We start from the raw sequence: 115,343 nt of genomic DNA on the forward strand, positions 1-115,343 counted from the left end.
TGACGCCTCACCCTACTCGATATATCTATACAACCTGTTTATAACGATAATAATCGGCACCTCTTCCGAACCTAACAACTGCATGCTAATCTAAAATAATTGACTATTTATTCAGGGGCGTTGCATGGGGTTGTATCAAAATGCAGATGTAAGAGACAACTGTGGCTTTGGCTTAATTGCTAATATCAATGGTGAGGCCAGGCATGAGTTAATCGCTACCGCATTGCATGGTCTGGACAGAATGCAGCACCGTGGCGGTATTGGTTCGGATGGTAAAACAGGCGACGGCTGTGGTCTTTTATTGCAGTTACCCGAACAATTTTTTAAGGACTACGCGAAGTCTCAGAATTGGTCGCTCAGTAAAAAGTTTGCTGTTGGTATGGTGTTTTTTAGTAAAGACCATGACAAAAAGGAAGCCGCTCGCCAGCTTATAGAGCAAGAGTTACAAAAAGAAACTTTAACCGTAAACGGGTGGCGTAAGGTTCCGACAGAGCCTTCTATTTTAGGTGAGCAAGCCGCACTGTCTGAGCCTGATATCGAGCAAGTCATTGTGTCAGCACCTCCCGGCTGGCGAAAAAAAGACCTGGAACGTCGGCTATATATGGCGCGCCGTCGCATAGAACAGCATTATGCCGACAATAGTGAACTGTATATCGCTTCTTTATCAAGTTTAGTCATTGTTTATAAAGGTCTGGTGTTAGCAAAAGATCTGGCTAGTTATTATCACGATCTCGCTAACGACAAACTGACGACGACTATTTGTGTGTTTCACCAACGCTTTTCAACGAATACTCAACCCCGTTGGCCATTAGCACAGCCATTTCGCTTTCTCGCCCATAATGGTGAAATTAATACCATACGGGGAAACCGACAGTGGGCAAGAGCCCGAGCCTATAAGTTCCACACGCCGCTACTGCCAGACTTACAAAACGCAACGCCGTTAGTTGGCATGAGCGGCTCAGACTCTGCTTCTCTCGACAATATGCTGGAGTTACTGTTAGCCGGTGGTATGGACTTATTCCGCGCAATGCGCTTGTTAATTCCACCTGCCTGGCAGGGTGATGCAACCATGTCGGAAGATATGCGTGCATTCTACGAGTTTAACGCGCTTCATATGGAGCCCTGGGACGGTCCTGCCGGTGTTGTCTTAAGTAATGGTCGCCATGTGGCTTGCAGTCTGGATAGAAACGGCTTACGTCCTGCACGTTACGTGTTGACCGAATCTGGCACTCTCACTATCGCGTCAGAGGTGGGTATTTGGGACTACGACGAAGCCGAAGTCAAAGAAAAAGGTCGACTGGGACCGGGGCAGATGATGGCCGTCGACACCTATACCGGAAAAATTTGGTATAACGATGACATAGAAACCGAGCTTAAAGATCGTCACCCCTACAAGCAATGGTTGTCACAAAACCGTCGCCATTTAGTGCCGTTTGAGCGCAGTCACGCCGACAAAATAGGCCAGCGGCTGTATGACGACGAGACAATGGCGGTATTTCATAAAGCGTTTCTCTACTCCGAAGAAGAACTGCAGCAGGTGATTAGTGTTCTTGCTAAAGACGGTCAGGAAGCGGTTGGCTCCATGGGCGACGATACCCCGCAAGCCTTTTTGTCAAAGCAACCGCGACTGCTTTATGACTATTTCCGGCAGCAGTTTGCGCAGGTCACTAACCCCGCCATCGACCCTATTCGGGAACGTCACGTTATGTCGTTAAGCACCATCATTGGTCGCGAGCATAACGTATTTAATGAAGCGTCTGGCGATGCCGACCGAGTGGTCTTTGAGTCGCCTATTTTAATGTATACCGACATTAAGCAACTGCGGGAGTTAGATGAAAAACACTATCGTAGTATGAATTTTTCACTGGCCTTTAATCCGGCAGATAAGCCGTTACAACAGGCGCTCACTGAAGTTGTTGAGAACGTGGTTGAGGCGGTAAGGCAGCAAAGCGTGGTCATTGCCATTCTTAGCGACCGCCACTTTGAAAAAGGCGATGTTACTATTCCGGCACCAATGGCGGTTGGCGCGGTTCAACAGGCGTTGGTGCATGAAAACCTGCGCTGCGACTCCAATATTATTATTGAAACTGCGTCAGCGCGTGACTCGCATCACATGGCGGTTCTTCTGGGGCTGGGTGCCACGGCTATATACCCATTTTTGGCGTACGAAACGGTTGAACAGCTCGTTGAAAAGCAAAAAGTTGACTTATCCGTCCGAGAAGCACTACTGAATTACCGCAAAGGGCTGAATAAAGGGCTGTTGAAAATACTCTCGAAAATGGGTATTTCGACAATCTCCGGCTACCGTGGCGCATCGCTGTTTGAAGCCGTTGGGCTTAATGAGGATGTCAGAGAGCTGTCCTTTTGCAATATGCCTGCGCGCATTAACGGAACAGGTTTTGACGACATACAGCAGGATTTACTGCAGCGTTTCCAGAAATCCTGGTTAAAACGCAAACCCTTAGCGCAGGGTGGTTTATTAAAGTACGTTCATGGCAGTGAGTATCATGCTTATAACCCCGATGTTGTGGTGGCCTTACAGGAAGCGGCTAATACCGGAGACGAAGGCGCTTACAAAGTTTACGCCAAGCATGTGAATGAACGACCAGTGACTCATATTCGTGACTTGCTGGACTTGAAGCTGCCGGAAACCCCCGCTATCGACATTAAACAGGTTGAACCCAAAGAGCGTTTGTACCAACGCTTTGACACCGCCGCTATGTCCATTGGTGCGCTCAGTTCAGAAGCCCATGAAGCACTAGCGGTAGCAATGAACCGAATTGGCGGACACTCCAACTCTGGAGAAGGGGGTGAAGACCCTAAACGGTTCAATACTGAAAAGAACTCTCGTATTAAACAAGTCGCGTCAGGGCGTTTCGGTGTGACACCGCATTACCTGGTGAATGCTGACGTTATTCAAATTAAAGTGGCTCAAGGCGCGAAACCCGGAGAAGGAGGGCAACTTCCCGGCGAGAAGGTGACTGCGGAAATTGCCCAGCTGCGCTACGCAGTGCCGGGTACGACATTAATATCACCGCCGCCGCATCATGATATTTATTCGATTGAAGATCTCGCCCAGCTTATTTTTGATCTTAAGCAGGTAAATCCAACGGCGCTGGTATCAGTGAAGTTGGTTTCTACGCCGGGTATTGGAACCATCGCTACGGGGGTGGCAAAAGCCTATGCTGACCTTATTACGGTCTCGGGCTACGACGGTGGCACCGGTGCCAGTCCGTTAACCTCAGTGAAGTATGCCGGCTCACCCTGGGAGCTGGGGCTCGCTGAGGTGCATGAGGCCTTGGTTACCAACAAACTAAGACACAAAATACGGCTGCAGGTAGATGGTGGTCTGAAAACCGGCAAAGATATTGTCAAAGCCGCTATTTTAGGTGCGGAAAGCTTTGGTTTCGGTACTGCGCCGATGGTCGCTCTGGGCTGTAAATACTTAAGAATTTGCCACTTAAATAATTGCGCGACCGGTATTGCAACCCAAGACGAATTACTCAGGAAGAAGCATTTCTCCGGCTTGCCGGAAAAAGTCATTCGATTGTTTGAGTTTATGGCGGAAGAAGTGCGCGACATTCTGTCTTACTTGGGCGTAACAGAGCTTACGGACGTGATTGGACGCACAGATTTGCTGGAGCGCTTACCGGGTGAAACGAAACGTCAGCAAGCGGTAGACTTAACCGAATTGCTTGCGTCGTCGGGCATTCAGTCTGAATACCCATTGCATTGCACAGAAAAGAACGAGCCTTTCGATAAAGGCGACTTGAATCAGCAAATATTATCAGCGGCTCAGTCTGCCGTGGAAAATAAGTCAGGCGGCAAGTGGTCGTTTTCCATTCAAAATAACGACCGCTCTGTTGCAGCGAGTTTATCGGGCCATATTGCTAAATGGCATGGTAATCAGGGTATGGCGACAGCGCCTATCACTTTGAACTTTAACGGTACGGCAGGCCAAAGCTTCGGTGCCTGGAACGCTGGTGGCTTAAAACTAAGACTGACCGGAGATGCCAACGACTACGTCGGTAAAGGCATGGCTGGCGGCGAAATTGTCTTAAAGCAGCCTAGAAATGCAAACTACCTAAGTCATAAAGCAGCCATTATGGGTAATACTTGCTTGTACGGAGCCACCGGAGGCAAGCTTTATGCAGCGGGCGGTGCCGGCGAACGATTTGCCGTACGTAATTCAGGAGCCACCGCTGTGGTTGAGTCTATTGGTGATCACGGCTGTGAGTACATGACAGGTGGTATTGTCGCAGTATTAGGCGATTGCGGCATCAACTTTGGTGCCGGTATGACAGGCGGTTTTGCGTATTTGCGAGACATCGACGGAGACTTACACCGCCGTTTAAACCATGAGCTGGTTGATGCGTTAGAAATAGAAACCTCCATTATTAAAGAGCATTTGCGTGGGCTTATTCATGAACACCATGAGGCCACCGGCAGTGCATACTCCAGAAAGCTACTAGCGTCCTTTGACGAGACGGTAAAAAGCTTCCGTATTGTGAAGCCAAAATCTCAGGACGTGTCCGACTTACTGGGACACCGCGCACGCTCTACTGCTGAACTTCGGGTACAGGTGATGTAATGAATAAAAATGTGTATCAATTTCTAGACGTTCAGCGAATCGATCCGCCGAAAATGGCTGCCGATGAGCGCCGTATTGAATTTACCGAAATTTATGAGCCTATGTCGGGTGTACAGTTGCAAGGGCAGGCTGATCGTTGCCTGGACTGTGGTAATCCGTATTGCGAGTGGAAGTGTCCGGTTCACAACTATATTCCACAATGGTTGGAATTAGCGAATCAGGGGCGGGTAACGGAAGCTGCAGAGCTTATGCATAAAACCAATAGTCTGCCAGAGGTCTGTGGTCGTGTGTGTCCGCAAGATCGTCTCTGCGAGGGGGCTTGCACGCTTAACGATGGCTTCGGTGCTGTCACTATTGGCAGTATTGAAAAGCAAATTGTCGATGAAGCCTTTGCCAATGGCTGGCGACCCGACTTAAGCGGGGTCGCACCGCGAGTGGAGCGAGTCGCTGTTATTGGCGCAGGACCGGCCGGTTTAGCCTGTGCCGATGTACTGGCGCGTAATGGTGTTACCGCAACGGTGTATGACCGTTACCCTGAAATTGGTGGGTTGCTGACTTACGGTATTCCACCATTCAAACTCGACAAGGCAGTCATGAAGTTACGCCGCGAGATATTCACTGAAATGGGCGTGCGATTCGAATTGGGCGTTACTGTTGGTGAGGATATCAAGCTCTCGGAACTGCTTGAGCAATACGACGCGGTGTTTCTGGCGTTAGGCACCTACAAAGCACTGGATGGCGGCTTAAAAGGGTTAGAGCATAACGGAGTGTATCCGGCATTACCGTTTCTTATTGGTAACACACAAACCCTAATGGCGCATAAGCCCATGCCGCAATACCCGCATATCGACCTTAACGGGCAACAAGTGGTGGTGCTGGGTGGTGGTGATACCGCTATGGACTGTGTACGCACTTCAATTCGGCAAGGTGCGACGTCGGTGACTTGCGCTTACCGACGCGACGAAAGCAATATGCCGGGCTCGCGCCGCGAGGTGGAAAACGCCAAAGAAGAAGGTGGTGAGTTCTTATTTAACGTTCAGCCAGTGGAAATAGAAGCAAACGAGTCTGGACAGGTGACTGGTGTCAAAATGGTGAAAACGGCATTAGGACAGCCCGACAGTGATGGCCGACGCCGGCCTGAGCCTGTTGCGGGCTCTGAGTTTACCTTACCGGCAAGCGCAGTGATCATTGCTTTTGGTTACCAGGCGAACCCACCTGAGTGGCTGAAGAAGCATAATGTTGAACTGAGCGACTGGGGCACGGTGTTAACCGACTCGAATCGAGAGTTCGCTATGCAAACCAGTCACCCGAAGATCTTCGCCGGTGGTGACATGGTTCGCGGCGCAGACTTGGTTGTTACCGCTATAGCCGAAGGTCGCTCCGCCGCTGAAGGAATGCTCGATTATTTTGACCAGCTATCAATAAAAGCCTCATAGCCTTCGACAAAGGTGGGGTATTTAAGCTTATAGCCGCTGTTTTTAAGGCGGCTATTGTCACAGAGCTTTGAACCTCTGGGACCTGGGCCAGGCTCTACGTCAGAGGTAATACTGGCTCCGAGTTGCTCCGCTAACCATTGATACATGTCGTATTGTTTAACGGGTTTATCGTCACTGACAAGATAAAGCGGCTGCGGGCTTTTAATCGATGTTAATAACGCATGAATAAAACCGGCGACATCATCTTGATGAATTCGGTTCGTCCAGCTGTCACGTAAACTCATGTTGCCGGCAATCAGTTGTTTTAATAAATAGTCCCGACCTTTGCCGTAAATACCGCTGCAACGCAATACTGTGGTTTGGCTCGGCAGCGAATCGATTAACGACTCAGCCTGTAACAACGCTTTGCCAGACTCTGACGTCGGAGCTGTTTCACTGGTTTCATCTATCCACTCGCCATTTTCCTGAGCATAAACGCCGGTACTGGACACATAAATAATGTAAGGCTGTTGCCCACTTTGTGCCAATACCTGCTGCAAGTGCCTACAAGGCACGACGTAGCCATCGTGGTAGCGTTGTGAGCCTGAGCTCGAAGGCGTCAGAGTAATAACAACAGCGTCCCATTGAGTGTCGAATAACTGCCGTAAGTCCTGCTCGTTATCATAGTCCCCAGCAACAAGTTGCACGCCGTCAATAACAGGCTTGTTGTCGGGGTGGCGGCAAAGTCCGGTGACACGATGACCTTCTGCTGCCAATAAACGTGCGATACGTTGCGCGATGTCTCCGTAGCCGAGTAAAAGCGTTTGCATGATCAACCCCTTAGCGTTAATGTAAATAAAATGTATCAGCGACTTAAATAACGATAAAAAACAGTGCCACAATGACCTTCAATGCCGCCTTGCAGACACTCGTTGACGAGTTAAAAACAGAGTATCATCGCTCGCAGTTTGAGTCTGTATTTAAGCGCAAAACAAAGCACCTCAGCGGTCCTGAAAAGCTGAAAGTGAAAATGGCGATTACCGAATTGGCGAAACCGGCATTAGGCGTTGTCGATTTACGTAAAAAAGTCCCATATGACGTGTTCCCTTATCCCTTTCAGGGCCGCACGCATTATTTTCACAACCGCGCACAGCAACTGTTTGAACAGGGGCTTAAAGCGTATAAAGGCGTTTTTACCGAAGACACTAAACAGCAAATTCTGGCGTTGAGAAATCAATACACTCATGAATTAACGGCAAGTAATACACAAGCGGCTTCCTTAGACAGCTTTATAGCCGGGCATCCTTATTCTCGTCGGGAAGAGCGTATGAACTTTGTCTCGCCGATTTCTTTTACGTTAGCGGATGGACAGTCGTTTACTGCAACGTCGGTGGATATATCGACAAATGGTCTGCAAATAAAAGTGGAATCTTCCGAACAAATAAAGTCGTTACTTTTTGCTCAGCTGGAAGTGTGCTTTTCTGGCATAGCAGAGAATTTTGTGGTTAACAGTAAGCCGTGCGTGCAATACCGCGTGGTTGCTGTGCAGAGCAGTGAACCATACGTTTACTTGCGGCTGAAGCGATTAGAAACTGATGACAACAACGCCTTTCGCACTTTTATTAATGAGCTTATCAGTCAGTATAAACCACGCTATAAAGTCAATATTGATCATAGCTTGCAGAGAGTAAAAGCCCGTGGTTATGAAACACTGTGGGCGAGCGTCTACGGTGGATTAAAAATAGTCTTGCCAGACGATAAGCCAACTTGTTGTGTGCTGGCTACTGAAACTAACCGGACTTTATTAAACAGTTGGCAAAAGCATGCCACCGATACGCTCGCGCAACTCATGGAAATGGCGTGGGTGAAGCAATCGGTTGATGAGCTGAAAGCGGAACGTAAGCAAAGTCGACGTCAGCTTTGTTTTTTCAGATTGAGTCTGCCGCTAAATAAGCGTTGGCACGAGTACATTGTTCCTGTCGCCGAATTGAGCAAAGAAGCAGGCTGGCTAGGGTCGTTATTTGCTTTAAAACAGGCTGGGTACCCTGTACAGATTTATGAAATCACCCTAACGCACGATGCCAAGCGACACGCAGTATTTGCTGAACTTCAAAAGTTGCCGCTGCCGTTTGTGAATGACACAAATGTTGAGAAGCTAGCGCTGTCAAAGTTGAAACCTTACCAGTTAGAAGACCCTTCGTTACGGAAAGTCTCAGTTATTGAAAGCGATGAGAGCACTCTGTCAGTGCAATTTAGCAATGCTTTATCGAACGCCTTATTTGTTCATAAAGACGGCGGTAAGTGGCAGCCTAAAGTAGCGGGTCTTATGCCCTTTAGCGAGGGCTTGCCGGCTCCCTTTAAAGACGCCGGCTTTTGGCTCAGTGACAGTGATAAAGTATTGGGGGGGCGACAGTTACAGCGGCAAATTATTGATGCGTTAAAGCGAACAAAAGATCCCAGCGATTTGCCAACGATTGTTGTATTACGAGTGTCGCACCTTCCAGGCAAAGAAACGGTAATAGGGCGGTCATTAAAGACCTACAAGACTTTTAATGAGGCGGCTGAATATGTGAATTTTCTAAAAGATGACGGTCAAATTTTAGCCTTACACATCCACGGCAGCTGCTGTGAAGCCAACTTGAGCGATGCGGTGCGTAACGAATTGTCCTATATAAGCCGCTATCTACCGCACCGGGCGAAAGAGTTTGAAGCGGAGTTTCTTCAGTGTAAGGCTGTTATTACCGTGTCAGACGTGACTCAAAGCCTGATTCATTTATCTTCACTTGTACAACAGCCAAAGAGCGTTCTAAAGCAAGCCAATTAAGCGCCTTTTCATCACGGTTGTCATACCGCATAATCGAATGACATTACTTCAATAGTTAAGAAGGGTTGTTTTATGACTAAACAATGGTTAGCGCCTGCGCTGTTACTGGGGCTGGGTACGACGTTTTCATTCGGAGTCCATGCTCAGGACGCAGTGAGTTATGAAGATAAAGAAGAGCTGCACGACATTGTGAAAGCCGTAGAAGCCGACAACATAGAAAAAGACATTCGTAAATTAGTGAGCTTCGGTACGCGTCATACGCTGTCAGAAACGGAGTCTGATACTCGTGGTATTGGTGCTGCGCGCCGCTGGATTTATTCGGAGTTTGAGAAAATATCGCAAGCCTGCGGTGGTTGTCTGGAAGTTATGTATGTCAGTGACGTTGTGTCTGGCGAAGACCGCATTCCAGACCCGGTAGAAGTAAAAAGCGTTATTGCTATTCAAAAAGGAACAACCGATCCGAATCGCTACGTCATGATGTCAGGCGATATCGACTCTCGCGTTAGTGACGTTATGGACTACACATCAGACGCTCCCGGTGCAAATGACAATGCTTCAGGTGTTGCAGGCACCTTGGAAGCGGCACGCGTGCTGAGTCAATACGAGTTTGATGGCTCTATCGTTTACGCCGCTTTGGCGGGCGAGGAACAAGGTTTGTTTGGCGGTAAAATTTTGGCGAAGAAAGCCAAAGACGAAAATTGGCATCTAACCGCTGTGTTGAATAACGACATGATTGGCAACATTGAGGGTATTAACGGTGTTATCAACAATTCAACTGCGCGAATTTTTGCTGAAGGCACCCGTATGAACGAGTCAGACCGTGAAGCCACTATGCGTCGTTACTATGGTGGGGAGGTTGACTCTCCGTCTCGCAATTTAGCGCGTTACATAGACTGGGTGGCAGACCGATATGTGCCGAATTTAGATACCATGGTGATTTATCGTTTAGACCGTTTTGGTCGTGGCGGTCACCACAGACCCTTTAACGACCTCGGCTATCCGGGCATTCGTATTATGGAAACGAATGAAAACTACAACCGTCAGCATCAGGACTTGCGTACCGAAAATGGCATTAAGTATGGTGACACTATTGATGGTGTGAACTTTGAATACGCCGCTAAACTAACCGCATTGAACGCCGCATCATTGGCTAGCATGGCGTGGGCTCCACGACCACCGGCGAACGTTGAAATTGAAGGGGCTGTTAAACCAGATACAACGTTAAGCTGGAGTGCGCAAAGCGAAGACGAAGAGAACATTACTGGTTATAAAGTGTATTGGCGTTTAACCGACGCACCACAGTGGCAGTTTAGCCGCTATGTTGGCAACGTGAATGAATACACGCTGGAAAACATTGTGATCGATAACTACATTTTTGGTGTAGCTAGTGTAAGCAAAGACGGCTTTGAAAGCCCGGTTGTTTTCCCAGGACCAGCAGGACAGTTTTCGATTGAGTGAGACGTACTTTAAAGAACTACCTGTGCCACTGAATGACAGCGACGAACCAAGAACTGTTGGTTTTGAGCTGGAGTTCAGTGGCTTAACATTAGAACAGACATCGACAATTTTGTGCTCAGTCGTCGATGGCGAATGTGTTCGTGAATCAAAAGCAGAGCACAAAGTTAAAACGTCCGACTTAGGCACTTTCAATGTCGAAATTGACTGGGCGTACCTTAAGAAAAAAGCGAAAGCAGAGGGCGCCGACGAGTCCAGCCTGTTAAAAGAGCTGGGCAATTTAGCGGAGCGTTGGGTGCCGATTGAAATTGTCTGCCCACCGTTAACGCTAGAGCAGTGCAAGGTACTGACAACGCTCGTTGATAAGCTTCGTAACGCAGGCGCAAAAGGTACCGATGAGTCCTGGATAGCTGCCTATGGGGTTCATATCAATGCTGAAATTCCTAAACTCGATGCGCCAACCGTACTGCGATATTTGCAGGCCTATGGTCTGCTGCAATGGTGGCTAATCGAGAAGCATCAGGTTGATACCACACGCAAAATCAGCCCGTATATTGATAAATACCCTGAAGACTATCTGCACCGCCTGATGACTCAGGACGAGGCTGATATGTCGACACTCATTGATGATTATTTGTCGTTTAACGCAACTCGAAACCGAGCGTTAGATATGCTTCCGCTGTTTAGCATGGTTGACGAAGATAAGGTCATGAATGTTGTTAATGACGGAAAAATAAAAGCACGTCCAACGTTTCATTACCGTCTTCCTAATTGCCAAATTGAGCATCCCGGCTGGCAGCTTAGTGAAGAATGGAACTTATGGTGGGTGATAGAAGCTTTGGCAAGTGACCAAAACGCTTTGGCGTATTGGCGCAATGCATTTCTCGAGGCGGAGAGACCGATAATGGGCGTCGCCGAAACGGACTGGAAAGAAAGGCTAACGCAATGGCTCAGCGACCGCGAGTGGTGGTAACAGGGGCCGCACGCAAATGGTCTCCCTCGTGGTGGTGCACCTGGCTGGCGCTCAGGCTACTTGGTGCTCACCCCATAAGAGTGAGTGTCAGGCACCGCTGTGAAAGCCCCAACGTGGATGCCGTAATTATTGGTGGTGGCGATGACATCAGTCCGTCTCACTACAACCAGCCTCCCGAGCCCGATGGCGAATATGACCCCGATCGCGATGACATTGAAATTCGCTGGATACAGTGGGCGCTTGAGAATAGAAAGCCGCTTTTGGGCATTTGTCGCGGCTCTCAACTTATTAATGTCGTGCTTGGTGGTGAACTGAACCAGAACATAAAAGAGCTGAGAAAGCTAACCTATAACCGTCCGGGCTTGTTGCCGACTAAACAAGTGTTTTTAGAAAAGGGCAGTTTGCTGTCAGAAATATGCAAGAAGAATAAGCTCCGCGTGAACAGTCTGCACTCTCAAATTGTAAAACGGGTGGGTGTAGGCATACGAGCTACCGGCTGGGACTTAGACGGCTTTATTCAGGCGTCTGAGAGTGATGGTCGAGAACGAGCCGTTATTGGCGTTCAGTGGCATCCGGAATATATGTTTTACGTACCCAGCCAACTCAGAATTTTTCGTTGGTTATTAAGCCGTTAAATAATTAAACGCAAAAACCGATTAATTTCATCTTATTTTATCCGTTCTTTCTGATCCTTCCTTTCAGTTATTCTGTATAAACATTCAACTAAATATAAATCCCGGCAGTTTTGAGGTAAGAGAAAGATGACGATAGCAAATAGGTTATACGCAGGCTTTGCGTTCATTCTGTTATTGCTTGCAATAACCACCATTATAGGCACCTACCAAGTAGGCGAAATTGATAAAACCCTGATGCGTGTCAACGAAGTCGGTAGCGAAAAACAACGATTTGCTATCAATTACCGTGGCAGTGTGCACGACAGAGCCATTGCGTTACGCGACTTAGTGTTAGTTGAGCGTGCCAGCGAACGGCCGCCTTTGAGAGAACTTATTGCGAAGCTAAAAAATGACTACGCAGAGTCTCAACAGGGTATGCAGCGAATTATTTCTGACGAGCAGCTCGTTAATAGCGAGGAAAAATCGCTATTAGCGGCAATAGCGCAAATACGTGAACAAGGCTTAGAGTCTGCTGCGGAAGTTGAGCGTTTGCTGCAGTCGGACCAACGTCAGCAAGCGCAGGACTACGTTATTCGTGAGCTGGGGCCTATTTACGCTGAGTGGCTTAACCGTATTAACGACTTTATCGACTATCAGGAAGCGAGCATCTCTAAGGGCACCCAGGGTGTTATGGAGCGAAGCGAAAACTTTGCCACGTTAATGTGGTGGATAACCGCCTTTGCAATTATTGCCGGTGGTTTGGTTGCCTGGAGAATTGTGGTTCGACTCACACATAAAATTGGTGGTGAGCCAGAAGAAGCAGCCGAGGTGCTTCAGAAAATTGCGGATGGCGATTTAACGGTTGAGACACGGTCTAAGTACAAAGGCAGCATGATGGATGATGTAAACACCATGGTGCGCCGTTTACAGGGTTTGTTGAAGGAAGTGAACGAGTCGGCTAATACCCTAGTTGACGCATCTTCTGAATTGTCCGAAACTGCTGGCAATAATCAGAAGCTTGTGGTTGAACAACAAGAGCAAACTACTCAAGGTGCAACAGCCATTCACCAGATGTCGCAAACGGTTCGTGAAGTTGCACAGCATACCGAAGAAGCGGCGCAGCTAGCCGATGATACCGACAAGGAAACCGTCAACGGCAGCCGTGAAGTGGAAGCAACGGTGCGCTCTATTGAAGAGCTGGCTAAGCAGGTTGAAAGTGCTTCAGCGGTTATTGGTGAACTGTCTGACAATACTGCTGAAATTAATAAAGTTCTAGAGGTTATTGAAGGCATTGCTGACCAGACCAACTTGCTGGCGCTGAACGCAGCGATAGAGGCAGCTCGCGCAGGTGAACATGGGCGAGGTTTCTCAGTAGTCGCCGACGAAGTTCGGGCACTGGCAAACAGAACTCAGGACTCAACACGCAGCATTCAAAGCCTTATTGAAACCATGCGTGGCAGCGCCACCAACGCGGTTGACGTGATGGAGCAAGGCCGCCAGAAAGCCACCGAGAGTGTTGAGCAAGCGCGCAGAGCAGGGGAGTCATTGCAGTCTGTAAACACCTCGGTTGCGAAAATGAGCGACATGAACGCACAAATAGCAACAGCTGCTGAAGAGCAAACCGCTGTTGCAGAAGAAATTAACCAGAACTTCACCTCTATCACCGAAGCTGCTGAGCAAGCCGCTGCGGGCTCAGAGCAAATTAGTGAAGCCAGCCGCGAGCTGCAAGAGCTGGCAAAACGGTTAAATAATGGCATGAAGCGCTTTAAAATTGCTTAAAGCCCTTGATTAGAACGGCTAAAACCCCTACCATAGCGGCCGTTCTGGAGAGGTGGCCGAGTGGCTGAAGGCGCACGCCTGGAAAGTGTGTATACGGCAACGTATCGAGGGTTCGAATCCCTCTCTCTCCGCCAGATACAAAGAAACCGCCCTTGTGGCGGTTTTTTTGTGTCTGCAAGACTCGTTTCTATTGCAATAATCCCCCCGGGTGGTAGTTTAAAAATTCGTTTAATAGGTAAGTACCAGGGAAGGTGTGACATTGCATTTTGTTCTGGCGCTTTCCTGCCAAGTAATAAAACCAATAAGGACAGGTTATGTTTAAGCGAGTTTTACCGGTAGTGGCAGGCGCAATTATGTTATCGGCGTGCAGCGGCGGAACGCCGGCGTGCAGTGACTCTGAAACGGTCGATTTAGTGTTAGAAATTAGCAATGACGAGTTAGTTGCTCAGTTTGGAACTGAATTTGCGAACTTAATTGATATGTCATTAGACGCTATTCGCACGCAGGGGCACGATGAAAAGCTGGATACTTACCAGTGCGCGGCCGATTTAATTATGTCTGGCCCGGGTGGTGAGAGCAATGTGCCGGTAGAGTATACCGTTGAATCAACCGACGATGCTGACGAGTTTTATGTCACGGTCTACGGCTTATAAGCCAGATACTAAAAAGGCGCTCTCTGGCGCCTTTTTGCTTTCATAAACAAAACTTACATCATTTTCTGTAAGTAAAGCTGTTCACCCAGCTTGTCCATCAAGCCCAACTGAATTTTCAGCCAGTAGGCGTGGTCTTCTTCGGTGTCTTTTAAAATACCTACCAACATATCGCGCGTAACGTAGTCGTCGACTTCTTCGCAATACTCGATAACTTCACGCAATGTTTTCGCATTGTTGTACTCAAGCTGTAAGTCGTTTTCCAGCATTTCACGAACGTCAGAGCCAATATTGTGCGGCTCACGGCTTTTCATGTCCGGCTCGCCTTCTAAAAACAGAATACGACGAATCAGTAAATCTGCATGACCACGTTCGTCATCAATTTCATGGTTAATGCGCTCATAAAGCTTCATTAAGCCAAAATCTTCGTATTGACGTGAGTGGGAGGTGTATTGGTCAATTGATGTCAGTTCAAACGCGAGCAAACGGTTTAATTGCTCAACAACATTGTTATCTCTGCGCATTACTCAGCCTCATCCATTTTTGTTTGTAAGTACACCTCATTACCAAGGCGGGAGATAAGATCAATTTGAGTTTCCAGCCAGTCCAGGTGCTCTTCCTGAGCGTCCAGAATATCCCGTAACGCTTTACGACTGACATAGTCTTTGTGCTCTTCGCAGACTTTTATGGCGTCGCGTATGGCGCTGACGTCACCAAACTGCACCTTGTGGTCAAGCTCTAACATTTCGCGAGGCTCTTCTCCAACATACAGCTTTCCTAGCTCTTGTAAATTGGGAATACCTTCAAGAAATAAAATGCGTTCGATAATAACGTCGGCATGTTTCATTTCTTCGATAGATGCTTTGTAGACAGCTTTGTTAAGGCTGTTGAAGCCCCAGTTTTGGTACATGCGGGCGTGTAGAAAGTACTGGTTGATAGCGGTCAGCTTTAAGGTCAGCACCTTATTAAGCTGCTGAATAACTTTTGCATCACCTTTCATAGTTCGAGCTACCTCTTAATTCACAACGTATGAATTAAGTGTAGCACACTGATACTGGCAGCGAAGTCTCTTGAGATTTTTTCGGGGAGTTTTCCTGAAGCGCCTCGTTAAGAACGGTTTTTGCACAGTCTTTACAGCAGCCACATTGCGACGCTACGCCATATTGCTGGCGGAGATCACGCATTGACGAAACCTCTCCACGGCTTACGGCCTGGTGGATGGTTTTATCATTGACTCCTTTACAAAGACATACATACATAGACTATCACCTCAACGAGTTAGTGATAGTCTATTTTAAATGCGAACTATTTGCAATAGCTTTTGAGTGGTACTTACCGTACTTACTAAGGGTTAATAAAACCAGTTTTAAGCAGGTACAGTGTATAAGCAATGTATAAAGCGATAAAAATAGCGCCGTGGACACGGTTAATGCGGCCCTGACGAGCTTTACGTATGCTAAAGGCCATTAATAGCAATGTCAGAACGGCCATGGCAATCCAGTCACGGCTGAGTACCAGAGGCTCTAGTGTAATAGGCTTAATAGCACCGGCAATACCCACGACAGCCAAGGTATTAAACATATTTGAGCCAATTACATTACCCAATGCCAGGTCATGTTCATTTTTGCGTGTTGCCGCAATAGCAGAAGCCAGCTCCGGCAATGAGGTGCCAATGGCAACGACGGTCAGGCCAATAACAAGGTCACTGACACCTAATGCTGTTGCAATATTCACTGCGCCCCAAACCAATGCTCTTGAGCTGACAATAAGCAGCAATAAGCCAACAATTAACCAAATAATAGCGGGTTTCATCGGCAGAGGATGCTCGTCGAGCTCTTGAGTGTATTCAGCAGCGAGCGCGTCGTCACCGCTTTTCGAGCCGACCCACACAGACCAGCCCATGTACGCAAAGAAAACCAATAGAAGAATAGCGGCTTCGAGGTGAGTAATTTCATAATCAAGCAAGAAAATAGCGCTGAGAAGTGTAATACCAATAAGTACCGGCATTTCACGACGAATAACCACTGACTTCACGGCAATGGGCGCTAATACAGCGGTTATACCCAGCACTAACGCGATATTGGTGATGTTAGAGCCATAGGCGTTACCCAATGCTAGCGCAGGGGTGCCATCAATAGAGGCAATGGCCGAGACAACCATTTCCGGGGCCGAAGTGCCAAATCCAATGATCACCATGCCGATAACCAATGGCGCCATGCCTAAATGACGAGCAACGGCGGCGGCTCCTTCAACGAACTTGTCAGCACTCCAAACCAGAACCGCCAGGCCAATAATAACTGCAACTATTGATAACACCATAAAAACTCACGCTTTACCCACTGAATAAACAATGGGCGCTAGTTTAACTCAGTGTTTGTTTTAAAGCATCAATACTTGTTGGGTCATCAATGGTTGATGGTACAGACACCTCGTTGCCTTGTACTAACTGTCGAATAATCCGGCGCAGAATTTTTCCCGAGCGTGTTTTGGGTAAACGCGGAACAATGTGTAAGGTTTTCAGACAGGCAATGGCGCCAATTTTGCTGCGAACGAGCTGTATGAGCTCGTCCTGTAATTGCTCTTGAGTAATATCGACAGCGTTTTTCAATATAACAAAACCGATGGGTAACTCACCTTTAAGATCGTCCGGCTGTCCAACAACAGCACATTCGGCCACTGCGGGATGACTGGCCAGTATTTCTTCCATTTCGCCTGTTGAAAGTCGGTGACCGGCGACATTAATAACATCATCCGTACGTCCCATAATGAAGACATAGCCGTCTTTGTCGATGTAGCCACCGTCGCCGCTGCAATAGTACCCCGGGAAGGCTTTCAGGTAACTGTTGTGCAAACGCTCCTCGTCTTCCCAGACGGTTGTCAGGCAACCAGGGGGCAGGGGTAACCTGACACAAATGGCACCTTCCTCGCCGTTGTCGACCGACTTGCCCAGAGGGTCGAGCACCGATATTTCATAACCGGGTACCGGAAATGTTGATGAACCGGGTTTAACTTTAGCCGACTCAATGCCGACCGGGTTGGCACACATTGGCCAACCGCTTTCGGTTTGCCACCAGTGATCGTAAACCGGTTTGTCGGTCAACTCAGTGGTCCACTCATAGGTGGCTGGGTCAAGGCGCTCGCCGGCCATATAAATTCGCTCTAATGAGCTAATATCGTACTTTTCCAAAAACTTGCCGTCGGGGTCTTCTTTTTTTATTGCCCGGAACGCGGTTGGTGCTGAGAATACCGCTTTAGCTTTGTAGTGCTCGATAATACGCCAAAACGCCCCCGCGTCTGGCGTGTTAACGGGCTTGCCTTCATACAGCACGGTGCTGCACCCAAAAATTAATGGACCGTAGACAATGTACGAGTGTCCAACAACCCAGCCGACATCCGAGGCGGTAAAGAAGGTGTCTCCGGGTTTTAAGCCATACACATAGCTCATTGAGAAATTTAAAGCGGTTGCGTAACCGCCGTGGTCGCGTACCACCCCTTTCGGTTTACCGGTGGTTCCTGAGGTGTAGAGAATGTACAGCGGGTGTGTTGAAGGTACGGCAACGGGCTCTGCGGGCGCCGCATTTTCGACAGCATCGTTCCAGTCGATATCGCCCTCATTTTTTAGCTCGGCTGTGCATTCCGGCCTTTGGTGAACAATGACTGAGCTGGGCTTGTGTGTTGCTTCCTCTATGGCTTTATCGACAATGGGCTTGTACTCTAGAACTTTGTTAACCTCGACACCGCAAGAAGCGGTGACAATGGCCTTGGGTTTAGCATCGTCGATTCGAACCGCCAACTCATGCGCAGCAAAGCCGCCAAACACAACAGAGTGAATAGCACCAATGCGGGCACAGGCCAGCATGGCAATGGCAGCTTGTGGAATCATTGGTAAATAAATAACCACCCGGTCACCAACGTTAACCCCCTGAGCCTTTAAGGCGCCGGCAAAAGCCGCCACTTCTTCCTTAAGCTGGCTATAGGTGTAATGGCGTTGTGTGTTGGTAACGGGAGAGTCGTAATACAGTGCTACCTGGTCACCACGACCTGCATTAATTTGTGCGTCTAACGCTAAATGACTGACATTTACTTTGCCGTCGGGAAACCAGTCAGCCATGCCGTTTTTTCGAACATTGGCTGCGGTTTTGGGTGGGGTAAACCAGTCTAGGCGACTGGCCTGCTCAAGCCAGAATCCTTCCGGGTCTTGCTGGGCTTCAGAATAAAGCTTCTTATAAGCTTGCATAGCACTGTCCTTACTTCTTAAATACTGATGCTTTCAAGCTTATTCTGTTACCCGCAATTTCCCATTCGACTTAGGTCTAACTAAGGTGACTTTTACAGATTTTTACCAAAATCGGAGACGCCGTAGTAGTAAGAACTCGACAACGGCAATAACAACTAGGGCAACACAGAAAATGAGGAAAGCATCCTCACTTCCTACCCCTGGCATACCACCAATATTAATGCCGAAAACCCCCGTCAGAAAGCTTAATGGAAGGAAAACTCCGGCAATAACCGACAGCCAGTAAGTGTTTCTATTCATTTTTTCGGCGATGGCTTGCTGTATTTGCTCACGCTGCATCCAAATCTGTTCAAGCATTAAGTCGATTTGCTCGAACAGTCGTTGGGTGGTGTCGCGTTCGTTAATGAGCCATTGGTGCAACTCACTTGGCATAATGCGCTCGGCTTCTGTTGTGAGCTTTTCTAACGCCGCTAATTGCGGGCGTATAAAACGGTTTAAACGCAATAATCTGCGGTGCAGTGATGTCAGCTGAATCTGCAAAGACGCAGTGTCGTCGAAGCCTTGCCCTTCAATTTTTTCGATGGCGTCTTCAGCGTCTGACACCACGTCTTCGACTTTTAGATTAATTTGCTCAATAAGGCTGACAATAAAGTCGTGCAAAGAGTCTGGGCCAGACTGATGTTTAAGCTGCTCGCGCAAATGCGCAATGGCATTGAAGGGGCGTTTTCTAAAGGTATAGAGCGCGCCTTTATAATAGAGTAAACGTAGGCTCAACATGTCTTCCGGTTGTTCACCGCTGGCTAGGTTAACGCCACGTAGCAGCAAAATAAAGCCGTCGGGTAAGCGTTGAAAACGAGGGCGGGTGTCTTCTTCCAGTACGGCGTCAATGAGAGGCTCCGGAATACCGGCCTGAGTCAGCCAATCGCTTAGCCCTTCAGCGTCCCGTTGAAAGTGAAACCAGCAACTCGGCTGATGAGTCGTTGGCGACGCGCAGGCTTTGGCGGGACTTGTTGAAAAGTCCCAGCTATCAATAAGAAAGTCCATTTGAGCCTCGTTTTAGTCGGGTAACTCACACAATGATGCGTCAAAAACCACTAAATGGTCAAAGTCTACGTTTATTCCTACGGTTGCGCCATCGTTGAGAGGCTGGTGTGAAGGACCTACGGCAAGCACACGGCTGGTATCGGATAACTCGAGTGTATAGAGATAGTGGGAACCGCGAAAGCCTTTACCAACGACAATAGCTTTCATAGCACTGTTTTTATTCAGGACAATGTCGTCCGGGCGAACCAGGAAGTTCACTTGCATATTCGGGTGGTTTTTAATGTCGTCGTGCTCGATAACACCAAAGGCGCTGTGCAATTTGTGCTCTTTCACTTCACCTTGCAGCAAAACACCGCGGCCAATAAAGTCAGCAACCAGCTCGTGTGTGGGCTCGTGATATAACTCGTACGGTGTCTCCCACTGCAAGAGTTGACCTGAGTACATAACGCCGGCTTTGTCAGCCATAGCAAAGGCTTCCTGTTGGTCGTGTGTGACCAGCAGCGCCGTTATATTCTCTTCTTTTAATAAGTGACGAACGTCGTGCGCCAGAATTTCACGTAACTCGGCGTCCAGGCTGGAAAATGGTTCGTCCAGAAGCATTAATTGAGGCCGTGGTGCTAATGCTCTGGCCAAAGCGATACGTTGTTGCTGTCCACCTGAAAGTTCATGAGGGTACCGTTTCTGATAGCCGTTTAGGTCGATACGCAGGAGCAGCTCTTTAACGCGTTGCTCTTGCTCTGACTGACTCCAGTCTTCAATACCAAAGCGAATGTTTTGCTCAACAGTTAAGTGGGGAAACAGTGAAAAGTCCTGAAACATCATGCCGATATTCCGCTTTTCTGTCGCTAGTTGCGTCGAATTGCTGGAAATAACCTTATTGTGCAATGAGATTTTACCAGACGATACTGGATTAAAACCGGCAATGGCACGCAGCAACGTGGTTTTCCCACAACCACTAGGACCTAGTAGGCAGCCAATGTCGCCGGGCGCAAGAGATAAACTGAGCTGATCAACAATACGGTTGCCAGAAAGCTCGATACTGACCGATTCGAGATTCAGTAAAGTACTCATTTAATCTCCTGTTTTAATGGATTTATTACGCAGCGCCCGGGACAGCATCATAACCGGAATAAGCCCAACCGCAACTATCATCAGTGCCGGCGGACCAGCATCGGCTAAGCGCTCGTCAGAAGCCATTTCAAATGCGCGAACGGCCAGTGTATTGAAATCAAAAGGTCGTAGCACTAACGTTGCCGGCAGCTCTTTCATAACATCGACCAGGACTAAGATTAACGCAGCCAGTAGTGGGCTTTTTAACAGTGGTAAATGAACCTTCCATAAAATACGGCGACCGCTGGCCCCCAAAGTTCTGGCACTGTCATCCATTTGCGGGGTAATCTGCTCAAGCCCTGAGCTTACCGTTTGTAGTGATACCGACAGAAAACGAACGCTATAGGCGAATAGCAGAGCAATGACGGTTCCTGAGAAAATCAGCCCGGGGTTCATACCAAATAGCCACTTACTGGCTGCGATAAGTTGATGATCGAACCATGCCAGCGGCGACAGCAGACCAACCGCAATAACAATCCCCGGAATAGCGTAGCCCATTCCTGCCAGCGTAATAGCGGCGCGTAAAGGGCGAGTTGGGTGGCGACGGCGACCGTAGGCCAACCACAACGCCAGTAAAACGGTAATGCATGCGGCTAATAGACCTAACCAAAGCGTGTTGGCGGTTAACACCCAAAATGAAGACTCGAGCCAGACATCTGATTTTTCTACCGACCACCAAAGCAGTTGCGAGGCAGGAATGAGAAAGCCTAAAGCAACAGGTAACCAACAGGTAAAGGAAGCCAGTCCTGCCCGCCAGCCTTTTAGTGGACGTCGTTGTGGTGTGCGGTTTGACGAGCGCTGTTGGTAAAAGCGGGCTCTGCGGCGCGAATAGCGCTCAACCATGATTAATACAATGACGAATATCAGTAGCAGGGCAGATAACTGCAATGCACCCTGGGCATCGCCAATGCCATACCAGGTTCTGAAAATGCCAGTAGTGAAAACGGTGACGCCGAAGTATTCCATCGTGCCGTAGTCAGCCAGTGTTTCCATTAATGCCAAAGTAACACCGGTTGCGATGGCAGGGCGTGCCAGAGGCATGGCCACTCGCCAGAAGCTCTTAAACGAGCCGGCACCTAGTGTCCGCGCGCTTTCAAAAGCCGCCGTTGATTGCTGCATAAAGGCGGCACGGGTAATTAAATAAACATAAGGGTATAAAACGACACACAAAACAAATACGGCACCGCCTAAACTACGAATATTCGGGAACCAGTAATCGCCAATAGATACGTTGAATAGATCGCGAATGAGTTGCTGCACAGGTCCAGCGTAGTCAAGCAAGCCAGTGTAGGTGTAGGCGGTTATGTACGCGGGCATGGCCAGCGGCAACAGCAAGCCCCAGCTTAAATATCGCCAACCGGGAAAGTCGTACTGACTGATGCACCAAGCGGTACTCACTCCCAGCACGGTTACGCCCAGACCAACGCAAACCAATAAAATAAGAGAGTGGCTAATGTACTCAGGAATAACCGTTTGCCAAAGGTGGGCAAGGATATCCCATTGCGGGTTTAATAAGGATAGGGCCACCACAATAAGTGGCAGCCCTATTAATACCGCCACGGCAAAAAGTAACAGCGTGCCACGGCTCATGCAGTACACTCCATGTTTAAATTAACGCCAGCCGGCACGGTTCATTAAACGTACGGCTTCACCGTTGTTTTCACCCAGAACGTCCATTGAAATGTCGTCCTGTTTGAACTCACCCCACTGTTGAAGTGTTTCACTCCACTCAACACCGTCTCGTACGGGGTATTCGTAATTGGCTTGAGCATACCACTTCTGAGATTCCTCAGAGACTAAAAACTCGATAAGTTTTTGAGCTTCGTCAATATTTTTGGCGTGCTTGGTAATACCGATACCAGACACATTAACGTGAGTGCCCTGAGCATCTTGAGCCGGCCAGAATATTTTCACTTTTTGCGCAGCTTCACGCTCGTCCGCGTCGTCTGAGTTCAGCATGTGGCCAAAGTAGTAAGTGTTTGCAATAGCTACGTCACAAACGCCGTACGCAACACCTTTAATTTGGTCTCTGTCGCCGCCTACCGGTTTACGAGCAAAGTTTGAAACAAAGTCCTCAGCCCAGGCTTCGGTTTTTTCTGCGCCATGGTGATCAAGCAGTGCGGCAACAAGCGACTGGTTATACAGGTTATTTGATGAACGAATACAGATACGTTCGTTCCACTGCTCGTCGGCCAGACTCAGATAAGACTCAAGTTGTTCTGGGTCAACTCGATCTGGTGAGTAAAAAATAGGGCGAGCGCGTAAGCTTAGGCCAAACCAAAGGTTGTCTTTTGAGCGGAAGTGTTCGGGCACCGCAGATTTGACAACGTCTGAGTTAAGCGCCTGAAATGCATCGGCTTCAACCGCACGATACAGCGCACCAGCATCAACGGTTAAGAATAAGTCAGCGGGGGTGTTTTCGCCTTCTGAGCCTAAACGAGCCAATAACGCATCGGCTTTACCTGTTAAAAGGTTGACTTCAATACCTGTTTTCTCCGTGAATTGCTCTAAAACAGGTTTGATTAGGGCTTCTTTACGTGCTGAGTAAATATTGACTTCAGCAGCGGCGCTAGTGAATGACACCAGTGTCGCAGAAGTCGCAGCGATAACCGTTAATAAGCGATTTAACTTGCGCATATCTTTTTGACCTCTATACGAACGTTCGATGAATTTCGCTCGATTATATCAGAGTAAATGAATAATGATAGCCATTCTCATTTGAAAATGTCATCCAAATTTTCAATTTGTGGGTAGTCAATAACTTAGCTTCTGCTATTCTACAAGCGACTGCCTACATGCGGAGAATTTATGTCGGAATTATCATTGCTAGCGTTAATTGGTGTGCTGTCTATTAGCTGCCAGTGGTTGGCGTGGCGTATAAAGCTGCCAGCTATATTGCCGCTGCTTATCTGCGGTTTGGTGCTTGGGCCAACGTTGGGGTTACTGAACCCCGATGCGTTATTCGATGATTTGTTGTTTCCTTTTGTGTCCTTAGCCGTTGCTGTCATTCTGTTTGAAGGCAGTCTAACGCTAAAGTTTGAGGAAATAAGAGGGCACGGCCGAATGGTGACCAACCTGGTCAGCGTTGGCATGTTAGTGACCTTTTTGGTTATTGCCGTTCTTACCCACTTTATAATGGGGTACGGCTGGGAAATATCCGCGTTGTTTGGGGCGTTGGTTGTGGTGACAGGGCCTACTGTTATTCAACCAATGATACGTTCCATTCGCCCTATTAATAAGCTTGCGAACATTCTCCGCTGGGAAGGCATTATTATTGACCCGTTGGGCGCATTGCTCGCAGTTCTGGTTTATGAATTCATTATTGCCAGTCAGGACGTTGCGTTTTTACATGCACTGCAAGCGTTTGCCACAACGGTAGCTATTGGCTTTGCTTTAGGTTGGGGGGCCGCGCGTTTACTTGGGCTGGCTTTAGGTCGTGGCTGGTTTCCGCATTACTTACAAAACGTGGCAACATTAACCGTTGTGCTTGGTGTGTTTGCGCTATCCAATGCCATTCAGCTCGAATCGGGTCTGCTGACTGTGACGGTTATGGGTATGGTCATGGCGAACACGCGCAACCTGAATATGGAAGAAATACTGGAGTTCAAAGAAACACTGAGTGTACTCCTTATTTCTGCGCTCTTTATTATTCTGGCTGCTCGTCTCGACTTTGCTGAATTCGATGCTCTGGGTATGCCTGCGGTCATTCTTATCGCAATTATCTTGTTCGCCGTGCGTCCGTTAGCGGTTTGGCTGTCTGCTATAGGCACAGAGCTTAGGTTTAAAGATAAAGTCTTACTGTCCTGGATTGCCCCTCGGGGTATTGTTGCAGCGGCTGTTTCAGCGTTATTCGCATTAAAAATGGAAGAGTCCGGTTGGGAAGAGGCTGCGGCCATCGTACCGTTGGTTTTTGTGGTTATTATGACAACGGTGGTTCTGCAGAGTTTAACGGCTAAACCGCTTGCGAGAATGTTAGGGCTTCTGGAGCCGGCGGCAAAAGGCTTTTTGATCTTCGGGGCTAACCAAATGGCGCGGGCCGTGGGTAAAGCCTTGCAGGAAAGTGGCGTGAATGTGCGCCTTGCTGATACCAACTGGGAAAATATTAAGCTGGCGCGTATGGATAACCTGCCGGTATATTTCGGGAACCCAGCCTCTGAGCATGCGTCCAATAATATCGATTTAACAGGCCTTGGCCGCTTGCTGGTGATGTCGCCCTATAAACAGTTAAACCCGCTAGTTTCGATGTATTATCAGGACTGGTTTGGTTCCAGAAAAGTGCATGGTCTAAATGGCGGTGAGCAGGACTATCGGGCAAGTCACCAGCTGACGGAAAGCTACCGTAAGACCCTGAACTTATTCGGTGAAAGTGTGACTTACTCGAAGTTAGCGAGCCTTCACTTTCAGGGGGCTAAAATTAAGTCGACACCTATTACTGACAGCTTCAGCTTTGCGGATTACCAGCAAAAATACGGCACACGAGCGCTACCAATGTTTGCAATTGATGAAGCAGAGAAGTTGCATATATTCACGACTGAGCGTGAGTTAATACCGCAACCAGGCTGGACGGTTATAGCGATGATTTCGACGGAAAGCGATGAGTCAGAAAGTGAGAAACCTAACGCCAACTGAGCCTGATATTTTAGGCTGCCCCCGATGCGACTTAATTAGCCGCATCGGGGCTGTTGAAATAGGTCAGAAAGCTGAGTGCCCAAGGTGTGGCTACAGGCTGCTTGGCAAATCAGAGTACCGGGCAGACAAGTTACTGGCTTATTCTGTTACCGCTGTTGTCTTACTTATTTTTGCGTTAACTCTAGACTTTATTCAATACGATAGCTCTGGACTGACTCAGTCAATGACGCTTCTGGATGCCGCCTGGCAACTATCGTACTTTCATGAAAAGTTATTGGCTGTCATTGTTTTGCTTACCGTTATTTTGTATCCCTTACTGTATTTGTTCAGTCTTATCGCTGTGTTTGTCGCCATAAAAGCAAGAGCGTCAGCCTTGGCGCGTTATTTCTTGCGATTAAGTTCGCACGTTAAACCCTGGCTTATGGTCGATGTGTTTTTGTTGGGGACGCTAATTTCGCTGATAAAAATTTCTGGGCTTGCTAATGTTCAATTAAAGTTGGGCTTTTGGCTGTTTTGCGGGTTTGTTGCGTTTTTATTGGTGACCTATTACTTAGTGAATACGATGAACTTATGGTCGGTCGTTGGGAAGCAAACAAAAACGCTCAACAATGCAAAAGCTGGAATCACCGCACACGAACAAGGTTATAAGGTGTGTGAAGTGTGTCACCGATTAGTGTCTTTTGGCGTGTCAGATTGTCCGTGTTGCGGGGACGATATTGACCGACACTGGTGGCGCTCTCCACAGGCAACGTTGGCATTAATTGTCGCAGCTACGCTTTTACTGATTCCTGCTCATTGGTTACCGATAATGGAAACAGTACGTTTTGGTGCCGCCCAGCCATCGACCATTATTGGGGGCGTTATCGAGCTATGGCAGTCCGGCGATGCACCTATTGCTGCTATTGTATTTATTGCCAGTTTAGTTATTCCTGTTGCTAAGATACTCGCTTTGTTGGGATTGATGGCGTTGGCACGTTGGCAAACGCCGCAAGCAGTCAATCATAGGTTGGTTCTGTATAAAGTTACTGACTGGATTGGCCGTTGGTCGATGATAGATATTTTTGTTGTGGCTATTTTGGTTGCGTTAGTAAGAAGCGGTACCGTAATGTCGGTTTACCCGGGCGCTGCAGCTATCGCCTTTGGCGCTGCTGTAGTATTGACCATGTTAGCGGCAATGAGCTTTGATACTCGTTTATTTTGGCGTGAGGCAGAGAAATGACAGAACCCGATGTCGCGAAAGTCAGCCGTTTAAAAGTACTGTCGCCGGTATGGATAGTGCCTATCGTCGCATTTCTTGTTGCGGGCTGGATGGTTTGGCAGGACACAAGTGGCGCTGGCCCGACAATTACCATATCGGTGTCAGATGCAGAGGGTATAGAGCCGGGAAAAACACGGATAAAAGTGCGTAATGTCGATGTTGGGCAGGTCACAGGAGTACGCTTGTCTGACGACTTTAAAGAAGCGGTGATTGAAGTGTCAATGAATGAGGACACTGATCGCATGCTGAATAGCGACACTGAAGTATGGGTTGTGAAACCCAGAATTGGGCGTCGTGGCGTGAGCGGCCTGGGTACCTTGCTGTCAGGTGCTTATATTCAATTACAGCCGGGTGATGGTGGCGATTTTCAATCGCATTTCACGGCGCTCGAAAATCCGCCGGTGACACCTCAGGAAACGCCCGGCAAGCGACTCACGCTAGTAAGTGACGGTCAAAGTCAGGTGTCTGTCGGAGACTCCGTTCAGTACCAGGGCTTCACGGTTGGCCAAGTTGAGCAAACGGAGTTTTTGGTGGATAAGCGTGAGAGCCGCTATCAAGTTTTTGTGAAAGCCCCTTATGATGAATTACTGACAGAAAATACGCGTTTCTGGTTACAACGTGGCGTATCGGTTCAGTGGAACTCTCAGGGCATTGATCTTGCCCTTGGCTCAATAGACTCTTTGCTCGGTGCTGCTATTACTTTTGGAGTGCCGGAAGGCCAGCCGCGGGGCGATACGCTGCAACAGTCAACAAGCTTTGAGCTATTTAATAGTTTAGAAGAAGCTAAGCAACAAGGCTTTATTCATGGCATTGACTATGTGGTGTTGCTTGACGAGTCCATAGCAGGACTTGAGAAAGGAGCTCCTGTGCAGTTTAAAGGTGTGCGTGTCGGCACGGTTAGAGAGGTTCCGTTGCGCTGGTTCCCGGATGAGGACGACGAGGCACCTCTAAAACGCATTCCTATTCTAATTCGTTTTGAACCCGAGCGATTACGGGGGTTAGTGGCTGACACCAACATTAATAGTTGGGGAAAACGTTTACCGGAGCTTTTTGAGCAGGGGCTGCGAGCTAATATACGGGCGTCAAACTTGCTGACAAATACACTGTTTGTCGATGTCAGTTTCTACTCTGATGCAGAGCCGGTTGAGGGTGACCAGAAGTTCGCCGGCTACCCGGTTATGCCGGCGATGGCTAGTGATTTCACACGCCTGGAGGAAAAGCTAACGCAGCTGATGGATAAGTTTAATAAACTGCCGCTAGAGAATAGTTTGTCGGACTTCTCTCAAGCGATGCAGTCGGTTGATGATACGGCTAACACGTTAAATGGCATATCAAAATCGCTGGCGCAAGTGCTTGAGCAACCAGAGATAAACCAGCTTCCAAAATTACTGAAGCAAAACTTACAACAGCTGCAAGAATTAACCGGTAGCTTAAGTGATGATTCGCCGACGCGCCGGCAGTTAAACCAGACCTTAAATGAAGTTGAAAAGCTCTCAAGAGATTTACAGCCAGTTATTGAGCAGCTTCAGCAGCAACCTAACTCACTGATTTTTAGCCCATCAGTGACACCAGACCCGGAGCCAAAAGCCTATGAAAATTAAAAACGTATTAGCCGGCTCGGTAAGCTTAGCGGCATTGTTTTTAGCGGGCTGTTCTAGCCAAAGTTACAATATTACGCAGTATCGTTTACCGCATTTAAGCCAGTCGGTTGACGCCATTTGTCCCGCATCGCAGCGAAGCATTGTCGTAGGTGAAGCGGCGTCTAAAATGGGAATACAAATTCAGCAGGATGAAACGCGTTGGCATACGGCAAAACAGCACCGCTGGAGCACGCCTTTGTCGAACCAGTTACAACGCAGCATTCAGCGGCTAATGCTGAACGATGACTGCACTGGACTCTTAACTGTCACCATTGAAGATTTTTATGGGAGTTATAATTCGCATGCGGTCATTGCCGGTCATTGGCAATACGAGATGGAGAACAGCGCCAATACAGTCAGTGGTGCATTTACTGAAAAAGTGCCATTAAAAGCCGACGGTTACGCTGCTTTAGTCAATGCGTTAGATGAAGCCTGGTTGCACAGTATGGACACTATTAGCTTGTCTGTTAACTCGATGAGTGGCGATTAAAACCGCCACTCCCAGCTGAGTTGAACGCCAACGTCTTGATCAATCACAGGTGAGTCAAGGTATTGAACCGATAACCTGACTAAACTGTCCCAAACTGGCTGTGTACGACGAATTAAAGCGCGCGATGTGCTGTCGGCTCCGTCGTTATTGCTGCGACTGACTAACACGGTCCAGGCGGAACCATCATTTGAAAACTGACGATAACTAAAGGACGCAGTTTGAGTCCCTTTGGGAAAAGGTGAGCCTGGGTTCCGCTGGTGACTTAAAAAGTACTGCCTTCCTGCGTTGTTCGTCGAATAAAAGTCATGCTCATTGCCGCCGTCTAACTGACTGTATTCAACCGTAACGCTATGACGGACGCTGTCAGAGCCCATCATCCACTGGCCACCAAGGGTGTAAGCCGGCTTATCATCACTTTCTAGTTGCTTGTCGATACCAATTTCAGCATAAGCGGAAAATTGGTGTTTGCCCCAGTTAAAGCCGGTTCTGGCGTCGGCAGTCAGCATTCGGTTACTGATAGTATCTTCTCGCTGTTCTATGGCGCTAATGCCGAACCAAAGCTTACTTAGAAACTGGCTGGAAAAGCGAATGCCGTGAACTTGATAATGTTGGCTGTAGCCGTCGTCCTGGTAACCGCTAAATAAACTGATTTTGAACGGAGCCATGCCTGCTGGAGGATAGTCAGGCGCATAGTCAACGCGAACTTTTGGAATAGGTCGTGCATTATTAGAAAATAGCAGGCTACTGTGCTCGGCCGGCCCCCAACGTAGTGGTAATGCATCGACACTAAAACTCCAGTCATTCAGGTTGTAGGCAAGATAGCTACCGTCTAATGTCTTTTTATGGTCACCTTCGAAAGGATCCTGTCGATAATTTACTTGTACACGCGCTGCCCAGCGCTCACCATGCATGGTTCGGCTTAGGCTTATTTTGCCTTCTTCGTAGATGTCGTCGCCGTAGTCTAAAACCGCATTTTCAGAGTCGGTCGCCGCGATATACCAACGTGTTTTAGGACCACTTTGCGCTTGTGACAAACTGTGTCGAACGTGCTGAAGCGCTAACTTTTGAGTATTTGAGAGTTCACTTGGGTCTAGAGCATCGAGTTGAGGTAAAATGCTTTTCCAGGCTACCGGGTACTGCTGAATAGGTGTTTCTATTAAACCTGACTCGGCAAGAACAATAAGGCTATTACGTAACTCGACATCGCTCGCTTCAATCCAGACAGAAGCGTAAGAGGGTGACGCAGCGGCGACGCACAAGGCTGCCGCTAAATATGTGTGTTTAATGAAGCGCATTCACAGATAATTTCGTTATTAGAATTGCATTATATAGTGCCAGACTTTTTAACACGAAGACAACGGTTTGTTGGTGTGAATACGTTATAATACGCTCGCAAATAAGAGAGGGCTGAAGAATGAAAAACTGGGTATTCGCATTAGTTGCCTTGTTAGCGCTAGTTGGTTGTGAGCAGCAAACAACAAACACCTTAAAAGAGAGTGAAATTATGTCGCTGGACCAGCAGTTGCTGCCAAACAGCGAGTGGCAACTAAGCCGTTCTGTTATTGAATTGAGTTTCTGTCGTGACAGGGTCAACGAGGACCTTCTCGCGTCTGAGAGTGAGTTAAGAGGTTGGCGTGGTTCCGGTGAACCTACTGCGTTTCCGCCTTATCGTGATGAGGGGCTTGAGAAGCTTGCAGAACTGCTTTCTGACCAACAAAGGTTGCTGTGGCAAAAAGAAGGGAATATCAGCGCTCAGCGTTACCATGTGGCTATGCCTGCAAACGTATCAAAAGGCGAACTGGAAGACGCTGTGTTTCCCCTGGTGGCGTTTCTGTCGTCATCGGAACAAGTGTGTCACGTTGCGGTGGATGATTCGTACTGAACAAAGAACAAAGCAGCAAACTTTATTTGCCGATTTTTCGTAGAGTTAGGGTAATGAATAGAAAAAACTCCTGCGAATGAACAGGAGTCTACTAGACTAAATACTATGGCATTGAGTGCAGGAGATAACGTCATGTCAGTAAGCTTAAAAATTGAAAATAAACTTCGCGACGCATTCGCGCCGGTGCACCTTGAAGTGCAGGATGAGAGCCATATGCACTCAGGCGGACCTAATGCCGAGTCGCACTTTAAAGTTGTTTTGGTAACGCCTAAATTTAGTGGTGAGAGACTGATTAACCGGCATCGGGCAGTCAATAAAATTTTAGCCGATGAGCTAATGAATGATATTCATGCGCTGGCGCTACATACCTACACTGAAGGCGAGTGGGAACAGGTTTCCGGAACAGCACCACGTTCACCGAATTGTATGGGCGGCTCGAAAGTCGCGGCGCATTAAAGAAAAATTAAGCATGTCTGATGTGTTCCTGCGCTTTCATTGGTTACAATGGGGGAAATAATCCGGAAAAAGGGAACATATCGACATGGTTATTAAGCCTAAAATCAGAGGGTTTATTTGTACAAACGCACATCCGGTCGGTTGCGCCGAAAACGTTAAACGTCAAATAAGTTACGTCAAGCAGCAACCTCCTATCGAAAATGCACCGAAAAACGTTCTTGTTATTGGATGCTCTACCGGTTACGGCTTAGCTTCACGTATTACCGCCGCCTTTGGTGGACAAGCGCATACACTGGGCGTTTGCTTTGAGAAAGAGCCAACAGAAAAGAAAACAGCCACTGCAGGCTGGTACAATACCGCTGCGTTTCACCAGGAAGCGGAAAGCGAAGGTCTTAAATTCCACTCAATAAATGGCGATGCATTTTCTGATGAAATAAAACAGGAAAGTATCGACTACATCAAAAATAACATGGGCAAAATTGACCTTGTTGTTTATAGCTTAGCGTCACCTAAGCGCAAAGACCCTGAAAGCGGCGAGCTTTATAGCTCTGTGCTTAAGCCAATTGGTAAGCAATACACGACGAAGACCTACAATACCGATAAAGATCAGGTGCACGAAGTGACACTTGACCCTGCGACTGATGACGACATTGCAAACACGGTTAAAGTCATGGGCGGTGAAGATTGGGAGCGTTGGATTAAAGCGCTGCACGATGCCGACCTTCTGGCGAATGACTGTCAGACAACGGCTTATACGTATATCGGTAAGAAACTGACCTGGCCTATTTATGGTCATGCAACCATTGGTCGGGCAAAAGAAGATCTCGACAGAGCCTCATCTGCGCTAGATGACACTTATAAAGATGTTAATCTGAAAGCTTATGTGTCTTCACTAAAAGCCTTGGTAACACAAGCCAGCTCCGCTATTCCTGTGATGCCGCTTTATATTTCGCTGATTTACGGCGTAATGAAAGAGGAAGGAACGCACGAAGGTTGTATTGAGCAAATTTATCGCCTGTTTACTGAAGGGCTTTATGCTGAAACCCCAGAGCTTGACGATGCAGGGCGCCTGCACATGGACGGCTATGAAACCAATGATAAAACACAAGCTAAAGTTGAAGCGCTTTGGGACAAAGTCACCCAAGAGAATTTCCACGATTTAGCGGACTATGAAGGTTACCACAACGACTTTTTGAAACTGTTTGGCTTTGGTTTTGACAACGTCGACTACGATGCTGATGTAAATCCAAAAGTAAACTGGTAAGCGTTGTAGGAAAAATGCTAAAATTCCGACGATAAGTGTGGAAAACGTTTCGAGTTACCGGCAAAAATACCCCTAGCCGGGGAAAGTTATGCCGGTAACTTTTTGATTTTTCAGGTTTCAGTCTTTTATGACTGGTTGTGATGAATCTTCCCTTAACGAGTAGTGCAAACGCATATGATTACGATCAAAAAAGGGCTGGACATCCCTATTAAAGGGGCGCCCCAGCAAAAGTTATCCGACGGTAAGGCCGTAACAACGGTTGCTACCTTAGGTGAAGAATACGTGGGTATGCGCCCAACCATGCACGTGAAAGTCGATGACCGCGTTAAAAAAGGTCAATTGATTTTCGAGGATAAGAAAAACCCTGGTGTCAAATACACAGCTCCCGGAGCTGGTGTTGTTAAAGACATTCTGCGTGGTGAGCGTCGTGTTTTACAAGCGGTAGTTATTGAGCTGGATGGTGAAGAGCAAGTCACCTTCGATAAGTTCGATAGCGATAAACTGACCTCGCTAGGTCGTGAAAAAGTGCAGGAAATATTGGTTGAGTCAGGCCAATGGCCGGCACTTCGCACTCGTCCTTACAGTAAAGCTCCTGCTCTGGATGCAGAAGCAACCGCTATTTTCGTCAATGCGATGGATACAAATCCATTAGCTGGCGACCCAACGGCTTTCATTAGTGAAAACAAGCAAGCCTTTATCGATGGTTTGAAAGTATTATCGAACCTGACTGAAGGTAAACTGTTTGTCGCTAAAGCGGGCGACGCTGAAGTTGATACTGGTGATGCAGAGGTCACTTTGGAGTCTTTCCAGGGGCCGCACCCGGCAGGGTTAGTCGGTACTCACATTCACTTCCTGCAGCCTGCTAGCTTGCAGCGTCCGGTTTGGCACATTGGCTATCAGGACGTTATTGCTTACGGCAAGTTGTTCACGACCGGTGAAATCTTTACTGACCGCATGGTGGCTTTAGGCGGTGAAGGCGTTAAAGAGCCTCGCTTATTGCGTACTCGCATGGGGGCTAACTTGCACCAGTTGACAGACGGCGAGTTAGCGGGTGACAACCAGCGTATTATTTCTGGTTCTGTCTTACACGGACACACAGCCGATGATGCTCATGCGTGGTTAGGTCGTTTCCATAACCAAGTAAGCGTGATTCCAGAAGGCGATCACAAAGAGTTTCTTGGTTGGCTGCGCCCGGGCTCAGACTTGCACTCAGTTACCCGAGCTTATGCGGGGCATTTTAATCCGAAGAAATTATTCAGCATGACAACCTCGACAAATGGTTCGTCACGTTCAATGGTGCCTATTGGTAACTATGAACGCGTCATGCCTTTGGATATTTTGCCAACCTTATTACTGCGCGACTTACTGTCTGGCGATACAGACGAAGGTCAACAACTGGGCTGCTTAGAGTTAGATGAAGAAGATCTGGCACTGTGCACCTATGTTTGCCCCGGTAAATACGAGTATGGACCGGTGTTGCGTGATTGTCTCACTAAGATTGAGAAAGAAGGCTAACCATGAGCTTGAAAGATACTCTTGAACGTATTGAACCGCAGTTTGAGAAAGGCGGTAAATACGAGAAGTGGTATGCGCTTTACGAAGCGGTAGCCACAGTTTTATACACGCCGGGTACTGTGACTAAGTCGAGTACGCACGTGCGTGATCGCATCGACCTGAAGCGCATCATGATTTTGGTGTGGATGATGACATTCCCGGCAATGTTTTGGGGAATGTATAACGTCGGTAACCAGGCAGCTATAGCATTAGCTGACGGTTATGCGTTATCAGACGCATGGCAAGTGGGCTTATTCCAGTTACTCGGTGGTGATCTTGGAGCCGACGCTGGCTGGCTTACTAAAATGTGGTATGGCGCCTGCTGGTATCTACCCATTTATGCGGTAACCTTTATTGTCGGCGGTTTCTGGGAAGTTCTGTTTGCGACCGTTCGCAAGCACGAAGTTAATGAAGGCTTCTTCGTTACTTCGGTTCTGTTCTCACTGATTTTGCCAGCAACAACACCGCTTTGGCAGGTTGCTCTGGGTATCACCTTTGGTGTCGTTATTGGTAAGGAAATCTTTGGTGGTACAGGCCGTAACTTCCTGAACCCAGCATTAACCGGTCGCGCATTCTTATACTTTGCGTATCCAGCAAGTATGTCAGGTGACTCTATCTGGACAGCGGTAGACAGTTTCTCAGGTGCAACCAACTTAGGTGCGGCTGCGCTTGGCAACCTGAACTACGCTGATACTGAACTCTGGTGGAATGCCTTCTTAGGTAACATTCAGGGCTCAGTCGGTGAAGTCTCAACACTGATGATTCTTATCGGTGGTCTGGCATTAATTTACTTCCGCATTGCATCATGGCGTATTGTTTCCGGTGTCTTTGTGGGAATGGTGCTGTTCTCAGGCTTGCTTAACCTTATTGGTAGCGACTCAAATCCAATGTTCGCAATGCCTTGGTACTGGCACTTAGTATTAGGTGGCTTTGCCTTTGCAATGATGTTTATGGCAACTGACCCGGTGTCAGCGTCATTTACGAACAAAGGTAAGTTCGCATACGGTCTGTTAATTGGCTTCATGACGGTGATGATTCGTGTCATTAACCCGGCATTCCCGGAAGGTATTATGCTGGCTATCTTGTTCGCGAACGTTTTTGCACCGCTGTTTGACTACTTTGTAGCACAGGCAAACATTAAACGGAGGTTAGCACGCAATGTCTAATAAGAACGAAAGCTTAGGCAAAACGATAGGTGTCGTGCTGGCGCTGTGTTTGGTGTGCTCTATTTTAGTAGCAGGATCAGCCGTGGCACTAAAACCAATGCAAGAGAAGAATGCGGCGCTGGCAATGCAACGTAACATTCTAAATGCAGCGGGTATTTTGGAGTCAGGGATGGATATTCCTGCGGTGTATGACGAGCGTATTAACGCATTGGTTGTCAGTCTTAAAGACTATCAAGTCATGCAAGATAAAGACCCAAAAGAGTTTGATAACCGCAAGGCTGCTAACGACCCTGAAACCAGCACAAAGCTTGATAAAAGTGAAGATATCGCTGGTTTGGGCACCATGGAAAACATGACCGAAGTTTATTTGGTTATGAACGAAGCAGGTGAGCGCAACGGTGCGGTACTGCATATCCGTGGCCAGGGGTTATGGGGCACTATGTACGGCTTAATCTCTTTAGAAGATGATATGAGCACCGTACGTGGCGTTCACTTCTATGAACACTCAGAGACACCGGGCTTAGGTGGCGAAATCACTAATCCTAGCTGGGTTAAAACCTGGGAAGGCAAAGAGCTTTACGGTGACGATGGAAAAGTGAAGTTTGATTTGGTTAAAGGTGGTGCTTCAGGTGAGCACGAAGTTGATGCGCTTTCTGGCGCTACTTTAACCAGCAATGGCGTAGATGCACTTATCGATTTTTGGATGAGCGACAAAGCTTACGGCCCATTGCTTGATAAACTTCGCAAAGGGGAGCTGACAAATGGCTAGTGCAAAAGAAATGAAGTCCGTATTGTTCGGGCCAATCTTCGCGAATAACCCCATTGCGTTGCAAATACTGGGTATTTGCTCTGCATTGGCGGTGACGTCAAAAATGAGCAACACCTTGGTTATGTGTATCGCACTAACTGCGGTTGTTGCTGCATCTAACTTCTTTATCTCGATTATCCGTAATCACATTCCTTCGAGTGTGCGGATTATCGTACAAATGACCATCATTGCGAGCTTGGTTATTGTGGTTGACCAAGTGTTGAGAGCTTATGCTTATGAAATTTCTCGTGAGCTGTCGGTATTCGTGGGTCTTATTATCACCAACTGTATCGTCATGGGGCGTGCTGAAGCGTATGCGATGAAGAGCACTCCATTCATGTCGTTACTGGATGGTATCGGTAATGGTCTAGGTTACTCGGTTGTGCTGTTGGTGGTTGGTTTCATACGAGAGCTGTTCGGCTCAGGTAGCTTGTTCGATGTACAAATTCTGCCACTAGCATCAGAAGGCGGTTGGTACGAACCAGTCGGTTTGTTGCTAATGCCACCAAGTGCGTTCTTCATTATTGGCGGATTCATTTGGGTACTTCGTACTTTCCGTACAGAACAAGTCGAACCTAAGGAGTAAGGGCCATGGAACAGTATATTAACTTGTTTATTCGAGCGATTTTTATCGAAAACCTGGCACTGTCTTTCTTCTTAGGAATGTGTACGTTTCTTGCGGTTTCTAAGAAAGTTAAAACGGCCTTTGGTCTGGGTGTTGCGGTTATCGTCGTACTGGGTATTTCGGTGCCGGTTAATAACTTGGTTTATCACAACATACTGGCGCCAGGCGCATTAGATTGGGCGGGTTTCCCTGATGCTGATCTAAGCTTCCTGCGTTTCTTAACCTTTATCGGTGTTATTGCGGCACTGGTTCAAATTCTGGAAATGACTTTGGACAAATACGTGCCTGCACTTTATAACGCGTTGGGTATTTTCCTACCGCTAATTACCGTTAACTGTGCCATCTTCGGTGGTGTTTCGTTCATGGTTGAACGTGACTACAACTTTGGTGAGTCAGTGGTTTACGGTATTGGTAGTGGCGTTGGCTGGTGTTTAGCTATCGTAGCTCTTGCAGCTGTACGTGAAAAACTAAAATACGCCGATGTACCTGATGGTTTGCGTGGATTAGGCGCAACTTTCATGTCAGTAGGTTTGATTGGTTTAGGCTTTATGTCGTTCTCCGGCGTATCTCTTTAATCCAGTGTGTTGAATCAGTAAACGTTAAAGGTACGAATCGATGGATATTACTCTGATAGCGCTCGGTGTAGGGATGTTTACCATCATCGTACTGATTTTGGTGGCGATAATTATGTTCGCTAAATCAAAGTTAGTACCGCAGGGCGATGTAGAAATCCTGATTAACGAAGACGAAGAGAAGAAGATTGTGACCCAGCCGGGCACCAAGTTATTGGGCGCATTGGCAAACGCGGGTATCTTCGTATCTTCTGCTTGTGGTGGCGGTGGTTCATGTGGACAGTGCCGTGTCACCATTAAAGAAGGTGGCGGGGATATTCTGCCAACCGAGCTTGATCACATTACTAAACGCGAAGCACGCGAAGGTGTTCGCTTGTCATGTCAGGTTAACGTCAAGCAGGACATGAAAATTGAACTGCCGGAAGAAATCTTTGGTATCAAAAAGTGGGATTGTACTGTTAAGTCGAACGACAACGTAGCAACCTTCATCAAAGAGTTTGTTGTACAGTTGCCGGAAGGTGAAGAAGTACCATTCCGTGCCGGTGGTTACATTCAGATTGAAGCCCCACCGCATCACGTTAAGTACAAAGACTTCGATATTGCACCAGAATATCGCGGTGACTGGGAACGCTTTGGATTCTTAGATGTTGAGTCTAAAGTTGATGAAGAAGTTGTTCGCGCATACTCAATGGCAAACTATCCTGAAGAAAAAGGCATCATTATGCTGAACGTTCGTTGTGCGACACCGCCACCGAACGACTTGAGCTTGCCAGCAGGTAAAATGTCTTCGTATATCTTCAGCCTTAAGCCAGGTGATGAAGTTACTATTTCTGGTCCATTTGGTGAGTTCTTCGCTAAAGAGACAGATGCAGAAATGGTCTTCATTGGTGGTGGTGCAGGTATGGCGCCAATGCGCTCGCACATTTTTGACCAGTTACGTCGCTTAAATACAGATCGTAAAATTACGTTCTGGTATGGCGCTCGTTCACTGCGTGAAATGTTCTATGTTGAAGACTTCGACATGCTGCAAGAAGAGAATGACAACTTCGAATGGCATGTTGCCTTGTCAGACCCGCAACCAGAAGATAACTGGGATGGCGACACAGGGTTTATTCATAACGTGTTATTTGAACGTTACCTGAAGGACCATGAAGCGCCTGAAGATTGTGAGTTCTATATGTGTGGACCTCCAGTCATGAACGCAGCTTGCATCAATATGTTGAAAGACCTTGGGGTCGAAGACGAAAACATCATGTTAGATGACTTTGGTGGTTAATTGGTGATGCTGTCGAAATTATCGATTGTAAAACTATGGCTAGCTCTTTTAGGGCTAGCCTTTTTAGTCTCTTGCTCCGATGCACCTGAGCGTATCGAGTTTAGCGGAGGGACTATGGGAACAACCTACAGTGTTGTTCTATTTAGTAAAGATCCGCGCCATTCGGCGGACAAAATTCAAACGAAAGTCGATACCGTGTTAGAGCGCGTAAACGCGCAAATGTCGACTTACGATCCAAACTCTGAGCTGTCGCAGTTTAACCAGCTTGAGAGCTCCGAGCCGGTGGTTATTAGTCGTGACCTGGAAAGAGTGGTTAGCCGGGCTTTAACTATTGCTCGTGAAACCGATGGTGCTTTAGATATAACCGTTGGTCCTCTAGTGAACCTATGGGGTTTTGGACCAAACGCCAAGCCTGAACAGCAGCCAACAGCAGAAGAGCTGTCAGCGATTTCTAAACGAGTTGGGTATGAAAAGCTGAGTGTCAGTAACCATCAGCTGATAAAAGCGCACCCCGAAATGTATGTGGACTTATCGACTATTGCCAAAGGCTATGGTGTAGATAAAGTTGGAAACTTAATGGACCAGCTGGGTATTAACCAGTACCTTATCGAAATCGGTGGTGAAATTTTAGCGAAAGGCGGGAAGCCAGCCGATGAAAAGTGGAAATTAGCTGTTGAAAAACCGGTTTCTACGGAACGAGCTGTTCAGGAAATTGTCGAATTTAAAGAAGGCGCCTTAGCGACTTCAGGTGACTATCGAAACTATTTTGAAGAGAATGGTCGTCGATATTCACATATTATTGATCCAGCAACGGCAGAACCAATACAGCACAACTTGGTATCTGTGTCAGTCTTTGCGGATGATGCAATGTCAGCAGACGCTTATGCAACGGCTTTATTGGTGATGGGCACCGAGAAAGCAAAGGCGTTTGCAGATGCAAATCAGCTTGCTGTTATGCTGATTTATAAAACTGATGAAGGTTTTGAAGAGTATACCAGTCAGTGGTTTAAACCTTTATTAGTGAGCAATAAATAGGAGTAGTCATGCAAACCTTTTTAATGGTATTTGCCTTATTTGTCTTAGTCGTTTTGGCAATGGCCATTGGTTATATGGTACAGAGAAAGTCAATTTCAGGTAGCTGTGGTGGTATTAGCTCACTGGGCATGGACAAAGCTTGCGATTGCGATGACCCTTGCGATAAGCGCAAAGCACGTATGAAAAAAGAACAGCAGTGGAAAGAAAACCAGATTAATTGAAAAAAAAGCCCATACAGGTTATAACGATATAACTTTTGGTTTTACAAGCGGATGGGGGAGAAATGAAGCCGATAGACATTCAGACTAACGGTAACGAGTTATATCTCGATTGTAATGCAACAACACCGGTTCTCCCTCAAATCGCGAAAGCAGTTTCTCACACTATGGAAACTGTATTTGGAAACCCATCCAGTAGCCATATCACCGGCCTTAAAGCTCGCTATATTTTAGATACTACCAGACAACTTGCGCGCAAAGTGGTTGGTTTAGAGCGCGGGCGACTCATATTTACGAGTGGTGCCACCGAAGGTATTCAAACCGCGGTTGTTTCTGCTATCTCTCATGCGATGAAAACTCGGCCTGGCTCTAAATACCTTTTATATGGGGCGACAGAGCATAAAGCTGTTCCGCAAGCGTTAGAACACTGGAATGAACTGCTTGGTCTGCACGCTGAATTGAAAGCGATTCCGGTCGACCGTGAGGGGCGTTTAGATCTTGATTTTATAGCGCGACATGTCAGTGATGCCGCAATGATATGCACAATGGCGGTAAATAATGAAACGGGCGTTAAACAGGATATTAAAGCCCTGGAAGAGGCAATAAGAGCCAATAATGCGTCTATCCCCTGGATGGTGGATTGCGTTCAGGCGCTCGGTAAATTGCCTCTGACGCTTGATGAAACAACTATAGATTACGCGCCTTTTAGTGGACATAAACTATATGGTCCCAAAGGGATAGGCTTTATGGCGGTTCGTGAGCAGGCGCCATTCACGCCGTTACTTATTGGCGGTGGGCAAGAGTCTGGCCAACGTTCTGGTACGGAAAATTTACCTGGAATTGCGGCGTTGAATGCGTTGTTTGAGTTACTAATTACTGAAAATGAAGTACTGCAGTCTGATAAGAGGTTGCGAGAGTACCGTCGGCAGCTTGCGGAAAGCTTACAAACGGCATTTCCAACACTTGTGTTTAACCACGATTTTGAACTGAGTGTACCGACAACACTGAACTTTTCTGTGCGCGGCGTTGCTTCAAGAGACATTATGGATGTTTTTGACGCGTGCGGAATTCGTGTCAGCGGCGGTTCAGCCTGCAGCTCTAAAGTGGTCGGCAGCTTTGTGCTAAGAGCGATGGGGCTCGATGGTTGGCAAAGTGAATCCGCGATTCGAATGTCGTTTGGTCCTGCTACGTCGCAACAAGATATTGATGAAGCTTGTTACCGTATTCGGCAAGCAGGGGATGCACTAAAACACTCATGTTTACTGATAGCAGATACCAATAATGACAATGATGCGGCTTTAGATGGCGTCGTTCAACTGAAGTACGACACGCATTGTTGCTATTTAGTTATCGATAAACTGGCGAAAGAGCTTGCTGTGATTGACCCACACTCCGCGCTGTCTGCTCGTATAGAGAATATTGTTAATTGCCGTGGCTACAAGGTAAAAGCGGTTTTAAGTACCGATTCAGATTCAGAGATTTCTGAAGCAGCAAAGCTACTAAGAGGGATTGTAAGGCTAGATACAAAAACACACGATGTGTTTGGTTGGCCTGGTTTCAATGAACGCAATTGCGATGCCGTTCCGGTTGAAGCTCAGGCCGATATTGATGGTTGCATTAAGGTAGGTGAAAGGCGTCTGTTTCGGTTAGCTGGTGAGCAACCCGTTTTTGTTCTGAGTGAGCCTGCTCGTTTAAAAAGCGAGGTGAAAACTGATTTCGTTTTTTCAGGAAGTGCACCGCTTAATAGCTATCAGAGTTTAGTCTCTGTCAATGCGCTCGTTTGCCCGAAAGACGATCCCGAACATCACCTTGTTTACTCGTTATGTGAAACGATGGGGGATTGTGACCCTGGTGCCGACGTCAACATACCAATAGGTGAAACGGATGAGTTTTGGTGTCGGGATGACCTGGTGGTGATAGATGTAAGAGAGCGTCAGGAACATGTGGTATCGGATATCCCGTGCTCGGCAGAGGTCATTAATGTCCCTGTCACAGAAGCCATACAGTTCATTCATGACCACCAAGAGTTAAAAGACCGGGACATTATCTGTGTCTGCCGTTCGGGAAACCGCAGCGCTGTAGTTGCTAATGTTTTACAGCGCCATGGATTCAAACGAACGCGTCACCTTATGGGAGGGCTTGCTCTTTTGAGCTCGCCGGCTGCCAAAGCAGTCTAGCGATAAAACCGTCTTTGCCGACGAACCAACAACTAATATCGCCGTGGCACTGCACATTCCAAATGTTTTTATCAGATAATGGATACCACTGGCCGGAACCAACGTTTAATGCTGTGGCGCCTTGCGTGTTAGAGGTTAGCAGCCAGTCTCCTTCGTGTGAGACTTTACTGAGGCTGTATAGCGCACCGCTAAGAGGAGGCTCGGGTAACGCCTTGAACTCTTCGTTGGAATAGTGCCACAAGCGTGGAGCCTCTTGTTCGTCGCTTTCTTCACTCAGTGAGCCGCCGGCAATATAAAAGTTGTCTTCATCGTCAGGCCAAACGCTGGTGATACCTGCCATAGGACCTGCCTGCATAGGTGCATCGATAACCTTAAAGCGAATACCGAAAGAGCCTTTAACTAATACGCGCGCTTTGTCGGCATTACCGGTTGCTATCATCCAGGTGTCATTGTTAAAACGTGCGCAGCTACCACTAGAAGCAAAGCCACCTTCGTTCGATTGCGGCGGCTCAGCAACAGCGGAGCGAACCTGCATCCAATTGCGGCCGTCGGCGCTTCTGACCATGCGCCACTCGTCACCAACACTGTCACCATACACCCAAGCTTCACCGCTAGGTGCTAATGCCATGCAATTGAAAAATGAGTCACCTTCACCACGATAGCGTAAACGCCAGCTATTGCCGCCATTTTCGGTGTAGTAGATTCTTGACTGACCGCCGTCACCGACACTCATTGCATAAGCCCGGCGGTCATCAATAGCCTCAATGTCCCGAAATTGAAGATCGTCCGGGCCGGGCTGGAAGTACTGCCAGCTTTTTCCGGCGTCGGTTGAGCGAGCAACGGTTCCGTTTTCACCGGCGACCCAAATGGTGTTGCGGCTGACCGGGCTTATGCCAATCCAGTGTTGCTCTTTAATTGTATCGAGTATTTCCAGCTCTGGCGGTGCGGCTGCGGAGCCAAAAGTTGAAGCTCCGCTCAATAATGCCGCGGCGCAGCATGCGTTTCGTACTAGCTTCGTCATCGCCATTGTTATAACCCGTTATTAACAGTTGCTAGCGAGTGTAGCACGCTCGATGAACCCAGAGCTACAGCAAAGCGACTTACTGTGCGTCAAAGCAAATGCCATTGTCGTGTTTGCTGTCATCACCCATTAAATAAAGGTACGTTGGCATAATTTCGGTGGGTGTTTTCAGGCTCTTAGGGTCCTCAGCAGGGTAAGCTTTTGACCGCATGCTGGTTCGTGTTGCACCTGGATTAATGACATTCGTACGCAGTTTTGTTCCCTCGTATTCGTCGGCTATAACCTCAGCCATGCCTTCAGTCGCAAACTTGCTGATAGAGTATGCGCCCCAATAAGCTCTACCTTTGCGTCCAACACCTGAAGAGGTAAACACCAGAGATGCATTCGGTGCCTTCTCCATAACCGGTATCAGCGCCTGAGTCATTGCAAACTGACCCGTCACATTGACCTGCATAATGTCATCCCAGCTGTCTTTTTCAATGTGAGTAAACGGCGATAAAATGCCAAGCAAGCCTGCGTTATGCAGTACACCGTCGAGCTGACCAAACTGTTCTTGAATAGTAGCAGCCATGTCTCGGTAATGAGACGGTGTGGCGCCTTTTAAGTCTAATGGGATAATAGCCGGCTGAGGGTATCCTGCTTCGACAATCGAGTCATAAACAGCCTCCAGTTTTTCAACAGTGCGACCGAGCAATATGACAGTAGCGCCGTGTTTAGCGAAGGTTATTGACGCCTCTTTACCAATGCCGTCGCCTGCGCCTGTGACTAAAATAACTTTGTCTTTTAGAAGGTCCGGGGCGGCTTTGTATTCGTGTACGGTTTTAATTTTCATAACTGTTTTTTAATACCATTGGACTGTGGTCGGGTGAGTAGGCTATTGTAACGATATTCGAATAACTTCTCAGCAAACGAACGAAAAATCGTTAAAAAGCCTTTAATCTTATTTAATACAGGTGTATAAATTTCGTTAAGAGAAGGTACAGAATAACAAAACATAAAAAAGGATTGGGGATACCTCATGAAGAAATTACTACTCCCATTGGCAATCGGTTCGGCTCTGAGCCTTGTAGGTTGCGGAAGCGGTGACGAAGCACCTATTACGGAAAACGAAGTGAATGTCGCTGCAACACGTGTTGTGTTCGACCCGTCAAACGGTGAAATACCAGCGCCGACGAATATTTTATTGAGCGGTAGTGTTGATGGCACGTTAAATATTCCGGTCGCTGACCCAAGTGATACAGCTAACCCGCAGGTTGCTATTAACGGTTTAGACGGTTGGGGAACACACTCAACTCTGGCGTTTAATTTTTCTTTACCTGTTGATCAAAACGGCGAGCAGGTATCTGTTGATCCAGCCAGTGTGGAAGCCCAGGGAGCTGTTCGGGTATTCAAAACGGTTCAAGGTGGAACGCCCGTCTCTGAAGGTTGCGCTGCAGCTAATCCAGCCGCTGTTTGTGCGGTAACTGAAGAGTTACAGCACGGTACTGACTTCACGGTTAAAGCGACCGGTGCAGGCAGCCTAGCGGTATTGCCTCTTCGTCCTTTGGAGTCGGCGACCGGTTATTTAGTTGTTTTAACGGATAACATTCAAGACTCTTTAGGTCGTCGTGTTAAAGCGTCACAGACCTACACGCTAATGAAAGCACCAGTTGATGAAGCTCCAGCTTCTGATACGGAGTCGGGCAGAAGCTTGCAAGCGCTGGTTAATAGTTATGAAGGCGCGTTGGCACAGTTCGGTGTAGACCCTGAAGACGTCATTTACAGCTCAAACTTTACGACTCAGTCTGTCGGTGATGTTTTGGGTGCTGTAAAACTACAGATAGCAGGTCAATATACCCCGAGTTTAAGTTTGGCTAACTCAGGTAATACAGTTGCTGACACTATGACGGCAGGCGGGACAACTCCACCACCGTCAGCTGCTCTAGCTGATTTTTACGCTGGGAGTGTAACGGTACCATATTACTCAGCACACCCAGATTCGAGCACAAACCCTGACCCAACGACGGGTCGTTGGGTAGCAGCTTGTGATAGCCCTGCTGCGATATTAAATGCTATACAGGCTGAAGACGAGAACGATCAATTAAGTAATACGGATTTGGCGAGCTTACCGTCAGGGTTTGCAGAAGATCCTTCGCTACTTTTACCGCCTAATAACTGTTTCGACTTTGACACAGTTGGTGGTGATCCTGTTGATCCGGATCGCTTCGTAACGAAATATAATCCAGTAGCAGCTCCTAGTACTTTAGAATCTGTTTCAGTTTGGGCATCGGTACCTAACAGCGGAACTATGCCAACAAATGGATGGCCTGTTGTAATTTTCCAACATGGTATTACAGCTGATAAGAGTTCGTTTTTTGGTATAGCAGGAACCTTAGCATCTGCGGGAATCGCAACCGTTGCTATCGATCATCCGCTTCATGGTGGCCGAGGCTTTGACTTAGATGATGATGGAACTGCTGAGTATGTAGCAAGCGGTGACAATGGTTCAGCAACGGCATACATGAACTTAGCAAGCTTGTTGACGACAAAAAGTAATTTGAAGCAGTCAATTTCGGATTTACTAAGCCTGCGCTTCTCTCTAAATAACGTAACTGGGGCGCAATTTGATCCTACAAATGTGCATTTCATTGGTCATTCGTTAGGTGCGATTGCGGGGACAAGCTTTACTAAAATTGCGAACGAAGAAGTTGAAGACGCGAGTTTACAAGCTGCGTTTAATGTAAAAGCGTCAGTACTTGGTATGCCTGGCGGAAGCATAGCTAATTTCTTGTTAGAATCAGGTAGCTTTGGTCCTGTTATTAAGAGCAACTTGATGTACGGTCGTGATGGCTTTGATGAGTTTACTCAGTTAGTCAATGGTCAAGCTGAACAATTAGGAGTACCTCCTGAGGTTGCGATTTCGAAACCAGACGTGGCCGCTGAATTGGTTGCAGGGTTTAAAGAGGCGGCAGGTGAAGAAGCATGGGCTTCCATTAATATGGAATTGTTCGAAGCGTTTGCTTTTGCCGCACAAGCGGTTGTAGATTCAGCTGACCCTGTGAACTATGCGTCTGATTTGTCAGGAAATACGCCGGTATTTTTAATCGAAGCGGATGGTGACACTGTTATTCCGAATGCAGTAGAAGGGAAGCCTTTAGCTGGTACTCAGCCGTTAGCTGCTTTAATGCAGTTAGCAACAGTGCCAGTTGAGTCTGATGATGGTTCGGCCGTATCAGGATACGCAAGTTTTGTCGGAGGCGGTCATTCCTCATTACTGGACCCAACTCCAGAAGGCCTTGACCCTGCTGTATCTTCTGCAGTAACAACGGAAATGCAGACACAAATCCTGCATTGGTTCGGGACTGGTTTAACTCAAATAGAAGTATCAAACGAAGAAGTGGTAGAATAACCTCAGGTTATTGAAAACTCGTTATTCAAAGGCCGGCAGTTATGCTGGCCTTTTTCGTATTGGAGAAGTATATGGAGTTTCTGGTAGATATTGGTTCGTTTTTATTAAAGGCGGCCATTATTGTTATTGCTGTAGGTTTTATTATTGGCTTGCTGGCACAAGCGGCTCAAAAGCAAAAGAAAAGTAAAGGTGACTTGCAGGTAACAGACCTGTCGAAAGAGCTAAAGGAGCTTAGCGAGCATCTAAAGTTAGAGTTAATGGACAAAAAAGCTCGCAAGAAAGCAATGAAGGCGCTGAAGAAGAAAAAGCCAGCAGACGACAAAAAGCGGCGCCTTTTTGTGCTGGACTTTAAAGGCAGCATGGACGCTAAAGAAGTCGATAACTTGCGTCAGGAAGTGAATGCCATTTTGCAGTTAGCAACCGAGAAAGATGAAGTTCTCGTCCGTTTAGAAAGCGGAGGTGGGGTTGTTAATGGTTACGGGTTGGCTGCTGCGCAGTTGCAACGCATTAAATCTAAAGGGCTTACGCTTAACGTTGCCATTGATAAAGTGGCTGCCAGTGGTGGTTACATGATGGCTTGTGTCGGTCACAAGCTTTTAGCCGCGCCGTTTTCCTTTATTGGCTCTATTGGTGTGGTGGCACAAATACCGAACTTCCACCGTTTCCTGAAAAAGCATGATGTCGATTTTGAGCAATTAACAGCCGGTGAATATAAGCGCACCTTGACGTTATTTGGTGAGAACACCGACGAAGGCCGCCGTAAATTTAAGCAAGACTTAGAGGCTATCCATCGCCAGTTTAAGGCATTCGTTCAGGAGAACCGTCCGGAGCTCGATATTGATAAAGTTGCCACGGGTGAAGTTTGGTCAGGTCAGGAAGCAAAAGAGCTTGGCTTGGTGGATGAGGTGACCACGAGCGACTCGTGGTTACTTGAGCAACATAAAACGTTCAACGTATTGCAACTTAATTATGTGGTGCGTAAACCCATGAGTGAACGTTTCGCAAAAGGCCTTTCAACGGTCATTCAGACGTTAAAGTCGTCGTTGACGCGTTCAGATATCGCACAATAAGAGCCGTTAAACGCCGCTTACAATAACAAAGCTGCGCAGCTAACAACTTTTTGGTAGTCTAACGCAGTTTTTAAGAATGAATAATAAAGGACGCTTATGAGCGAAAAGAAAAAACTCAGCCTGACAAGCCGCATTGTTATCGGCATGGTCGCTGGGATCATTCTCGGCACAATCATTCGTTACGTGGCCGGCGACAATGCTTGGGTGTCACTGTATTTAACCAATGGCTTATTCGATGTTGTCGGCCAAATATTTATCACGTCACTGAAAATGTTGGTCGTGCCATTAGTGTTTGTCTCACTTGTGGTGGGAACTTGCTCGTTGAGCGACCCGAGTAAACTTGGGCGCTTAGGCGGTAAAGCCGTGGGCATGTACATGATAACGACCGCTATCGCCATAAGCTTTGCCATATTCTCGGCGGTGGTAGTGCAGCCGGGCTCTGGTATTGAGCGCTCTTCAGAGGCGTCTTTTGAAGCCAATGAAGCGCCATCTATTAGTGAAGTGATTATTAATCTATTCCCGGATAACCCAATTAATGCCATGGCAGAAGGTAACATGCTGCAAATTATTGTATTTGCGCTGTTATTCGGTATTTCGATGGCATTAGTCGGTAAGCCTGGTGAGCGTCTGAAAGGCTTCTTTGACGACTTAAACGCCGTGATCATGAAGTTGGTTGTCATACTTATGGCGGTTGCGCCTTATGGTGTGTTTGCGCTAATGGCGAAGCTATTCACCGAAATTGGCGTAGAAATGATAGGCAGTCTGGCCAAATACTTCCTGTTAGTACTCTTTGTGCTGATTGCTCATGGCCTTATTGTATACCCACTGTTTATGCGTGTACTGGCTCGTGTCAAACCGGGTATATTCCTTAAGAAAATGCGCGATGCACAACTGTTTGGTTTTAGTACAGCTAGCAGTAATGCGACTATGCCGATTACGCTGGAAACAGTGACCCGCCGTTTAGGTGTCAGCAATAGCGTTGGGTCGTTTACTGTGCCATTAGGTGCCACCATTAACATGGATGGTACTGCGATAATGCAAGGCGTGGCGACAGTATTCATTGCTCAGGTCTACGGTTTAGACTTAGGTATTGCAGAGTACTTAATGGTTATTATGACGGCGACTCTGGCGTCTGTTGGTACCGCTGGTGTACCGGGTGTTGGCTTAATTATGCTGGCTATGGTGCTACAGCAAGTTGGCCTGCCGGTAGAGGGTATTGGCTTAATTATCGGTGTTGATCGCCTACTTGATATGACCCGAACTGCGGTTAACGTCACTGGTGACGCAATGGTCAGTACCGTTGTTGCTCGCTCAGAAGGGGACTTTGATGAAGAAGTCTACTATGACGAGAATGCCGGTAAGAAATTAGAAGAGCTTTAAGTAAAGCCGGCGTGCGCATTAGGCGTACGCCGGAACTCCTGAATGGAAGCGTAACTCAGCGTCTTTCGAACGAATCAACTCAGCCTCCCACTCTCTGAACTGGTTAACTCTGTCACTAATATCGGTTTCACTGAGCTTTTGTGCAAGCTCCAGGTAGTCTTGATAGTGGCGAGCTTCTGAACGCAGTAATGACACGTAAAAACGGGCTATGTCTTCGTCCAGGTAAGGTGCCAAGGCCGCAAAGCGCTCACAAGAGCGAGCCTCAATGAGTGCACCGATAATCAGCTTGTCAATAAGTGCTTCAGGCTCGTAAGTTCTAACCTTTTGCAGCAACTGTTTTGCATAGCGTGATGCCGTGAGCTTCTGCAATGGAATGTTCCGCGCTTCCATAATTTCATAAACTTGCAGAAAGTGATGAAGCTCCTCACGTATTAAACGCGACATGCGATCAATAATGTCGTCAGCAAAAGGTTGTGACTCTGCCGCTTTTAACGCATGAGATAACTGCTTGCTTTTCTGTACATCGTTTAAGTTACCAATACCTCTGTAGACGAGATCTTCATATGGCTGTAGTGCATCCAGAAGCAACTGTCCATGACTGTCTGACACCGCATAGCGTCGCAATAACAAAGCGGCGCTCTGAGCTGCTTTTAGCTCACAATGGAGGTGATCGAGCAAAATGATGGGCAAGTTTTCTGCTTTCGCAGCTTCTTGTATCCACTCATCGGGAGTTGTGCATAGTAAAAACTCATTAATGGGTTCAAGAAGCGGTAAATAGGGCGAAACAACAGCGGTATTCAAAACGGACATTCCCCAGTTAAATTGATTAAAAATTTTAACAAAAGTGAACTAAACTTATATCAAAAGTACTTGACAGTGTTAGTTTAGTGCTGAATATTAGTCGTATGGGTGAATTTTTCAGCAGTACCTGAATCTAATAATTATAACGTATTTACGAATTGGGCGGTATGACCGCGTGTTACGGGGAAGGTGAAGTTATGATACTGAATCATATTTGGGGTTTGTACGCACACCCGGTTCAAGAGTGGAAGACAATAGACAGTAAACGCGAAAGCTTTATGTATTCGTGTTCACATACTCTGTTAGTGGCTATATTGCCATGCCTGGCTGCGTTTTATGCCTCGGCAAAAATTGGTTGGAGCGTGGGAGCTCGAGAGTCTATTTACCTTGCCGAAAACAGTGCGGTAATGCTCGCTGTCGCAATGTATGTAGGCATTATTGCTGCAACTTTTGCATTAGCGTATTTAATTTACTGGATGGCAAAAACCTTTGGAGCGGATCCTAGCTATACCAAGTCGCTGGAGCTTGCCGCTTATGCAGCAACACCGGTTATTATGTCGGGGGTTGCAGCACTGTACCCTGAACTTTGGTTTGTGGCCTTGGTGTTCCTGGGTGGTGTCGCGTATTCAGTTTATCTACTTTATTCAGGTTTGCCGGTTATTATGCATATTCCTGAAGAGCGCGGCTTTATATACGCGAGTTCAGTCGTTACTGCCGGCTTAATTGCCATGGTGGTACTGATGGTAACAACCGCTATTCTCTGGACAAATGGCTTCGGGCCGGAGTTTGTGTCAGGTTAATAGAAGCATTTAAGTTCAATAAAAAGCTCGGATACCATGAAGCATGGTCCGAGCTTTTTTGTATTTAAAGATAGCTTGTTATTTTTTAAGGTAATGGCCAGCCAGACAAGTTACCGGTGCCGCAGTTGGCTTACCGTGTTGCCAGTCACCACCTTCAACACCGCTGCCGGCAATGTCGATATGGATATAACTAAGCGGACGTGAGCTATCAATGCCGTGGTTATCGAGGCCGGAAACACCAACCAGAAATGCCATTGGGAACTGGTGGCCTCGTGGCGTTGTTGCTGACGGGCCATTATTGGATGACAGCAAGTCATCGCACAAGGTACGTCCTTTCACAAAATCGAAGTCTTCACGGCGTGACCAGGAAATTTCAGTTGGATCGCCATAGGTTTCACCGGCGTCAAATAACGCGTCCGGTAATTTTTGACGACGAGCGTGACCATTAGGAACCAGTGCGCTGTACGGGCCTTTCGCTAATGCGGCATGCCCGGTTAATGTCGCCACAGTATAGAGTTCGTGCTCACCGTCAGCCTGTGCGGCCTCTTCACGTAGATGAGACAGCAGGTCAGCCATTATTAAGCGACCTTCAGCGTCAGTATTACCGATACGAACACGTTTGCCGCTGTGGCCGGTAATAATTTCGTCGGCGACAAAAGCGTCAGAGCCAATGCTATTGCGAACAGCACCAATCTCGGCGACGACATTCAAATGCTCAGGCTGCAACTCGGCAACGGTTTTCATAAAACCGGCGACACCCGCAGCACCGCCTTTGTCACGACTCATACCTGCCATGTGACCACCGGTTTTTAAGTCTGCACCACCGGTGTCATAGACAATGCCTTTACCGGCAAACATAACGGTGCGTTCAGGTTGGCTGCCATGATATTCCAAACGAATGACGCAGGGACGATGGCGCTCAACAGCCATCGATGAACGGCCAACAGCTGCCAGTAACGGGTACTCATGTTGTAACTGCTGAGAGTCGTCGATAACGCTGACTTTTACAGGGGTATGCGCGAAAGCCTGACGGCAGTATTCTGCAAAGCGTGGTGGCGCCATGCGCTCAGGCTCGGTACCTGCTAAGTCGCGGGCAACACGCTTGCCTGCTTCAACTGCCATTGCCCAGTCTGCATCGAGTTCACCAACCAAAGTCACGTTTTCTGTTGGCTCAATCGCTTCTTCGCCATGTGCTTCACGCGCTTCTAACGGTTGATACAGTGACTGACCGACACCTAAGTAGGCGGCTAAGAAAGCCTGCTGGTAGCGGGTATCATTGATATCAACATTATTTAAGGCAATAACCGGATGGCGAGCACCGGCGTCTTGAGCAATTTTTGCCGCTTTATGTGCCGCATCGAAGACTTGGCGAACGTCGTCGAAGTCTCGGTTAAGTGGGCCTGTTGGCGCCGTTACTAAGCGTTGGCCAGGAACACCTTCAGCCTGGAGCAATAATACATCGCTACCAACGCGCTGATCGGTTGTTTTCGCTTGTTGAATTTTTTCAGCTAATGCTGAGTCATCAATAGTGTCAAAGTGACCAATGACAATCAGTGCATCAGTGCCGTCTTTTGAATAAGCGTCAGCAAGTGAGCTGACTACGTCTAATTTTGGAAATGCCATAAATACCTCATTTCTAAATGGTTAAGCGCGACGCCAGCGAGTGCCTTCAGGACCGTCTTCTAATTCAATACCCATGGCAGTTAGCTCGTCACGAGCTTCGTCTGCTACGGCCCAGTTTTTTTCTGCACGCGCATTGTTTCGCTTGGCGATAAGCGCTTCAATTTTGGCAACGTCGTCATCGTCGCCTTGAAGAAACTGGTTTGGGTCACGTTGCAGTAATCCCATAACCTCTGCAAATTCTTTTAAAATGTACGCAAGCTGTGCTGTTTTTTCTGAGTCACTGTCGCGATGACGGTTAATGTCACGAGCAATGTCAAATAGCACACTCATGGCTTCCGGCGCATTAAAGTCATCATCCATTGCCTTTTGGAACTGTTCCCAGTACCCGCTGCGTAGATCATCTGAAGCCTCTTTCGGCTCAATATCCCGCAATGCGGTATACAAACGCTCAAGTGCCGAGTGCGCTTGGTTCAGATTCTCTTCGGTATAATTCAATTGTGAACGGTAGTGGCTCGACAGAAGGAAATAACGCACAGTTTCCGCATCATAGGCTTTTAATACTTCGCGGATAGTGAAGAAATTGCCTAAAGATTTCGACATTTTTTCGTCGTTCACCTGCACCATACCGCTATGCATCCAGTACTTCACATAGTCCGAATGGTTGGCGCAGCAGCTTTGCGCAATTTCATTTTCGTGGTGAGGAAAGGCCAAGTCTGACCCGCCACCATGAATATCGAAGGTGGTGCCAAGGTGTTTTTTGTTCATGGCCGAACACTCAATATGCCAACCCGGACGACCCTCACCCCAGGGCGATGACCAAGCAGGTTCGCCGGCTTTCGCTGCTTTCCACAAGACAAAGTCAAGCGGGTCGTCTTTTTCTTCATCGACATCGACTCGTGCACCAGACTGCAGTTGCTCTAAGTCCTGGCGACTGAGTTTTCCGTACTCATTAAAAGTAGACACATCAAACAAAACGTCGCCGCTGTTGGTTTTATAGGCGTTTCCACTGTCGATAAGATCCTGAATCATTTTTAGAATCTCATCCATGTGCTCAGTCACTTTGGGTTCAATGTCCGGACGCAGCAGATTTAACGCATCGAAGTCTTCATGCATCGCATCGATAAAGCGTGATGTTAATGCGTGAAAGTCTTCGCCGTTCTCTGCTGCCCGTTTTAAGATTTTGTCGTCGAGATCAGTAATGTTACGGACATAGCTAACGTTATAACCCAGTTTACGCAAGTAGCGCACAACAATATCAAAAGCAACGTAAGTACGGGCGTGACCAATATGGCAATAATCGTACGTTGTGACCCCGCAGACATACATGCCAACGTGCCCCGGCTGAATAGGCTCGAATGACTCTTTCTTGCGTGTCAGGGTATTAAAAAGGGTGATTGCCATAATGAAATCTCTTAATTCTCTGCCGATACGAATGAAAATAAAGCGCCTATGATACCACCGATGCCTTGGCTCTGGTACACTATCGGCTGGTTTGTTACAGGAAACAGGTAGAAAAAATGCAGGTCATTTTACACACAAATTTTGGCGATATTACCTTAGCAATGCATGAAGATACGGCTCCAAAAACAGTCGATAACTTTTTGCAATACGCGCGTGACGGTTTTTACGACGGCACCATTTTCCATCGAGTGATTAATAACTTCATGGTGCAGGGCGGTGGTTTTGAGCCGGGTATGAAACAAAAAGACACTCGCGACAATATTGAGAACGAAGCACCAACTGCAAAACCTAACGTTGTTGGCTCGGTGGCAATGGCCCGCACGCCAGATCCTCACTCTGCGTCTTCGCAATTCTTCATTAACGTGAATAACAACGACTTTTTGAACTTCCAGAATGAAACACCAAACGGTTATGGCTATTGCGTGTTTGCCGAAGTTACTGACGGTATGGATGTTGTAAATACCATTAAAGATGTGAAAACAGGCTCGGCAGGTTTCCATCAGGACGTGCCGGTTGAAGACGTTGTTATCGAAAAAGTCTCTGTTAACGACTAATAATGACAACTGCGTTCATCGCTGACTTACATTTAAGTCCTGGGCGTCCGGACATTCTGGACGCCTTCGCGAACTTTTGTGAGCAAAGCACTGGTTTAGATGCTCTCTATATTCTGGGGGACTTGTTCGATGCCTGGCTTGGCGATGATGACAGCAGTGATTTTGCCTTTCAAATAAAGTCTCAAATTAAGCGTCTCAGTGACTCGGGTGTAAAAATCTATTTCATGGCAGGCAATAGAGACTTTATGGTTGGCGAGCGATTTGCCACTGAAACCGGTATCACCTTACTGCCAGACGAAACCGTTATTAACCTTTATGGTGAACGGGTTTTACTGATGCACGGTGATACGCTGTGTACCTTAGATAAAGGCTATTTGCGTTACCGGCGAGTCATTCAAAACCCGGTAGTTACCGGAGTTTTACGAAACTTACCGTTGTCATGGCGTATGCGTATTGCCAATAAACTAAGGCAAAGCTCAAACAGCCAGCGGCCTCAATTAACGTCTGAGCAGCTGTATCAGATGGATGCTCAACACCCCGCGGTGCTGCAGGTGATGGAAAAACACCAGGTGAATCAACTTATCCACGGACATACCCACCGACCTGCCATACATTGTTTTAAGTTGAGTGACGGCACACCGGCAAAACGTGTTGTTCTGGGCGACTGGTATACTCAGGCCAGTGTTTATCGAGCTTCTAAATAGCGTTTTCGCTTTTTCTCTTTCAATTTATGTATGTCTACTAGAACAAGTCCGTCTATGGAATTATTAAAGTCCGGGTCAATACCAAAGGTCAAAAACTGAACCCCACCTTTTTCACATAATTCAGAGTACTGCTTGTACATCGTAGGTATGGAAACCCCGATATTCGCCAAGTACGTTTTGAGTTGTGAAAACTCTTCTGAATAGTTGGAGCCAGAGAACGTGGGCGTTGTTGACTCCTGAGTTGACTGATAAGGGAGGTTGGCTGTTGCTAATGGCTTAACTGGAGGAAAGTGTGCCGAGTAGAACTGAACCAAAGCCGCTTGGGCATCTTTAGGTAGCGCATTACTGATACTAACCGAGCCAAACAGGTAACGATAATGAGGGTGATTGCGAAGCAGGGCGCCTATACCAACCCATAAGTATTCTAAGCTGCGCTTGCCCCAGTAGCGAGGCTGAACAAAGGAGCGCCCTAGCTCTAGCCCCTCTTCGAAAATAGATTTTATACTCTCTTCAAAACGATAAAAGCTATTGGTGTATAAGCCGTCACGACCTTTACTTTGAATGATCTTCCGACAGTCACCAAGACGATAAGCCCCGGCAATTTCTAAATCATCTGGATCCCATAAGATTAAATGCATGTACCAAGTGTCGTATTCATCAAGATCGCGTCGACTCCAGGTGCCCTCGCCAACGGTTCGAAAAGCAAATTCTCGTAAACGACCTATTTCTCTCAAAATGGGAGAGCTACCGTTGAATTCATATAAGTAAATCTTTTTCCCGCAGTGGGTTTCGCCTAAAAGCTCACATGATTCAATCGCCGCTTTTAGTGGCTGTCTTGGTTCCGGCCGTGAGATTGCAGTTTGAGTGGGGTAAATAGACGGTTTTTCAGAGCCGAGACGGTAAAGGTGTTTTTTGAATAATTTTACTTGCTGATTCAAGTTTATATTTGGCTGATTAAAAGCGGAGAGAGGAATTCTTTCTCCAATGTCACAATGAACCTGCTTTTTTTGTTGCCGGAACATTTCTTTAACTAACAAGGCTGTTGCCAGTGGTTTATAAACCATAGAGGCTGTATAAAACCAGGCTGAGTTATGAGCATTTAAACGAATCGGTAAAATATCACTTTGTGTTGACTTAGCTATTTTGAGAAAGCCTGTGGCCCAACGAGTGTCTCTGATGCCGTTAGGTCTCATACGCGACACCTCACCAGCGGGAAAAATAATAACACAGCCTTCGTTATGCAAGTGTTCACGAATATTTCTAAGATCACTGGGTTTTGGCTTTTCGCTAAATACGTTGACCGGCAGTAACATAGGCTTGAGAGGTTCAAGTTCTGTTAACCAGTCGTTCGCCACAATTTTTACGTCGCCACGTACCTCACTAACCAGCTTTAACAGTGCCAGACCGTCAAGAGAGCCAATAGGGTGATTGGCGATAATGACGAGGCGACCCATAGAGGGAATGTTGTCGAGATCTTTCGAGGCATAAGAATAGCTAAAATTAAAATAGTCGAGTACGTGCTCAACAAAGTCGATACCGTCGAGAGGCGGTAGACTATTAGCGAACTGCTGTATGTCTTTTTCATGTAATAGGTGGCGTAACAACCAAGTTGCTGGCTTTTCTAGCCAAGGCGTTTTTTTTAGCTGGGGGAGTTTATTATTGACAACCTGTTCGACGGATAACATAGCAAGCTCCAAGTATTACCTGTAAGCCTGACTGTAAATTGGTTGAGTGACAGTTTTGTGAATTCTAAAAAGAAAAGGGAGCTAAATAGCTCCCTCTTACCTATCACTTGAAAAATATTAGTCGTTAAACTGCTTTCCAAAGAAAGAATCTTCCAACCACTGTGGGCGTTGCGCTGCGTTCGCAATTTCTTCGCCAATAGCGAAGTTGATATTAGTAAAGCGCGCACCTGCTTCATAGTTAATATCGAGGTTAAGTCCGTCACTCGGCTTATGGTAATGTTCAGCGAAGAACGTACCCCAAACTTCGCCGCCGTCTTCACCCTCGGTACGAGAGTTAAAGCCAGTCATTAAGAATACGGCAGGTATGCCTTTCTTAACCAATGTGTAGTGATCTGACCGGGTAAAAATAGCTTGCTCTGGCATAGGGTCCGGGCTTTGCGCAGTATCGTATTTTTTAGCCGCTTTGCTAACTGTTTCTCCAAGCGTTGAATGCGATGCACCAAAGGCAACAACGTCAGCAAAGTCATAAAGCAATACCGGCATATCCAGGTTCACGTTAGCGACGATGCTGTTTAACGGAACGGTTGGATTATTTGCGAAATAATCAGCGCCTAATAAGCCTTTTTCTTCAGCAGTTACTGACAAGAACATAATAGAACGTTTGAACTCTTTGTCTGACTCGACGAATAAACGGGCTGTTTCGAGCATGACAGACACGCCACTGGCGTTATCCATAGCACCGTTATTAATGTTGTCTTCGCGGCTCATGTCTTTAATGACACCAATATGATCGGAGTGGGCAGTGTAAACAACATACTCGTCTTTAAGCTTTTCATCAGAGCCTGGTAAAACAGCGGCAACGTTCGGGCTGCTAATTTCTTCATGGCGAGATTCACGTTTTAGAGTCACTTTCCCGTCTAATTCAAAACCTTTTGGTGAAAAGTCCGGGTCTTCCTGAATCTTTGTGAAAATAGCATCTAATTCTGTTGGCGCGTTCGCAAACAAACGTTTGGCTGGCTCGTCATCTAAATAAGCAGACCCACTAATTTGCTGCTCCTGACCTTTAGGAAGTCCGTTTGGTCCTAGCCAGGTCATACGAGGTGTTTTCGTATAATAAACACTGGTTTCGTATTTGCGGACTTCTTCGCGCACAGGCGTATGCAAGGTAATAATACCGATAGCGCCTTTTTCGCGAGCGATGTCAGACTTAATATTAGACAGGTGAGCGCCTTCTTCACTGGGTAAAAATTCAGGGCGTCCTGTTAACATGACGACAATTTTGCCTTCAACGTTTAAGCCTTCGTAATCGTTAAGACCAAACTCTGGCGCTTCCATACCATAACCAACGAATACCAAAGGTGCAGATACTTGGTCTTGCTCGCTGTAATGGCTTGGCCCGGTAATAAACTCTTTCGGGAATTCGAATTCGACGGCTTCACCATTTACTTCGTAAGTCATTGACGCACTATTTTCTTTTAAGGTGCTTTTACGAAAGGGAATACGCTGATAGTAAGTGCCGTCATCGCCGGCAGGCTCTAAACCCAGGCGTTTGAATTCAGAAACGATATAGTTCGATGCAATTTCATGACCTTCGCTGCCGGTTTGGCGACCTTTAAGATCATCGTCAGCTAAAAACTCAAGGTGTGAGCGAATGTTGGCTTCTTTAGCACTGACACTAACTGTCTGAGACTGAGTCTCAGGTGCACCACAAGCGGCAACGAATACGCTGAGCGCTACTGGTGCAAGGATACGAGAGAATTTCATGAGTTGTCCTCTGGTTTTAATTGTTCTCGAGAATCTAGTCGATTGTACCTGAGCCAACAGCATTCAACCATAGATTACAGCTAAAAGAGTGTTGCAAAATGTTGTTGGTTTACGTAATGTTATAATATAACATAATCAAGAAGGGCGATTCGTCATGAAGCTGAATACATTAACTTTAGCTATTCTCGCTGTTTCATCGACGGCATTAGCGCAAGACCAGGAGCATGAGCACCCGGATCCCACCGAGGTTATCACCATAACAGCTAACCCGTTGGGAAAAACGGCATTAGAGTCGACTCAGCCGGTAAGTATTATTTCTGGTGATGAACTTAAACAAAAGCATGCGCACAGCTTAGGGGAGACCTTATCTTCTGAGCCAGGAATTAATAACACGCACTTTGCTAATGTGGCGGGTAGCCCTATTGTGCGTGGGCTTGGTGGTCCACGCGTCAAAATAACGCAAAACGGTTTAGATACCGGTGATTTCTCGCGCGGAAGCCCCGACCACGCAGTGACAACCGAAACCAGTACTGCGGAGCAAATAGAGGTTCTGCGTGGCCCGGCAACACTTCTATACGGTAGTGGTGCTATTGGCGGGGTTATCAACGTTGTCGATAATCGTATTCCGAGCGAACCGGTTTATGGGCTGCAAGGTAATGTGAATGGCTCACTGTCGTCAAATAACGACAACAAAGAAGCATCGTACGACCTACAAGTAGGTAATGGCACCTGGGCATTATATACCGATGCATTTATTAGAGACGCCGAAGACTATGAAACGGCCTCGTTTATTAATGATGAAGGCGAACGTGTTGACTCCATTGAAAACAGTTTCGTTGAGGCACAGGGCGGCACCTTGGGTGTGAGCTATCAGTTTGATAATGGCTTTGTTGGACTGTCTTATCAAGGACTGTCGCAGGACTATGGTATTCCGGGAAATGGTTATCATGAAGAAGAGTCTTACGAAGCTCATGGTCCTTATGCAAATTTAGAGCAGGATCGCATTCAGCTTTCGGGTCAATGGAGAAGTCCTTTCAGCGGTATTGAGCAAGTGGATTTCCGAGGCGCTATTAACGACTATCAACACCAGGAAATCGAAGAAGATTTCGTCGCAACCCAGTTTGAAAATCAGCAAAAAGAAGTTCGCTTAACGGCACGTCACCAAGAATTAGCGGGCTGGTCTGGTGCTATCGGTTGGCAGTGGGACATTAGTGACAAGTCAGCGATTGGTGAAGAAGCCTTCACACCGGATACTTCCCGCAGAACGCAAGGGCTTTTCTGGGTGGTTGAGCAGGAATTTGGTGATCATCATGTTGACTTAGGTGCACGTTATGAACGTACGTCGTTAGCCAGCGAAGATTGGCAACTCAATACTTTCAGCGCGGTTTCGGCATCGGCGGGCTACTTGTACCACTTTGATAAGCATACGTCTGTATCCGTTAATTTAAGTCACGCTGAACGGGCACCCAGTGGCACTGAAGTGTTTTCCAATGGTAACCACTTTGCGACTCGAACCTATGAGTTAGGACTTGGCTATGAACTGCATGAAGAAGAGTCGGGTGAGTATCATATAGAAGCCGCTGAACATCGTATCGAAACCGAGCGTTCAAATAACCTGGACCTTGGTGTGCATTATGAAACAGATACATTCAATGCGAATTTTAATGTGTTCTATAACCGTGTTGATGACTTTATTTATGATGACTTTGTTGGCATAACTAGTGAGCAAATTCATGGCGATGACGATCACGATGAACATCAGGGAGAAGAACACTCTGAAGAAGATCGCGCTCATGCCGAAGCCTTACAGGTAGTTCAGTTTAATCAGTTAGATGCGGAGCTGTACGGTTATGAGCTTGAGCTAGATTGGCAATTAAGTGACGCTTGGTCAGTCCATAGTTTCAGTGATTACACACGTGCAAAACAACGTGATGGTGGCAGTTTAGCTCGAATTCCGGCTCAACGTCTGGGAGCTGAAGTTCGGTATCAGGCACAAAGTTGGGATGGTTCTTTAGGTTATACCCGCTACTTTTCTCAGGACAATGTGGCTGTAAATGAATCAGAAACGGATGCTTATGGGCTGTTAAATGCACGCGTAAATATGTATCCAAACTGGTTAGCGAATTACGGTGCAACCCTTTACTTGAAGGGGGACAATTTAACGAACCAGCTTGGCTTAGTGCACAGCTCATACCTGAAAGAAGACGCCCCGGTAATGGGACGTCGCTTCCAGGCTGGAGTATCTATGACATTTTAATGAAAGTAAATGCACCGCCACTGATATTCAGTGGCGGTGTTTTCCCGTCAATTCATCGCACACCCACCGACATTTCACAGTCAGTTTGCTATCATTGTTAACGCCTGTTTAACAAATCACTTTAAGGTAGCTGTTTTGTCTCTCGCATCTCGTTTTCTCACCACTTTTGTTGGTGCCTGTATTGTTGTCTTTAGTTCGTCTGCGTACGCAGAAAAGTTAACCATAGAGCGCTTGTTTAGCGCGCCGTCGTTGGTTGGTGAAAAGCCGCGGTCATTGCGTTTTGCGCCCGGCGATAATTATTTGTCGTACTTAAAGGGCAGTGAATCGAACCCGGACCGTTATGACTTGTGGCTTTATGACATCAAAAAAGCGGAACATACACGACTGGTTGCGGCCGACGATCTCAATTCCAGCTCACAGGAGTTATCGGAAGAAGAGAAAGCACGTCGAGAGCGCCAGCGTATCAGTGGGTCCGGCATTATTGAGTACAGTTGGTCAAAAAGCGGTGACGCCATACTGTTTCCATACAACGGCGATATTTTCTATTATTCAGTAAAAAATACCGAAGTAACCCAACTGACTGAAACGGAAGCTTTTGAAACCGATGCCCGTTTGTCCCCAAAAGGGAATTTCGTTTCTTTTATTAGAAATCAAAACCTTTTCTATATCGACTTAGCTACTGGAAAAGAGACGGCAGTAACCACTGCAGGTGGTGAGTTAATTAAATACGGTATGGCGGAGTTTGTTGCGCAGGAAGAGATGAAGCGTATGACCGGTTACTGGTGGGCGCCTGACGAGTCAGCTATTGCCTTAACGCGTGTTGACGAGAGCCCTGTGCCCGTGGCGACCCGAACTGAAATATATGCTGATACCGTTAAGGTGATTAAACAGCGTTATCCGTTTGCCGGTGCAGAGAACGTCAATATCGATTTGGGAGTGTATCAACTTGCTGATGCTTCCATGCAATGGCTTGGTTTAGATGAACTGGGCGATGGGTATTTAACCCGGGTCAATTGGCTGAATGACAGCAAAAGGTTGAGTTACCAGTGGCAAAGTCGAGATCAGCAACGTCTGGACTTACGTCTTTTTAATGTGGATACCGAACAGCAACAGATCTTGGTTGAAGAAACCTCGGATACCTGGATAAACCTTCATAATGACCTCTACTTCCTGGAAGACAATAACCATTTTATCTGGGCGTCAGAGCGCAGTGGATACAAGCATTTGTACCTTTATAGACTCGATGGCTCATTAATTCGCCAACTAACATCAGGTGACTGGATGGTCGACGAGCTGGAAGCAGTTGACGAGAGTACCGGTATTTTGTATTTCACTGCTCGTCGCAAAAGTCCGCTTGAACGTCATTTATATCGTGCTCAGTTAAATAGTGGTTCAAGTAACAACCCAACGCAGATCACGCAACGTGAAGGTATGCACGATGTTGAGTTCTCCTCGACGTTCCATAGTTATATCGATACCTATTCATCGCCTGAGCAGCCGGTACAGGTGAGTTTGCATGGCCCTACGGGCGAGCGTCAGGCTTGGCTACTGGAAAATAAAGTTGATAAAGGCCACCCGCTTGCTAGTTACATGCGCGACTGGAATTATCCTGAATTTGGTCAGTTAACCGCTGAAGACGGACAGACGTTATATTACAAAATGACCAAGCCGTCGGACTTTGATAAAGCCAAGAAATACCCTGTTATGGTTTACGTTTATGGTGGTCCCGGGGCGCAGCGTGTGACCAAAAGCTGGGGAAATCATTTTGTTCAGTATATGACGCAACAGGGCTTTATTGTTTTTACGTTAGACAATAGAGGCTCTGATAACCGTGGAAAAGCGTTTGAAGCGCCTATTTATAAAAACATGGGCTCGCCGGAAGTAACAGATCAGGTAACGGGAGCGACGTTCCTTAAGTCTCTGCCTTACGTTGATGAGGATCGCATTGGCATATACGGGCACAGCTATGGCGGCTACATGACGTTGATGGCGATGTTTAAAGCACCGGAGCACTTTAAAGCGGGCGTTTCAGGAGCGCCGGTAACAGACTGGCGCTTGTACGATACCCATTACACTGAGCGTTTTATGGGCATGCCTGATGAAGGTGAAAACTATGAGGCTGCGTCGGTGTTTCCATACGCAGATGGTCTTAAAGGTGACTTGTTGATGTACCACGGAATGGCCGATGACAATGTATTATTCACGCACAGCACCAAACTCTATAAGCAATTGCAGGACAATGAGCAGCCATTTGAAATGATGAACTACCCGGGCAAAAAGCACTCCATTAACGGACGTCATACAAAAATTCATCTCTACTCGATGATCGCCCAATTTTTTCAACAAACCATTGGCGAACAATAGGTTATAATATGCGCATATCCTTCTCGAAAGAGTTCTCAACAAAGGAGTGGTTATGCGCTTTTTATCTCGCCGTTTAGTAATGCCTAATGATCTTAACTTCGCAGGTTCGCTGTTTGGTGGCCGTATTCTGGAGTGGATTGACGAAGAGGCTTACATTTTTGCCAGCTGCCAGTTAGGCGCTAAAAGCCTGGTAACGAAACACATTGGTGCTATTACTTTTGAAACTTCAGCATTTCAGGGCGACGTCGTTGAGTTTGGTCTGGAAGTGAAAACGGTAGGGCGCACTTCGTTAGCCATTACTTGCTTAGTGCGTAACAAGCATACCAAGCAAAATATCTGTACAGCTGACGATATTGTCTTTGTTCATATTGACCCTGAGACTCGTAAACCAACGGCTCACGGTAAAACGAAGGACGAACTGGACGATTTTGCAGGGTCGCTATAAGCAACCCTGCAAGTTATTAATTAGATAGGTGAGCCTGGAGGAAGTGCTTCAGGCTCATAGTTTTTCGGCCATTCACCATCTTCTATAAAACCGTCAATATCGGCCGCAAGTTGCTTCGCAAAGTTGTTATTGCTCGCAGCTAGCGTGTCTTTCATACGCTGTATTTCTGACATCATCGGTAAACGGCTTTCGGGCGCTAATTCTGCGCGCTGAACTGTCTTGATAAGTGCATTCACCGCTGTTGCAAGCAGTCGCTGGTGCAATGGATTGGCATTGTTTTCATTCCAGTCGTTAAAGACCTGCTTAAAAATTTGTGAGCTCAACTGCGCTGGTGAAGGCACATTAGCATCAGCGTTATGTTGCTGCGCTAAACGGTTTAAACGCTGAGGGTTTAGCATTAATTGCAGTGAGTGGTTCGCGACACTGGAGGCCATGCTGACAGGGTCAGGAATTAACCCTGTGTTGCCGTTAAAACGCTCGCGTGAGTCGCTTTCACCATAGGCCAGAGGTACTAACCATTGTTGTACCTGCGTCGGTACTTCCAACGTTTCTGCACTGATGGTTCTGAGTAACTGAGATAAAGCAGATTGCTGGCGCGAGCCGCCAATTGCTTTGTACCCGTCCGTATTATCACTGGCCAGGTAATACTCATAATTGACACCGCCAAGCCATTTGACCGCCGCTTCTGCCTGATAACGATGCAGCAGATAAACCGGAACGAAATACTCGTGCAGTCGGCTCAGCGGTTCATTGTCATTTAAAAAGGCTTTGCTGAAGTTATTCAGAACTTGTTCTCTAACAGTCAGCAAACGCTCCAGCTCGGTAACAGGGTTACTGCCGTTATCCCATAAATGTGCTGTTGGGTGTGCACCGCCGACGGGTCGCGCATCTCTGTCAGAAATGAAGCTTAATCCTAAGGAGTCGTTTTTATCCAAAATGCGAGCTAACTGGTCAGTCGCTGATGGCATACCACCAAAGTCGCTGTAACCATAAGCAATGACTTGCTTATCCCACACTCCCAAACCGACATCGTAGGCGTCGTTGAGTGTCAGCGTGCCGTCGGTGGTTAAGTTGACCAATGGGTGAGGGTAGTCCATAACGGACGCACGGTCAGAAGGGCTTGCTGCAAAGTTATGGGCAATACCCAGTGTATGACCAATTTCATGAGCGCTTAACTGGCGAATACGAGCTAACGCCATTTTCTGAACAGCGGTTTTTAACTCTTGTTTGTCGTCGACGAAAGGCGTTAATAAGGCCGTCGCAATTTTCATATCCTGACGCACACGCAGTGAGCCTAAGGTGACGTGACCTTTAATAATTTCACCGGTGCGTGGGTCAATAACAGAAGAGCCATAAGACCAACCGCGGGTAGCACGGTGAACCCATTGAATGACGTTGTAGCGAACATCCATAGGGTCTGCGTCCGCTGGCAACATTTTCACTTGAAACGCATTGTCATAACCAATGGCTTCAAAACCTTCCTGCCACCACTTTGCGCCTTCTAATAAAGCAGAGCGAACTGGCTCGGGCGCACCCGGGTCCAGATAGTAAATAATTGGCTGGCGCGCCTCACTCTCAGAAGCTATCGGGTCTTTCTTCTGTAAGCGGTGACGCGGTATGTATTGCACCGTCATAGGCTCGCCAAGCGGGGCCGCATAGTCTTTAAAACTGTGTGACCAGAAGCCACTGTTGGTATGAAACTCTCTTGGTAAGTAGCCGGCATCCGGAAGTTGAATAAAAGAGTGGTGCAAGTGCAAGGTTAAAGCATCTGCATTTGCAGCGGTTTCGCGTACCCAGCGACCTTTACCTTCACCAACAAAGGTTACTTTTGCTTCCAGTTCGGTGTTTTCGGGAAAGGCTTTGCTGCGCTCTGGGTAAACGACAGAGCGTTGAGTATCGACTTTAAACTGCCCTTGTTCGGTGCCCGCCAAGCGTTGGGTTACGCCGTGTACGTCGCTGAATAAGTAGGGTGTGTAGTCGATGAGCACATGCGAGTCACTACTGGCAACAATGTTAAAGCCGTAAAGTACCGCGTCTGCGAAAGCTTCATTCACACTTTGACGTTCCGCGATGTTCTCGGTTTGCGCACGATAATTGGTGTTGTGCTGCATCAGTAACGCTTTGTCGCCTTCAATATGAAAAGACGATAAGCGGGTTTCGCCTAACTGACCTCTGTCCAAACCGATGTCGTTAGAGCCCAACCCCCAGGGAAGACTGGTTTGGAATATAAACTGCTGGCCATTCTTAGGCACTTGCAGGTAGTAATCGCCGTTTGTCTGATCATGATAAAACGTAAAAAAACCGTCCTGTTTCGAAAAGGACTCGGTAAAAGCTTCAATGGTTGCCGGAGGCTTCTGTTCAGCCGCATGGCTGAACGAGGTAAAGCTGCTTAATACAAGCAGGCAAATTAAGAGTATATGTCGCATGGTTTATCCCAGTTGTTCTGCTATTTCTTCTAATATTTGTGTTGTCCACTGTTCAATACGTTCATCAGATAACTCATATTGTGAGTCTTCATCTAGTGATAAGCCGACGAACTGCGAGTTATCTGCGGTTAATGCTTTAGAAGCGGCGAAGTCGTAACCTTGGTTGGGCCAAAAGCCAATGCGTTTACAACCATGATCAGCAATAGCGTCATGCAGCATTCCGAGTGCGTCCTGAAACCAGTCGGTATAGCCTTCCTGGTCTCCCATACCGTAAAGCGCAACGATTTTTCCGCTGAGGTCAACATCGTTAATATCATCCCAGTGACTTTCCCAGTCTTCCTGTAGCTCGCCAAAGTCCCAGGTGGAAATACCGAAAATAAGAATGTCGAACTGTTCGGCGTCTTTAAGGGGAGTGTCCTGAATATTAAACAACGTTACGATGTCTTCGCCAATGGCTTGCTGTATTTTCTCGGCAGCTATTTCCGTGTAGCAGGTGGTAGAACCGTAAAACAAACCAATTTGCAGTGACATAGATTACACCTTGACCTTCAGTTAACGATTGGATGTGGATGCATTGTACCAAAAAGACCGATAGAATGACCCACCTTTGTGACGCAGTATGAATCAAGAAGAGGGCAGTATGGACTTTGATCAACAGGTCGAGCAACTTGAAACGGTGTTCGATGAGGCCGTGGTTTCAGGTAATGACGATGAGTTATTTGCCAGCGGTTATTTGCGTGGTCACTTCGACTTGGTGGTAGCACAGTTGGAAATGTCCGGAAATGCTGATACCGACAAGCTAATGCCGTCGCTCGAGCAGGCGGTTCATGACACACGCCATGAACTTGCACCTGCTGATCAAGCGCACATTAAAAACTTAATGGATAAGTTAGCGGCGAAAGCGGGCGGGAGATAATCTCGCCAGAGCATCGTCGGTCAGCGGTAGGGTATCGTTGCTTATTAGTCCCGCCAGAATTTCGCCTAGCAAAGGCGCCGACGTAAAACCTCTGGAACCCAACCCGGTTATTCCGTAAAGCCCTGAGTACAGTTGACCGACAACAGGTTGATGGTCTGGTGTGGTAGCCCTTACCGACGCTCGTTGTGTATGAACGTCAAGCTCTTTTGCCCAAGACTGCTTTGCGTTGTCGTTGAGTTGCTTAAGGTTTTCTTCGTTATCTTCCAAGCGTGTCGCTAAATCTGTTTCACCACGATTAAACGTAGCCCCCAGACAATGTATGCCTTCAGACTCAGGCACTAAATAGCCTTTATAGCAGAGCACCGCTTTTAAAGGAGCGAGGCTTTTGGTCGTTTTAACTTGAGTTATTTGCCCGCGCACCGGCTTTATCGGCAAAGGTTCAACGTCTGCTGGTAGCAGCTCATTAAAGTTATGACCCGTGGCGAGCACCACACGCTTAGCCTGAATACTTTCTCCGTTGCTCAGTGAAACACGCCAATCACCGTCGGTCGTTCGGCTAATGCTTTGTACTTTATGGTTGAGGACGTCGCTACCGGCTTTCCGGAATAACGACTTAACGACTGGCTCAGGTTTTAACCAGCCCGCTTGAGGATAAAACAGAGCAGGGGTATCGATAGCAATTCCAGCGGCTTTGTTCGTCTCTTCCGCGTTTAAATAACGAACCGTTGTTTCGTTATATAAGTCACTAGCTACTTTTTGAAAGCGCTGCTCTCGTTGTTCATTGAATGCGGGTTGCAAAACGCCGCTGGCTTGCCAGTGCTCGGGCACGTATTGACGGTAAGTATTCAGCGCAGTGCTAAACGCTTGCCAGTATAAGCGACTAAGGGGAGTATGCTCAGCATGCAGTAAAGGGTAAACGGCCCCTTGCGGGTTGCCCGATGCGCCGTCGGCTAAATTTGGCGCAATAACCTTAGTGGTAACGCCGCGTTTATGTAACGAAACGGCACAGCAAGCTGCGCTTATTCCGCCGCCAATAATAACGACGCTATCGGTCTGTGGGTCGACGCTCTGTGTTTCGGGCTTAACGACTTGCCCTTGATACTGACCACACACCATTTCTCGTTTGCGGCCGTAGCCGGGAACTTTGTGAACCGCAAACCCTGCGTCGTTAAGTCCGCGGCGAACCACTCCCGCGGCCGTAAACGTGGCATAAGTCGTTCCTTCATGAGCAGTCATCGCCATGGTTTCGAATAGCTGATTTTGCCACATATCCGGATTTTTTGAGGGGGCAAAGCCATCTAAGAACCATGCATCGACTCTACGTTTGGCTTGTGTCTGCCAGTGAGGAAAAAGCTCGTTAACGTCTCCTATCCACAAATCTAATGTAACTCTTCCCTCTGCAAAGGTAAGGCGGTGGCACCCGGGCTCGGGTGACGGGTAATGAGATAGAAACTGCGAGCTGATACTCTCCACCTCTGGTAGTAAGGCGTAAGCTTGTTGCAGTTGCTGAACAGTTAAGGGAAACTTTTCAAAGCTGATAAAGTGCAGGCGAGCGTTAGCTGGCGCATGCTCAAGAAACTGTTGCCAGGCCAGTAAAAAGTTAAGGCCGGTACCAAAACCTGTTTCTGCAATGGTAAAGCATTCTTGTTTTTTAAGGTTCTGCCAACGCTCAGGTAATCCGTTGTGCTTAAGAAATACGTATTGGCTTTCGTCAATGCCACTTTCTATTGAAAAATAAATATCATCGAAAGTGGTGGAAACAGGTACGCCATACTCGTTAAACTTGACCGACGCTTTAGAATTCAAGTGTTTGCCCCATGATTTATTGGCAGATGCTCGCTATAATAACAAGATTACTAAAAACAGTGCACAAAGCAGACCACATTCTTAGAACACGTTAGTTACTATACCGACGTATAAATGTCAGACAGGATTTTAGAATGAGAAGAGCAGTGATAACCGGCCTTGGTATCGTATCAAGCATCGGTAACAATCAAGAAGAAGTACTGGACAGCTTGCGTCAGGGCAAGTCAGGCATTAGCCGCTCTGAATCTTTTGCGGAGATGGGACTTCGCTGTCAGGTTTGGGGGCCGGTAAAGCTTGACCCTAAAGACCATATCGATCGTAAAGCATTGCGCTTTATGGGTGACTCAGCTGCTTATGCTTATATTGCTATGTCCCAGGCAATTGAAGATGCAGGTTTAAGCGAAGATGAAATTTCCAACCCTCGTACCGGGCTGGTTGTTGGCTCGGGTGGCGCTTCTGGTGAGCATCAAGTTGCTGCGGCAGATATTCTGCGCGAGCGCGGCGTGAAACGCGTAGGGCCTTATATGGTACCTCGTTGCATGGCATCCACGACATCAGCATGTCTTGCGACGCCTTTCAAAATAAAAGGCGTGAACTATTCAATTAGTTCAGCGTGTGCGACGTCAGCACACTGTATTGGTCACGCTTTAGAGCTTATTCAATTTGGTAAGCAAGACCGTGTCTTTGCCGGCGGTGGTGAAGAGCTTCACTGGACTTTGGGCATGGAGTTCGACGCCATGGGCGCATTAAGTACTAAATACAATGATACGCCTGAGAAAGCATCGCGTACCTATGACCAGGGTCGCGATGGTTTCGTCCCTGCTGGTGGTGGCGGTATCTTGGTTATTGAAGAGCTAGAAGCGGCTAAAGCACGTGGCGCGAAAATTTACGGCGAAATTGTTGGCTACGGCGCTACTTCAGACGGCTATGACATGGTTGCACCGTCAGGTGAAGGTGCGGTTCGTTGCATGAAAATGGCAATGGAAACCGTCGACAGCCCAATCGACTATCTGAATACCCACGGAACCAGCACGCCAGTGGGCGACGTGAAAGAACTAGAAGCCATTCGTGAGGTGTTCCCTGAAAAGACACCAATGATTAGCGCAACCAAAGCTATGACCGGTCACGCGTTAGGCGCCGCAGGTGTGCATGAAGCGATTTATTCACTGCTTATGTTGAAGCACGGTTTTGTAACACCGTCTATCAACATTGAAAAGCTGGATGAACAAGCTGATGGTATGAATATCATCCGTCAAACAACCGATGCACCATTACGTACGGTTATGTCTAATAGCTTTGGTTTTGGTGGCACAAACGCGTCATTGGTTATGCGCCAATACGCAGAGTAAGCTGTGTCATCGGTTGGTACGATGAATATCGTCGCCGATAGAAACATTCCTGCGCTGTCGACATTGTTGTCAGGCGCAGGAAACCTTCATTTTTTCTCAGAAAGAGAACCTCCCCCAGAGTTACTGGCAAATGCGGATGCATTGCTGGTTCGCTCTATTACTCAAGTCAATAAAGAGCTATTGGAAAAAGCCCCAAAGTTAACCTTTGTGGCCTCTGCAACTATTGGTACCGAGCATATCGACTCACAAGCCCTGGCTGAAAAAGGTATTGCCTTTGCACATGCTCCGGGGGCTAACGCTGCCTCTGTCGGTGAGTATGTACTATGTGCTGTTTTGCAGTGGTTAAACGGACAAAACATTGATTCGCTAGCTGACTTAGACGTTGCTATTGTTGGTGCTGGCCATACTGGACAGGCTGCGGGCCAACGCTTACAAGCGCTTGGCATGAACGTGCATTATTACGATCCGCCATTGAGTAAAAAAGGCGAAAAGGCAGTTCACGACCACTGGCAACGTGTTATCACAGCCGATATTATTTCCTGCCATGTCCCGTTGACGCGGGGCGACGAGTATCCGACTCACCATTTGTTTGAGCATACGGCGCTACAGTCGCTACATGAAAACCAGTTGCTGATTAATGCCAGCCGTGGTTCTGTGATAGATAACGTCGCATTGCTGGAAAGAGCTCAGCAGGGTGAAAGACCTTTTATTGTGCTCGATGTGTGGGAAGGAGAGCCTAAGGTTTTAAAGCCTTTGGTTGACTACGTTGACATTGCCACTCCTCACATTGCCGGTCATAGCCTGGAAGGTAAGGTGGGTGGTGCCATAATGGTTGCTAATGCTCTGTTGCAGCACTTTCAGCTTGAAACTAATTATGACAAAAGCGCGGTGTTGCCGAACCCTACATGGCCTGCGCTGAACGCAAAACAACTATGGCCATTAAGTTCGCTGTCACATTGGGTCAAGCAGCACTACGACATTATGGAAGACGATGCGCTTTTCCGCCGTGATGCACAGACACAGGAAGGCTTTGATACTTTACGAAAAAAATATCGCAAAGAAAGCCCTCGCAGAGAGTTCATAAATCAGGGCGTTACATGCCATAATAGCGAGCAATATATCCAATTTTTACAGTTGGGCTTTAGTGCCCGACAAGTCAACCGTTAAGGAGTACTTATGGCAGACGGGTTTCGCATAGCAGTTCTTGGTGCAACAGGCTTAGTGGGTCAACAAATGATTGATATTCTAGCTGAGCGAAAATTTCCGGTTGCCGAACTATACCCGTTAGCAAGCGCCCGTTCAGCAGGGGCGACAGTCAACTTTAACGGTGAAGAAACAGAAGTCTTAGTGGCCGATGACTTTGACTGGTCAAATGCCGATATTGCGTTCTTTTCTGCCGGCGGCTCTATTTCACGGGAGTTTGCACCTAAAGCTGCGGAAGCGGGGTGTGTGGTTATTGATAACACGTCGGAGTTTCGTTACGAGCCTGACATTCCTTTGGTTGTGCCAGAGGTCAATGCCTGGGCTCTGGCTGATTTTCGTAACCGAAATATTATTGCGAACCCGAACTGCTCAACTATTCAAATGCTGGTTGCGCTAAAGCCGATACATGATGCTGTGGGTATTGAGCGCATTAACGTTGCCACTTATCAGTCGGTGTCTGGTGCTGGCAAAGAAGCAATGGAAGAATTGGCAAAGCAGACAGCCGAACTGTTGAATGCAAAGCAGCCAACGGTTGAAAACTTCAGTCGCCAAATTGCGTTTAACTGCATTCCGCAAATCGATGTGTTCCAGGATAACGACTACACCAAAGAAGAAATGAAAATGGTGTGGGAAACGCAAAAAATATTTAATGATCCGAGCGTGCGCGTTAATGCGACAGCGGTGCGTGTGCCGGTTTTTTATGGTCACGCTGAAGCCATACATATTGAAACTCGTCAGCCAATAACAGCAGAGCATACCAAGCAGTTATTAAGCGAAGCACCTGGCGTAACGCTTATGGAACAACGTGAAGAGTTCCCTACGCAAGTAAGCGATGCTGCCGGTAAAGACGACGTGTTCGTCGGGCGTGTACGTGAAGATATTAGTCACCCTCAAGGTTTAAATTTATGGGTGGTGTCTGACAACATTCGCAAAGGTGCCGCAACCAACAGTATTCAAATTGCAGAAACTTTAATTCGCGAATACTGGTAATTTAAGCGGCTGTATGTCATAAAGTTTTTATTACTGACGCCGTTAAAGATAAGAGCAAAGCGCGGGCAGAGAACAAGGGATGAAAAAAACGATTACAGGGCAAGTGTATAAACATCTTTCATTGGCAGCACTGTTACTGGTGAGCATCAGTAGTAGTGCTTTGCCGTGGCAGGATGGCACGGTTATTAAAGGCCCTAAAGGTTCTGAAGCTGAAGACGTTCGTATTGGTCAGGAGCGTTATGGACCTATCACCTCTAACGACACCCTGTGGGACATTGCTCGTCGCTACAAACCGCATTCCAGCGTTACTCAGTATCAAACGATGGTTGCCATTGTTCAGGCAAATGATGACGCCTTTGTCGATGGCAATATGAACCGTATGCTTGACGGTTTTTACCTGCGCATACCGTCATTGCAGGAAATTCAAATGGTTAACCCTGAGGCTGCACGTCGACAGGTAGTGGTTGACGGTCAGTTAAAGGAAAAATCACAACAGCTCTCTGAAGTAGAACAAAGCACTCAACGAACACGAGAAGAGCAAACGCAGCTGCTTAAAGAAGCGAAAACGCGTGCAGAACAGGCTGTGCAAGAGGTTGAACAACGTCAGGAACAGAACTTTGAAGACCTGCGCAATGAAGTTCGCAGTTCCATGCAAACGGTTCAGCAAATGTATGACGAGAATCAGTCGTTACAGCAACGTATTGATTCTTTAGCCGAGCGATTGGATGAGCTGGCACAAAGTGCGACCAAAACGGATGAATTAGAAACCCAATTTCAACAAGTTCTTGCTCAGCAGCAGGAGCTGATAGAGCAGCAGGCGGCAATGCGTCAGGCAGAAGAAGAGTCTGGCTTTATTAATTGGCTGCAAAACCCAATCAATATGCTCTTAGTTTCGATACTACCTGCGTTACTGATTATTGGCGGTATTGTTTTATTCTTAATGAAACGCTCTTCGAAGAATAAAGATGAAGAGCCAGAAGTCGCTAGTAAAAAAGAGTTAAGTGAGGAAGAAGCCGCCGCAGAACTCGACAAAGAGTTAATGGGGGGCGCTCCGCAAAATGATACCGGTGACGGCATTTTTGATATCGATGACAGCCAGCAAGCCGAAGACGATGAAGAAGATGAGGGTGACGATTTAAGTGCTCTCGAGGCTGAGCTTAGTGGCTCAGGGAAAGCCGAATCCGAAGAAGACTTCAGTATACAGCTGGACGATGATGAAAATGACAAGTCAAGTCAGCAGGACGCGCCGTCAGCCACTGATGATGCTGATGATGATATTGATGAAGACGACAAAGTCGTGTTACCTGACGACGATGACGACGCAGGTGAGTTGTCTCAGGAAGAGCTGGATAAACTATTTGGCGAGTCGGACGATGATGAAGAAGCCATTGACTTATCTGTTGGTGACGATGAAGTCACTGATGACGAGCCAGCTGCAGATAGCTCAGATGCAGAGACCTCAGACGAAGAGTTAGACTCTGAGGCGCAGCCACAAAATGATGAAGACAATGAAGTGCCTGAGGAAGCCGAATCTGAGTCTTCAGAGAGTGAAGGCGAAACTTCTGAAGATGATCAAGTAGAGGAGCCTCAGGAGGAGAATGCCGAGGAAAGTACCGAGGAGAGTGCCGAGGCGTCTGATGAAGAAGCCGAAAATGACAAGGACGAGTCGGATGACTTACTCCCGGATGACTTTGACGACAGTGAAGTCGATGATGTGCTGGCAGATTTAGGGCTAGGTGACGAATTAGAAGCTGATGAAAGCACCGAAGAAGCATCGAGCGAGGACGTATTAGAAGACACCCCAAGCTCTGACGAGGCGCCTTCTGAAGCGAGCGAGACAGAAGAAGCGATAGATCCGGATGACATTCTTGCCCAGTTCGAAGAAAGTACCACTGATGACACTGAGAACGTTGCTGAGACTGAAGTTGAGAGCGGTGATGACTCCGAACATGATGAAACTCTTGAAGGCGAAGAGGAGAGTGATGATCTTGAGCAACTTCTAAAAGAATCGGATGAAGTGACTCAGGCGCTTGATGACTTTGATGATATTGAAGAAGAAGTTCCGGAAGACGATGAAGCGTTAGATGAAGCAGAAAGTCAGGCCGATGAAGATTTAGAATCACTGTTTGGCGGTGCGCCGGAGACGGACGAAGAATCGCCCGAAACGGAAGAAACGTCTACTGAGGCTGAAACTGAAGCAGAAAGCCAAGATGATGAAGATTCATTTACGGCAAACGACGATGAAGATTACGTCGATATCGATTCGCTGATGGCGGAAGCTGACGAAGAAGACGAAGATGATGACCGCTACGAGTCGTCAGCAGTCAAGGACGTATTGCCGGACGAAGATGCGGGCCAGGAAGGCGATGCGCCGGCGGATGATGATCCAGCTGGGCAGCTCGATTTAGCTCGCGCTTATATTGAGATGGACGAGAAAGATGAAGCGCGGGAAATTCTTCAACAGCTGATTGATGGCGACGACGAAGCGCTTGCTGAAGAAGCAAAAACTCTTAAAAACCGTTTAGATTCGTAAGGTTAAGTAGTATGCGAATAGCTCTGGGGCTAGAGTATGACGGCAGTCAGTACTATGGCTGGCAGCGACAACGTGAAGTCATTAGTGTCCAGCAACACCTGGAAGAGGCATTAAGTAAAGTCGCCAATGAAACCGTTGAAGTCACCTGTGCTGGCCGAACCGATGCGGGTGTTCATGCGACAGCACAAGTTGTGCATTTTGATGTAGAAAGCGAACGAAAAAGTGCGGCCTGGACGCTCGGTGTTAATAGTAACCTGCCCGATGGAATAGCAGTACGCTGGGCAAAGCCTGTAGCAAATGACTTCAGCGCGCGGTTCAGCGCAACAGCCAGACGCTATCGCTACATTATTGCCAATACGCGCTTAAGGCCTGGTATACATTCATCTGGCGTCAGTCATTACCACCAACCACTGAATGAGCACCTGATGCATGAAGCCGCTCAAGCGTTAATTGGAGAGCATGACTTTACCTCCTTTCGGGCAGCTCAGTGCCAGTCACATTCGGCTAACCGTAATGTCACTCGGTTAGAGGTAACGCGCAAAGGTAACTTTGTTATTGTCGATATTAGCGCCAACGCATTCCTTCACCACATGGTGCGAAATATTGTCGGTAGTCTTATTGTTATAGGGCAGGAGCAACAGCCTACATCCTGGCTCAAAGAGTTACTCGAATTAAAAGATAGGACGCAGGCCGCAGCAACAGCCAAGCCAGGCGGTTTATATTTGGTTGCGGTGACTTATCCTGACGACTATGAAATTCCTGTGGTAACTCCAGGGCCACTCTGGTTAGAGTGACTGTTATGACCTCTTTTCTTGATTGAATTGTGCTACCATGTAAGCTATTCCAATAAACTTATTAGAGCTGTAAGCCGAATATTATGAGCTGGATTGAAAGAATTCTCGCAAAGCCAAAAATAAACAAGAGACGCGGTGTTCCTGAAGGGGTTTGGAGCAAATGTACCTCTTGTGACAACATTATTTATCGTGCTGACTTAGAGCGCAGTCTGGATGTTTGTCCTAAATGCGATCATCACATGCGTGTGACCGGTCGACGCCGGCTGGATATCTTTTTAGATGAAGGTAACCGAGAGGAAATAGGTACCGACCTTGAGCCGAAAGATGTCCTAAAGTTTAAAGACTCTAAAAAGTATAAAGACCGTATTGCTGCGGCGCAGAAAAGTACCGGCGAAAACGACGCGCTTATTGCGCAAAAAGGTATGGTAAAAGGTGTTCCTCTGGTCGCCGTTGCTTTTGATTTTAATTTTATGGGCGGGTCAATGGCCTCAGTGGTTGGCGCTAAGTTTGTAAAAGCCGCTGAAGTTTGCCTGGAAAAACGCATACCTTTGGTTTGCTTCTCAGCATCGGGCGGCGCTCGTATGCAGGAAGCCTTAATGTCATTGATGCAAATGGCTAAAACGTCTGCGGCGCTGGCTCGTATGAGTGAAGAAGGTATTCCGTTTATTTCTGTATTGACTGACCCGACCATGGGTGGGGTATCGGCCAGTTTAGCAATGCTCGGTGATATCCATATTGCTGAACCTAAAGCGCTTATTGGCTTTGCCGGTCCTCGAGTTATTGAGCAAACTGTGCGTCAGACTCTTCCGGAAGGCTTCCAGCGTGCTGAGTTTTTGCTTGAGCACGGTGCTATCGACATGATCGTGGACAGACGCGACATGCGTGACACAGTGGCGCGCTTGCTGGCAAAAATGCAACACCTGCCTTCCCCCGAAACGGCTGTTGATACCCAACCTGAAACAGAATGAGTGACACTCCTTCATACATACCTGTCGCTTCTGACAAGCTGCAGGTATGGCTCGACTATCTGGAAAAGCTTCACCCTACCGAGATTGATATGGGGTTGGAGCGTGTGTCTCAGGTAGCTGCAAATGCAGGTGTATTGACACCTGCACCATACGTCATCACGGTTGGCGGAACTAATGGAAAAGGCTCGACAGTTTGTTACTTAGAAGAAATGTTGTCGGCCGCTGGCTATAAAACCGCAGTGTATACTTCTCCGCATATCGTCAAATATGAAGAGAGGGTACGTATTAACCGAAAAATGCTGCCTGAACAAAGTCATGCGAAAGCGTTTTCGGTTATCAATGAGGCGCGGCAGCAAACTTCCCTTACCTATTTTGAATTTGGTACTTTGGCTGCTTTACATCTTATTAAGCAGGCAGACGTTGACGTAGCCATACTTGAAGTAGGCTTAGGAGGGCGGCTCGATGCAGTTAACTGTGTTGAACCTGATGTGTCAGTCATTACCAGTGTCGGTATTGACCATATCGCTTTCCTTGGTGATAACCGCGAACAAATAGGTCGCGAAAAAGCGGGTATAGCGCGTAATAATAAACCGCTGATTTGTGGTGATGAAAATGCGCCTGAGTCAATAAAGGAGTCGGCTGATACTATTGGCGCCAAACTTATCCAAGTAGGGAAAGACTTTTTCAGAAAAGAGCTTGAAAAGGACTGGGAATATCGCAGCCATAGGGTCTATGCTCGCCACCTCCCCAAACCTAAGTTGCCGCTCATTAACGCATCAACAGCTATTGCGGCTATTGAGCATCTGCCACTTCCTGTTAGCCTCGACGCGATTAAAATGGGCTTAATTTCCGCTGCTTTGACAGGTCGAATGCAGGTCGCGCAGTATAATAATGTCGACGTGCTCTTAGATGTTGCTCATAATCCTCAGGCCGCTGCTTATGCTTCAAGGTACATTGCATCGAGCTACAAGAATAGGCCGATTTATGCTGTTATTGGCATGCTGTCGGATAAAGATCATGTCGGGGTCAAAGCTGCGTTACAGCAAATCATTACACAGTGGTTTGTCGGTACGTTAAAAGAGCCTCGCGGTGAGCAAGCCGACAAATTAGCGGAAGTTATGGCACTGACAGATAACTATCGAACCTTTGACAGTGTGAACGCGGCTTTTGAGAGTGCAATAGAAAAAGCCAGTCAATGTGACGAGAAGCCACTGGTTTTCGTGTTCGGCTCGTTTTACACTGTGTCCAGCGTTAATCAATTAATAGTGGGAGCGTGACCTTGGCCAGTCCTTTGCAAAACCGTCTTGTCGGTACCTTAATACTTGTCGCTTTAGCGGTAATTATTATTCCTGAAGTACTGGATGGTAAAAAAGAGCAGCCGGTCGACCCCATCGAAACCATACCTTTGAAGCCTGAGTCTGAAGAGGCTTTGCAGCAGCCTAACGCAATGTCTGACGACTTGATTGCGGAACCTGTAGAAGAAGTGTCACAGCAAGAAGACACTGAGGTGACAGCAGAGTCCGCCGAGCCTATCGCCGAAGATAAAGGGCTTAAAGCGCCTCCCAGAGAGCCGGTCGAAGCAGAAATTGACGGTAAAGCCTGGGTTATTCAACTCGGTGCTTTTAGTAAAGAAGACAGCGTCAGAAAGCTTGTTGAACAGCTTAGAGATAGAGGTTACGCGGCTTACTCAGAAAAGTCAGCCAGTGGGAAAATAACTCGGCTGCTTGTGGGACCTGATACCTCTGAAGCGGAGCTTCAAAAACAACTGGCTCCACTGAAAGAACTGACGGGACTGGACGGCAAAATAATGACGTACAAGCCATAAAAAAGTGCAATATGTGTGTAAAAAACTCACAATTATGCACCTGTTCTGTTAAAATCCACGCCGTCTTTTGCGCAGCAAATGTGAGTGCTTATGGTCTGGATTGACTATGCCATTATCATTATTATTGGCCTGTCCTCAGTAATTAGCTTGGTTAGGGGCTTTGTCAAAGAAGCAGTCTCCCTGGCAATTTGGATATCTGCATTTTTCATCGCCAGTTATTTTTACCAAGACTTAGCTGTTTACTTCACTGGCATTGAGCAGCCTATGCTCAGAAACGCCGCCGCCATAGCCGCTTTGTTTGTTGCGACGCTGATTATTGGCGCAATTCTTAACTACATTATTTCAAAACTGGTTCAACACACTGGGTTATCTGGAACAGACAGGGTGCTGGGGCTGGTTTTTGGTGCGCTCAGAGGTTTGCTCATTGTTAGCGCATTATTGTTTTTTATCGACTCATTTACGCCGCTATCGTCCAGCGAGTGGTGGCAAAATTCGTTACTCATTCCTCATTTTGGACTCTTTATTCAATGGTTCTTCAGTTACCTGGAGAACAGCTCGAGTTTTTTAGTCCCTCAACCTGTATAGAATGGTGAAAAGACATGTGTGGTATTGTTGGTATTGTTGGTAAGCAGCCGGTTAACCAAGCGCTTTATGATGGTTTAACCATGCTTCAGCATCGGGGGCAGGATGCCGCAGGCATAATGACCGTTGATGAGCACAATACATTACGTTTGCGCAAGGCAAACGGTTTGGTTCGGGATGTTTTTCATACCCGTCATATGCACCGTTTATCCGGTACTGTTGGTATCGGTCATGTTCGCTACCCAACGGCAGGAAGCTCAAGCTCTGCAGAGGCTCAACCATTTTATGTGAACTCGCCGTTTGGTATTGCTATGGCACATAACGGTAACCTGACAAACGCAGCCGATGTTCACGAGCATTTGTTTAAAACCGCCCGTCGCCACATTAATACCACGTCAGATTCAGAGATTTTACTGAACGTCTTTGCTAACGAACTGGATAAAAACGATAGCTTAACGCTAAACGATGATGATATTTTCAGAACGGTTACTGCTGTTCACCGAAAAGTTCGCGGCGCATATGCAGTTGTAGCAATGATCATTGGGCATGGTTTGGTTGCCTTCCGTGACCCATGGGGCATTCGTCCTCTGGCATTGGGGAAACGAGATACGGAAGACGGAGAAGAGTACATTGTTGCTTCTGAAAGTGTTGCTATTGACGGCACAGGCTTTAAATATCTGCGAGATGTCGAGCCTGGCGAAGCTATCTTTATTACCAATGACGGTAAGCTCTATTCGCGGCAGTGCGCTGATAAACCTATGCATTGCCCGTGTATATTTGAATATGTCTATTTTGCCCGCCCTGACTCGTTCATCGACGGTATTTCGGTTTATGCTAGCCGTGTCAATATGGGCCGTAAACTGGGTGAAAAACTGAAACGCGATTATGCCGACTTAGATATCGATGTGGTTATTCCTATCCCGGAAACAAGCTGTGATATTGCTCTGGAAATTGCCAGTGTGCTTGATTTGCCGTATCGCCAGGGTTTTGTGAAAAACCGCTATATTGGCCGCACGTTCATTATGCCGGGACAAACTCAGCGTCGTAAGTCGGTTCGTCGTAAACTCAACGCAATTAGTGCTGAGTTTAAAGGCAAGAACGTCTTGTTAGTAGATGACTCTATCGTGCGTGGCACAACCTCTGAGCAGATTATTGAAATGGCTCGTGAGGCGGGAGCTAAAAAGGTGTATTTTGCATCAGCAGCGCCTGAAATTCGTTTCCCGAATGTTTATGGTATTGATATGCCGAGCGCAAACGAGCTAATTGGGCACGGTCGTGAAGCTATCGAAATTCGCGACATGATTAAGGCTGACGGTTTAATTTATCAAGACCTTGATGACTTAGTCGCCGCAGTAGGTGAAGAAAATACGTCAATTAAACGTTTTGAAACCTCGGTATTTAGTGGTGAGTATGTCACGGGTGATGTAAACCAAGAGTATCTGGACAAGTTACATGCTGCTCGCAATGATACGGCAAGAGCGGAGCGAGAAGGCTCTGAAGACGCGAACTTAGAGTTGCATAACGATAACGACTAATTTGGCTGCTTAGAGCATTTAACGCAATTAAAAAGGGCGCTGAGGAATACTCCCAGCGCCCTTTTGTATGGAAGTTCAATGTGAACTAGTCACGTTGGAACGCGTAGACTGAACCTAACTTCATAATTTGAGTTAACTCATCCAAAGCGGCGCGAGATTCTTCTAATAAGGCTGGATCTTTTAAGTCATCGACCGCTAATTCATCGCGATAGTGTTTATTAACCCATTGGTTCAAACGGTCAAACAGCGCGTCCGACATTAAGCAATTCTGATTTGCTGCCGCAATTTCTTCGTCGTTCATGGCTACACGTAGGCGCAGACATGCTGGGCCACCACCGTTGCGCATACTCTGCTTTACGTCAAAGAACTTCACGTGCTTAATAGGACCGCCTTGGCTGACAAGGCCTTCCAGGTAACTTTTTACACGTGGGTTCTCTTCACATTCTGTTGGGGCAATAATTGTCATTTCACCATTCGGTGGCGTGATAAGCTGAGTGTTGAATAGGTAAGTGCTTACTGCATCTTCCACACTCACATCGTCAGTTGCGACTTTAATAAAGTGTAGCTCACCATCGTTGCCGAATTTTTTCTGAATTTCAGCCAGTTTAGTGTCAGTATCTGCGAAAGCTTGTTCGTGGTAGAAAAGGACATTCTGGTTACCGACAGCAATGACGTCATTATGGAAAACCCCTTGGTCAATAACATCGGGGTTTTGCTGCATAAATACGGTGTTGTCTTCGCTCAGGCCGTGCAGGCGGGCAATAGCCTGAGATGCTTCCAGAGTTTGACGTGCCGGATAGCGTTTAGGCGCAGGCTTCGAGCTGTCAAATGCATGGCGACCATAAACAAATACCTCGACGCCGGCATGACCGTACTCATTACATAAACGCGTATGGTTTGCTGCACCTTCATCACCAAAATGTTCGTTATCAGGCAAGTGTTTATGGTGTTCGAAGTAGCGAGAATTTTCGAACATGGCCTGTAGTATGCGGCCGCTGGTTTCGGGCTCTAATGAACGGTGATATTTGTTCGTTAAATTAGCCGGTGTAAAGTGAACTTTGCCATTAGCAGTATCAGCACTTGGCGATACTGTTGCTGCATTGGCTGTCCACATGCTGGATGCAGAGCACACCGCCTGAAAAATAGCGGGAGCTTCAGAGGCGGCTTTATAAAGCACTTCAGCGTCAGTTCCGGTAAACCCTAAGCGACGCAATGCGTGCGTGTCAGGACGCTCTTGTGGCGCAAGAACACCTTGCTTCATCCCCATATCGTGCAACGCCTTCATTTTTTTCAAGCCTTGCAATGCCGCATCTTTTGGGCTGGATGACGCTTTAGCATTTGCTAAAGACGCGACGTTACCAAAAGACAGTCCGGCGTAATTATGGGTTGGGCCGACTAAGCCGTCGTAGTTGACTTCAAAGTGTTCCATGCTCACTAGGGATTACTCCTGCACGTTGTGTGCACCTGCTCATTGAATTTGTGACACATTATACTGTTTTAAAATGCCCTTGAAAGCCTTTATTTTAAAGCCTTTGCTAAGGCCCCGCTTGTTTTGACTGAATATTTAATTTGTGCGAATTTTTATCAAAAAGCACCAATCATGGTTGTTTCTCGTAACGATAACCGATATACCTAAAAAAGGCCGCTGAAGAACAATTGCCCTTGTAATTTATATCTTTAGCACGTATATACACGGTCATCTATAACAAGAGAACGATTATTCTATGGCTAAATCGCTCGTCATTGTCGAGTCTCCGGCAAAAGCCAAAACCATTAATAAGTATCTGGGAAAGGACTTTGTGGTTAAGTCCAGCGTTGGTCACGTGCGTGATCTGCCAACGCGTGCGACTGAAACGGTGAAAAGCAAGCCGGCAGCAGAAGTTCGCAAAATGTCGCCTGAAGCAAAAGCGAAGTATCAGAAAGAGCGTGACTATAAACGCTTGATAGCTCGCATGGGTATTGACCCGGAAAATGACTGGGAAGCTCATTACGAAGTGCTTCAGGGAAAAGAGAAAGTCGTTAAAGAGCTCAAGCAACTGGCGAAAAAGTCAGACGAAATTATTCTCGCAACGGATTTGGACCGCGAAGGGGAGGCAATTGCCTGGCACTTGCGGGAATTAATTGGTGGCGAGGACGACCGCTTTAAGCGTGTGGTATTTAACGAAATTACCAAAAACGCCATTCAGGAAGCGTTTAAACACCCGGCACAATTAAATACTGATCGTGTGAATGCTCAACAGACACGGCGCTTCCTCGACCGTGTCGTTGGTTTTATGGTGTCGCCGCTATTGTGGAAAAAGGTTGCAAGAGGTTTGTCCGCCGGACGCGTACAGTCAGTCGCTGTGCGTTTAGTGGTTGAGCGCGAGCGCGAAATTAAAGCCTTTGTACCGGAAGAATACTGGGACGTTTATGCTGATTTAGCCAGCACTGCAAGCGATAAGCTACGTATGCAGGTTATTAAAGAAGCCGGCAAAAACTTCCGCCCGGTTAATGAAGAAGAAACCAATAAAGCATTAAACTTACTAAAAGGTGCGGATTACGAGATAACTTCTCGTGAAGATAAGCCGACTTCCAGCAAGCCTGGTGCGCCTTTTATTACGTCAACTCTGCAACAGGCGGCTAGTACTCGCTTAGGCTTCGGCGTTAAGAAAACCATGATGATGGCTCAGCGGTTGTATGAAGCGGGGCATATCACCTATATGCGTACCGACTCGACGAACCTAAGCTCAGAAGCAGTTAATGCATGTCGGGGGCTTATTGAAAGTGAGTTCGGCAAAAAGTATTTGCCGGAGTCGCCTAATCGTTATGGTGCAAAAAGTAACGCACAGGAAGCCCACGAAGCGATACGCCCATCAGATGTTGCTATTAAAGCGTCGTCTTTGTCGTCAATGGAACGAGATGCTCAGCGCCTTTACGAGTTGATTTGGCGACAGTTTGTCGCTTGTCAGATGACGCCAGCTAAGTACGATAGCACGACATTAATCGCTACCGCCGGGGATTTTGAATTGAAAGCTCGTGGTCGGGTTATGCGCTTCCCGGGCTGGACAAAGGTGATGCCACCTTCATCGAAAAAGGACGGTGATACGAACTTACCGGACTTGAAAAAAGGTGATTCACTGACACTTGAGCACTTAGAGCCAGAGCAGCATTTCACGAAGCCTCCGGCACGGTACAGTGAAGCATCCTTGGTTAAAGAGTTAGAGAAGCGCGGTATTGGCCGACCTTCAACCTACGCGTCTATTATCTCGACCATTCAGGACCGCGGTTACGTACGCGTAGAAAACCGTCGTTTCTTTGCTGAGAAGATGGGCGAAATTGTCAATGACCGCTTGATAGAAAACTTCACAGAGCTGATGAATTACAATTTTACCGCCGAAATGGAACAGGCTCTTGATGACATTGCGGCCGGTAAGCGTAATTGGAAAGAAACGCTGGACAGCTTTTATGAAGACTTCAAGCAGCGGCTGGAAAAGGCGGAGCTTGACCCTGAAGAAGGAGGCATGCGCGCAAACAGTGTGGTGCTGACCGATATTGATTGCCCGGAATGTGGGCGCAAAATGGGTATTCGTACCGCATCAACGGGTGTGTTTCTTGGTTGCTCTGGTTATAACCTGCCACCGAAAGAACGCTGCACTAAGACAATTAATCTGACACCTGGTGAAGAAGCCATAGAAGTCAGCGACGAAGAAGAGCGGGAAACAGAAGCTCTGCGTGCTAAGAAGCGCTGCCCGAAATGCGGTACCGCTATGGACAGCTATTTAATTGATGAACAACGCAAGTTGCATGTGTGTGGTAACAACCCAACCTGCGACGGGCAGTTACTCGAACGCGGAAAATTCCGCATTAAAGGGTATGACGGTCCGACTATTGAATGCGATAAGTGCGGCTCTGAAATGCAGCTTAAAAATGGTCGTTTCGGTAAGTACTTCGGCTGTACCAATAGTGAGTGCAAGAACACACGTAAATTACTTCGAAATGGCGAGCCTGCACCACCAAAAGAAGACCCGGTACCGTTACCAGAATTACCTTGCGAAGACTCCGACGCATATTTTGTTTTGCGAGACGGAGCCTCGGGTATTTTCTTATCGGCAAATACCTTTCCGAAGTCGCGCGAAACCCGTGCGGTAACGGTAAAAGAGTTAGCTCGCTTCAAAGAGCGTTTGCCTAAGAAGTTTCTGTATCTTGCTGAGGCACCGCAAGAGGATGACGACGGTAATGATGCCATTGTTCGCTTCTCACGTAAGAATAAAGAGCAATACGTAGTCACTGAGGTGAACAAGAAGCAAACGGGCTGGAAAGCCTTTTATCGCGACGGTAAGTGGGTCGTTGACGCTAAGTAGTTAAACACTGACAAGCGGATACTCAGTTGGCTAATAGCCTTACTGAGTTAACCTCTCGTATAATGCGCGGGTGTCAAAGGTAAGACACCGCACGTTGGACACGGAGGTCCCATGTTATCGTCTAAGTCAGACATAGCACTTCCCGCTGCTTCCTCAGCAGCGGGTTTTTCTTTTCCAGAACACACAGAGCAAAAGCGCAGCTTGGGGCAGGCGAGTATCGAACTCATTGTTGTTTGGCCGATACTTGTTACCTTTGTCTTTTTGGTTGTTCAGGCGCTTATTATTTGGTGGTCTCAGCAGACCTTAACCGTTGCTAATCAATATACGGTTCGAGCGGGAGCGATTAACCATGGAGACTATCAAACCATGGTGACGACATTAGTGTCAGGAATGGCAGGTTTAGAGCCTCAGCTCGACCAAGACAACCTTGCATACGCAACAACTCTGGCTATTGCTAAGCAGCGTTTCCACTTCACACGCTTTGCTCAGCTAGACATTTTATCTCCGACACCACAGGATTTTCGCGAGTATTCAGAAGAGCGCTGGGACTACGATTTAGAGCGGGATGTTACGGAAATAGCGGTGGATCATTATCATGCTCGGTACGACGAAAACACACCGGCTGAATGGCACGAGGCGAGGGTGTTAACAATACGGACAGACTGGTGCCTGCCATTAAAAATTCCTTTTGTCGCTGAAATGCTGAGCTCTGCACAAGGTTTCTTAGATAATTCAACGGCCGTTCGTTACTGCAAGCTGAGGGAAGGTATGAGTGACTACCCTTTATGGGCGTTAACGGATACCGCCCAGCACTCTTTGCAGAGCGGCTTCCGTCGTTAGTGGTTGAACTAATCTCGTTTGTCGTGATAGTCGACACAGGCCTGGAGTGTATTCTCGATGAGCGAAGCCACCGTCATTGGTCCGACGCCACCAGGCACAGGGGTGATCCAACCGGCGCGCTCTGCCGCAGGTTCAAATTCGATATCGCCAGTTAAACGTCCGTCGGGTAAGCGGTTCATACCCACATCAATAACTATAGCGCCCGGTTTCACCCACTCTCCCGGAATGAAGTCGGGCTTACCAACGGCAACAACCAGAATGTCCGCACGCTTAACATGTTCCGATAAATCATTGGTGAAGCGGTGACAAACAGTGGTTGTTGCACCCGCTAATAATAACTCCAGGCTCATTGGACGGCCGACAATGTTAGAGGCACCGACAACAACCGCATTGAGCCCATGTAAGTCAACTTGCGTATGCTCTAGCAAAGTTATAATGCCTTTGGGTGTGCACGGACGTAATGCGGGAATGCGTTGTGACAGACGACCTACATTGAAAGGGTGAAAACCATCGACGTCTTTATCGGGGCGAATTCTCTCTAAAATAGGTGTTGCATCAAGGCCCGCAGGTAACGGTAATTGAACCAGAATACCGTCGATGTCGTTGTCGTCGTTCAGTTGGTCTATTAAAGCCTCAAGCTTTTCCTGAGTGGTTGTCGCTGGTAAGTCATAAGCAAATGAACGGAAACCAACCTCTTCGCAAGCACGCCGCTTATTGCCAACGTAAACTTCCGAAGCTGGGTCAGCGCCGACCAATACAACGGCTAAACCTGGTGCTCTTAGACCGGACTGAAGTCTTTCCTGAACTTGCTGTTTGACCGACTGGCGCACGGCACTGGCGATTGCTTTTCCATCAATAATTTGAGCTGACATAACGAGATTCCAAACCTGAGAGAATTCAAGACGATATAGGCTGTTTATTGTAACGTTATTTCATCGTTAATGTCACCGATTGTTGGATAACTCAACAGGTTGTTTTAAAAGTAGCCAGTCGAGCGCTATTCCGGAAAAAAAGTTTGACGCTGGCATAATCAGCAGGTAATATTCGCCCCCGTTGTCAGCTAGCAATAACTATTTACACGCTGGTTGTGACAGGGCTTTCAGAGAGTTCGGCGAGTAGCGCAGTTTGGTAGCGCACTTGGTTTGGGTCCAAGGGGTCGCTGGTTCGAATCCAGTCTCGCCGACCATTCTCTTGACGGCAGCGTAAGGTTCGAAGTGCGCCCGTAGCTCAGCTGGATAGAGCAACGGCCTTCTAAGCCGTCGGTCGCAGGTTCGAATCCTGCCGGGTGCGCCAGAACGCGCCAAAGAAAATCACTCAGTGGTGGGTGTAGCTCAGTTGGTAGAGCCCCGGATTGTGATTCCGGTTGTCGTGGGTTCAAGTCCCATCATCCACCCCATTTCTTATTTTCCCTTATTAGTTCGGCGAGTAGCGCAGTTTGGTAGCGCACTTGGTTTGGGTCCAAGGGGTCGCTGGTTCGAATCCAGTCTCGCCGACCATCATTTCCCTTGATCATATCTCCAGATAGTTGCGTAATGCGTCAATAAGACTAAGCTTATTAGTATCGTTGCTATAAATGGAGAGCATTACCATGGCAGACTTTGAAACCTGTATGCGCAATCCAGCAGGCACTTTCGGCCAACCAGAAGATGTGATCAACCGCACTGACTTTAGCAAAGAGCAGAAATTAAAAATTTTGAAGCAGTGGCGTTACGATGAATACGAAACCGAAGTGGCTGACCAGGAAAACATGGGTGGTGACAAACCAGACAAACTGGGCGAAATTAATAACTTAATTCTACAATTAGAAGAGTAATTTATTAAGAACGCGCGCAGTTGCGTGCGTTCTCCTCGTTTTTTAACAATACCCTCTCGACTCTTAGCTGCCACCTCGCTATAATGCTGCGTCATTTTTAAAGGTCAACGCCGTTGCCGTATCTCATTTTTATAATGATAAACAGATGCGAGTGACATTCATTGATTGAAACCGAGGTAATGAAGCAATGCAGGTTTCTGTAGAGACAACTCAAGGTTTAGAACGCCGCGTGACAATCACTGTCCCGGCAGATGCAATTGATAGCGAAGTAAAACGCTTATTAAAAGAAGAATACCGTCACCGCCGTGTGAACGGTTTCCGTAAGGGCAAAATTCCACCAAATGTTTTACAAAAAATGTTTGGTCGTGAAGCGCGTTCACGCGCAGCTTCAAGCGTCATGCAGAGCAAATATTTTGAAGCGGTAATGCAGGAAAAGTTAAACCCTGCCGGCGCGCCTGCGATTGAACCTAAAGTCAATGAGCCAGGTAAAGATCTTGAATTTACTGCAACTTTTGAAGTGTACCCAGAAGTTGAAGTGAAAGACTTAGACAAAGTTAAAGTCGAAAAGCCTGCGGTTGAAGTAACTGACAAAGACGTTGATAACATGCTTGAAACGTTGCAAAAGCAACACGCAAGCTGGAAAGAAGTTAAGCGTAAGTCTAAGAAGGGTGACCAAGTCACTATGGACTTCGTTGGCTCAATCGACGGTGAAGAATTCGAAGGCGGTAAAGCTGACGACTTCGCTTTGGAATTAGGCGAAGGCCGTATGATTCCAGGCTTTGAAGACCAAATTAAAGGTATTAAAGCTGGCGAAGAAAAGACCATTGAAGTCACTTTCCCGGAAGACTACCACGCAGAAAACTTAAAAGGTAAAGACGCTCAGTTCGTTGTTACTGCTAAGAAAGTTGAAGAGCGTGAACTGCCTGAACTGAACGACGAATTCGTTGCTATGTTCGGTGTGAAAGAAGGCGGCGTAGAAGCATTGAAAGAAGAAGTTCGTAAAAACATGGAACGCGAACTGAAAAATGCAGTGAAGTCTAAGGTCAAAGAGCAAGTGCTGAAAGGCCTTGTTGAAACCAACGACGTTGACATGCCAAAAGCAATGATTGATCAGGAAATTGATCAACTGCGTAAGCAGGCTGCACAGCGCTTTGGCGGTAATGCAGACCAAATGCCTGAACTTCCGGCAGAGCTGTTCGAAGAGCAGGCGAAAGAACGTGTTAAAGTTGGCTTGTTGTTAGGCGAAGTTATTCGTTCAAACGAACTTAAAGCTGACGACGAGAAAGTGGACGAAATTATTGCTACTGCAGCATCAGCGTATGAAGATCCGCAGGAAGTTATTGAGTACTACAAGTCTAATAACGATATGATGCAGCAAGTTCGTAACTTAGCGTTAGAAGAGCAAGCAATCGATTTAGTTTTGGAAAAAGCGTCGGTCAAAGAGAAAAAAGCAAGCTTTGACGACATTATGAATCCAAAACAACAATAATGTCAGCGTGAGTCCTTGACGGGGCACGCTACAGCTTGGTTTAATGGCTCGTATGACCTCATACGAGCCATTTTTATTTCAGGAGCTTTATAAAACATGTCGAGCGATATTCAGGATCCTATGGCACAGCTAGTCCCTATGGTTGTCGAGCAGACATCAAAAGGGGAGCGCTCTTATGATATTTATTCGCGCTTACTAAAAGAGCGCGTTATTTTTTGTTGTGGTCAGGTAGAAGACCACATGGCTAATCTTATTGTGGCTCAGCTTTTATTCTTAGAATCTGATAACCCGGATAAAGATATTTACCTTTATATCAACTCACCCGGTGGTGTTGTAACGGCGGGTATGGCTATTTACGACACAATGCGTTTTATCAAGCCTGACGTGAGCACAGTTTGCATGGGACAAGCGGCCAGCATGGGCGCATTTTTGCTTGCTGGCGGCGCGAAAGGTAAGCGTTACTGCCTACCTAACTCTCGCGTTATGATTCACCAACCTCTTGGTGGTTTCCAGGGGCAGGCATCAGACTTCGAAATTCACGCGAAGCAAATTTTGGATCTGAAAGAGCGCTTGAACCGTATGTTAGCTGAGAACACCGGGCAAGATTACGAAAAAGTGGCAAGAGACACTGATCGTGACCACTTCTTAGCAGCTGAAGAAGCTGTTGATTATGGCCTGGTTGATGGCATTTTAAGTCAACGCGGCGAAGAAGCCTAAGTTGTATTTGTGGTAGGAGAGTAGAATGACGGATAAGTCCAAAGGCGACGAAGATAAGCCGCTATATTGCACATTCTGCGGTAAAAGCCAGCATGAAGTGAAAAAGCTGATTGCCGGACCGTCTGTGTTTATTTGTGATGAATGCGTAGAGCTTTGTAACGATATTCTCAAAGAAGAAATTCATCAGCTTGCTCCGGTACCCGATCAAGAAGAGCTACCGGTACCGAAAGCGATAAGAAAGCATTTGGACGACTACGTTATTGGTCAGGACCGCGCCAAGAAAGTGTTATCGGTTGCCGTTTATAACCATTACAAACGCTTGCGCAACTCGGGCAAAGGGAAAGACCAGGTTGAACTAGGCAAGAGTAATATTTTGCTGATAGGTCCGACGGGGTCGGGTAAAACTTTCCTCGCGGAGACGTTAGCTCGTTATTTGGATGTGCCATTTACCATGGCGGATGCAACCACGCTGACAGAAGCCGGTTATGTGGGTGAAGATGTTGAAAACATCATCCAGAAGCTGCTGCAAAAATGCGACTATGACGTCGAGAAAGCTGAGCGCGGTATTGTTTACATTGACGAAATTGACAAAATTTCGCGTAAGTCTGAGAACCCGTCTATTACTCGTGATGTCAGTGGTGAAGGCGTGCAACAGGCATTGCTTAAGCTAATTGAGGGCACCGTGGCGTCGGTACCACCACAAGGCGGACGTAAGCATCCACAACAGGAGTTTTTGCAGGTCGACACCTCAAAAATCTTGTTTATTTGTGGTGGCGCATTTGCAGGCCTAAACAAAGTTATCGAACAACGCTTGTCGACCGGGACAGGTATTGGCTTCGGTGCGGAAGTTAAAAGCAAAGAGCAGAGTAAAGAAGGTGAAATTATTGCTCAGGTAGAGCCGGAAGATCTGGTTCGTTATGGCTTGATTCCTGAGTTTATTGGTCGCCTGCCAGTCGTTGCTACGCTTGATGAGCTGGACGAAGCTGCGTTGGTTGAAATACTTAAAGAGCCTAAAAACGCACTAACGAAGCAATACGCGGCGTTGTTCGACATGGAAGACGTTGAGCTAGAATTCCGTGACGACGCACTAAGAGCGATTGCTAAGAAAGCAATGGCCCGTAAAACAGGTGCTCGCGGCTTGCGTTCAATTGTTGAAAGCGTACTGCTAAGTACAATGTACGATTTGCCGTCAATTGAGGGTGTTGTCAAAGTGGTCGTCGATGAGTCGGTTATTGCCGGTGAGTCTGACCCTATTCTGATTTACGCGAATCAGAAGAAGGACAAGCAAGCATCGGGCGAATAGCTTAAATTGCGTTAAAAGTAATCAAAAAAAGGGCCGTTTGGCCCTTTTTTTCTGTTAAGGATTGAACTTTAGCCGAAAGACCGCATATAACAGAGTAAACCAAGGTCGGGAGAAAAGATTAATGAGCGAAGAACGCACCGAACAATTAACGATGCCAGTTCTGCCGTTGCGAGATGTAGTGGTTTACCCGCATATGGTAATTCCACTTTTTGTGGGCAGGGAAAAATCAATCCGCTGTCTGCAAGCTGCCATGGACGCAGATAAGCAGGTCTTTTTGGCCGCACAAAAAGACGCCTCAATAGACGAGCCGGAAAAAGACGACATATATCAGGTTGGCACCGTTGCAACCATTTTGCAGCTGCTGAAGCTGCCTGACGGTACCGTGAAGGTGCTGGTAGAAGGTAAACAGCGCGCTCAGTTAGATGAATTGAAAGACAGTGAAGAATACTTTGAAGCGAATATTCATTATCTGGCCGCTGAAGCTTTGTCTGAGAAAGAAGAAGAGGTGCTGATTCGTTCAGCACTGAATCAGTTTGAAGGCTACGTCAAACTTAACAAGAAAATTCCGCCGGAAGTGCTGACATCGCTGTCCGGTATTGAAGATTTAGATCGCCTGGCTGATACCATGGCTGCGCATATGCCGCTGAAGCTAGCAGAAAAGCAAGCGGTGCTGGAAATTACCGACGTGCGTGAACGCATCGAGCACCTAATGGCTCTGATGGAAGGCGAAATTGATATTCTCCAGGTTGAAAAGCGCATTCGCAGTCGCGTGAAAAAACAAATGGAGAAGAGCCAGCGTGAGTATTATTTGAATGAGCAAATGAAAGCCATTCAGAAAGAGCTGGGTGAAAGCGAAGACGGCGTTGATGAATTTGAGCAGCTGCAAAAGAAAATAGACGATGCTCAGATGCCGGCGGAGGCGAAGAAGAAGACCGAAGCCGAGTTGCAAAAGCTTAAAATGATGTCACCAATGTCTGCCGAAGCGACAGTAGTGCGTGGCTATATTGACTGGATGGTGTCAGTACCCTGGAAAAAACGCTCGCGTATTAAGAAAGATTTGGCGAATGCTGAGAAAATTCTCGACGCTGATCATTATGGCCTGGAAAAGGTTAAAGAGCGCATCATTGAATACCTGGCGGTTCAGCAGCGCACGACTAAAGTGAAAGGCGCAATATTGTGCTTAGTCGGTCCGCCGGGCGTGGGTAAAACCTCGCTGGGTCAATCGATAGCGAAAGCAACAGGCCGTCAGTATGTTCGTATGGCTTTAGGTGGCGTCCGCGATGAAGCCGAAATTCGTGGCCACCGCCGTACGTATATTGGTTCGATGCCAGGCAAACTCATTCAGAAAATGTCGAAAGTAGGGGTTCGCAACCCGTTATTCCTGCTGGACGAAATTGATAAAATGTCTGCGGATATGCGTGGCGACCCGGCTTCTGCGTTATTGGAAGTGCTGGATCCAGAGCAAAACGTGAACTTTAACGACCATTATCTGGAAGTTGATTACGATCTTTCAGACGTTATGTTTGTGGCCACGTCAAACAGTATGAACATTCCTGCGCCGTTACTGGATCGCATGGAAGTTATTCGCTTATCGGGCTATACCGAAGACGAAAAGCTGAATATCGCAAAGCGTCACCTATTGCCGAAACAAATTGAACGTAACGGCCTGAAGAAAAAAGAAATTACCGTTGAGGACAGTGCGATTATTGGCATTATTCGTTATTACACACGTGAAGCTGGTGTTCGTAACCTTGAACGTGAATTGTCGCGTCTGTGCCGCAAAGCGGTCAAAACGATTCTGCTCGACAAGTCGATAACGCATGTTGAAATTAACGGCGATAACCTAAGTGATTACTTAGGTGTGCAGCGCTTTGATTATGGAAAAGCTGAAGAAGCTAACCAAGTAGGACAAGTCACAGGGCTTGCCTGGACAGAAGTGGGTGGTGATCTTCTGACCATAGAAGCAACGAACGTGGCCGGTAAAGGCAAAACCACCAGTACCGGTTCATTGGGTGATGTTATGCAGGAGTCCATACAAACAGCATTGACCGTTGTGCGGAGTCGTGCAGACAAGCTGGGTATTGCCGAGGATTTCCATGAAAAACGCGATATTCACGTTCACGTGCCTGAAGGAGCAACACCTAAAGATGGACCAAGCGCTGGTATTGCCATGGTAACGGCTATGGTGTCATCGCTAACGGGTAAACCTGTACGCTCTGATGTGGCTATGACCGGTGAAATTACACTACGTGGCGAAGTATTGGCTATCGGTGGTTTAAAAGAAAAGCTGTTAGCAGCGCATCGGGGTGGTATTAAACACGTTTTGATTCCAAAAGATAATGAGCGTGATTTAAAAGAAATAGCTGACAACGTCAAAGAGGACTTGGTTATCCAGCCGGTCAAGTGGATAGACGAAGTACTTGATGTGGCTTTGGTGAAGGACTAATTTAAGCCTTAATACTAAAGTCATATTCGAACGGTAGAATGCGGCCTGCAGATGCGAATTTAGCCCTCAGGCCGCATTTTTTCGTTAAAAAGTGCGTAAAAAGGGTTTTCAATCTGTAAGACTGTGGTAGCCTAAGGTTCATAGCTACTTCTGAGGGGACTCTCAGAGGTGCTGGGAAAGAAAGACGTTCGGTAATAAAGGTGCTTGAACAATAAGATCAACCTTGATATAAACGTTGTCGGCCCATTTAAAACCGAATGGAACCACGGAAACTTGATAATAACAATCTAAGGGGATGATACTGTGAACAAGTCTCAGCTTATTGACAAAATCGCGGCGGGTGCAGATATTTCTAAGGCTGCTGCTGGTCGTGCTCTGGACTCAATGATCGATGCAGTAACTGATGCTCTGAAAAAAGATGACCAAGTCGCATTAGTTGGCTTCGGTACATTTAGTGTACGTGAGCGTTCTGCTCGCACTGGTCGTAACCCACAAACTGGTGAGACCATTCAGATCGCTGCAGCTAAAGTACCTTCTTTCAAAGCAGGTAAAGCACTGAAAGACGCAGTAAACTAAGAAAGGCGCGTTAGCGCTTTTTTATTGAATTAAATAGTAACCCGGGGTTAAAAACCTCGGGTTATTTTTTATCTGAAGGGTGAGTTTTGCGACGAATCTACTTATAATGTCTCGTCGTTTTACCGGTAAATTAGGAAAGCCTTATTATGTTAGAGAGGATTCGGGAAGGTTCGCAGAGCTTTACTGCCAAAGCCATTCTGGTATTAATCATTCTAACTTTTGCTCTGGCAGGCGTTGGTGGTTATATCACCAGCGGCACAGAAGACGCTGTAGCAGAAGTTAACGGGGAAGAAATTCCTCAAAGTGCTTATGACAGAGCCTATGAAAATGAGCGGAGCCGCTTACAAGAGCAGTTCGGCGATATGTTTTCCGCTATCACTTCAGACCCCAACTACATGAACAACGTACGAAGTGGTGTGCTGGAGCAGCTTATCGACCAGGAGTTAATGAGACAGTACGCAGAGTCTCAGGGAATGCGCGTTGGTGCAGACCAGGTAAAAGCTGCTATTCGAGATATTCCCCAGTTCCGTACAGCCGGGCAGTTCGATAATGACATTTACTTAATGTCACTACGAAATGCGGGGTATACGCCGGAGTCTTTTGCCAACCTAATGCAACAGGACATGACGCGTAACCAACTGCTGCGTGGGCTTGCCGGCAGTGAGTTCGTGCTTACGCCTGAAGCTTTAGCCTTTATGCGCCTGCAAAGCCAAACGCGCTCAGGTGGCTTCCTGGTACTTAACAACGAAGACTTTGCTGACTCAGTTGAAGTGACTGACGCTGACGTGGAAAGTTTTTATCAACAAAATCAGGATATGTTTCGTACAGAGGAACAGTTGAGTGTTGCTTATGTTGAATTGTCGCTGGCCGACATTGAGCAGTCAGTCGACATTGCTGAAGAAGAAGTGCGCGAATATTATGAACAGCGCCAACAACAGTATACGACTGAAGAAGAGCGTCGTGTTTCTCATATTTTAGTTGAGCATGATACTGAAAATGCGCAACAAAAAGTTGAGGACGCACTTCAGGAACTGGAAAATGGAGCGGACTTTGCTGAAGTTGCTGAGTCATATTCAGACGATACTTTCTCTGCTGAGCAAGGTGGTGACCTTGACTGGATAGAGAGAGGCGTAATGGATGAAGACTTTGATAACGCTGCATTTGCGCTTGAGAACGTTGGTGATACTTCAGGTGTTGTTGAGACCAGCTTCGGCTACCACATTATTAAGCTGACGGACTTACGCGCAGGCTCTGTGACACCTTTTGAAGACGTCAAAGACGAAGTGGAGCAGCGGCTATTGGCTCAACAAGCGGAAGATCGTTATTTCGAGTTGCAGCAACAGCTAGCGGAGATTTCGTTTGAGCAGCCTGACACGCTAGAGCCAGCAGCTGATGAGTTGGGTGTTGAGGTGAAGCGTACCGACTTATTTACTCGTGATCGCGCGCCGACACCGCTGAGTGACGATGTTGTGCTAAACAATATTTTCTCTGAACAGCTGATTGAAGAGAAGTTGAACAGTGAGATTATAGAAACCACCGACGATCGCTCACTTGTCGTCCGCGTTACAGAGCATCAGCCAGAGCGCGTGAAAGACATGGCTGAAGTTCGTGAGCAAATTGTTGAACAATTGCGTGTTGAGAAAGCTCAGCAGTTAGCGTTACAGCAGGCTCAGGAGCAAGCAGAGGAGTGGCGCGCAGGGGCAGAGCCGGGTGAACAAGTAACTCTTGTTGATAGTATTCAGCGTAATAATCGTGACTACTCAAGTACATTAGTTCAGGAGTTATTCAAACTTACCCCTAATGACGATGGTAAACCGGTTTATGAGGCTGTCACATTGCCCAATGGGGATGCAGCTATCGTTGCGTTAACGTCGGTAACAGCGGGTAACCCAGACGAAGCTCAAATGGACGGTTTAAAAGAGCAGTTACAAAACCGCAAGGCTCAGGTAATGCTGCAGTCATTTATTGATACGTTAAAAGCGGATGCAGAAATTCGCAGAATGCGTCTTCAGTAAATTACGAATGTATCGAGAAATAAAGGCCCGGCGTAATAGCGCCGGGCTTTTTTATTGCTTAAGATGGGTATAGTTGCGGTAAAGTCGAGCTTTGTTGTTTTACGTTCATGCTACCTATTTGCTTTCTGACTTTCTGATAAAGCGTTTTACCTTCAGTCCATTTAGAGCTACTAGCGTTATAAAGAGAAGCCTGTAGCGGCTTTATTTCTTCCTCAATATTTAAACGCTTAGCAACCTCAGCAAGACTATTAAAAGAACCATCCAAATGCGTTTTAGCCCAGTTGATAAGGCTCTCTTGTGCTGCTTTCGCATCGTTGTTTTTGCAGGCTTTCTGGAAGTCCTGCCATGACCTACTGCGGTTCAAATTATCTGCGCTTTCAGGCTTAACGGTTTTCTCCTGGCTTTTAACGCTTTTGCGTTTAATTAGCAGGTACAGGTTAAGCAGCAACGAAATAACTAAGCCGGCAGTTAAGGCAATAATGACCCAAACGGGTACTAATGGTTTAGAGGCAACAGTATTGATGTCCTGCTTCGCGGAGGTGTTTGCAGCTTTCTCGTTTGCAGTGTCTGGCCTGCTGTCAGTCGGCGCAGCCTCAGCGATATCGCTTTGCGTCATACCGGCAGGCATGATCACAGGCAGTGTCATATTATCCGTTTTAGCGATTGTCCGTTGCTGAGTCTTGGTGTTAAACCAGGGCAGTGTAAACTCAGGAATGACTAAATCCCCGGCTTGTTCCGGTACGAGCGCAAAACTGACGGTTTTTTGAGAAATAACCACACCATTTCGAGTGAAACTGTCGGTTTCATCGTTGTCTGGATATACCCTGAAACTGCTCGGAAAGTCCGGAGCTATTTCTGGCAATTGCTCAGGTTTAACCCCTACAGCCGTCAGCATATAAGACAATGTAATAGGCTCTCCTGCTTTATACTCGTCTTGCTCCGGACTTATTGACGCCGATAAGCTGACCAACTCGCTGGGTAACCAGTGCCCGGTCCATGAGTCCGGTACGGGTAGCACATTAACGTCAATGCCTTCGGCTATTGCACTAACCGGCTGGGTGTTTGAAAAAGAGGAAAAGATTGAGCGCTGTCCCTGAGTAAAGACTTCACCGTCAAAACGAGCGCCAGGTATGGTTATAGAGCCTGACTTGTTAGGCGTGATTTGATAAACGCGCTGGTAAATTTTATAACGGCGACCGTTGACCATTTGTGTGCTTTCTTCGTCGCGGCCTATCTGTTGCACATCGGCATTGTCGACCTGAGGCGGCACCAGGTTACCTTTATTTAAGTCGGCAGCCAGAAACAGTCGGGCAATATAGGTAATTGGCTGCTGGAAATAGACATTGGTTGAATCTACCTGGGCTTCGATAAAGGCAATTCTCTGTTCGGTGTCACTGTCTGTGCCTTGTTTAAGTACCTGCAAATTAATTGGTTTAGACGACACTCCCTTAATAGTAATTTCCGGAATGGTGTACTCGCCGGGAGACTGTGGAATAAGCACCGTGGTAAAGCGTGTTTGTTTGCTCAGGCTACCGTTTATCATTGAGGTTTGACGGCTGACAGAGGTGCGACCGACAACAAAGTCCTGCAGCAGCTTAGACGCCTCAAACGCATTATTTGATACGTCATCGTTAACCGTGACAGTCAGCACAAAAGACTCGTTTGCGGTTACTGGGTTTCTGTCGACCGTTGCTGTTACCTCAGTTACATCAGCACTTGCGGTCATACTGAATAACATGAGTAAAACAACGAGCAAGTTTACGGCTCTTACCATTTTTTCTTCTCTCCTTGTGGCTGAGAAGCTCTACGCTGGTTGCGGCGCTGGCTTTCCAATAACATCTTATTTCTTAGCAGTATGCTTGGATCATCCGGTACACGGTTCATCCATTGCTCTAATTGACGTGCTTTTTCAGGATCAATCTCGCCTTCTTTAAACTGAGTATTTTGTTGCTCTGCTTGACCTTCAGCGTTGTCATCTTGTTGCTTTCTTGCCTGCTCTTTCTCAGCTTTTTCTTGCTGACCCGGCTCTTGTTTATCTTGCTTCTGCTGTTGTTGAGAGTCTCTATTCTGGGGCTGTGACTGAGAATCTGAGTTGTCGCCTTGTTGGTTTTGTCCTTGGTTGTTGTTTTGGTTATTCCCCTGCTTATCATTCGATTGCTCAGAGTCTTTATCTGACTCTGAGTTTTCATCGCCTGACTCACCAGACTGCTCTTGTTGCTGCTTTTCTTGTAGCTTTTTCACAACGTCCAAATTTTCTTTGGCTTGCTGCCAGTCAGGCCGTTGCTCTAACGCTTGCTGGTAAGCTTCTGACGCCTGCTCGAACTGTTGTTCCTGAGCAAGCGCATTACCCCGGTTGAAGTGGGCTTCGGCCGAGTTGTCTTTGGCAAAAGAATCTGCTGCTTCAGCATACAAGCCTTGTTTGTAAAGTGCTGCGCCTTTTCGAAGTGGATCTGAACTTAGCCCGGATGCTTGCTCAAACTGTTCGTTCTGATAAAGCTGTTGGGCACGCTGCTCGTTGTTTAAAAATAGCGAACTCAGTACGCCTTCAGAGTTATTCGGTTCAGCCTCCTGAGCATAGGCCTTGGTGGTGGATAACGACATTGGGATAATGAATGCCAGTACAAGTGGTGTCAAAAGGGCGCCTTTACGCCAGCTTGCCAGTAATAAAGGCAAAATGAACAGTGCTACATAAGGACCCATATCTTTCCACGCATCTCCCCTCTGTTGTTGCTGGTTATCTTTACCTTCACGGCTAAGTGGTGGCAAAGCGGTGAGTGCATCAATGTCATCGTTAGTTGATGTCGCCTGCACAAAAACACCGTTAGTTATTTGTGCTAAGTCACTTAATCGGTCGGGAAATAATTTCGCTATGACGACCCGTCCGTTTTCTTTTACCAAGCTGCCATTAGTGTTTCGCACCGGGGCACCGTCTTCTGTGCCGACCCCTAAAATTGATACTCTGTGTTCAATATTGCGCAAGTAGTCTGTTAAAGGTTGCAAGTCGCGGCTGCTGATACCATCTGTTAACCAGTAAATATCGCCCTGAGGATATCCGGCGTTTGCCAGAAGTTCGTTAGCAAGCTTCAGAGCGCGCAAGGGCTCACTCCCTTCCAATGGCATTATTTCTGGCGACAATGAGGGTATTAAGTTGATTAAATTTCGGTTGTCAGCGGTTAACGGGCTAATGGTAAACGCGTCGTCGGCATAGGCAATTAAGCCAGTATCTCCGTCAAGACCGGAGCGCACTAGATCAATGGCTTTAAAACGCAACTGGGTCAGTCGGTTAGGCGTAACGTCTTCGGCTAACAGTGAAGGTGACATGTCCATAATAACCACCTGACCGGACTCTAACTGATAAACCGGTTGCGGCAGCTTTTCCCAAGTGGGTCCGGCAAGAGCCGCACTGGCAATAATTAGCATTAATGCGAGTCGGTGAATCGGCCAGCTGGATGCTTTGCCTCCTGAATTGACCAGCACCTTTGCTAAATGACCAGGAAGAAACTGATTCCATCCGGCTTCATGTTTATTTTGTCTAAGCAGTCGCCAGTACATAAGGGCAACAGGGAGCAAGGCAATAAGCCACCAGGGGCGAATAAAATGAAAGTCGCTCATTGTGACAACCTCCATGGCTTGTACCGACTTAGGGCAAGTGCAATTAAGGCAATAAAGCACAATGAAAGCGGCCAGTGGAACAAACTGACTCTGGGGCGAAGCTTCTGAGGGTCATCGTCCACAGGCTCCAATTCATCCAGCAATGTATAAATATTCTCGAGCTCTTCGGTACTTCTGGCGCGGAAATATTCGCCGCCGGTTTCACGCGCTAACTTTTGCATTAAAGGTATGTCTAAATCTCGGCTTGGATTGACGCGTCGTTGTCCGAAAAAGCTATCAACGACCACTTCTTCCGCGCCAACGGCAATTGGGTAAATAGTAACGTCATAACTTTTAGCCAGCTCTAGCGCTTGCTCTGGCGTCAGGTTACCCGCTGTACTTTGACCATCGGTTAATAAAATGAGTACGCGGTTGGTTTCTTCGTCTTGCTGAAAGCGCTTAACCGCAAGGGCTATCGCATCGCCAATGGCTGTTCTTTCACCAACCAGCCCAAGTACCGACTCATTCAGCATCTGTGCAATAGTCTGTCGGTCATAGGTCATTGGCGCCTGTAAATAAGCGGTGTCGCCAAATAAGATTAACCCCAGGCGGTCGCCTTCGCGACGTGTAATAAAATCGCTAAGCACATGTTTGACCATCGACAGCCGGTCGACCGACTGGCCGTTAATTTCCATATCGGCAATTTCCATACTGCCCGACAAGTCTACTGCCAGCATCATTTCCCGACCTTCAGAGCGGGTTGCAACCGGCTCACCTAACCATTGCGGGCGAGCTGTCGCTGAAACGAGCGACACCCATGCAATGGCTAGCACCGTTAAGAAAAACCACTGGTTCTTTATGGTCTGTTGTTCACTGGACAGTCCATATAAATTGGGCAGCCGAATAGCCGAGCGGGTGTTTTTGCGAGCGGGTATTAACCACCAGACCAACGCTGGCAGTGGTAATAAAAGAAACATCCAGGGCCAGGCAAACTCAAACATTGTGCTCTCCCGGCATTTTACTCAGGTCTAACTGCAACCATTGGCAGCCAACTGCTTTGTATAGCTCACAAAATGCATTACTTGCTTGTCCGTATAGCTCACTATTAATGTCGTATTGCTGTAATTCTGCATTAAAGTGTTGCTGCGACTTTTTGCTCATACCTGAGAGTAAAAACGTGAGCCACCTTTGGCCGTGCAAGTTAGAAACCCTCTGCTGTGGGTAATACGCGAGTGCCACTTGTTTAAGCAGTAGGGTGACTTGCTCTGTGGTGGCTGGCACTAATATCTTTAATTGCTTGTAGGCCTCCCGACGAGCCCGCGCCTTTAAGCGCCGTTGAACCAGCCAATAACTAATGAACGCTACAATTGCGATGAATAATAAGACGCTACCAAGGCTCCACCAGGTCGGTGGCCACCAACTGGCATCAGCTGGCGGAACAATGTCATGTAACTGACTGAGCGATGCCTGCTGTATCATGAAATATCGCTCCACTGTACTTCAATCGGTTGTGCGCTGCTAACTGGAGTAAACAGCAGCTGTCGGTTTGCAAAACTTTTTTCAAGCGCTTGCCAGTGGCTCCGGGCCGCGTTTGCGTACGTGTCTGTCTGACGTTTATTGGTTAAGTCGATATCGACTTGTTGTTGGCCATTAGATACGGCTAAAGGCTGGATGGAATGCCCCTGAGGAAGCGACTTTTCCATCGGGTCATAAACACCATAGCAACGCACTAGGTTATGTTTCGATAACACCTGCAGCCCATCAATAATGCTTTTGTCGGCGCTATGAAAGTCACTAATAACATGAATAATACTGCCGGGCTTAACCAGTTGACGTAATCGCTTCAGCGACTCAGACATAGGTTCTGCGGGTGTCGATGCCTGTTTCTGCCAGCGCGTTAAGCTGTCTTTACTCACGTCAACAAGACCATGCAGTAGCCGTAACACGCCTTGTTGGCGCGCGGCCGGTTTAAATTCGTTATGAAGCCAGCCGTTACTTATTAGCCCGCCGACACGGTCACCTTTGTGCTGCGCCTGCCAGGCAATAGCCGCAGCAAGGTGCGCAGCCTGGACTGACTTAAATACAAACTCACTGCCAAATAGCTGAGATAATGACAAATCGACCCAAATGAACACGGGCTTTTCTTTTTCTTCCCGGTACAGCTTGGTATGAGCTTTACCGGTTCTGGCTGTCACGCGCCAGTCAATGGCACGAATATCGTCGCCGGCTTGATAATGCCTTACTTCGTCAAACTCCATACCACGCCCCCGGACTTTACTGAGTAAAGGGCCGGATACCGTTGTTCGCGGCAGCGTTTTTTTATGCTTAGCAAAAGCGGCAATTTTACTGCGATAATACATTAGCTCCTGCATACCCAGCGAAATGCCGTCGGTATGCAGTTGTTTTAGCCATTGTGACACGTCCAGTTGAGGCATTATGGTGCTGGCACCAGTTTCAGTATTGTATCGATAACTTGATCGTGCGTGACGCCGTCAGCTTCAGCCTGATAACTCAGTATAATTCGGTGGCGCAATACGTTATGGCAAATGGACATAATGTCGTCCGGAGTCACAAAGTCACGACCGGCCAACCAAGCTTGAGCTCGTGCGCAGCGCTCTAATGAAATAGTGGCACGCGGGCTGGCGCCATAACCAATCCATGAAGCCAGGTTGGCGTCATAGTGCTGAGGTTGGCGAGTGGCGATAATTAACTGAACTAAATAATTTTCTACCGCGTCGTCCAGATACACTTCCAGGACTTCTTTACGAGCATTGAATAAGTCTGCCTGCGTCAGCGGTTTTGGAGCTGGCATTTGCTCGTTTAATGCTTCACCACGGGTAAGCCTGAGAATTTTTTGTTCGGTTTTTGCGTCAGGATAGTCCAGCTTCAAATGCATTAAGAAGCGGTCTAACTGTGCTTCTGGGAGAGGATAGGTGCCTTCCTGCTCTAGCGGGTTCTGTGTCGCCAACACCATAAATAAGTCAGACAGCGGATAGCTGCGTTGACCAACGGTAATTTGACGTTCAGCCATAGCCTCCAGTAGTGCAGACTGAACCTTGGCCGGAGCCCGGTTTATTTCGTCCGCTAAAATCAAGTTATGGAACAAAGGACCTTGCTGGAACTCAAAAGTCCCGGTCTCGGGACGGTAAATATCCGTACCGGTCAAGTCAGCGGGTAGTAAGTCGGGAGTAAACTGAATACGGTGAAAATCGCCCTCAATGCCATTCGCTAAGCTCTGCACTGCGCGAGTTTTGGCAAGGCCTGGCGGTCCTTCCACCAATAAGTGTCCATCGGCTAATACCGCGATTAATAAATTACGGGTAAAGTCGGGTTGTCCCAGAACCTGCTGATTCAGGTAGTCTTGTAATTGTTGAAATGCTGTCGATGACATCTTGACTCCAGGCTGTCGAATCCGGTGAAAAGTGACTATGCTGTCAGTACCGTTTATGCAATGACAGTAACAATGTAGTCTTTGTTCCGAATTTTCAATTGTATTGCCATACTGTACCGAAAACGAAGGTTTTAATCTGCTCTATTAAGCGCTAGAATTTGTAACATATTTTGTGGTCAGACCAGTAATGGTTGATGAAGCGAGGAAAAGTTATGTCAGAAGCACAGCAAGTGCGTACCGTTAACGGTGAACGTATCGCCTTTGTGTCGGGGTTACGAACGCCGTTTGCTAAGCAGGCAACAGAGTTTCACGGCGTGCCCGCCGTTGATCTTGGCAAAATGGTCGTTCAGGAGCTGGTGAATAAAACCGGCATTGAAGGCGAATGGGTCGAGCAGCTGGTATTCGGGCAAGTGGTTCAAATGCCGGAAGCGCCGAATATTGCCCGTGAAATTGTGTTAGGCACCAGCTTGCCAGTGAACACCGACGCTTACAGTGTGTCACGTGCGTGTGCAACGAGCTTTCAGTCTGCGGTTAATATTGCAGAAGCAATGATTGCCGGACATATTCGCGGTGGTATTGCCGGCGGTGCTGATTCTTCGTCGGTATTGCCTATCGGTGTTAGTAAGCGCTTAGCTCGCGCATTGGTTGATCTTAATAAAGCGAAAACTCTGGGGCAGCGTTTATCCATTTTAAAACGTCTTAAGTTTAAAGATTTACTGCCAGTGCCGCCGGCCGTTGCTGAGTACTCAACCGGTTTGAGCATGGGGCAGACTGCAGAGCAAATGGCTAAAACCCACAGTATTAGTCGTGCTGACCAGGACGAGCTGACCGTACGCTCGCATCAAAAAGCGCACGCAGCGTGGGAAGCAGGATGGCTGGACAGCGAAGTTATGACAGCCTATCCGGAGCCTTATAACAAACACTTAAGCCGCGACAACAATATTCGAGGTGACAGCCAGGTCGACAAACTCTCTAAGTTGAAACCGGTGTTTGACCGCAAACACGGTTCGGTTACAGCGGCCAATAGTACGCCGTTAACCGATGGTGCTTCAGCGGTATTGATGATGACAGAAAGCCGGGCAAAAGAGTTAGGGCTACCTGTGTTGGGCTATTTACGCAGCTACGCATTTGCGGCATTGCAGGTCGAAGAAGATATGCTGATGGGACCGTCTTACTCTACGCCGGTTGCTCTGGACAGAGCAGGCATGACGTTAAATGATCTCGATTTAATTGACATGCACGAAGCTTTTGCGGCGCAAACGCTAGCCAATATGAAAATGTTTGCTAGTGACAAATTTGCGAAAGCGAAGCTGGGGCGCGATAAAGCCATTGGCGATATTGATATGGACAAGTTTAACGTACTGGGCGGCTCAATTGCCTACGGGCATCCGTTTGCAGCGACAGGAACGCGTATGATCACGCAAACGCTGAACGAATTGCATCGTCGCGGCGGTGGTGTCGGTCTGACAACAGCCTGTGCCGCTGGTGGTTTAGGTGCTGCAATGATTGTGGAGACAGAATAATGAGTCAGGATAAAGCATTCACGATGGATATACGCGACGACGGTGTAGCTGTTGTCACAATTGATGTTCCGGGTGAGTCGATGAACACCTTAAAAGACTCATTTGCAGACGAGGTTGGCTCGTTGCTGAACAAGTTGGAAAGCGACAGCTCAATTAAGGGCGTTGTTTTTATCAGTGGTAAACCCGGCTCGTTCATTGCCGGTGCCGATATTAATATGATTAACGACTGCGAAACCGCTGCAGATACAGAAAGTCTGGCTCGTAAAGGACAAGCCATGTTTGACCGTATTGAGCAGTTGAATGTACCGGTTGTAGCCGCCATTAATGGTGCCTGCCTTGGTGGTGGACTTGAGCTGGCTATGGCGTGTCATGTACGTGTCTGTACTGACAATTCGAAAACAGTACTTGGTTTGCCGGAAGTGCAATTAGGCCTTCTGCCAGGCAGTGGCGGCACACAGCGTTTGCCACGTTTGGTGGGTATTCAGCAGGGCTTAACCATGATGCTAACCGGCAAGCAACTCCGCGCGAAGCAAGCGAAGAAAGCGGGCTTAGTGACAGAAGTTGTGCCGCAAAGTATTTTACTGGATGTAGCAGTTGAACACGCACTGAAGCGCAAGCCGAAAGCCAGTAAGCCGCCTCTAAAAGGCTTTAGTAAGGTTCTGGAAGGCACGAAGTTTGGCCGCGATATTATCTTCAAAAAAGCGGGTGAGCAGGCGCAGAAAAAAGCGCATGGAAATTATCCGGCTATTGATAAAATTATTCAGACGGTGCGCGAAGGTGTTGAACGAGGGCACGAAGCCGGGTTAGATAAAGAAGCGCGCAGTTTTGGCGAGTTAGCTATGACACCTGAGTCGTATCAGCTTCGTCAGATATTCTTTGCAACCACTGAAATGAAGAAAGAGACCGGTGCTGATGGCGTTGAACCAGACCCAATAAAGCGCGTTGGCGTTCTTGGTGGTGGCTTGATGGGCGGCGGTATTGCTTATGTTACGGCAGCAAAGGCGAATATTCCCGCGCGCATTAAAGACATTGCCGAAGACGGTGTTCGCCACGCACTGCATTACAGCTATGAGCGCTTAATCAAGAAAGTGAAGCGTAAACATATGCGCCGTGCTGAGTATGAGAAAACCATGCTTATGCTAAGCGGTACGCTGGACTATAGCGGTTTTGAGCGCACCGATGTGGTTATAGAAGCGGTCTTTGAAGACTTGGATCTTAAGCAAAAAATGGTGGCTGACATTGAAGAGCACGCAAGTGAGTCGACTATTTTTGCTACCAACACCAGTTCATTGCCTATCACGCAAATTGCGGCTAAGGCAAAGCGACCGGAACAGGTTATTGGTCTGCATTACTTCTCTCCGGTCGACAAAATGCCGCTGGCAGAAATCATTACCCACGAGGGGACCTCTGATAAAACCATTGCGACCACGGTGGCATTGGCGAAAAAACAAGGTAAGACACCTATTGTGGTAAAAGACGGCGCTGGTTTTTACGTAAACCGTATTTTGGCGCCTTATATGAATGAGGCGGCGCGCCTGATGCTTGCTGGTGAGCCTATTGAAAAACTGGATAAAACCTTAGTTAAGTTCGGCTTCCCAGTCGGGCCCATGACTCTTTTAGATGAAGTGGGTATTGATGTCGCGGCAAAAGTGGCACCAATTTTGGTTAACGAATTGGGCGACAGATTCGAAGCGCCGCAAGCCTTCGAAAAGCTGATTGATGACGACCGTAAAGGTAAGAAGAACCAGAAGGGTTTCTACAAGTACGGTAAAGGCGTTAAAGGTAAGCCGGTTGATACATCCGTTTATTCGCTATTGGGTGTTGATCCTAACGAGAGTAAATCAGCAGAAGATATCGTCGATATTTGTTTGCTACCGATGTTGAATGAAGCTGTTTACTGCTTGCAAGAAGGCATTATTCGTAGCCCGCGTGACGGCGACATAGGCGCTATTTTCGGTATTGGTTTTCCGCCATTCTTAGGTGGACCGTTCCGCTATATGGACAGCCAGGGGATTGGTAGCATTGTCGCTAAATTGGAAGCTTTAGCGTCAGAAAGAGGCGAGCGCTACACACCAGCACCACTGCTAAAAGAAATGGCAAAAAACGGCGAGCGCTTTTACTCTTAAGTGAACGTTTAAACGTCAACCACGTCTGCTGTATGTTGCTTGATAAATTCAATAAAACTATCAGCAGGCATTGGTTTCGCGTAATAAAAGCCTTGGATGTATTCGCATTCAAGGCTTTTTAATTGCTCAAGCTGAGCTTCAGATTCAACCCCTTCTGCAATGACTTTCAGACCCAGGTTATGAGCCATACCAATAATCGACGCAACCATACTGCGGTCTTTTGAGCTTGTCGTGATGTCATCGATAAAGGCTTTGTCTATTTTTAAGCTGTCCATAGGGAAGCGCTTAAGGTAAGCCAGTGACGAATAACCCGTTCCGAAGTCATCAAGAGCCAGTTTAACTCCCATATCGGATAGGTTTTCCATCATAATAATGGCTCTCTCGGGGTCACTCATGACCATGCCTTCGGTTATTTCAAACTCAACGTGGCGTGGGGGCAATGACTCCTGGCGCAATATACTTTCTATCTGCAAAGCCAGTCCAGACTGCATAAACTGACGAGCTGACAGGTTAATAGCAATGGTTTTGGGCGCGCCCGGGTACTGCATAAAGACCCTCATATCTTGACATGACTGGCGCAGTACTTGTTCGCCAAGTTCAATAATCAGGCCTGTTTCTTCAGCCAGAGGAATAAAGTCAGCTGGACTTATCTGAGAGCCATCATCACTATTTATTCTTGCCAGCGACTCTATACCGGCAATGTGCCCAGTATGAACCTCAACCTTTGGTTGATAGTAAACTTCAACGCCATTATTTTTCAAAGCTGCACGCAGTTGGTTTTCCAGTTTCAGCCGTTGCACGGCATTTTCGTTCATCGACTGACTGAAAAATTGATAGCAGTTTCCACCGCGCTGTTTGGCGTGGTACATGGCCATATCGGCCTTTTGTAGGAGCTCTTGCGAGGTAATGCCGTCGTGTGGAAATAGAACAATACCAATAGAGCTACCAATAACAATATCTTGATTATTAACGGAATAGGGTTCAGCGATGGTTCTGTTTATCTTGTGCGCTAAGTCACCGATAAGGTGCAAGTCGGTGCTGTCTTCAATCAGCAAGCCGAACTCATCACCACCCAGTCGGTACAGTGTGTCCTGCCGCCGACTAATATCCATAAGCCGCTCAGCAACCAGGCAGAGCAAGTCATCACCAACTTCATGTCCCAGCGAGTCGTTGACCTTTTTAAAATCGTCTAAGTCAAATAGTAACAGGGTGTGAGAGACTTTCTTACGCACTAAGTTTGAGTGACTCACCTGAAAGTAAGAGCGGTTTGGCAGACCGGTTAAGGTATCCGTATTGGAAAGGCGTCTTAGCTCGCTCTCGGTGCGCTGGCGCTCCGTAATATCAGAAAAGCTGGCGACGATGAAAGACAAAGCGCCTTCGTCATCATGAACGGCATCCAGGGTAAGCTCTATTAAGAACTCACTACCGTCAGCTTTAATGTCGGTTAACTCTCCACGCCAGGTACCTTCTTTTATGACCGTGCGTTTAATTTGGTTAGTAAACTCTTCAGAATAAAGATCAAGGTGGAAGCTTTTTCCCAAAGCTTGCTCACGGGGGTAGCCTAAAATGCGCTCAAAAGCCTTGTTTACTTCTACCTTCTTGAAAAAGCGGTCGAAAATACAAATGCCATCGGAAATGTTGGTAATAGAAGCTGCCAACATATCAATTCGGTCTTGCGAGCTAACTAAGCTGCTAACGTCGCTGAGCGTGCCATGCATGACATCGACGCCGTTTTGCTTCTCGATCCTGCCTTGATCCAATACCCAAAGCCAGGCGCCGTTATTGTTTATTCGATAGGAACACTCGTAATATTCCGTTTGCCCATTTACATGGTTATCTATTGCCTCTTGTAAGCGGTTAACGTCACCTGGGTGAATATTTGATGAAGTGTTTTCCGGTGACTTAAGGCGACGACCATCGACCGGAAACGCAGGGCAGTCTGGCCAAATATACTGCCTCAATAGTTCACCTGTAGAGAGGTTCCACTGCCAATACTGGCTGCGACTGAACTGAAGCGCTTTTGCCTGACCATTCAGTGACGTAGTAAGGTTCGTTAGTTGCTTGAGCTTAAAACGATAGAGGACAATGGTAATACCAAGAGCGAGTAAAGCGACAATGCTATACCCCAAAATTGCGTAGGGAGTTGTCCAAAAAGAATGAGTGATGCTATAGCTTGTTTCATTCTGTGCGTACCAGTTCTCTCCGTTTAAAGAGGCCTGAGCAGTAAGCTGATAGGTGCCTGGAAATGGCTGGTTCAGTTGTAATGGCAGTTCGCTATGTTGAATGTAAGACCATGCAGTTTGATTCTTATCGAGCTTGTAGCGATAGGTGAGTGTGTTACCGACTCTGGAAAACGGTAACGAAAACCAAGCTTCTGCCGCACCGCCCGAAGGCTTAATATCTATGGCAAGGGAGGCGTTTTTTAGCGGCAGCGCCGGGTTTATTTTTTTTCTTTCAGATATTTCAGAAAACGGATTAATGGCATAAGCATTGTTTTCTGAATGTAGCCACAATGTCTCGCCTAAACGAGTGAGCCAAAATGAATCATTTATGTTTAGGCCGTAGTCAAGGCGTTGCCATTCGCTTTCCACCGTATTGTATTTATACAGCTGGTGTGTTTTCGTCAACAAGAAGATATCGTCAGAGTAGGCTTCGATATCAGCAACGTTTTCAATGCTTACCGGCGACTCTGCGATAGTTATAATTTCTTTTTTTATAAAGTCGTAATTAACCATTCCCAAGTCAGACTGTATCCAGTACTGATGTTCGCTTGTCTGAGTATAGCTACCCGTTCTCTTTAACGATTCTGGTAAATGAGATTTGATACTATCAGGCAAATGGTTAGGGACAGTGTAGTGTTTTAATATCGCTGGCGCATAAGAATTTGGTATTTCGACGAGCCCATTCGACGAGGTTGCCAGAAACAGGTCACCGTTATTAGAAAACTCAATTTTCCCCGTGGCTGGGCTTTGCGTTAATTGCGCTAACTGTTTGTTACTGTAACTGTAGAGCCCTTGTTCGGTGGCTATGAATAATTGGTTATCGTGCCTTTCAATATCGGTAACGACCGCTTTTAGCTCATTAATTCGTTGTGGGGTTTGAACGCTGCGAAGCTCATTATTAAGTAACCTCAACCCGCTATTGGTCGCTAGCCAAAATGCGCTTTCAAACCATGTTATTGCTTTAACTTCAGAGGCATCTATAGTGTCTGATATGGGGTTGCTCTTTGTTACTGAGAAAACGTTATCGGAGTAACCATCCCATACATAGATACCTCCGGAGCCGCTGCTCAACCAAAACCAGCCACCGTGAAACTCAATAAAGTGGATATTCGTTACTGGTTGCCCGTTATAGTTAAGCGCTTTTTCTTTAAAGTGCTGAGTTTGCGGATTGAATGTGAGCAGGCTCTCAGAGGTTCCGATAAATAACAGGCCATCCTGTCCTTTAGTGAAGGTGTTCACTTTGAAAGCGGTTGTGTCATGCTTTGGAAAAAGGGTTGAAGTCCATTCACCGTTTTTTTGAAGACGCCATAAACGATGATCTGTAGTCGTCCATAAAGAATTGCCAATAGTTAATAGGGTGCCTGAACCGGCATGGTTAACTGCATCGATGTTCAGGCCATTGATATTGTCTAGGTCAACACCGTCGTACCGGGCTAAACCCTTGGCGGTTGATAGCCATAGAAAGCCTTGAGGACCTATTTCGATGTCGCGAATATAATTGCTGGGTAGACCATTGGCAGATGACAGGAACCTAACACCCTCTGGTTGAAGGTCCAGCGTAGAGGTAGGTTGAGCCATTAGCTGACTCGTGAATGAAAGCAAAAAGAATACTGCGGCGTTGGCCCACGCCCTCGTATACAAAGTAAATGTCACAGAGTACCCAGTAGGCCGCTAAAACGGCTCTTTTTGTTAATATGCTGTTAAGTTATCGGTTTGATAACCCGCTGTCAAAGCCTATTTTACTTGGCTTGCTAGCTTGTTTGAAGCCTCAACCAACCTGAATTTTGTGACAATTTTTGTCGTATGTCAGTCAGCCAGTCGGTTAATTGATAATTATCAAGTGCGTCCAGTAATCTGAGCTGGCGGTTAAATGATGTGTCACCCAATTGAATAGCACCCCATAAGCGTTGACTCTTAACCCGAAGGTTTCTGTCGCGTGTGCGTATTTGTTGTTGAAGAACCGCCTTGGTGTGGTGCCACACCTTCAGAGTGGTTGTGTCTAGTTGACTGAATAGCTTTTCAAGGCTGTCTGAAACTTCGCCAAATAAGGTGTCGGTTGATGCACTATTGGATTGAACGAAAAATAAAATGCCGGGTAGACGCTGAATAGGAAAGTATTGACTACCCGCCGCATAACCTAACTGTTTCTCGGTGCGGATATCATGAAAGAACGCTTGATGTACTAACTGCTGAAGTAACATATAGCAAATTTGCTCTCGCTCACTGTCATTGTTGCCTTGCTGATAAAGTAAAATAGCGTTATCAGGATGAGAGCAGGGAACCTCAAGTTCTTGGTTAGAAAATTCGCTGACTTTTTTAACCGAATCTCTGTCTTTTTGTGCCGGGCGCTCAGTGGGCAAGTTTGCCTGAATAAGTTCAGCAAGTTCGTGCGCTTGACGCGTTTGCCAGTCTCCGTGCATAAAGGCTTTTATATACACTGGCTCGAACATTCTCTCTAATGCTTGAGTAAACTCACGAAAAGATAAAGCAGAGAGCTGGTTGGCAAGCTCGGGCAGCCTAAAAAGTCCAGGTTGTAATTGCTGATTGAGCTCTGCGAAAAGCTTGTTTAAAGGTTGATTTTGATGCGCAGATTGCCAGTTGGCAACTAGGGTTTGCTTTATATCTCGGAAACGACGGTGCGCAAATTTAAGCACTAAGGCGCGTTTCATTAAATGTGACATTAACGGAAGTTGCCCCTCTGACAATCCCGTTGTGTGAATAACAATACCTTGCTGAGTGGGGTAAATATTAAAATGCAGCCCGGCAACTTCAGCGTCATAAAGATCATCATTTAAGGCGTCTATAATGAGTTCAGACCAAAGTCGGGCAATTGCGAAGTAATAAGCTGAACTGGTTACTGCAGGTAATTTCAATGCTAAATAAATATGCCCCTTAGGTACGCGGAACTCGGTATCTTGCAAGTGCCACAGCTCCATCAAATCGGAACTTGAAATGCATTCCGGCAGTAACGTCTCGTTTTCTAGTGGTTGCGGGTGTAACCGGTCATTTATAAAACGGTTGCGCTCGGGCAGTTTGGCGATGAACTCTGCGGGTGTTTGACTAAGCTTCGTTAATTGCGACTCAGTGAGTTTTTCTACGCTGTATTGAGTATTGTAAATAGGCGCTTCCCGATCGGTTTTGACATCAGGAGCGATTAACGTAATACGACTGTGTTTTGGCGTCATTAACGTCAGTAATTTTTCAGCGTAAGCATTATTAAGCTCATCCATTCGATAGTCACCGTAAATGGTGTCTTCCAAACTATAATGAAAAGCGTTGATGCTTAATTGGCTGGCTAATTCACCGACGGGCGTTGGCTCCTGATAAAGAAAGCTTAACTCAGACGTAATTTTTCTTTCTTGATAACGCCAGTCTTCTATTCCCTCGGTTTTCACCTTTCGCAAGTAAGCAAAAACCCATTGCAGTATGGTGTCGATATTTTTTCGACCCGATAGGGTTAGCTGAATGTTGACATTAAAGTCTTTAAAGTTGCTACCGCTAATCCCTCCGCCAGCAGATAAAGAGTTTATCCAGCCTTTGTCGCGTAAGCAGTTAAATAAACTGCCGGGACCTTCGTACCCGACAATATGCGCAATAAAACTGGTGGTTTTGTTTCGGTAATCCTGGTCAATGCCTGGTAACGGAAAGGTGAGAATAAGGCGGTAGGCATCTTTTAATGGTTTTACCTGAATGAAAAGGCCTTTTTGTTCCTCAGTATACAGAGGTTCAGTTATGGCCGTTTTTGGTTGTGCATGATTTTGAAAGTCAGAAAAATGACGAGTCGCGATAGCCTCTAGTTCTGTCAACGATTGTGGACCGGCAAGTACCAGCTGCATTCGATTTGCGCTGAAATGAGACTCATAAAAGCGCTTAAGCTTCTGTTGTAAAGTACCGTGCTCATCATCTTTTAAGGTATTTAAGTTTCCAACAGAAAACAGAGAAAAGGGATGATCCTGATTAGCCGTCACTTTATGAACCTGATACAGGCGACGTAACTCATCTTTTTGTTTTAAACGAAACTCAGACTCAATGGACTGTTTTTCTTTTTGAATCCACTTATCGGAAAAAAGAGGCTCTTTTAAAATTGAGGCAAAACGCTCAAATGCGGCTTCAAGTGCGTTTGCATTACAGTCAAAGTGGAAATTAGTAAATTCAGTGCCTGTCCAGGCGTTGTGCTGACCGCCATGAGCGCTAAGAAAATCATTGAAGGCGCTGGGCTCAGGGTAAGACTGGCTGCCCATGAAAAACATGTGCTCTAGAAAGTGAGCGAGACCTTGGGTATGCGGCGGATCGTCAAAGTGACCTGCACTGATGGCTATGGAGCCTGCCGCTTTCACGCTATCAGGACAATGGACTAACAGCACTTTAAGTTGGTTATCTAAAACCAAGTGCTGATAGTCACGCTTGTCACTGGGACTTCGGACAACACGGACGAGCTCATCAGTCTTTGAGGAGTTCGCCATAATGCTCCTTAGTTCATATTAGGTTTTTATTGATCGAGAGGCTGATCAAACTGATCTGACTTAGCGAAGTCGCCGCTTAAATCACTTAAACGTTCGTTATTGAAAGTTAAGATCAGTTCTTTACGGTAAACTTTACCTTCGTTCGGGTTCATATTGTACAAGTACACCCAGCGATCTGAGTCGAAGCTGTTTTCAGCGACAGGCTTGCCTAATACGTAAATAACCTGCTCTTCAGTCATTCCGACACGAAGCTTATCAACATCGTCTTGCTCAAGGTAATTGCCTTGAGGAATATCTATTCTGTAAACCATGCTATCGAGCACAGAGCAACCACCTAAGCTCAGCAATGCGGCGATACAAACTGCAAATTTGGTCATGAAATACCTATTTCTCTTTTTTATAACTGTATTTAACTTTTGACGATGATAAACAAAGCAGCCGCTGAACACCAGCACAGTCAGCGACTAACTCGCTAAAAGCTCTTTCGCGTTAGCTTTAGCCATGTCCGTTACACTATCCCCACCCAGTAAGCGGGCAAGCTCTGTGACACGTTCATTGTGACTTAGCGCTGTCACCATAGTTTCTGTTTCGTCATTGTCACTATATTTACTGACCTGGAGCTGGTTGTCAGCTTTTGCAGCAACCTGTGGCAAATGCGTAACGCAAATAACTTGAGCTGTTTGCCCAAGCTCGCGCAGCATTTTTCCAACAATAGCGGCAGTTGGGCCACTGACACCAACATCGACTTCGTCGAACATCATTGTTGGTACTGACTTTTGGGTTGCTGTCATGACCTGTATGGCAAGGCTAATACGTGAAAGTTCACCGCCCGATGCAACTTTACTGAGAGACTGCAGTGGCTGGCCAGGGTTAGTTGTTACTTCGAACTGAATATCATCGGTACCCAGACGAGACGCTTTTTTATCCGTGTCATGCTCGACATTAATAATAAATCGGCCATGAGGCATATTGAGCTCATGCATTGATTGTGTAATTTTCTTACTGAGTTCATCTGCCGCCTTTTCACGGCTGCTAGAGAGTTTCTGTGCTAACTCCCGGTAATCGGTTTCCGCCTGTTGGCGATCAGAATCAAGCTGCTCAAGGTTTTTATCAGCATTCACAATATTATCGAGTTCGGCGTTCAGCTTTTGATGGTGTTGCCATAAGTCAGCAGCTGCAACCTGATGCTTTTTCGCTAAGCTAATAGCTTTGCTTAACCGCTCTTCAACAATGTCGAGCTCAGCGGGGTCAAGCTCGAGTTCATCCTGATAATGCCTCAGTTCGAGCGCGGCTTCCTCAATATGGACTTTGGCTTGCTCTAATAGTTGGCAAACAGGCTTTAACTGCTCATCGATATCCGCAGCTTCCTCTAGTCGCTGATTCGCCGAAGAAACCAGTCCTGTTGCATTGTTATGCTCACCCTCGTAAAGCGCACTGAGTGAAAAAGCACTGGCTTCCATGAGGTATTTACTGTGACTTAACTTTTTATGGCGTTGTTCGAGCTCTTCAAATTCACCTTCGGCAATAGCAAAGTCATTCAATTCTTCGACTTGGTATTCGAGCAATTGTCGCTGTGCTTCGAGTTCGTCTTGTTGTTGAACATAGTGTTTATATTCTTTTTCAAGCTCGAACCATTGACGGTATTGCGTTGCAACCTCTGACAGTAACCCTGTGTGTCTTGCGTAGTTGTCGAGCAGTTCTAACTGGTGCTCTTCTTTCAATAATAGTTGGTGTTCATGCTGCCCGTGGATATTAACTAATAGTGGTGCCAGTGACTTTTGTTGGGTGAGCGCAACTGGGGTGCCGTTTATCCAGGCTTTTGAACGACCGTCACGCTGAATGACACGTCGTAGAATACAGTCTTCTTCTGCATCAAAGTCATTGTGGTTAAGCCACTGGGCTGCAGGGCTGTTTGGCTCTACGGTAAAAACAGCGCTTATTTCCGCTTTGTCCTCGCCTGGTCGTACCCAGTTAGCATCAGCCCTGGCACCTAAACATAAGCTTAAAGCGTCTAAAGCAATAGATTTACCTGCACCGGTCTCACCAGTGATAGCGGTCATGCCTTTTGAAAAGTCGATATCCAGAGACTTAACGACAGCAAAATTGCGGATGTGTAACTGAGCTAACATAAATGCACCTTATTGACATGTACGTATAAAAGTACTGTTGTTTTGTACAGTTTATACAGTATTTATACAGTACTATTTTGTTATTGCAAGCTCAGTATGAAATTTCTTCTAAAAAAGTCGGCTGCCCCAGCCAAGTTTGTTTCGTAATACGTGGTAATAATTGTGATCAACCGGGTGAATCATTTTCAGCGTATGGTCATGCTTTTTAAGCACAATGTCGTCGCCCGGGTGTACAGCCATACGCACATGCCCGTCACAACTAATTTGCAATAGGTCGTTGTCGTAAGCTGCGCGCAGTCGAATATGGCTTTCGCCATCAACAACAATAGGGCGGCTACTTAATGTGTGAGGAAACATAGGAACCAGAGTCATC

At 47.1% G+C, this 115,343-nt stretch carries 89 protein-coding genes and 5 tRNA genes (1 of these 94 running past the window's edge); 60 read left to right on the plus strand and 34 right to left on the minus strand.

The features are described from left to right. Positions 1–124: 124 nt before the first annotated feature. Both gltB and B3850_RS08395 read left to right on the plus strand, forming a co-directional pair. Positions 125–4,591 carry a glutamate synthase large subunit gene (gene gltB / locus B3850_RS08390; protein ID WP_286911630.1) on the plus strand — a complete coding sequence of 1,489 codons (4,467 nt, stop codon included), beginning with the start codon at positions 125–127 and terminating at the stop codon, positions 4,589–4,591. Further along, positions 4,591–6,027 (plus strand): FAD-dependent oxidoreductase, encoded by a 1,437-nt coding sequence (locus B3850_RS08395; protein ID WP_286872328.1) that lies wholly within the window; start codon positions 4,591–4,593, stop codon positions 6,025–6,027. Before gltB ends, B3850_RS08395 begins: the two co-directional genes overlap by 1 nt. On the opposite strand, the gene B3850_RS08400 is transcribed toward B3850_RS08395, so the two are convergent. Next, positions 5,994–6,836 (minus strand): SDR family oxidoreductase, encoded by an 843-nt coding sequence (locus tag B3850_RS08400; RefSeq protein WP_286911631.1) that lies wholly within the window; start codon positions 6,834–6,836, stop codon positions 5,994–5,996. The genes B3850_RS08395 and B3850_RS08400 overlap by 34 nt on opposite strands. A gap of 71 nt (positions 6,837–6,907) precedes the next feature. On the opposite strand from B3850_RS08400, the gene B3850_RS08405 reads away from it, so the two are divergent. The 7 genes from B3850_RS08405 to B3850_RS08435 all read left to right on the plus strand — a co-directional run bounded on the left by B3850_RS08405 (position 6,908) and on the right by B3850_RS08435 (position 14,304). Further along, a complete protein-coding gene (locus B3850_RS08405) occupies positions 6,908–8,830 on the plus strand; it encodes a PilZ domain-containing protein (protein WP_286872334.1) in 1,923 nt (640 codons plus the stop codon). 72 nt (positions 8,831–8,902) lie between these two features. After that, a complete protein-coding gene (locus B3850_RS08410; protein WP_286872338.1) occupies positions 8,903–10,288 on the plus strand; it encodes a M28 family metallopeptidase in 1,386 nt (461 codons plus the stop codon). Further along, a complete protein-coding gene (locus B3850_RS08415; protein WP_286872340.1) occupies positions 10,281–11,258 on the plus strand; it encodes an amidoligase family protein in 978 nt (325 codons plus the stop codon). The genes B3850_RS08410 and B3850_RS08415 overlap by 8 nt, the downstream gene beginning before the upstream one ends. Beyond that, a complete protein-coding gene (locus tag B3850_RS08420) occupies positions 11,231–11,893 on the plus strand; it encodes a gamma-glutamyl-gamma-aminobutyrate hydrolase family protein (protein ID WP_053952905.1) in 663 nt (220 codons plus the stop codon). Before B3850_RS08415 ends, B3850_RS08420 begins: the two co-directional genes overlap by 28 nt. A 126-nt stretch (positions 11,894–12,019) precedes the next feature. Continuing rightward, on the plus strand, positions 12,020–13,651 hold the full coding sequence (locus B3850_RS08425; RefSeq protein WP_286872346.1) for a methyl-accepting chemotaxis protein: 1,632 nt from the start codon (positions 12,020–12,022) through the stop codon (positions 13,649–13,651). A 46-nt stretch (positions 13,652–13,697) separates the two neighbouring features. Next, positions 13,698–13,785 (plus strand) — tRNA-Ser (locus B3850_RS08430). Between the two features lie 180 nt (positions 13,786–13,965). Beyond that, positions 13,966–14,304, plus strand: a complete 339-nt coding sequence (locus B3850_RS08435) for a hypothetical protein (RefSeq protein WP_058579469.1) — start codon at positions 13,966–13,968, stop codon at positions 14,302–14,304. Between the two features lie 53 nt (positions 14,305–14,357). Here the strand turns inward: B3850_RS08435 and bfr (B3850_RS08440) are convergent, their stop codons facing one another. The 9 genes from bfr (B3850_RS08440) to B3850_RS08480 form a co-directional block, all read right to left on the minus strand. Next, positions 14,358–14,825: a bacterioferritin gene (gene bfr / locus B3850_RS08440; RefSeq protein WP_053952901.1), complete on the minus strand. Its 468-nt coding sequence runs from the start codon at positions 14,823–14,825 to the stop codon at positions 14,358–14,360. Continuing rightward, positions 14,825–15,301, minus strand: coding sequence for a bacterioferritin (bfr, locus tag B3850_RS08445; RefSeq protein WP_053952900.1), 477 nt, complete (start codon positions 15,299–15,301; stop codon positions 14,825–14,827). The genes bfr (B3850_RS08440) and bfr (B3850_RS08445) overlap by 1 nt, the downstream gene beginning before the upstream one ends. Before the next feature lie 34 nt (positions 15,302–15,335). Continuing rightward, entirely contained in the window at positions 15,336–15,560 is a 225-nt protein-coding gene (locus B3850_RS08450) for a bacterioferritin-associated ferredoxin (protein WP_074668873.1), read from the minus strand. Between the two features lie 85 nt (positions 15,561–15,645). Then, on the minus strand, positions 15,646–16,620 hold the full coding sequence (locus B3850_RS08455; protein WP_286911632.1) for a calcium/sodium antiporter: 975 nt from the start codon (positions 16,618–16,620) through the stop codon (positions 15,646–15,648). A gap of 43 nt (positions 16,621–16,663) precedes the next feature. Next, positions 16,664–18,538, minus strand: coding sequence for an acetate--CoA ligase (locus B3850_RS08460; protein WP_286911633.1), 1,875 nt, complete (start codon positions 18,536–18,538; stop codon positions 16,664–16,666). 102 nt (positions 18,539–18,640) lie between these two features. Then, positions 18,641–19,582 carry a CorA family divalent cation transporter gene (locus tag B3850_RS08465; protein WP_286875498.1) on the minus strand — a complete coding sequence of 314 codons (942 nt, stop codon included), beginning with the start codon at positions 19,580–19,582 and terminating at the stop codon, positions 18,641–18,643. A 12-nt stretch (positions 19,583–19,594) separates the two neighbouring features. Continuing rightward, on the minus strand, positions 19,595–20,653 hold the full coding sequence (locus tag B3850_RS08470) for an ABC transporter ATP-binding protein (RefSeq protein WP_286875496.1): 1,059 nt from the start codon (positions 20,651–20,653) through the stop codon (positions 19,595–19,597). Continuing rightward, complete coding sequence (locus B3850_RS08475; RefSeq protein WP_286875494.1) at positions 20,654–22,282, minus strand: ABC transporter permease; 1,629 nt, start codon at positions 22,280–22,282, stop codon at positions 20,654–20,656. Positions 22,283–22,303: 21 nt separating this feature from the next. Further along, positions 22,304–23,329, minus strand: coding sequence for a Fe(3+) ABC transporter substrate-binding protein (locus B3850_RS08480; protein WP_286911634.1), 1,026 nt, complete (start codon positions 23,327–23,329; stop codon positions 22,304–22,306). A gap of 171 nt (positions 23,330–23,500) precedes the next feature. Between B3850_RS08480 and B3850_RS08485 the strand changes: the two genes are divergently transcribed. The 4 genes from B3850_RS08485 to B3850_RS08500 are packed head-to-tail and all read left to right on the plus strand — an operon-like array spanning position 23,501 to position 28,709. Further along, positions 23,501–25,321 (plus strand): cation:proton antiporter, encoded by a 1,821-nt coding sequence (locus tag B3850_RS08485; protein ID WP_286875490.1) that lies wholly within the window; start codon positions 23,501–23,503, stop codon positions 25,319–25,321. After that, complete coding sequence (locus tag B3850_RS08490) at positions 25,287–26,540, plus strand: paraquat-inducible protein A (RefSeq protein ID WP_286875488.1); 1,254 nt, start codon at positions 25,287–25,289, stop codon at positions 26,538–26,540. Before B3850_RS08485 ends, B3850_RS08490 begins: the two co-directional genes overlap by 35 nt. Continuing rightward, complete coding sequence (gene pqiB, locus B3850_RS08495) at positions 26,537–28,180, plus strand: intermembrane transport protein PqiB (RefSeq protein ID WP_058579465.1); 1,644 nt, start codon at positions 26,537–26,539, stop codon at positions 28,178–28,180. The genes B3850_RS08490 and pqiB overlap by 4 nt, the downstream gene beginning before the upstream one ends. Beyond that, positions 28,170–28,709, plus strand: a complete 540-nt coding sequence (locus tag B3850_RS08500; protein WP_053952891.1) for a PqiC family protein — start codon at positions 28,170–28,172, stop codon at positions 28,707–28,709. Before pqiB ends, B3850_RS08500 begins: the two co-directional genes overlap by 11 nt. On the opposite strand, the gene B3850_RS08505 is transcribed toward B3850_RS08500, so the two are convergent. After that, positions 28,706–30,004 carry a capsule assembly Wzi family protein gene (locus B3850_RS08505; RefSeq protein ID WP_286875483.1) on the minus strand — a complete coding sequence of 433 codons (1,299 nt, stop codon included), beginning with the start codon at positions 30,002–30,004 and terminating at the stop codon, positions 28,706–28,708. The two genes, B3850_RS08500 and B3850_RS08505, sit on opposite strands and share 4 nt — an antisense overlap. Positions 30,005–30,123: 119 nt before the next feature. On the opposite strand from B3850_RS08505, the gene B3850_RS08510 reads away from it, so the two are divergent. The 12 genes from B3850_RS08510 (at position 30,124) to B3850_RS08565 (ending at position 41,742) form a co-directional block, all read left to right on the plus strand. After that, positions 30,124–30,591 carry a hypothetical protein gene (locus tag B3850_RS08510; protein ID WP_053952889.1) on the plus strand — a complete coding sequence of 156 codons (468 nt, stop codon included), beginning with the start codon at positions 30,124–30,126 and terminating at the stop codon, positions 30,589–30,591. A gap of 132 nt (positions 30,592–30,723) precedes the next feature. After that, a complete protein-coding gene (locus B3850_RS08515; protein WP_053952888.1) occupies positions 30,724–31,047 on the plus strand; it encodes a BolA family protein in 324 nt (107 codons plus the stop codon). Between the two features lie 85 nt (positions 31,048–31,132). After that, on the plus strand, positions 31,133–32,311 hold the full coding sequence (gene fabV, locus B3850_RS08520; RefSeq protein WP_053952887.1) for an enoyl-ACP reductase FabV: 1,179 nt from the start codon (positions 31,133–31,135) through the stop codon (positions 32,309–32,311). Positions 32,312–32,485: 174 nt separating this feature from the next. Continuing rightward, a complete protein-coding gene (locus tag B3850_RS08525; RefSeq protein WP_053952886.1) occupies positions 32,486–33,826 on the plus strand; it encodes a Na(+)-translocating NADH-quinone reductase subunit A in 1,341 nt (446 codons plus the stop codon). A gap of 2 nt (positions 33,827–33,828) precedes the next feature. Next, positions 33,829–35,031, plus strand: coding sequence for an NADH:ubiquinone reductase (Na(+)-transporting) subunit B (locus B3850_RS08530; protein WP_286875478.1), 1,203 nt, complete (start codon positions 33,829–33,831; stop codon positions 35,029–35,031). Beyond that, positions 35,024–35,800, plus strand: a complete 777-nt coding sequence (locus B3850_RS08535) for a Na(+)-translocating NADH-quinone reductase subunit C (RefSeq protein WP_129496153.1) — start codon at positions 35,024–35,026, stop codon at positions 35,798–35,800. Before B3850_RS08530 ends, B3850_RS08535 begins: the two co-directional genes overlap by 8 nt. After that, positions 35,793–36,425, plus strand: coding sequence for an NADH:ubiquinone reductase (Na(+)-transporting) subunit D (locus B3850_RS08540; RefSeq protein ID WP_053952883.1), 633 nt, complete (start codon positions 35,793–35,795; stop codon positions 36,423–36,425). The genes B3850_RS08535 and B3850_RS08540 overlap by 8 nt, the downstream gene beginning before the upstream one ends. 5 nt (positions 36,426–36,430) lie before the next feature. Beyond that, positions 36,431–37,039 carry an NADH:ubiquinone reductase (Na(+)-transporting) subunit E gene (nqrE, locus tag B3850_RS08545; RefSeq protein WP_133539030.1) on the plus strand — a complete coding sequence of 203 codons (609 nt, stop codon included), beginning with the start codon at positions 36,431–36,433 and terminating at the stop codon, positions 37,037–37,039. A gap of 40 nt (positions 37,040–37,079) precedes the next feature. Next, positions 37,080–38,312 (plus strand): NADH:ubiquinone reductase (Na(+)-transporting) subunit F, encoded by a 1,233-nt coding sequence (gene nqrF / locus B3850_RS08550; protein ID WP_414654251.1) that lies wholly within the window; start codon positions 37,080–37,082, stop codon positions 38,310–38,312. Between the two features lie 114 nt (positions 38,313–38,426). Further along, a complete protein-coding gene (locus B3850_RS08555; RefSeq protein ID WP_273270407.1) occupies positions 38,427–39,347 on the plus strand; it encodes an FAD:protein FMN transferase in 921 nt (306 codons plus the stop codon). An 8-nt stretch (positions 39,348–39,355) separates the two neighbouring features. Continuing rightward, positions 39,356–39,568 (plus strand): (Na+)-NQR maturation NqrM, encoded by a 213-nt coding sequence (nqrM, locus tag B3850_RS08560; protein ID WP_126752755.1) that lies wholly within the window; start codon positions 39,356–39,358, stop codon positions 39,566–39,568. A gap of 62 nt (positions 39,569–39,630) precedes the next feature. After that, on the plus strand, positions 39,631–41,742 hold the full coding sequence (locus B3850_RS08565; protein ID WP_286911635.1) for an aminotransferase class V-fold PLP-dependent enzyme: 2,112 nt from the start codon (positions 39,631–39,633) through the stop codon (positions 41,740–41,742). Here B3850_RS08565 and B3850_RS08570 read toward each other — a convergent pair. Further along, a complete protein-coding gene (locus B3850_RS08570; protein WP_286911636.1) occupies positions 41,693–42,769 on the minus strand; it encodes a WD40/YVTN/BNR-like repeat-containing protein in 1,077 nt (358 codons plus the stop codon). The genes B3850_RS08565 and B3850_RS08570 overlap by 50 nt on opposite strands. Positions 42,770–42,842: 73 nt before the next feature. Further along, positions 42,843–43,595: a YciK family oxidoreductase gene (locus B3850_RS08575; protein ID WP_053952878.1), complete on the minus strand. Its 753-nt coding sequence runs from the start codon at positions 43,593–43,595 to the stop codon at positions 42,843–42,845. Positions 43,596–43,781: 186 nt separating this feature from the next. Here B3850_RS08575 and B3850_RS08580 point away from each other — a divergent pair, with 186 nt between their 5' ends. From B3850_RS08580 to B3850_RS08590, 3 genes are all read left to right on the plus strand, one after another. After that, positions 43,782–46,151 (plus strand): VolA/Pla-1 family phospholipase, encoded by a 2,370-nt coding sequence (locus B3850_RS08580; RefSeq protein ID WP_286875904.1) that lies wholly within the window; start codon positions 43,782–43,784, stop codon positions 46,149–46,151. A gap of 71 nt (positions 46,152–46,222) precedes the next feature. Continuing rightward, positions 46,223–47,221, plus strand: a complete 999-nt coding sequence (gene sohB, locus B3850_RS08585; RefSeq protein ID WP_286911637.1) for a protease SohB — start codon at positions 46,223–46,225, stop codon at positions 47,219–47,221. 96 nt (positions 47,222–47,317) lie between these two features. Then, a complete protein-coding gene (locus B3850_RS08590; protein WP_058579459.1) occupies positions 47,318–48,601 on the plus strand; it encodes a dicarboxylate/amino acid:cation symporter in 1,284 nt (427 codons plus the stop codon). An 18-nt stretch (positions 48,602–48,619) separates the two neighbouring features. Here B3850_RS08590 and miaE read toward each other — a convergent pair whose 3' ends face one another. Then, positions 48,620–49,411: a tRNA isopentenyl-2-thiomethyl-A-37 hydroxylase MiaE gene (gene miaE / locus B3850_RS08595; protein ID WP_286911638.1), complete on the minus strand. Its 792-nt coding sequence runs from the start codon at positions 49,409–49,411 to the stop codon at positions 48,620–48,622. A gap of 188 nt (positions 49,412–49,599) precedes the next feature. On the opposite strand from miaE, the gene B3850_RS08600 reads away from it, so the two are divergent. Continuing rightward, the gene (locus B3850_RS08600) at positions 49,600–50,202 is read left to right on the plus strand and encodes a Yip1 family protein (protein WP_053952874.1); all 603 of its coding nucleotides are present in this window, start codon (positions 49,600–49,602) and stop codon (positions 50,200–50,202) included. Between the two features lie 78 nt (positions 50,203–50,280). Here B3850_RS08600 and B3850_RS08605 read toward each other — a convergent pair whose 3' ends face one another. Beyond that, positions 50,281–51,825: a M17 family metallopeptidase gene (locus B3850_RS08605; RefSeq protein WP_286911639.1), complete on the minus strand. Its 1,545-nt coding sequence runs from the start codon at positions 51,823–51,825 to the stop codon at positions 50,281–50,283. Positions 51,826–51,846: 21 nt separating this feature from the next. Further along, complete coding sequence (gene cysS / locus B3850_RS08610) at positions 51,847–53,226, minus strand: cysteine--tRNA ligase (protein WP_286911640.1); 1,380 nt, start codon at positions 53,224–53,226, stop codon at positions 51,847–51,849. Positions 53,227–53,342: 116 nt separating this feature from the next. On the opposite strand from cysS, the gene B3850_RS08615 reads away from it, so the two are divergent. Both B3850_RS08615 and B3850_RS08620 read left to right on the plus strand, forming a co-directional pair. Continuing rightward, the gene (locus B3850_RS08615) at positions 53,343–53,840 is read left to right on the plus strand and encodes a peptidylprolyl isomerase (RefSeq protein WP_286911641.1); all 498 of its coding nucleotides are present in this window, start codon (positions 53,343–53,345) and stop codon (positions 53,838–53,840) included. 2 nt (positions 53,841–53,842) lie between these two features. Then, a complete protein-coding gene (locus tag B3850_RS08620) occupies positions 53,843–54,544 on the plus strand; it encodes a UDP-2,3-diacylglucosamine diphosphatase (RefSeq protein ID WP_058579454.1) in 702 nt (233 codons plus the stop codon). Here B3850_RS08620 and B3850_RS08625 read toward each other — a convergent pair. Further along, on the minus strand, positions 54,526–56,229 hold the full coding sequence (locus B3850_RS08625; RefSeq protein WP_286911642.1) for a lysophospholipid acyltransferase family protein: 1,704 nt from the start codon (positions 56,227–56,229) through the stop codon (positions 54,526–54,528). The genes B3850_RS08620 and B3850_RS08625 overlap by 19 nt on opposite strands. A 117-nt stretch (positions 56,230–56,346) precedes the next feature. Then, positions 56,347–57,993: a M28 family metallopeptidase gene (locus B3850_RS08630; RefSeq protein ID WP_286911643.1), complete on the minus strand. Its 1,647-nt coding sequence runs from the start codon at positions 57,991–57,993 to the stop codon at positions 56,347–56,349. Positions 57,994–58,147: 154 nt separating this feature from the next. Here B3850_RS08630 and B3850_RS08635 point away from each other — a divergent pair, with 154 nt between their 5' ends. The 3 genes from B3850_RS08635 to B3850_RS08645 all read left to right on the plus strand — a co-directional run bounded on the left by B3850_RS08635 (position 58,148) and on the right by B3850_RS08645 (position 63,059). Then, on the plus strand, positions 58,148–60,250 hold the full coding sequence (locus tag B3850_RS08635; RefSeq protein ID WP_286911644.1) for a TonB-dependent receptor: 2,103 nt from the start codon (positions 58,148–58,150) through the stop codon (positions 60,248–60,250). A 135-nt stretch (positions 60,251–60,385) separates the two neighbouring features. Then, the gene (locus B3850_RS08640; protein ID WP_286911645.1) at positions 60,386–62,614 is read left to right on the plus strand and encodes a S9 family peptidase; all 2,229 of its coding nucleotides are present in this window, start codon (positions 60,386–60,388) and stop codon (positions 62,612–62,614) included. A gap of 52 nt (positions 62,615–62,666) precedes the next feature. After that, complete coding sequence (locus B3850_RS08645; RefSeq protein ID WP_053952867.1) at positions 62,667–63,059, plus strand: acyl-CoA thioesterase; 393 nt, start codon at positions 62,667–62,669, stop codon at positions 63,057–63,059. Positions 63,060–63,079: 20 nt separating this feature from the next. Here B3850_RS08645 and B3850_RS08650 read toward each other — a convergent pair whose 3' ends face one another. Both B3850_RS08650 and fldB read right to left on the minus strand, forming a co-directional pair. After that, a complete protein-coding gene (locus B3850_RS08650) occupies positions 63,080–65,485 on the minus strand; it encodes a zinc-dependent metalloprotease (RefSeq protein WP_286911646.1) in 2,406 nt (801 codons plus the stop codon). A 3-nt stretch (positions 65,486–65,488) separates the two neighbouring features. Continuing rightward, positions 65,489–66,010 (minus strand): flavodoxin FldB, encoded by a 522-nt coding sequence (fldB, locus tag B3850_RS08655; RefSeq protein ID WP_286873303.1) that lies wholly within the window; start codon positions 66,008–66,010, stop codon positions 65,489–65,491. 94 nt (positions 66,011–66,104) lie between these two features. On the opposite strand from fldB, the gene B3850_RS08660 reads away from it, so the two are divergent. Next, on the plus strand, positions 66,105–66,401 hold the full coding sequence (locus tag B3850_RS08660) for a YfcL family protein (protein ID WP_053952865.1): 297 nt from the start codon (positions 66,105–66,107) through the stop codon (positions 66,399–66,401). Here B3850_RS08660 and mnmC read toward each other — a convergent pair. Further along, a complete protein-coding gene (mnmC, locus tag B3850_RS08665; protein ID WP_286873298.1) occupies positions 66,375–68,207 on the minus strand; it encodes a bifunctional tRNA (5-methylaminomethyl-2-thiouridine)(34)-methyltransferase MnmD/FAD-dependent 5-carboxymethylaminomethyl-2-thiouridine(34) oxidoreductase MnmC in 1,833 nt (610 codons plus the stop codon). The genes B3850_RS08660 and mnmC overlap by 27 nt on opposite strands. Positions 68,208–68,341: 134 nt before the next feature. On the opposite strand from mnmC, the gene fabB reads away from it, so the two are divergent. From fabB to purF, 10 genes are all read left to right on the plus strand, one after another. Continuing rightward, the gene (gene fabB, locus B3850_RS08670; RefSeq protein WP_286873295.1) at positions 68,342–69,556 is read left to right on the plus strand and encodes a beta-ketoacyl-ACP synthase I; all 1,215 of its coding nucleotides are present in this window, start codon (positions 68,342–68,344) and stop codon (positions 69,554–69,556) included. 21 nt (positions 69,557–69,577) lie between these two features. Further along, complete coding sequence (locus B3850_RS08675; RefSeq protein WP_286873292.1) at positions 69,578–70,723, plus strand: 4-phosphoerythronate dehydrogenase; 1,146 nt, start codon at positions 69,578–69,580, stop codon at positions 70,721–70,723. 9 nt (positions 70,724–70,732) lie between these two features. After that, positions 70,733–71,749 carry an aspartate-semialdehyde dehydrogenase gene (locus tag B3850_RS08680; protein ID WP_286873289.1) on the plus strand — a complete coding sequence of 339 codons (1,017 nt, stop codon included), beginning with the start codon at positions 70,733–70,735 and terminating at the stop codon, positions 71,747–71,749. 79 nt (positions 71,750–71,828) lie between these two features. After that, on the plus strand, positions 71,829–74,282 hold the full coding sequence (locus B3850_RS08685; RefSeq protein WP_286873287.1) for a FimV/HubP family polar landmark protein: 2,454 nt from the start codon (positions 71,829–71,831) through the stop codon (positions 74,280–74,282). A gap of 11 nt (positions 74,283–74,293) precedes the next feature. Then, positions 74,294–75,076, plus strand: a complete 783-nt coding sequence (gene truA / locus B3850_RS08690) for a tRNA pseudouridine(38-40) synthase TruA (protein WP_286873285.1) — start codon at positions 74,294–74,296, stop codon at positions 75,074–75,076. A gap of 83 nt (positions 75,077–75,159) precedes the next feature. After that, positions 75,160–76,044: an acetyl-CoA carboxylase, carboxyltransferase subunit beta gene (gene accD / locus B3850_RS08695; RefSeq protein WP_053952858.1), complete on the plus strand. Its 885-nt coding sequence runs from the start codon at positions 75,160–75,162 to the stop codon at positions 76,042–76,044. Further along, on the plus strand, positions 76,041–77,321 hold the full coding sequence (folC, locus tag B3850_RS08700; RefSeq protein ID WP_286873281.1) for a bifunctional tetrahydrofolate synthase/dihydrofolate synthase: 1,281 nt from the start codon (positions 76,041–76,043) through the stop codon (positions 77,319–77,321). The genes accD and folC overlap by 4 nt, the downstream gene beginning before the upstream one ends. After that, a complete protein-coding gene (locus B3850_RS08705; protein WP_286911647.1) occupies positions 77,318–77,869 on the plus strand; it encodes an SPOR domain-containing protein in 552 nt (183 codons plus the stop codon). Before folC ends, B3850_RS08705 begins: the two co-directional genes overlap by 4 nt. 90 nt (positions 77,870–77,959) lie before the next feature. Next, positions 77,960–78,454: a CvpA family protein gene (locus tag B3850_RS08710; protein WP_286911648.1), complete on the plus strand. Its 495-nt coding sequence runs from the start codon at positions 77,960–77,962 to the stop codon at positions 78,452–78,454. A gap of 14 nt (positions 78,455–78,468) precedes the next feature. Continuing rightward, a complete protein-coding gene (gene purF, locus B3850_RS08715) occupies positions 78,469–79,986 on the plus strand; it encodes an amidophosphoribosyltransferase (RefSeq protein WP_286911649.1) in 1,518 nt (505 codons plus the stop codon). An 85-nt stretch (positions 79,987–80,071) separates the two neighbouring features. Here purF and astB read toward each other — a convergent pair whose 3' ends face one another. Continuing rightward, a complete protein-coding gene (gene astB / locus B3850_RS08720) occupies positions 80,072–81,415 on the minus strand; it encodes an N-succinylarginine dihydrolase (RefSeq protein WP_286911708.1) in 1,344 nt (447 codons plus the stop codon). Positions 81,416–81,710: 295 nt separating this feature from the next. Here astB and topA point away from each other — a divergent pair, with 295 nt between their 5' ends. After that, entirely contained in the window at positions 81,711–84,326 is a 2,616-nt protein-coding gene (topA, locus tag B3850_RS08725) for a type I DNA topoisomerase (protein WP_053952853.1), read from the plus strand. A gap of 111 nt (positions 84,327–84,437) precedes the next feature. Continuing rightward, positions 84,438–85,166 carry a TadE family protein gene (locus B3850_RS08730; RefSeq protein WP_286911650.1) on the plus strand — a complete coding sequence of 243 codons (729 nt, stop codon included), beginning with the start codon at positions 84,438–84,440 and terminating at the stop codon, positions 85,164–85,166. An 8-nt stretch (positions 85,167–85,174) separates the two neighbouring features. On the opposite strand, the gene folD is transcribed toward B3850_RS08730, so the two are convergent. Beyond that, the gene (gene folD / locus B3850_RS08735) at positions 85,175–86,038 is read right to left on the minus strand and encodes a bifunctional methylenetetrahydrofolate dehydrogenase/methenyltetrahydrofolate cyclohydrolase FolD (protein ID WP_053952851.1); all 864 of its coding nucleotides are present in this window, start codon (positions 86,036–86,038) and stop codon (positions 85,175–85,177) included. Between the two features lie 237 nt (positions 86,039–86,275). Here folD and B3850_RS08740 point away from each other — a divergent pair. The 11 genes from B3850_RS08740 to B3850_RS08790 all read left to right on the plus strand — a co-directional run bounded on the left by B3850_RS08740 (position 86,276) and on the right by B3850_RS08790 (position 95,525). Then, positions 86,276–86,352, plus strand: a tRNA-Pro gene (locus B3850_RS08740). Between the two features lie 30 nt (positions 86,353–86,382). Further along, positions 86,383–86,459 (plus strand) — tRNA-Arg (locus B3850_RS08745). A gap of 27 nt (positions 86,460–86,486) precedes the next feature. Beyond that, a tRNA-His gene (locus B3850_RS08750) sits at positions 86,487–86,562 on the plus strand. A gap of 23 nt (positions 86,563–86,585) precedes the next feature. Beyond that, positions 86,586–86,662 (plus strand) — tRNA-Pro (locus tag B3850_RS08755). 92 nt (positions 86,663–86,754) lie between these two features. Continuing rightward, positions 86,755–86,979: a hypothetical protein gene (locus tag B3850_RS08760; protein ID WP_058579438.1), complete on the plus strand. Its 225-nt coding sequence runs from the start codon at positions 86,755–86,757 to the stop codon at positions 86,977–86,979. A gap of 187 nt (positions 86,980–87,166) precedes the next feature. Next, positions 87,167–88,468: a trigger factor gene (tig, locus tag B3850_RS08765; RefSeq protein ID WP_053952849.1), complete on the plus strand. Its 1,302-nt coding sequence runs from the start codon at positions 87,167–87,169 to the stop codon at positions 88,466–88,468. A gap of 96 nt (positions 88,469–88,564) precedes the next feature. Further along, a complete protein-coding gene (gene clpP, locus B3850_RS08770) occupies positions 88,565–89,185 on the plus strand; it encodes an ATP-dependent Clp endopeptidase proteolytic subunit ClpP (RefSeq protein WP_053952848.1) in 621 nt (206 codons plus the stop codon). Positions 89,186–89,210: 25 nt separating this feature from the next. Then, positions 89,211–90,488, plus strand: a complete 1,278-nt coding sequence (gene clpX / locus B3850_RS08775; RefSeq protein WP_053952847.1) for an ATP-dependent protease ATP-binding subunit ClpX — start codon at positions 89,211–89,213, stop codon at positions 90,486–90,488. 121 nt (positions 90,489–90,609) lie between these two features. Continuing rightward, on the plus strand, positions 90,610–92,934 hold the full coding sequence (lon, locus tag B3850_RS08780; protein ID WP_286911651.1) for an endopeptidase La: 2,325 nt from the start codon (positions 90,610–90,612) through the stop codon (positions 92,932–92,934). Between the two features lie 303 nt (positions 92,935–93,237). Then, positions 93,238–93,510 (plus strand): nucleoid-associated protein HU-beta, encoded by a 273-nt coding sequence (hupB, locus tag B3850_RS08785; protein WP_011234253.1) that lies wholly within the window; start codon positions 93,238–93,240, stop codon positions 93,508–93,510. Between the two features lie 146 nt (positions 93,511–93,656). Beyond that, a complete protein-coding gene (locus B3850_RS08790; RefSeq protein ID WP_286875207.1) occupies positions 93,657–95,525 on the plus strand; it encodes a SurA N-terminal domain-containing protein in 1,869 nt (622 codons plus the stop codon). Positions 95,526–95,583: 58 nt separating this feature from the next. Here the strand turns inward: B3850_RS08790 and B3850_RS08795 are convergent, their stop codons facing one another. The 6 genes from B3850_RS08795 to B3850_RS08820 are packed head-to-tail and all read right to left on the minus strand — an operon-like array spanning position 95,584 to position 102,507. Further along, positions 95,584–97,299 carry a BatD family protein gene (locus B3850_RS08795; RefSeq protein ID WP_286911652.1) on the minus strand — a complete coding sequence of 572 codons (1,716 nt, stop codon included), beginning with the start codon at positions 97,297–97,299 and terminating at the stop codon, positions 95,584–95,586. Then, positions 97,293–99,137 carry a vWA domain-containing protein gene (locus B3850_RS08800; RefSeq protein ID WP_286875202.1) on the minus strand — a complete coding sequence of 615 codons (1,845 nt, stop codon included), beginning with the start codon at positions 99,135–99,137 and terminating at the stop codon, positions 97,293–97,295. Before B3850_RS08800 ends, B3850_RS08795 begins: the two co-directional genes overlap by 7 nt. Continuing rightward, entirely contained in the window at positions 99,134–100,117 is a 984-nt protein-coding gene (locus B3850_RS08805; RefSeq protein WP_286875200.1) for a vWA domain-containing protein, read from the minus strand. Before B3850_RS08805 ends, B3850_RS08800 begins: the two co-directional genes overlap by 4 nt. Then, positions 100,110–100,595, minus strand: coding sequence for a DUF4381 domain-containing protein (locus B3850_RS08810; RefSeq protein WP_286875198.1), 486 nt, complete (start codon positions 100,593–100,595; stop codon positions 100,110–100,112). The genes B3850_RS08805 and B3850_RS08810 overlap by 8 nt, the downstream gene beginning before the upstream one ends. Then, complete coding sequence (locus tag B3850_RS08815) at positions 100,592–101,551, minus strand: DUF58 domain-containing protein (protein ID WP_286875196.1); 960 nt, start codon at positions 101,549–101,551, stop codon at positions 100,592–100,594. Before B3850_RS08815 ends, B3850_RS08810 begins: the two co-directional genes overlap by 4 nt. Continuing rightward, complete coding sequence (locus B3850_RS08820; RefSeq protein ID WP_286875193.1) at positions 101,551–102,507, minus strand: AAA family ATPase; 957 nt, start codon at positions 102,505–102,507, stop codon at positions 101,551–101,553. Before B3850_RS08820 ends, B3850_RS08815 begins: the two co-directional genes overlap by 1 nt. A 212-nt stretch (positions 102,508–102,719) precedes the next feature. Between B3850_RS08820 and fadI the strand changes: the two genes are divergently transcribed. Further along, entirely contained in the window at positions 102,720–104,030 is a 1,311-nt protein-coding gene (gene fadI, locus B3850_RS08825) for an acetyl-CoA C-acyltransferase FadI (RefSeq protein WP_286911653.1), read from the plus strand. Next, positions 104,030–106,156, plus strand: a complete 2,127-nt coding sequence (gene fadJ, locus B3850_RS08830) for a fatty acid oxidation complex subunit alpha FadJ (protein WP_286875189.1) — start codon at positions 104,030–104,032, stop codon at positions 106,154–106,156. The genes fadI and fadJ overlap by 1 nt, the downstream gene beginning before the upstream one ends. Positions 106,157–106,164: 8 nt before the next feature. On the opposite strand, the gene B3850_RS08835 is transcribed toward fadJ, so the two are convergent. From B3850_RS08835 to nadK, 5 genes are all read right to left on the minus strand, one after another. Beyond that, complete coding sequence (locus B3850_RS08835; protein ID WP_286911654.1) at positions 106,165–109,956, minus strand: EAL domain-containing protein; 3,792 nt, start codon at positions 109,954–109,956, stop codon at positions 106,165–106,167. Between the two features lie 173 nt (positions 109,957–110,129). Beyond that, on the minus strand, positions 110,130–112,841 hold the full coding sequence (locus B3850_RS08840) for an insulinase family protein (RefSeq protein WP_286876266.1): 2,712 nt from the start codon (positions 112,839–112,841) through the stop codon (positions 110,130–110,132). Between the two features lie 26 nt (positions 112,842–112,867). After that, a complete protein-coding gene (locus B3850_RS08845) occupies positions 112,868–113,218 on the minus strand; it encodes an outer membrane protein assembly factor BamE (protein WP_126750993.1) in 351 nt (116 codons plus the stop codon). Positions 113,219–113,305: 87 nt separating this feature from the next. Further along, positions 113,306–114,970 carry a DNA repair protein RecN gene (gene recN, locus B3850_RS08850; RefSeq protein WP_286911655.1) on the minus strand — a complete coding sequence of 555 codons (1,665 nt, stop codon included), beginning with the start codon at positions 114,968–114,970 and terminating at the stop codon, positions 113,306–113,308. A 108-nt stretch (positions 114,971–115,078) separates the two neighbouring features. Beyond that, positions 115,079–115,343, minus strand: partial view of an NAD(+) kinase gene (gene nadK / locus B3850_RS08855; protein WP_286911656.1) — the 3' end only. It continues 626 nt past the right edge of the window; only the last 265 of its 891 coding nucleotides appear in the window; its start codon lies off the right edge, out of view; the stop codon is at positions 115,079–115,081.

It is taken from the genome of Idiomarina sp. UBA4520 (assembly GCF_002388365.1).
Classification (GTDB): Bacteria; Pseudomonadota; Gammaproteobacteria; order Enterobacterales; family Alteromonadaceae; genus Idiomarina; species Idiomarina zobellii.

What these genes read in the sequence shown, in the direction of transcription:
- gltB (WP_286911630.1), top strand. Translation starts at nt 125, where the DNA reads ATGGGGTTGTATCAAAATGCAGATGTAAGAGACAACTGTGGCTTTGGC.
- B3850_RS08395 (WP_286872328.1), top strand. Translation starts at nt 4,591, where the DNA reads ATGAATAAAAATGTGTATCAATTTCTAGACGTTCAGCGAATCGATCCG.
- B3850_RS08400 (WP_286911631.1), bottom strand. Translation starts at nt 6,836, where the DNA reads ATGCAAACGCTTTTACTCGGCTACGGAGACATCGCGCAACGTATCGCA.
- B3850_RS08405 (WP_286872334.1), top strand. Translation starts at nt 6,908, where the DNA reads ATGACCTTCAATGCCGCCTTGCAGACACTCGTTGACGAGTTAAAAACA.
- B3850_RS08410 (WP_286872338.1), top strand. Translation starts at nt 8,903, where the DNA reads ATGACTAAACAATGGTTAGCGCCTGCGCTGTTACTGGGGCTGGGTACG.
- B3850_RS08420 (WP_053952905.1), top strand. Translation starts at nt 11,231, where the DNA reads ATGGCTCAGCGACCGCGAGTGGTGGTAACAGGGGCCGCACGCAAATGG.
- B3850_RS08425 (WP_286872346.1), top strand. Translation starts at nt 12,020, where the DNA reads ATGACGATAGCAAATAGGTTATACGCAGGCTTTGCGTTCATTCTGTTA.
- B3850_RS08435 (WP_058579469.1), top strand. Translation starts at nt 13,966, where the DNA reads ATGTTTAAGCGAGTTTTACCGGTAGTGGCAGGCGCAATTATGTTATCG.
- bfr (WP_053952901.1), bottom strand. Translation starts at nt 14,825, where the DNA reads ATGCGCAGAGATAACAATGTTGTTGAGCAATTAAACCGTTTGCTCGCG.
- bfr (WP_053952900.1), bottom strand. Translation starts at nt 15,301, where the DNA reads ATGAAAGGTGATGCAAAAGTTATTCAGCAGCTTAATAAGGTGCTGACC.
- B3850_RS08450 (WP_074668873.1), bottom strand. Translation starts at nt 15,560, where the DNA reads ATGTATGTATGTCTTTGTAAAGGAGTCAATGATAAAACCATCCACCAG.
- B3850_RS08455 (WP_286911632.1), bottom strand. Translation starts at nt 16,620, where the DNA reads ATGGTGTTATCAATAGTTGCAGTTATTATTGGCCTGGCGGTTCTGGTT.
- B3850_RS08460 (WP_286911633.1), bottom strand. Translation starts at nt 18,538, where the DNA reads ATGCAAGCTTATAAGAAGCTTTATTCTGAAGCCCAGCAAGACCCGGAA.
- B3850_RS08465 (WP_286875498.1), bottom strand. Translation starts at nt 19,582, where the DNA reads ATGGACTTTCTTATTGATAGCTGGGACTTTTCAACAAGTCCCGCCAAA.
- B3850_RS08470 (WP_286875496.1), bottom strand. Translation starts at nt 20,653, where the DNA reads ATGAGTACTTTACTGAATCTCGAATCGGTCAGTATCGAGCTTTCTGGC.
- B3850_RS08475 (WP_286875494.1), bottom strand. Translation starts at nt 22,282, where the DNA reads ATGAGCCGTGGCACGCTGTTACTTTTTGCCGTGGCGGTATTAATAGGG.
- B3850_RS08480 (WP_286911634.1), bottom strand. Translation starts at nt 23,329, where the DNA reads ATGCGCAAGTTAAATCGCTTATTAACGGTTATCGCTGCGACTTCTGCG.
- B3850_RS08485 (WP_286875490.1), top strand. Translation starts at nt 23,501, where the DNA reads ATGTCGGAATTATCATTGCTAGCGTTAATTGGTGTGCTGTCTATTAGC.
- B3850_RS08490 (WP_286875488.1), top strand. Translation starts at nt 25,287, where the DNA reads ATGAGTCAGAAAGTGAGAAACCTAACGCCAACTGAGCCTGATATTTTA.
- pqiB (WP_058579465.1), top strand. Translation starts at nt 26,537, where the DNA reads ATGACAGAACCCGATGTCGCGAAAGTCAGCCGTTTAAAAGTACTGTCG.
- B3850_RS08500 (WP_053952891.1), top strand. Translation starts at nt 28,170, where the DNA reads ATGAAAATTAAAAACGTATTAGCCGGCTCGGTAAGCTTAGCGGCATTG.
- B3850_RS08505 (WP_286875483.1), bottom strand. Translation starts at nt 30,004, where the DNA reads ATGCGCTTCATTAAACACACATATTTAGCGGCAGCCTTGTGCGTCGCC.
- B3850_RS08510 (WP_053952889.1), top strand. Translation starts at nt 30,124, where the DNA reads ATGAAAAACTGGGTATTCGCATTAGTTGCCTTGTTAGCGCTAGTTGGT.
- B3850_RS08515 (WP_053952888.1), top strand. Translation starts at nt 30,724, where the DNA reads ATGTCAGTAAGCTTAAAAATTGAAAATAAACTTCGCGACGCATTCGCG.
- fabV (WP_053952887.1), top strand. Translation starts at nt 31,133, where the DNA reads ATGGTTATTAAGCCTAAAATCAGAGGGTTTATTTGTACAAACGCACAT.
- B3850_RS08525 (WP_053952886.1), top strand. Translation starts at nt 32,486, where the DNA reads ATGATTACGATCAAAAAAGGGCTGGACATCCCTATTAAAGGGGCGCCC.
- B3850_RS08530 (WP_286875478.1), top strand. Translation starts at nt 33,829, where the DNA reads ATGAGCTTGAAAGATACTCTTGAACGTATTGAACCGCAGTTTGAGAAA.
- B3850_RS08535 (WP_129496153.1), top strand. Translation starts at nt 35,024, where the DNA reads ATGTCTAATAAGAACGAAAGCTTAGGCAAAACGATAGGTGTCGTGCTG.
- B3850_RS08540 (WP_053952883.1), top strand. Translation starts at nt 35,793, where the DNA reads ATGGCTAGTGCAAAAGAAATGAAGTCCGTATTGTTCGGGCCAATCTTC.
- nqrE (WP_133539030.1), top strand. Translation starts at nt 36,431, where the DNA reads ATGGAACAGTATATTAACTTGTTTATTCGAGCGATTTTTATCGAAAAC.
- nqrF (WP_414654251.1), top strand. Translation starts at nt 37,080, where the DNA reads ATGGATATTACTCTGATAGCGCTCGGTGTAGGGATGTTTACCATCATC.
- B3850_RS08555 (WP_273270407.1), top strand. Translation starts at nt 38,427, where the DNA reads ATGGGAACAACCTACAGTGTTGTTCTATTTAGTAAAGATCCGCGCCAT.
- nqrM (WP_126752755.1), top strand. Translation starts at nt 39,356, where the DNA reads ATGCAAACCTTTTTAATGGTATTTGCCTTATTTGTCTTAGTCGTTTTG.
- B3850_RS08565 (WP_286911635.1), top strand. Translation starts at nt 39,631, where the DNA reads ATGAAGCCGATAGACATTCAGACTAACGGTAACGAGTTATATCTCGAT.
- B3850_RS08570 (WP_286911636.1), bottom strand. Translation starts at nt 42,769, where the DNA reads ATGGCGATGACGAAGCTAGTACGAAACGCATGCTGCGCCGCGGCATTA.
- B3850_RS08575 (WP_053952878.1), bottom strand. Translation starts at nt 43,595, where the DNA reads ATGAAAATTAAAACCGTACACGAATACAAAGCCGCCCCGGACCTTCTA.
- B3850_RS08580 (WP_286875904.1), top strand. Translation starts at nt 43,782, where the DNA reads ATGAAGAAATTACTACTCCCATTGGCAATCGGTTCGGCTCTGAGCCTT.
- sohB (WP_286911637.1), top strand. Translation starts at nt 46,223, where the DNA reads ATGGAGTTTCTGGTAGATATTGGTTCGTTTTTATTAAAGGCGGCCATT.
- B3850_RS08590 (WP_058579459.1), top strand. Translation starts at nt 47,318, where the DNA reads ATGAGCGAAAAGAAAAAACTCAGCCTGACAAGCCGCATTGTTATCGGC.
- miaE (WP_286911638.1), bottom strand. Translation starts at nt 49,411, where the DNA reads ATGTCCGTTTTGAATACCGCTGTTGTTTCGCCCTATTTACCGCTTCTT.
- B3850_RS08600 (WP_053952874.1), top strand. Translation starts at nt 49,600, where the DNA reads ATGATACTGAATCATATTTGGGGTTTGTACGCACACCCGGTTCAAGAG.
- B3850_RS08605 (WP_286911639.1), bottom strand. Translation starts at nt 51,825, where the DNA reads ATGGCATTTCCAAAATTAGACGTAGTCAGCTCACTTGCTGACGCTTAT.
- cysS (WP_286911640.1), bottom strand. Translation starts at nt 53,226, where the DNA reads ATGGCAATCACCCTTTTTAATACCCTGACACGCAAGAAAGAGTCATTC.
- B3850_RS08615 (WP_286911641.1), top strand. Translation starts at nt 53,343, where the DNA reads ATGCAGGTCATTTTACACACAAATTTTGGCGATATTACCTTAGCAATG.
- B3850_RS08620 (WP_058579454.1), top strand. Translation starts at nt 53,843, where the DNA reads ATGACAACTGCGTTCATCGCTGACTTACATTTAAGTCCTGGGCGTCCG.
- B3850_RS08625 (WP_286911642.1), bottom strand. Translation starts at nt 56,229, where the DNA reads ATGTTATCCGTCGAACAGGTTGTCAATAATAAACTCCCCCAGCTAAAA.
- B3850_RS08630 (WP_286911643.1), bottom strand. Translation starts at nt 57,993, where the DNA reads ATGAAATTCTCTCGTATCCTTGCACCAGTAGCGCTCAGCGTATTCGTT.
- B3850_RS08635 (WP_286911644.1), top strand. Translation starts at nt 58,148, where the DNA reads ATGAAGCTGAATACATTAACTTTAGCTATTCTCGCTGTTTCATCGACG.
- B3850_RS08645 (WP_053952867.1), top strand. Translation starts at nt 62,667, where the DNA reads ATGCGCTTTTTATCTCGCCGTTTAGTAATGCCTAATGATCTTAACTTC.
- B3850_RS08650 (WP_286911646.1), bottom strand. Translation starts at nt 65,485, where the DNA reads ATGCGACATATACTCTTAATTTGCCTGCTTGTATTAAGCAGCTTTACC.
- B3850_RS08660 (WP_053952865.1), top strand. Translation starts at nt 66,105, where the DNA reads ATGAATCAAGAAGAGGGCAGTATGGACTTTGATCAACAGGTCGAGCAA.
- fabB (WP_286873295.1), top strand. Translation starts at nt 68,342, where the DNA reads ATGAGAAGAGCAGTGATAACCGGCCTTGGTATCGTATCAAGCATCGGT.
- B3850_RS08675 (WP_286873292.1), top strand. Translation starts at nt 69,578, where the DNA reads ATGAATATCGTCGCCGATAGAAACATTCCTGCGCTGTCGACATTGTTG.
- B3850_RS08680 (WP_286873289.1), top strand. Translation starts at nt 70,733, where the DNA reads ATGGCAGACGGGTTTCGCATAGCAGTTCTTGGTGCAACAGGCTTAGTG.
- B3850_RS08685 (WP_286873287.1), top strand. Translation starts at nt 71,829, where the DNA reads ATGAAAAAAACGATTACAGGGCAAGTGTATAAACATCTTTCATTGGCA.
- truA (WP_286873285.1), top strand. Translation starts at nt 74,294, where the DNA reads ATGCGAATAGCTCTGGGGCTAGAGTATGACGGCAGTCAGTACTATGGC.
- accD (WP_053952858.1), top strand. Translation starts at nt 75,160, where the DNA reads ATGAGCTGGATTGAAAGAATTCTCGCAAAGCCAAAAATAAACAAGAGA.
- folC (WP_286873281.1), top strand. Translation starts at nt 76,041, where the DNA reads ATGAGTGACACTCCTTCATACATACCTGTCGCTTCTGACAAGCTGCAG.
- B3850_RS08710 (WP_286911648.1), top strand. Translation starts at nt 77,960, where the DNA reads ATGGTCTGGATTGACTATGCCATTATCATTATTATTGGCCTGTCCTCA.
- purF (WP_286911649.1), top strand. Translation starts at nt 78,469, where the DNA reads ATGTGTGGTATTGTTGGTATTGTTGGTAAGCAGCCGGTTAACCAAGCG.
- astB (WP_286911708.1), bottom strand. Translation starts at nt 81,415, where the DNA reads ATGGAACACTTTGAAGTCAACTACGACGGCTTAGTCGGCCCAACCCAT.
- topA (WP_053952853.1), top strand. Translation starts at nt 81,711, where the DNA reads ATGGCTAAATCGCTCGTCATTGTCGAGTCTCCGGCAAAAGCCAAAACC.
- B3850_RS08730 (WP_286911650.1), top strand. Translation starts at nt 84,438, where the DNA reads ATGTTATCGTCTAAGTCAGACATAGCACTTCCCGCTGCTTCCTCAGCA.
- folD (WP_053952851.1), bottom strand. Translation starts at nt 86,038, where the DNA reads ATGTCAGCTCAAATTATTGATGGAAAAGCAATCGCCAGTGCCGTGCGC.
- B3850_RS08760 (WP_058579438.1), top strand. Translation starts at nt 86,755, where the DNA reads ATGGCAGACTTTGAAACCTGTATGCGCAATCCAGCAGGCACTTTCGGC.
- tig (WP_053952849.1), top strand. Translation starts at nt 87,167, where the DNA reads ATGCAGGTTTCTGTAGAGACAACTCAAGGTTTAGAACGCCGCGTGACA.
- clpP (WP_053952848.1), top strand. Translation starts at nt 88,565, where the DNA reads ATGTCGAGCGATATTCAGGATCCTATGGCACAGCTAGTCCCTATGGTT.
- clpX (WP_053952847.1), top strand. Translation starts at nt 89,211, where the DNA reads ATGACGGATAAGTCCAAAGGCGACGAAGATAAGCCGCTATATTGCACA.
- lon (WP_286911651.1), top strand. Translation starts at nt 90,610, where the DNA reads ATGAGCGAAGAACGCACCGAACAATTAACGATGCCAGTTCTGCCGTTG.
- B3850_RS08790 (WP_286875207.1), top strand. Translation starts at nt 93,657, where the DNA reads ATGTTAGAGAGGATTCGGGAAGGTTCGCAGAGCTTTACTGCCAAAGCC.
- B3850_RS08795 (WP_286911652.1), bottom strand. Translation starts at nt 97,299, where the DNA reads ATGGTAAGAGCCGTAAACTTGCTCGTTGTTTTACTCATGTTATTCAGT.
- B3850_RS08800 (WP_286875202.1), bottom strand. Translation starts at nt 99,137, where the DNA reads ATGAGCGACTTTCATTTTATTCGCCCCTGGTGGCTTATTGCCTTGCTC.
- B3850_RS08805 (WP_286875200.1), bottom strand. Translation starts at nt 100,117, where the DNA reads ATGTTTGAGTTTGCCTGGCCCTGGATGTTTCTTTTATTACCACTGCCA.
- B3850_RS08810 (WP_286875198.1), bottom strand. Translation starts at nt 100,595, where the DNA reads ATGATACAGCAGGCATCGCTCAGTCAGTTACATGACATTGTTCCGCCA.
- B3850_RS08815 (WP_286875196.1), bottom strand. Translation starts at nt 101,551, where the DNA reads ATGCCTCAACTGGACGTGTCACAATGGCTAAAACAACTGCATACCGAC.
- B3850_RS08820 (WP_286875193.1), bottom strand. Translation starts at nt 102,507, where the DNA reads ATGTCATCGACAGCATTTCAACAATTACAAGACTACCTGAATCAGCAG.
- fadI (WP_286911653.1), top strand. Translation starts at nt 102,720, where the DNA reads ATGTCAGAAGCACAGCAAGTGCGTACCGTTAACGGTGAACGTATCGCC.
- fadJ (WP_286875189.1), top strand. Translation starts at nt 104,030, where the DNA reads ATGAGTCAGGATAAAGCATTCACGATGGATATACGCGACGACGGTGTA.
- B3850_RS08835 (WP_286911654.1), bottom strand. Translation starts at nt 109,956, where the DNA reads ATGGCTCAACCTACCTCTACGCTGGACCTTCAACCAGAGGGTGTTAGG.
- B3850_RS08840 (WP_286876266.1), bottom strand. Translation starts at nt 112,841, where the DNA reads ATGGCGAACTCCTCAAAGACTGATGAGCTCGTCCGTGTTGTCCGAAGT.
- B3850_RS08845 (WP_126750993.1), bottom strand. Translation starts at nt 113,218, where the DNA reads ATGACCAAATTTGCAGTTTGTATCGCCGCATTGCTGAGCTTAGGTGGT.
- recN (WP_286911655.1), bottom strand. Translation starts at nt 114,970, where the DNA reads ATGTTAGCTCAGTTACACATCCGCAATTTTGCTGTCGTTAAGTCTCTG.